115 protein-coding genes, 4 pseudogenes and 2 other annotated features are annotated in these 115,343 nt (G+C 39.7%); of the genes and pseudogenes, 77 read left to right on the top strand and 42 right to left on the bottom strand.

What is annotated here, in order from left to right; translation table 11 throughout:
* Nucleotides 1–53: 53 nt before the first annotated feature.
* Nucleotides 54–926, bottom strand: a complete 873-nt coding sequence (locus tag ABRT01_RS03355; protein ID WP_269411155.1) for a putative RNA methyltransferase — start codon at nt 924–926, stop codon at nt 54–56.
* A gap of 195 nt (nt 927–1,121) precedes the next feature.
* Between ABRT01_RS03355 and ABRT01_RS03350 the strand changes: the two genes are divergently transcribed.
* The 7 genes from ABRT01_RS03350 (at nt 1,122) to rsgA (ending at nt 7,194) form a co-directional block, all read left to right on the top strand.
* The gene (locus tag ABRT01_RS03350; RefSeq protein ID WP_367746317.1) at nt 1,122–1,259 is read left to right on the top strand and encodes an RAxF-45 family protein; all 138 of its coding nucleotides are present in this window, start codon (nt 1,122–1,124) and stop codon (nt 1,257–1,259) included.
* A gap of 106 nt (nt 1,260–1,365) precedes the next feature.
* Entirely contained in the window at nt 1,366–2,991 is a 1,626-nt protein-coding gene (gene abc-f / locus ABRT01_RS03345; RefSeq protein WP_367746315.1) for a ribosomal protection-like ABC-F family protein, read from the top strand.
* A gap of 124 nt (nt 2,992–3,115) precedes the next feature.
* Nucleotides 3,116–3,940 carry an aldo/keto reductase gene (locus tag ABRT01_RS03340; RefSeq protein ID WP_269411157.1) on the top strand — a complete coding sequence of 275 codons (825 nt, stop codon included), beginning with the start codon at nt 3,116–3,118 and terminating at the stop codon, nt 3,938–3,940.
* A 304-nt stretch (nt 3,941–4,244) separates the two neighbouring features.
* On the top strand, nt 4,245–4,511 hold the full coding sequence (locus tag ABRT01_RS03335; RefSeq protein WP_367746314.1) for a hypothetical protein: 267 nt from the start codon (nt 4,245–4,247) through the stop codon (nt 4,509–4,511).
* Nucleotides 4,508–4,783 (top strand): type II toxin-antitoxin system RelE/ParE family toxin, encoded by a 276-nt coding sequence (locus ABRT01_RS03330; RefSeq protein WP_269411159.1) that lies wholly within the window; start codon nt 4,508–4,510, stop codon nt 4,781–4,783. Before ABRT01_RS03335 ends, ABRT01_RS03330 begins: the two co-directional genes overlap by 4 nt.
* Nucleotides 4,784–4,968: 185 nt before the next feature.
* Nucleotides 4,969–5,793, top strand: a complete 825-nt coding sequence (locus ABRT01_RS03325) for an aldo/keto reductase (RefSeq protein WP_269411160.1) — start codon at nt 4,969–4,971, stop codon at nt 5,791–5,793.
* 396 nt (nt 5,794–6,189) lie between these two features.
* The gene (gene rsgA, locus ABRT01_RS03320) at nt 6,190–7,194 is read left to right on the top strand and encodes a ribosome small subunit-dependent GTPase A (RefSeq protein WP_269412439.1); all 1,005 of its coding nucleotides are present in this window, start codon (nt 6,190–6,192) and stop codon (nt 7,192–7,194) included.
* Nucleotides 7,195–7,243: 49 nt separating this feature from the next.
* On the opposite strand, the gene ABRT01_RS03315 is transcribed toward rsgA, so the two are convergent.
* Complete coding sequence (locus ABRT01_RS03315; protein ID WP_269411161.1) at nt 7,244–7,789, bottom strand: HD domain-containing protein; 546 nt, start codon at nt 7,787–7,789, stop codon at nt 7,244–7,246.
* 214 nt (nt 7,790–8,003) lie between these two features.
* On the opposite strand from ABRT01_RS03315, the gene fni reads away from it, so the two are divergent.
* The 9 genes from fni (at nt 8,004) to ABRT01_RS03270 (ending at nt 16,350) form a co-directional block, all read left to right on the top strand.
* Nucleotides 8,004–9,056 (top strand): type 2 isopentenyl-diphosphate Delta-isomerase, encoded by a 1,053-nt coding sequence (gene fni, locus ABRT01_RS03310; protein WP_269411162.1) that lies wholly within the window; start codon nt 8,004–8,006, stop codon nt 9,054–9,056.
* A 337-nt stretch (nt 9,057–9,393) separates the two neighbouring features.
* Nucleotides 9,394–10,236: an MBL fold metallo-hydrolase gene (locus ABRT01_RS03305; RefSeq protein ID WP_269411163.1), complete on the top strand. Its 843-nt coding sequence runs from the start codon at nt 9,394–9,396 to the stop codon at nt 10,234–10,236.
* Nucleotides 10,237–10,342: 106 nt separating this feature from the next.
* Nucleotides 10,343–11,065 carry a DsbA family oxidoreductase gene (locus ABRT01_RS03300; protein ID WP_269411164.1) on the top strand — a complete coding sequence of 241 codons (723 nt, stop codon included), beginning with the start codon at nt 10,343–10,345 and terminating at the stop codon, nt 11,063–11,065.
* Nucleotides 11,066–11,378: 313 nt separating this feature from the next.
* Nucleotides 11,379–12,332, top strand: coding sequence for an ABC transporter permease (locus ABRT01_RS03295; protein WP_269411165.1), 954 nt, complete (start codon nt 11,379–11,381; stop codon nt 12,330–12,332).
* Entirely contained in the window at nt 12,322–13,272 is a 951-nt protein-coding gene (locus ABRT01_RS03290; RefSeq protein WP_269411166.1) for an iron chelate uptake ABC transporter family permease subunit, read from the top strand. The genes ABRT01_RS03295 and ABRT01_RS03290 overlap by 11 nt, the downstream gene beginning before the upstream one ends.
* On the top strand, nt 13,266–14,021 hold the full coding sequence (locus tag ABRT01_RS03285) for an iron ABC transporter ATP-binding protein (protein ID WP_269411167.1): 756 nt from the start codon (nt 13,266–13,268) through the stop codon (nt 14,019–14,021). Before ABRT01_RS03290 ends, ABRT01_RS03285 begins: the two co-directional genes overlap by 7 nt.
* Nucleotides 14,022–14,063: 42 nt before the next feature.
* A complete protein-coding gene (locus ABRT01_RS03280; protein WP_269411168.1) occupies nt 14,064–15,014 on the top strand; it encodes a siderophore ABC transporter substrate-binding protein in 951 nt (316 codons plus the stop codon).
* Nucleotides 15,015–15,236: 222 nt separating this feature from the next.
* The gene (locus ABRT01_RS03275; RefSeq protein WP_269411169.1) at nt 15,237–15,983 is read left to right on the top strand and encodes a SurA N-terminal domain-containing protein; all 747 of its coding nucleotides are present in this window, start codon (nt 15,237–15,239) and stop codon (nt 15,981–15,983) included.
* 199 nt (nt 15,984–16,182) lie between these two features.
* Nucleotides 16,183–16,350, top strand: a complete 168-nt coding sequence (locus tag ABRT01_RS03270) for a hypothetical protein (protein WP_269411171.1) — start codon at nt 16,183–16,185, stop codon at nt 16,348–16,350.
* 128 nt (nt 16,351–16,478) lie between these two features.
* Here ABRT01_RS03270 and hisC read toward each other — a convergent pair whose 3' ends face one another.
* From hisC to ABRT01_RS03215, 11 genes are all read right to left on the bottom strand, one after another.
* On the bottom strand, nt 16,479–17,564 hold the full coding sequence (hisC, locus tag ABRT01_RS03265) for a histidinol-phosphate transaminase (protein ID WP_269411172.1): 1,086 nt from the start codon (nt 17,562–17,564) through the stop codon (nt 16,479–16,481).
* Nucleotides 17,545–18,198 (bottom strand): bifunctional phosphoribosyl-AMP cyclohydrolase/phosphoribosyl-ATP diphosphatase HisIE, encoded by a 654-nt coding sequence (gene hisIE / locus ABRT01_RS03260; RefSeq protein WP_269411173.1) that lies wholly within the window; start codon nt 18,196–18,198, stop codon nt 17,545–17,547. Before hisIE ends, hisC begins: the two co-directional genes overlap by 20 nt.
* Entirely contained in the window at nt 18,195–18,959 is a 765-nt protein-coding gene (hisF, locus tag ABRT01_RS03255) for an imidazole glycerol phosphate synthase subunit HisF (RefSeq protein ID WP_269411174.1), read from the bottom strand. The genes hisIE and hisF overlap by 4 nt, the downstream gene beginning before the upstream one ends.
* 2 nt (nt 18,960–18,961) lie before the next feature.
* A complete protein-coding gene (gene hisA / locus ABRT01_RS03250; protein ID WP_269411175.1) occupies nt 18,962–19,672 on the bottom strand; it encodes a 1-(5-phosphoribosyl)-5-[(5-phosphoribosylamino)methylideneamino]imidazole-4-carboxamide isomerase in 711 nt (236 codons plus the stop codon).
* Complete coding sequence (gene hisH, locus ABRT01_RS03245) at nt 19,669–20,271, bottom strand: imidazole glycerol phosphate synthase subunit HisH (RefSeq protein WP_269411176.1); 603 nt, start codon at nt 20,269–20,271, stop codon at nt 19,669–19,671. Before hisH ends, hisA begins: the two co-directional genes overlap by 4 nt.
* Before the next feature lie 32 nt (nt 20,272–20,303).
* Nucleotides 20,304–20,888 carry an imidazoleglycerol-phosphate dehydratase HisB gene (gene hisB, locus ABRT01_RS03240; RefSeq protein ID WP_269411177.1) on the bottom strand — a complete coding sequence of 195 codons (585 nt, stop codon included), beginning with the start codon at nt 20,886–20,888 and terminating at the stop codon, nt 20,304–20,306.
* Nucleotides 20,878–22,167: a histidinol dehydrogenase gene (gene hisD, locus ABRT01_RS03235; RefSeq protein ID WP_269411178.1), complete on the bottom strand. Its 1,290-nt coding sequence runs from the start codon at nt 22,165–22,167 to the stop codon at nt 20,878–20,880. Before hisD ends, hisB begins: the two co-directional genes overlap by 11 nt.
* Nucleotides 22,168–22,803: an ATP phosphoribosyltransferase gene (gene hisG, locus ABRT01_RS03230; RefSeq protein WP_269411179.1), complete on the bottom strand. Its 636-nt coding sequence runs from the start codon at nt 22,801–22,803 to the stop codon at nt 22,168–22,170. It abuts the gene before it with no gap.
* Entirely contained in the window at nt 22,791–24,035 is a 1,245-nt protein-coding gene (gene hisZ, locus ABRT01_RS03225) for an ATP phosphoribosyltransferase regulatory subunit (RefSeq protein ID WP_269411180.1), read from the bottom strand. Before hisZ ends, hisG begins: the two co-directional genes overlap by 13 nt.
* Before the next feature lie 87 nt (nt 24,036–24,122).
* Nucleotides 24,123–24,515, bottom strand: a complete 393-nt coding sequence (locus ABRT01_RS03220; RefSeq protein WP_269411181.1) for a PH domain-containing protein — start codon at nt 24,513–24,515, stop codon at nt 24,123–24,125.
* A gap of 90 nt (nt 24,516–24,605) precedes the next feature.
* The gene (locus tag ABRT01_RS03215) at nt 24,606–25,574 is read right to left on the bottom strand and encodes a LacI family DNA-binding transcriptional regulator (protein ID WP_269412440.1); all 969 of its coding nucleotides are present in this window, start codon (nt 25,572–25,574) and stop codon (nt 24,606–24,608) included.
* Between the two features lie 441 nt (nt 25,575–26,015).
* Between ABRT01_RS03215 and ABRT01_RS03210 the strand changes: the two genes are divergently transcribed.
* The 12 genes and pseudogenes from ABRT01_RS03210 (at nt 26,016) to ABRT01_RS03155 (ending at nt 36,819) form a co-directional block, all read left to right on the top strand.
* Nucleotides 26,016–26,825, top strand: coding sequence for an alpha/beta fold hydrolase (locus tag ABRT01_RS03210; RefSeq protein ID WP_269411182.1), 810 nt, complete (start codon nt 26,016–26,018; stop codon nt 26,823–26,825).
* 173 nt (nt 26,826–26,998) lie between these two features.
* Nucleotides 26,999–27,862 (top strand): UDP-N-acetylmuramate dehydrogenase, encoded by an 864-nt coding sequence (gene murB / locus ABRT01_RS03205; RefSeq protein WP_439649447.1) that lies wholly within the window; start codon nt 26,999–27,001, stop codon nt 27,860–27,862.
* A gap of 213 nt (nt 27,863–28,075) precedes the next feature.
* Nucleotides 28,076–28,318 (top strand): annotated as a pseudogene (locus ABRT01_RS03200) (type II toxin-antitoxin system RelB/DinJ family antitoxin); the annotation flags it as partial.
* Nucleotides 28,319–28,323: 5 nt separating this feature from the next.
* Nucleotides 28,324–28,497, top strand: coding sequence for a type II toxin-antitoxin system RelE/ParE family toxin (locus ABRT01_RS03195; protein WP_367746311.1), 174 nt, complete (start codon nt 28,324–28,326; stop codon nt 28,495–28,497).
* Nucleotides 28,498–28,539: 42 nt separating this feature from the next.
* Nucleotides 28,540–29,001, top strand: a complete 462-nt coding sequence (locus tag ABRT01_RS03190; RefSeq protein ID WP_269411184.1) for a DinB family protein — start codon at nt 28,540–28,542, stop codon at nt 28,999–29,001.
* A 390-nt stretch (nt 29,002–29,391) separates the two neighbouring features.
* A complete protein-coding gene (locus tag ABRT01_RS03185; protein ID WP_269412441.1) occupies nt 29,392–30,645 on the top strand; it encodes an aminopeptidase in 1,254 nt (417 codons plus the stop codon).
* 873 nt (nt 30,646–31,518) lie between these two features.
* Nucleotides 31,519–31,986 (top strand): GNAT family N-acetyltransferase, encoded by a 468-nt coding sequence (locus tag ABRT01_RS03180; RefSeq protein ID WP_269411185.1) that lies wholly within the window; start codon nt 31,519–31,521, stop codon nt 31,984–31,986.
* Nucleotides 31,987–32,007: 21 nt separating this feature from the next.
* Nucleotides 32,008–32,487: a YrvL family regulatory protein gene (locus ABRT01_RS03175; protein ID WP_367746309.1), complete on the top strand. Its 480-nt coding sequence runs from the start codon at nt 32,008–32,010 to the stop codon at nt 32,485–32,487.
* A 70-nt stretch (nt 32,488–32,557) separates the two neighbouring features.
* Entirely contained in the window at nt 32,558–33,361 is an 804-nt protein-coding gene (locus tag ABRT01_RS03170; RefSeq protein ID WP_367746307.1) for a sulfite exporter TauE/SafE family protein, read from the top strand.
* Between the two features lie 285 nt (nt 33,362–33,646).
* Entirely contained in the window at nt 33,647–34,036 is a 390-nt protein-coding gene (locus ABRT01_RS03165; protein WP_269411188.1) for a hypothetical protein, read from the top strand.
* A 1,049-nt stretch (nt 34,037–35,085) separates the two neighbouring features.
* A complete protein-coding gene (locus ABRT01_RS03160) occupies nt 35,086–36,081 on the top strand; it encodes a DUF418 domain-containing protein (RefSeq protein ID WP_269411189.1) in 996 nt (331 codons plus the stop codon).
* Nucleotides 36,082–36,234: 153 nt separating this feature from the next.
* Complete coding sequence (locus tag ABRT01_RS03155; protein WP_367746305.1) at nt 36,235–36,819, top strand: YjgB family protein; 585 nt, start codon at nt 36,235–36,237, stop codon at nt 36,817–36,819.
* A 97-nt stretch (nt 36,820–36,916) separates the two neighbouring features.
* On the opposite strand, the gene ABRT01_RS03150 is transcribed toward ABRT01_RS03155, so the two are convergent.
* Complete coding sequence (locus tag ABRT01_RS03150; protein ID WP_367746350.1) at nt 36,917–37,819, bottom strand: DMT family transporter; 903 nt, start codon at nt 37,817–37,819, stop codon at nt 36,917–36,919.
* 421 nt (nt 37,820–38,240) lie between these two features.
* On the opposite strand from ABRT01_RS03150, the gene ABRT01_RS03145 reads away from it, so the two are divergent.
* Together ABRT01_RS03145 and ABRT01_RS03140 are read left to right on the top strand one after the other, a co-directional pair.
* The gene (locus ABRT01_RS03145) at nt 38,241–38,588 is read left to right on the top strand and encodes a YxeA family protein (protein WP_367746304.1); all 348 of its coding nucleotides are present in this window, start codon (nt 38,241–38,243) and stop codon (nt 38,586–38,588) included.
* Nucleotides 38,589–38,630: 42 nt separating this feature from the next.
* Nucleotides 38,631–38,933 carry a DUF4870 domain-containing protein gene (locus tag ABRT01_RS03140; RefSeq protein WP_269411192.1) on the top strand — a complete coding sequence of 101 codons (303 nt, stop codon included), beginning with the start codon at nt 38,631–38,633 and terminating at the stop codon, nt 38,931–38,933.
* A gap of 228 nt (nt 38,934–39,161) precedes the next feature.
* Here the strand turns inward: ABRT01_RS03140 and ABRT01_RS03135 are convergent, their stop codons facing one another.
* Together ABRT01_RS03135 and ABRT01_RS03130 are read right to left on the bottom strand one after the other, a co-directional pair.
* The gene (locus tag ABRT01_RS03135) at nt 39,162–40,874 is read right to left on the bottom strand and encodes a sulfate adenylyltransferase (RefSeq protein ID WP_367746302.1); all 1,713 of its coding nucleotides are present in this window, start codon (nt 40,872–40,874) and stop codon (nt 39,162–39,164) included.
* Between the two features lie 461 nt (nt 40,875–41,335).
* Nucleotides 41,336–42,751 carry an amino acid permease gene (locus ABRT01_RS03130; protein WP_367746301.1) on the bottom strand — a complete coding sequence of 472 codons (1,416 nt, stop codon included), beginning with the start codon at nt 42,749–42,751 and terminating at the stop codon, nt 41,336–41,338.
* Between the two features lie 312 nt (nt 42,752–43,063).
* Here ABRT01_RS03130 and ABRT01_RS03125 point away from each other — a divergent pair, with 312 nt between their 5' ends.
* Complete coding sequence (locus tag ABRT01_RS03125) at nt 43,064–43,633, top strand: TetR/AcrR family transcriptional regulator (protein WP_269412443.1); 570 nt, start codon at nt 43,064–43,066, stop codon at nt 43,631–43,633.
* A 56-nt stretch (nt 43,634–43,689) separates the two neighbouring features.
* Nucleotides 43,690–44,040 carry a DUF4260 domain-containing protein gene (locus ABRT01_RS03120; RefSeq protein WP_269411195.1) on the top strand — a complete coding sequence of 117 codons (351 nt, stop codon included), beginning with the start codon at nt 43,690–43,692 and terminating at the stop codon, nt 44,038–44,040.
* Between the two features lie 202 nt (nt 44,041–44,242).
* On the opposite strand, the gene ABRT01_RS03115 is transcribed toward ABRT01_RS03120, so the two are convergent.
* From ABRT01_RS03115 to ehuB, 5 genes are all read right to left on the bottom strand, one after another.
* Nucleotides 44,243–45,199 carry a tRNA dihydrouridine synthase gene (locus tag ABRT01_RS03115; RefSeq protein WP_269412444.1) on the bottom strand — a complete coding sequence of 319 codons (957 nt, stop codon included), beginning with the start codon at nt 45,197–45,199 and terminating at the stop codon, nt 44,243–44,245.
* Nucleotides 45,200–45,400: 201 nt separating this feature from the next.
* On the bottom strand, nt 45,401–46,171 hold the full coding sequence (ehuA, locus tag ABRT01_RS03110) for an ectoine/hydroxyectoine ABC transporter ATP-binding protein EhuA (protein WP_269411196.1): 771 nt from the start codon (nt 46,169–46,171) through the stop codon (nt 45,401–45,403).
* Nucleotide 46,172: 1 nt separating this feature from the next.
* Entirely contained in the window at nt 46,173–46,898 is a 726-nt protein-coding gene (gene ehuD, locus ABRT01_RS03105) for an ectoine/hydroxyectoine ABC transporter permease subunit EhuD (RefSeq protein WP_269411197.1), read from the bottom strand.
* Nucleotides 46,895–47,557 (bottom strand): ectoine/hydroxyectoine ABC transporter permease subunit EhuC, encoded by a 663-nt coding sequence (gene ehuC, locus ABRT01_RS03100; protein WP_269412445.1) that lies wholly within the window; start codon nt 47,555–47,557, stop codon nt 46,895–46,897. Before ehuC ends, ehuD begins: the two co-directional genes overlap by 4 nt.
* 85 nt (nt 47,558–47,642) lie before the next feature.
* The gene (gene ehuB, locus ABRT01_RS03095) at nt 47,643–48,533 is read right to left on the bottom strand and encodes an ectoine/hydroxyectoine ABC transporter substrate-binding protein EhuB (RefSeq protein WP_269411198.1); all 891 of its coding nucleotides are present in this window, start codon (nt 48,531–48,533) and stop codon (nt 47,643–47,645) included.
* A gap of 458 nt (nt 48,534–48,991) precedes the next feature.
* Here ehuB and ABRT01_RS03090 point away from each other — a divergent pair, with 458 nt between their 5' ends.
* The 9 genes from ABRT01_RS03090 (at nt 48,992) to ABRT01_RS03050 (ending at nt 55,150) form a co-directional block, all read left to right on the top strand.
* Nucleotides 48,992–49,906 (top strand): ketopantoate reductase family protein, encoded by a 915-nt coding sequence (locus tag ABRT01_RS03090; RefSeq protein WP_269412446.1) that lies wholly within the window; start codon nt 48,992–48,994, stop codon nt 49,904–49,906.
* Nucleotides 49,907–49,936: 30 nt separating this feature from the next.
* A complete protein-coding gene (gene ytzI / locus ABRT01_RS03085; RefSeq protein ID WP_269411199.1) occupies nt 49,937–50,086 on the top strand; it encodes a YtzI protein in 150 nt (49 codons plus the stop codon).
* A 106-nt stretch (nt 50,087–50,192) separates the two neighbouring features.
* Complete coding sequence (locus tag ABRT01_RS03080; RefSeq protein WP_483308146.1) at nt 50,193–50,678, top strand: DUF456 domain-containing protein; 486 nt, start codon at nt 50,193–50,195, stop codon at nt 50,676–50,678.
* A gap of 33 nt (nt 50,679–50,711) precedes the next feature.
* On the top strand, nt 50,712–51,548 hold the full coding sequence (gene thiD / locus ABRT01_RS03075) for a bifunctional hydroxymethylpyrimidine kinase/phosphomethylpyrimidine kinase (RefSeq protein WP_269411201.1): 837 nt from the start codon (nt 50,712–50,714) through the stop codon (nt 51,546–51,548).
* Nucleotides 51,549–51,551: 3 nt separating this feature from the next.
* Complete coding sequence (locus ABRT01_RS03070) at nt 51,552–52,103, top strand: cysteine hydrolase family protein (RefSeq protein WP_269411202.1); 552 nt, start codon at nt 51,552–51,554, stop codon at nt 52,101–52,103.
* A 462-nt stretch (nt 52,104–52,565) separates the two neighbouring features.
* The gene (locus tag ABRT01_RS03065) at nt 52,566–52,865 is read left to right on the top strand and encodes a TIGR04104 family putative zinc finger protein (protein WP_367746299.1); all 300 of its coding nucleotides are present in this window, start codon (nt 52,566–52,568) and stop codon (nt 52,863–52,865) included.
* A 594-nt stretch (nt 52,866–53,459) separates the two neighbouring features.
* Entirely contained in the window at nt 53,460–53,765 is a 306-nt protein-coding gene (locus ABRT01_RS03060; protein ID WP_269412447.1) for a DUF3995 domain-containing protein, read from the top strand.
* Nucleotides 53,766–54,169: 404 nt separating this feature from the next.
* Nucleotides 54,170–54,379 (top strand): hypothetical protein, encoded by a 210-nt coding sequence (locus ABRT01_RS03055; protein WP_367746298.1) that lies wholly within the window; start codon nt 54,170–54,172, stop codon nt 54,377–54,379.
* Between the two features lie 360 nt (nt 54,380–54,739).
* Nucleotides 54,740–55,150 carry an NUDIX hydrolase gene (locus tag ABRT01_RS03050; RefSeq protein ID WP_269411204.1) on the top strand — a complete coding sequence of 137 codons (411 nt, stop codon included), beginning with the start codon at nt 54,740–54,742 and terminating at the stop codon, nt 55,148–55,150.
* Nucleotides 55,151–55,314: 164 nt separating this feature from the next.
* Here the strand turns inward: ABRT01_RS03050 and ABRT01_RS03045 are convergent, their stop codons facing one another.
* Complete coding sequence (locus tag ABRT01_RS03045; protein WP_269411205.1) at nt 55,315–55,791, bottom strand: small multi-drug export protein; 477 nt, start codon at nt 55,789–55,791, stop codon at nt 55,315–55,317.
* Nucleotides 55,792–55,878: 87 nt separating this feature from the next.
* Here ABRT01_RS03045 and ABRT01_RS03040 point away from each other — a divergent pair, with 87 nt between their 5' ends.
* The 3 genes from ABRT01_RS03040 to serA all read left to right on the top strand — a co-directional run bounded on the left by ABRT01_RS03040 (nt 55,879) and on the right by serA (nt 59,743).
* Nucleotides 55,879–56,475: a TetR/AcrR family transcriptional regulator gene (locus tag ABRT01_RS03040; RefSeq protein ID WP_269411206.1), complete on the top strand. Its 597-nt coding sequence runs from the start codon at nt 55,879–55,881 to the stop codon at nt 56,473–56,475.
* Between the two features lie 222 nt (nt 56,476–56,697).
* Nucleotides 56,698–56,925, top strand: a binding site (T-box leader).
* 72 nt (nt 56,926–56,997) lie between these two features.
* On the top strand, nt 56,998–58,167 hold the full coding sequence (locus ABRT01_RS03035; protein ID WP_269411207.1) for a pyridoxal-phosphate-dependent aminotransferase family protein: 1,170 nt from the start codon (nt 56,998–57,000) through the stop codon (nt 58,165–58,167).
* The gene (serA, locus tag ABRT01_RS03030) at nt 58,157–59,743 is read left to right on the top strand and encodes a phosphoglycerate dehydrogenase (protein ID WP_269411208.1); all 1,587 of its coding nucleotides are present in this window, start codon (nt 58,157–58,159) and stop codon (nt 59,741–59,743) included. The genes ABRT01_RS03035 and serA overlap by 11 nt, the downstream gene beginning before the upstream one ends.
* A 932-nt stretch (nt 59,744–60,675) precedes the next feature.
* Here the strand turns inward: serA and ABRT01_RS03025 are convergent.
* Entirely contained in the window at nt 60,676–61,311 is a 636-nt protein-coding gene (locus ABRT01_RS03025) for an HAD family hydrolase (RefSeq protein WP_269411209.1), read from the bottom strand.
* Nucleotides 61,312–61,661: 350 nt separating this feature from the next.
* Nucleotides 61,662–61,896 (top strand) — a binding site (T-box leader).
* Nucleotides 61,897–62,009: 113 nt separating this feature from the next.
* Here ABRT01_RS03025 and proS point away from each other — a divergent pair.
* Together proS and ABRT01_RS03015 are read left to right on the top strand one after the other, a co-directional pair.
* Nucleotides 62,010–63,407: a proline--tRNA ligase gene (gene proS / locus ABRT01_RS03020; protein ID WP_439649448.1), complete on the top strand. Its 1,398-nt coding sequence runs from the start codon at nt 62,010–62,012 to the stop codon at nt 63,405–63,407.
* Between the two features lie 147 nt (nt 63,408–63,554).
* Nucleotides 63,555–64,169 carry a DedA family protein gene (locus ABRT01_RS03015; protein WP_269411211.1) on the top strand — a complete coding sequence of 205 codons (615 nt, stop codon included), beginning with the start codon at nt 63,555–63,557 and terminating at the stop codon, nt 64,167–64,169.
* 182 nt (nt 64,170–64,351) lie between these two features.
* Here the strand turns inward: ABRT01_RS03015 and ABRT01_RS03010 are convergent, their stop codons facing one another.
* Nucleotides 64,352–65,350, bottom strand: coding sequence for an inorganic phosphate transporter (locus ABRT01_RS03010; RefSeq protein WP_367746297.1), 999 nt, complete (start codon nt 65,348–65,350; stop codon nt 64,352–64,354).
* Between the two features lie 13 nt (nt 65,351–65,363).
* Nucleotides 65,364–65,981, bottom strand: coding sequence for a DUF47 domain-containing protein (locus tag ABRT01_RS03005; RefSeq protein WP_269411213.1), 618 nt, complete (start codon nt 65,979–65,981; stop codon nt 65,364–65,366).
* A 169-nt stretch (nt 65,982–66,150) separates the two neighbouring features.
* Here ABRT01_RS03005 and ABRT01_RS03000 point away from each other — a divergent pair, with 169 nt between their 5' ends.
* Nucleotides 66,151–67,191 carry a YkvI family membrane protein gene (locus tag ABRT01_RS03000; protein WP_269411214.1) on the top strand — a complete coding sequence of 347 codons (1,041 nt, stop codon included), beginning with the start codon at nt 66,151–66,153 and terminating at the stop codon, nt 67,189–67,191.
* Nucleotides 67,192–67,557: 366 nt separating this feature from the next.
* On the opposite strand, the gene ABRT01_RS02990 is transcribed toward ABRT01_RS03000, so the two are convergent.
* The 3 genes from ABRT01_RS02990 to ABRT01_RS02980 all read right to left on the bottom strand — a co-directional run bounded on the left by ABRT01_RS02990 (nt 67,558) and on the right by ABRT01_RS02980 (nt 72,051).
* The gene (locus ABRT01_RS02990) at nt 67,558–69,375 is read right to left on the bottom strand and encodes a carbon starvation CstA family protein (protein ID WP_367746293.1); all 1,818 of its coding nucleotides are present in this window, start codon (nt 69,373–69,375) and stop codon (nt 67,558–67,560) included.
* 205 nt (nt 69,376–69,580) lie between these two features.
* Nucleotides 69,581–70,315, bottom strand: coding sequence for a LytR/AlgR family response regulator transcription factor (locus ABRT01_RS02985; RefSeq protein ID WP_269412448.1), 735 nt, complete (start codon nt 70,313–70,315; stop codon nt 69,581–69,583).
* Nucleotides 70,315–72,051, bottom strand: a complete 1,737-nt coding sequence (locus tag ABRT01_RS02980; protein ID WP_483101437.1) for a LytS/YhcK type 5TM receptor domain-containing protein — start codon at nt 72,049–72,051, stop codon at nt 70,315–70,317. Before ABRT01_RS02980 ends, ABRT01_RS02985 begins: the two co-directional genes overlap by 1 nt.
* 172 nt (nt 72,052–72,223) lie before the next feature.
* Between ABRT01_RS02980 and ABRT01_RS02975 the strand changes: the two genes are divergently transcribed.
* Nucleotides 72,224–72,499: a CC/Se motif family (seleno)protein gene (locus ABRT01_RS02975; RefSeq protein WP_367746290.1), complete on the top strand. Its 276-nt coding sequence runs from the start codon at nt 72,224–72,226 to the stop codon at nt 72,497–72,499.
* Between the two features lie 137 nt (nt 72,500–72,636).
* On the opposite strand, the gene ABRT01_RS02970 is transcribed toward ABRT01_RS02975, so the two are convergent.
* A complete protein-coding gene (locus ABRT01_RS02970) occupies nt 72,637–73,665 on the bottom strand; it encodes an AI-2E family transporter (protein ID WP_367746289.1) in 1,029 nt (342 codons plus the stop codon).
* A gap of 571 nt (nt 73,666–74,236) precedes the next feature.
* Between ABRT01_RS02970 and ABRT01_RS02965 the strand changes: the two genes are divergently transcribed.
* A complete protein-coding gene (locus ABRT01_RS02965) occupies nt 74,237–75,247 on the top strand; it encodes a TAXI family TRAP transporter solute-binding subunit (protein ID WP_367746288.1) in 1,011 nt (336 codons plus the stop codon).
* A gap of 229 nt (nt 75,248–75,476) precedes the next feature.
* A complete protein-coding gene (locus tag ABRT01_RS02960; protein ID WP_367746349.1) occupies nt 75,477–77,387 on the top strand; it encodes a TRAP transporter permease in 1,911 nt (636 codons plus the stop codon).
* A 224-nt stretch (nt 77,388–77,611) separates the two neighbouring features.
* Here the strand turns inward: ABRT01_RS02960 and trhO are convergent, their stop codons facing one another.
* Nucleotides 77,612–78,586 carry an oxygen-dependent tRNA uridine(34) hydroxylase TrhO gene (gene trhO / locus ABRT01_RS02955; RefSeq protein WP_367746286.1) on the bottom strand — a complete coding sequence of 325 codons (975 nt, stop codon included), beginning with the start codon at nt 78,584–78,586 and terminating at the stop codon, nt 77,612–77,614.
* 827 nt (nt 78,587–79,413) lie between these two features.
* Here trhO and ABRT01_RS02950 point away from each other — a divergent pair.
* Complete coding sequence (locus tag ABRT01_RS02950; protein WP_367746285.1) at nt 79,414–79,872, top strand: DUF2188 domain-containing protein; 459 nt, start codon at nt 79,414–79,416, stop codon at nt 79,870–79,872.
* A 137-nt stretch (nt 79,873–80,009) separates the two neighbouring features.
* Here ABRT01_RS02950 and ABRT01_RS02945 read toward each other — a convergent pair whose 3' ends face one another.
* Nucleotides 80,010–81,614, bottom strand: coding sequence for a BCCT family transporter (locus ABRT01_RS02945; protein ID WP_367746283.1), 1,605 nt, complete (start codon nt 81,612–81,614; stop codon nt 80,010–80,012).
* A 233-nt stretch (nt 81,615–81,847) separates the two neighbouring features.
* On the opposite strand from ABRT01_RS02945, the gene ABRT01_RS02940 reads away from it, so the two are divergent.
* Nucleotides 81,848–83,011, top strand: coding sequence for an MFS transporter (locus ABRT01_RS02940; RefSeq protein ID WP_367746281.1), 1,164 nt, complete (start codon nt 81,848–81,850; stop codon nt 83,009–83,011).
* Between the two features lie 47 nt (nt 83,012–83,058).
* On the opposite strand, the gene ABRT01_RS02935 is transcribed toward ABRT01_RS02940, so the two are convergent.
* The gene (locus ABRT01_RS02935) at nt 83,059–84,075 is read right to left on the bottom strand and encodes a DUF3231 family protein (RefSeq protein WP_367746280.1); all 1,017 of its coding nucleotides are present in this window, start codon (nt 84,073–84,075) and stop codon (nt 83,059–83,061) included.
* Between the two features lie 190 nt (nt 84,076–84,265).
* On the opposite strand from ABRT01_RS02935, the gene paiA reads away from it, so the two are divergent.
* From paiA to ABRT01_RS02915, 4 genes are all read left to right on the top strand, one after another.
* On the top strand, nt 84,266–84,784 hold the full coding sequence (gene paiA / locus ABRT01_RS02930; RefSeq protein WP_367746278.1) for a spermidine/spermine N(1)-acetyltransferase: 519 nt from the start codon (nt 84,266–84,268) through the stop codon (nt 84,782–84,784).
* 28 nt (nt 84,785–84,812) lie between these two features.
* On the top strand, nt 84,813–85,427 hold the full coding sequence (locus ABRT01_RS02925; RefSeq protein ID WP_367746277.1) for an FMN-binding negative transcriptional regulator: 615 nt from the start codon (nt 84,813–84,815) through the stop codon (nt 85,425–85,427).
* Between the two features lie 329 nt (nt 85,428–85,756).
* Complete coding sequence (gene cspD / locus ABRT01_RS02920; RefSeq protein WP_269411229.1) at nt 85,757–85,954, top strand: cold-shock protein CspD; 198 nt, start codon at nt 85,757–85,759, stop codon at nt 85,952–85,954.
* A 171-nt stretch (nt 85,955–86,125) separates the two neighbouring features.
* Complete coding sequence (locus tag ABRT01_RS02915; protein WP_269411230.1) at nt 86,126–86,425, top strand: hypothetical protein; 300 nt, start codon at nt 86,126–86,128, stop codon at nt 86,423–86,425.
* Nucleotides 86,426–86,435: 10 nt separating this feature from the next.
* Here ABRT01_RS02915 and ABRT01_RS02910 read toward each other — a convergent pair whose 3' ends face one another.
* Nucleotides 86,436–87,299 (bottom strand): NAD(P)-dependent oxidoreductase, encoded by an 864-nt coding sequence (locus ABRT01_RS02910; RefSeq protein WP_269411231.1) that lies wholly within the window; start codon nt 87,297–87,299, stop codon nt 86,436–86,438.
* 170 nt (nt 87,300–87,469) lie between these two features.
* Between ABRT01_RS02910 and ABRT01_RS02905 the strand changes: the two genes are divergently transcribed.
* The 4 genes from ABRT01_RS02905 (at nt 87,470) to ABRT01_RS02890 (ending at nt 91,021) form a co-directional block, all read left to right on the top strand.
* The gene (locus ABRT01_RS02905) at nt 87,470–87,916 is read left to right on the top strand and encodes a GNAT family N-acetyltransferase (protein WP_269411232.1); all 447 of its coding nucleotides are present in this window, start codon (nt 87,470–87,472) and stop codon (nt 87,914–87,916) included.
* 185 nt (nt 87,917–88,101) lie between these two features.
* A complete protein-coding gene (locus ABRT01_RS02900) occupies nt 88,102–89,115 on the top strand; it encodes a DUF3231 family protein (RefSeq protein WP_269411233.1) in 1,014 nt (337 codons plus the stop codon).
* Between the two features lie 383 nt (nt 89,116–89,498).
* Nucleotides 89,499–89,954 carry an Hsp20/alpha crystallin family protein gene (locus ABRT01_RS02895; RefSeq protein WP_269411234.1) on the top strand — a complete coding sequence of 152 codons (456 nt, stop codon included), beginning with the start codon at nt 89,499–89,501 and terminating at the stop codon, nt 89,952–89,954.
* A 353-nt stretch (nt 89,955–90,307) separates the two neighbouring features.
* Nucleotides 90,308–91,021 (top strand): TraR/DksA C4-type zinc finger protein, encoded by a 714-nt coding sequence (locus ABRT01_RS02890; protein ID WP_367746275.1) that lies wholly within the window; start codon nt 90,308–90,310, stop codon nt 91,019–91,021.
* Nucleotides 91,022–91,081: 60 nt separating this feature from the next.
* Here ABRT01_RS02890 and ABRT01_RS02885 read toward each other — a convergent pair whose 3' ends face one another.
* Nucleotides 91,082–91,888, bottom strand: coding sequence for a hypothetical protein (locus ABRT01_RS02885; protein ID WP_269411236.1), 807 nt, complete (start codon nt 91,886–91,888; stop codon nt 91,082–91,084).
* A 160-nt stretch (nt 91,889–92,048) separates the two neighbouring features.
* Nucleotides 92,049–93,389: a S1C family serine protease gene (locus ABRT01_RS02880; RefSeq protein WP_269411237.1), complete on the bottom strand. Its 1,341-nt coding sequence runs from the start codon at nt 93,387–93,389 to the stop codon at nt 92,049–92,051.
* A 338-nt stretch (nt 93,390–93,727) separates the two neighbouring features.
* Here ABRT01_RS02880 and ABRT01_RS02875 point away from each other — a divergent pair, with 338 nt between their 5' ends.
* The 3 genes from ABRT01_RS02875 to typA all read left to right on the top strand — a co-directional run bounded on the left by ABRT01_RS02875 (nt 93,728) and on the right by typA (nt 97,722).
* Nucleotides 93,728–94,414, top strand: coding sequence for a response regulator transcription factor (locus ABRT01_RS02875; protein ID WP_269411238.1), 687 nt, complete (start codon nt 93,728–93,730; stop codon nt 94,412–94,414).
* Nucleotides 94,415–94,416: 2 nt separating this feature from the next.
* Complete coding sequence (locus ABRT01_RS02870) at nt 94,417–95,757, top strand: sensor histidine kinase (RefSeq protein ID WP_269411239.1); 1,341 nt, start codon at nt 94,417–94,419, stop codon at nt 95,755–95,757.
* Between the two features lie 135 nt (nt 95,758–95,892).
* A complete protein-coding gene (typA, locus tag ABRT01_RS02865) occupies nt 95,893–97,722 on the top strand; it encodes a translational GTPase TypA (protein WP_269411240.1) in 1,830 nt (609 codons plus the stop codon).
* 295 nt (nt 97,723–98,017) lie between these two features.
* Here the strand turns inward: typA and ABRT01_RS02860 are convergent, their stop codons facing one another.
* From ABRT01_RS02860 to ABRT01_RS02850, 3 genes are all read right to left on the bottom strand, one after another.
* Entirely contained in the window at nt 98,018–98,971 is a 954-nt protein-coding gene (locus ABRT01_RS02860; RefSeq protein ID WP_269411242.1) for an ABC transporter permease, read from the bottom strand.
* Nucleotides 98,964–99,884: an ABC transporter ATP-binding protein gene (locus ABRT01_RS02855; RefSeq protein WP_269412450.1), complete on the bottom strand. Its 921-nt coding sequence runs from the start codon at nt 99,882–99,884 to the stop codon at nt 98,964–98,966. Before ABRT01_RS02855 ends, ABRT01_RS02860 begins: the two co-directional genes overlap by 8 nt.
* Nucleotides 99,885–100,041: 157 nt before the next feature.
* Nucleotides 100,042–100,200 carry a YfhE family protein gene (locus tag ABRT01_RS02850; RefSeq protein ID WP_269411243.1) on the bottom strand — a complete coding sequence of 53 codons (159 nt, stop codon included), beginning with the start codon at nt 100,198–100,200 and terminating at the stop codon, nt 100,042–100,044.
* Between the two features lie 184 nt (nt 100,201–100,384).
* Between ABRT01_RS02850 and ABRT01_RS02845 the strand changes: the two genes are divergently transcribed.
* The 7 genes and pseudogenes from ABRT01_RS02845 to ABRT01_RS02815 form a co-directional block, all read left to right on the top strand.
* The gene (locus ABRT01_RS02845; RefSeq protein ID WP_367746270.1) at nt 100,385–100,651 is read left to right on the top strand and encodes a hypothetical protein; all 267 of its coding nucleotides are present in this window, start codon (nt 100,385–100,387) and stop codon (nt 100,649–100,651) included.
* A gap of 27 nt (nt 100,652–100,678) precedes the next feature.
* Entirely contained in the window at nt 100,679–100,834 is a 156-nt protein-coding gene (locus ABRT01_RS02840) for a hypothetical protein (RefSeq protein ID WP_269411244.1), read from the top strand.
* A 229-nt stretch (nt 100,835–101,063) separates the two neighbouring features.
* Nucleotides 101,064–102,242, top strand: coding sequence for an Rpn family recombination-promoting nuclease/putative transposase (locus ABRT01_RS02835; protein ID WP_269411245.1), 1,179 nt, complete (start codon nt 101,064–101,066; stop codon nt 102,240–102,242).
* A 330-nt stretch (nt 102,243–102,572) separates the two neighbouring features.
* Nucleotides 102,573–103,118 carry a GNAT family N-acetyltransferase gene (locus ABRT01_RS02830; RefSeq protein WP_269411246.1) on the top strand — a complete coding sequence of 182 codons (546 nt, stop codon included), beginning with the start codon at nt 102,573–102,575 and terminating at the stop codon, nt 103,116–103,118.
* A 201-nt stretch (nt 103,119–103,319) separates the two neighbouring features.
* Nucleotides 103,320–103,856, top strand: a complete 537-nt coding sequence (locus ABRT01_RS02825; protein WP_269411247.1) for a hypothetical protein — start codon at nt 103,320–103,322, stop codon at nt 103,854–103,856.
* Nucleotides 103,857–103,971: 115 nt separating this feature from the next.
* Nucleotides 103,972–104,490, top strand: coding sequence for a GNAT family N-acetyltransferase (locus tag ABRT01_RS02820; RefSeq protein ID WP_269411248.1), 519 nt, complete (start codon nt 103,972–103,974; stop codon nt 104,488–104,490).
* Nucleotides 104,491–104,741: 251 nt separating this feature from the next.
* Nucleotides 104,742–104,864, top strand: a pseudogene (locus ABRT01_RS02815) (helix-turn-helix transcriptional regulator); the annotation flags it as partial.
* Between the two features lie 327 nt (nt 104,865–105,191).
* On the opposite strand, the gene ABRT01_RS02810 reads toward ABRT01_RS02815, so the two are convergent.
* The 3 genes from ABRT01_RS02810 to ABRT01_RS02800 form a co-directional block, all read right to left on the bottom strand.
* Nucleotides 105,192–106,211, bottom strand: a complete 1,020-nt coding sequence (locus tag ABRT01_RS02810) for a beta-ketoacyl-[acyl-carrier-protein] synthase family protein (protein WP_269411249.1) — start codon at nt 106,209–106,211, stop codon at nt 105,192–105,194.
* Nucleotides 106,202–107,956 carry a class I adenylate-forming enzyme family protein gene (locus ABRT01_RS02805; protein WP_269411250.1) on the bottom strand — a complete coding sequence of 585 codons (1,755 nt, stop codon included), beginning with the start codon at nt 107,954–107,956 and terminating at the stop codon, nt 106,202–106,204. Before ABRT01_RS02805 ends, ABRT01_RS02810 begins: the two co-directional genes overlap by 10 nt.
* Before the next feature lie 174 nt (nt 107,957–108,130).
* Nucleotides 108,131–108,349, bottom strand: coding sequence for a TetR-like C-terminal domain-containing protein (locus ABRT01_RS02800; RefSeq protein WP_269411251.1), 219 nt, complete (start codon nt 108,347–108,349; stop codon nt 108,131–108,133).
* Between the two features lie 665 nt (nt 108,350–109,014).
* On the opposite strand from ABRT01_RS02800, the pseudogene ABRT01_RS02795 reads away from it, so the two are divergent.
* A pseudogene (locus ABRT01_RS02795) lies at nt 109,015–109,689 on the top strand (LysR substrate-binding domain-containing protein).
* A 92-nt stretch (nt 109,690–109,781) separates the two neighbouring features.
* Here ABRT01_RS02795 and ABRT01_RS02790 read toward each other — a convergent pair.
* Nucleotides 109,782–110,353, bottom strand: a pseudogene (locus tag ABRT01_RS02790) (Maf family protein).
* A 227-nt stretch (nt 110,354–110,580) separates the two neighbouring features.
* Here ABRT01_RS02790 and ABRT01_RS02785 point away from each other — a divergent pair.
* From ABRT01_RS02785 to ABRT01_RS02760, 6 genes are all read left to right on the top strand, one after another.
* Nucleotides 110,581–110,667, top strand: coding sequence for a putative holin-like toxin (locus ABRT01_RS02785; RefSeq protein ID WP_367746348.1), 87 nt, complete (start codon nt 110,581–110,583; stop codon nt 110,665–110,667).
* 347 nt (nt 110,668–111,014) lie between these two features.
* A complete protein-coding gene (locus tag ABRT01_RS02780) occupies nt 111,015–112,523 on the top strand; it encodes an LXG domain-containing protein (protein ID WP_269411252.1) in 1,509 nt (502 codons plus the stop codon).
* A gap of 51 nt (nt 112,524–112,574) precedes the next feature.
* Nucleotides 112,575–113,192 (top strand): hypothetical protein, encoded by a 618-nt coding sequence (locus ABRT01_RS02775; RefSeq protein ID WP_269411253.1) that lies wholly within the window; start codon nt 112,575–112,577, stop codon nt 113,190–113,192.
* 354 nt (nt 113,193–113,546) lie between these two features.
* Nucleotides 113,547–113,942 carry a hypothetical protein gene (locus tag ABRT01_RS02770; protein ID WP_269411254.1) on the top strand — a complete coding sequence of 132 codons (396 nt, stop codon included), beginning with the start codon at nt 113,547–113,549 and terminating at the stop codon, nt 113,940–113,942.
* 143 nt (nt 113,943–114,085) lie between these two features.
* Nucleotides 114,086–114,340, top strand: a complete 255-nt coding sequence (locus ABRT01_RS02765) for a hypothetical protein (RefSeq protein ID WP_269411255.1) — start codon at nt 114,086–114,088, stop codon at nt 114,338–114,340.
* A 430-nt stretch (nt 114,341–114,770) separates the two neighbouring features.
* Nucleotides 114,771–115,343: hypothetical protein (locus ABRT01_RS02760; RefSeq protein ID WP_367746265.1), on the top strand; the 573-nt coding region annotated here is incomplete at its 3' end.

The following is a 115,343-nucleotide window of genomic DNA, read 5'->3' as shown; positions in this document are numbered from 1 at the left end:
ACAATTTTCACGTCTCAATACATAGGTTTTCCTTCCCTATCATTTCCTCCTGTTTACTTGTTCATTCCAACCAAAATATCCAAATCAACCGTTATTTCAGAAGAACCTTGATTAAAAAATGTATCAAATTGTTCTTTTTTCGCGTTCCAGGCAAGTGGAGACATTTGAGCTAAATGTATTAATTCCGTTTGATTGAGCACCTTGGTATAGCTTAGTTTAAATTTATTAACCAGATGGAAATGCTTTTTAAAAAGTGACACCGTTTGATCATTTTTATAGAGCATCTTGGCTGTATCATTGAAAAGTGTTTCCCGAAGTTCTATTAGATAATTTGCACGCGGAACAACTTTGACTATAAGGCCATCCGAAGCCAGGATCCTTTTGAAATCTGTATAATTTGCTGGTGAAAGTATGTTAATGATGGCATGGCACGATTGATTCGCTAATGGTGAATTCGCTAAATCCCCGACTAGCCAGATTGATTTTTGGTATTCTCTGGCAGCCATCTTAATGCCTTCCTTTGAAATATCCAAACCAACTCCGATAATCGCTTCATCCTTGCATTCGTCTAAAACCCTTTGTAAATGTGAGCCCTCCCCACATCCTGCATCAAGAATCATGAACGGCTCATTAGATACAGCTACATATTCTATTATTACTTTTGAAATCCTTTCATGCAGCAATGAATATAAGTTGCTATTCATAATGATTTGATGCCTTGCTGCAAATAAATTCTTGTTGTATTGATTGGAGGAGGGATGGTTCAGCATGTTTATATACCCTTGCTTAGCAAAATCAAATGTATGATTGTTCGAGCACATGAGACTTTTTAAATCAACGACCTTCATTGACCCTTTACAAAGTGGACATCTGAATACTTCCACAAACTGACTAACCATTTCCGCATTTTTTTCCTTATTGGTCATGTTTCTCTTCCTTTTCAAAAATTAAAAACCACAAGCGTCTGCCTCTGAGTAAGAGTAAAGGGAAAGCAATTGTTAGTCAAGCAATTCAAAATTGTATGCGTGTATTTGATCTTACGGCATTTCAATTAATTCCCAAGGTTGACTCCCAATCATTTTTCCCATAAACTAAATACAAATGAGCAAAAGGAGGTGGATATGATGAATCATACTGGTAGTGGCATAACCAAGTTTAGGGAGTACCTTTGGACGCGTTATGCAATTTTTTCCGATATTTCTATGCAAGGGACGAGTGTGTACTTTTTTAATAGAAATATATGGAAAAAATACCAGTAAGAGACATCTATCCACGAACGGAATTTTAATGCGGCGGTGGAGTGTTTGCTCTGCCGTCTTTTTTGTTTTTAATGGGGGAAGGTCTCTTCATTACGGAGGAAGAGAAATGATTGTTTCAAGCTTACAAAACGTAACACAAACTTTTGGTGCGAATACGATTTTTAGTGACGTAACATGTGAAATAAATCTTGGGGATCGAATCGGTTTAATTGGAAGAAATGGGGAAGGTAAAACAACATTACTCGATTTACTGGCACGTAAAACAGAACCAGCATCGGGAACGATTACTTGGAAAAAAGGCTTAACAGTTGGGCTTTTAGAACAAACTCCTGACGTAGATCGCGAGCGGAAAGTAGTAGCAATACTGTATGATGTATTTTCGTCCATCAATGAGATGAAAAGAAAAATGACAGATTTGGAACGATCTATGTCACTCGAAACAAATGCAAATCAATTAACACGTATTGTTGAAATATATGGGACTTTGCAAGAGAAATTTCAGGAAGCTGGCGGGTATGAAATTGATTCGCGGGTTAGACGAATAATGAGTGGATTGCAAATAGCGAATTTAGCTGAAAAAAATTGGGAGCAATTGAGCGGCGGAGAGCGTACAAAGGTTGGTCTGGCCAAGTTACTACTAACAGAGCCAAATTTGCTTTTGCTTGATGAACCGACCAATCATTTGGACTTATCCGCAATAGAATGGTTGACTGATTTTATCAAGCAATATGCAGGGACAGTTGTAATTGTGTCACATGATCGCTACTTTTTGGATGAAACCGTCACATCTATTTTTGAAATGGATCAAGGTGAGCTTATTCCTTACGCGACCAATTACACAGATTATGTAAAGGAACGTGAAGCACGATTAATGCGGGAATTTCAGCAATATCAGGATCAACAAAAGAAAATTAAAAAGATGAAAGAAACCATTAAAAAGTTAAAAGAGTGGGCCAATCAGGCAAATCCACCTAATGCTGGCCTGCATCGCCGGGCGAAAAGCATGGAAAAAGCACTTGCCAAGATAGAAGTCATGAAAAGGCCAGTCCTGGAACAGAAAAAGATCGATCTTGATTTTCAGATGAATAAACGTAGCGGTAAAGATGTCTTAGTTATGGAAAACGTCAGCAAAAGATTCCACGAAAAGGAGTTATTTTCTGCAGTAAATATGCACGTGCGTTTTCAAGACCGGGTTGCGATTGTCGGAGAAAACGGAAGCGGAAAGTCGAGTCTATTGAAAATGGTGTTAGGAACCGTGGAGGCTGACGAAGGCGCAGTTAAATTGGGTAGTAATTTGTCAGTTGGATTCCTTTCCCAGCATATGCTTGAACTGAATGGGGAACGGACAATATTGGATGAATTCCGCGATCAAGTTCATGTTACAGAAGGGGCGGCTCGCGGGATGCTAGCAAAATTCCTGTTTTATGGAAAAACTGTTTTTCAAAAAGTAAGCAGTTTAAGCGGTGGTGAACAAATGCGACTAAGGCTTGCACAATTAGTCCATCAAAGTCACAATTTGCTTATCCTTGATGAACCAACCAACCATTTGGATATTGAATCAAAGGAAGTATTGGAGGAAGCATTGGAGCAATTTGACGGAACCGTTATTGCTGTTTCCCACGACCGTTATTTTCTCGATCGATTGTTCCCAATAACCTACTGGCTCTCTGATGAAAAGCTAACTAGATATGAAGGAAACTATACCTTTGCCAGAGAAAAACGTAAAAAATAGGGAGACAAAGGGGAACAGGCACCTTGTCCCACCATTATCTACCAAAGCAGGCACAAGAACCGGACCTCTGTCCCAATATATGTTAAACTAAATTACATCACAGCAGGAAAGGAAGCGACACAACATGCAATATGTAACACTAAACAATGACCTAAAGATGCCGCAGCTGGGCTTTGGTGTGTGGCAAGTACCAGATGAAGAAGCAACCCCTGCAGTAACCAAAGCGCTGGAGGTTGGCTATCGTTCCATTGATACTGCGAAAGTTTATGAAAATGAACATGGAGTAGGGCGAGCGCTGGCAAAAACGGATATAGCCCGTGAAGATCTTTTCATTACAACTAAAGTCTGGAATAGTGATCACGGATACGAGAACACCTTAAAAGCGTTTGATGCCAGCCTGGAAAGATTGGGTCTTGATTATGTTGACCTCTATTTAATCCACTGGCCAACACCAAAATATGGCGAATATGTAGAAACCTATAAGGCGATGGAGAAACTCTACAAGGATGGCCGTGTCAAAGCGATTGGCGTGTGTAATTTCGACATAGAACACTTGCAACGTTTATTAGATGAATGTGAAGTGATACCAGCAGTAAACCAAGTCGAGTGCCATCCATACTTACAGCAAAAGGAATTGAAAAATTTCTGTAAAAAGCATGGCATCTACTTGGAAGCATGGAGCCCATTAATGAGCGGTGGCGATGTGTTGAACAGTGAAGAAGTTAAAGCAATTGCTGATCAATATGGCAAAACACCAGCACAAGTGATTATTCGCTGGCACTTGCAATACAACAACATCGTGATTCCGAAATCGGTCACACCATCACGTATTGAAGAAAACTTCGATGTATTCGATTTTGAATTAAGTGATGTCGATATGCGGAAAATGGCTGAATTGGATCGTAATCAGCGAAAAGGTCCTGAGCCGAGTGAGATGAATGCGCGATAGTAAGTGGTGGAAACGAACGTGGCGAGAATCCACGTTCGTTTTATTTTTTTGGCTTTTATTTTATCTTAGGAAAATTGCTTTTTTATGTGGGTTGTTGGAGGCTTTTTCAAAAATGAAAGCAAATATTTGTAAAATAATAAAAAGACGTGCTGTGGAAAGCTACTGAAACAAGATTTTGCGCCTAATCCATAACTTTGACCAACCGGGTTAACGGTAGTATACTTAGCTTAAATTCTGAATACATTATTAACACTTGAAAGCAAGAAAGGTGGCATTAGTGTATGACGGATAAGGAGTGTTCATGTTGAAGCATATAAACACACCGGAAGAACTGTATGAAGAACTTGATAAACTGAATAAAGAACATACCGTTTCCCAATTCTATGTACCCGGGAAAGGGACGTTCACGCTGGCATGTGAAGAACGGGAAAAGACCATTAAAGAGGAAATGGAAGAAGACGAGGAACTCAGGGAAATGATTAATGAAAGCAGAAGGGAATATAGGGAAGGGAAGTATGTAACAACAGAGGAACTTATCCGATCTATTGATGAAAAGGATTTTTTCAAATGAAGCGAGTAGTGTTATCTAAGCTGGCGAAGAAGAAAATTCAGCATTACAGAAATGAACATTTTACCGAAGAGGAGACGCGGATATTTTTAAAAAAGTTGTCAGCCGAAATTGAAGATCTCCTCTTGAATCCTTTTTTAACTAGACGATATACTGATGAATGGGGAGAGTGTAAGGGGATTTCACGTATGATTCACCGGAAATTTAAATTCTATTATGAAATGCAAGGAGACGATATTATCATTCTAGCTATAAGGTTCCCCGGAGAAAAATAAACACCACCAAGAACAACACCTCGATAACATCCTTTTTTAATTTCTACTGAGGAAAGTACATCAGCCCTGTTTTCCACACTAAAATAGTTTACATTTTATAAATGAAGGGAATGAATACGAATAGCATTTTTGTTCCACTTCTAGAAATGTCTTAAGATATAAACAAAGAAAGGAAGCGATCAGTTATGCAATACATAACACTAAACAATGATCTTCGTATGCCGCAACTTGGATATGGGGTTTGGAAAGTTCCCGAAGATGAAGCAGCAACAGCGGTAGATAATGCGTTAAAAGCTGGTTTTCGCTCGATTGATACTGCAAAAATCTACGGCAATGAACGTGGTGTTGGAAAAGCATTGGCAGATAGCACCATCGATCGTAGCGATTTATTTATCACCACAAAGGTATGGAATAGTGATCAGGGCTATGAAAATACATTGAAAGCAATGGATGAAAGTTTGGAGAAACTTGGTCTTGATTATGTAGATCTTTATTTGATCCACTGGCCAACACCAAAGTATGACCAATATGTTGAAACATACAAGGCATTGGAGCAGTTATACAAAGATGGGCGCACCAAAGCGATTGGCGTTTGTAACTTTGATATCGAGCATTTGCAACGGATTATGGATGAATGTGATATTACACCCGCCATTAATCAGGTTGAATGTCATCCATATTTACAGCAGAAAGAACTGAAAGAATTCTGCAAGCAGCATGGTATCCGTTTGGAAGCATACAGTCCATTAATGAATGGCACCGATGTTTTAAAAGATGAAGTTATTAAAGAAATTGCCGGTAAATATGGCAAAACACCGGCACAAGTAATCCTTCGCTGGCACCTTCAATCCGATGTTGTGGTCATTCCAAAAACAGTAACACCTTCGCGGATGGCTGAGAACTTGGATGTATTTGATTTTGAGCTGAGTGAAGCAGATATGGAGAAAATTGCTGGTTTAGATCGAAATCAGCGTCACAATTCTGTGCCTAGTGAGATGAATAAGCGGTAGGGGGTGCCTATCACTTCCCGAATTTTGTCGTTTATTGTCGAATAAAAAACGCTTGGATTTATGGATAATCCAGGCGTTTTCCTTCCACATTGACTATTTCCTCAATTCTATCCATAACATGAGACATATGCGATAGCGTTTTGTTTAAAAATTCACTTAATGGAATTGGCATTTTGTAATGGCATGGTGTAAACTAACACTAGCTTGTTCATCCATTTTGAAAGGAGTGGTGTTTTATGAGTGCAATTAATACTATCTTTGTAAACCAAAACACACAAAACAAAGTGGAGGAACGGTCGGTGTTGTAACAGACTTTTCCTCCAACAATTAAGGAGGAAAATGTAATTGAACGGTTTGGAAAGTCTTGGATGGTGCAATTCCATAACAGATGTTGAAATGGACAGATTAGCACGGGTTATTGCTGTGCAAAGAGATAGTTATCGAATTTCGGATGGGGAAATAGAATATTTTTCCCATCTAAGTGGAAAGTTTTTAAATCAGGCGGCTGCTTCACTTGATTTTCCCGCTGTTGGGGATTGGGTGGAAGTTCAGAAGTTAAAAGAGGAACAAAAAGCGGTCATTCATCGCGTTTTGCCCCGAGAAAGTCAGTTTGTTCGACAGGCGGCTGGCTTGAAAACGGAAGGCCAAATAGTTGCAGCAAATATGGATCAAGTTTTCATTGTGAATTCCCTTAACCACGATGTAAATGTACGACGCATGGAACGATATATTTTGGCAACATATGAGAGTGGTGCATCTCCAGTTATTGTATTGACAAAATTGGACGAATCCTCACCTGAAGAAGTAGTACGGATTATTGCTTTGGTAGAAGAGGTGGCGATTGGTGTACCAATTGTCGCGATTAGTAGTATGACAGGAGAAGGTATGGACGAATTGACAGATTATTTGCAGCCGCATAAAACGGTTGCGCTGCTCGGGTCATCTGGTGTCGGTAAATCTACTTTGGTGAACAAACTCTATGGTCAAACGGTACAAGAAACCAATGATATCAGGGAAGCTGACAGCAAAGGGCGTCATACAACCACACATCGGGAAATGTTTATCTTGCCAAATGGTTCGTTGTTAATCGACACCCCCGGAATGCGCGAATTGCAGCTGTGGGACGGGGATTCAGCTATTGATACAACCTTCCAGGATGTAGAAGCATTGGCGCTGGATTGCCGATTTACCGATTGTCAGCATGATACGGAGCCCGGATGTCGCGTACAGGAAGCATTAAAATCCGGGGAATTATCAACGGAACGATTTCAATGTTATTTGAAACTGCAACGGGAATTGGCGTTTGAAAAGAGGAAGCAGGATCAAAAAGCCCGGCTGGAGGAAAAAGGTAGATGGAAGAAAGTCTCCAAGGAATTGAAAAGCAGATATAAAAATAGATGATAAGCGATTAGAGCCTTCCCCGATTATTTGGTGCAGGCTCTAATTCCTCTTAATTTGAGCCAAATACACGCTCGACTAGCGCCTCGAATTCATTGAAATAAGCTGGCACCTCATCAGTCGCAAGCCCGATATACATATTTCTGGCAATCGCTTGGTTATACCATTTTTGCTCATCAAACCCGGCATTAAAATGCAGCCATACCTCATTGCCTAAACGTTCAAGGTCCTTTTCCAACTCGAGCAAATTATCTAATTTATCAGCAACAATCAGATATTTGACTTCCTTATCAGCATTCTTAATCGTGTCAATTGTATGCTGTTTTCGTTCCTGCCATGATTTTGATTTGTCCTCTGTATGTGCAGCAACAAGGTTGGCTACCTTTGCGCCAAATGCCTGCTGTATATCTTCTATGTCGTAGGGCGTATCTTCAACGACATCATGTAAATAGCCTGCACAAACCAATGCTTCGGAAAAACCTGCTTGCTCCAACTGTTCGGCAACCCGGATCGGATGTGTGATATATGGTGCGCCAGAGCTTTTCCGTGTTTGTCCCTTATGTGCCATCTCGGCAAACGCTTTTGCTTGTGCCTTCAACAAAGATCCCTCTTTTACCCCGATATCGATGCTAACGTTCTGTGTTTAAAATCTGGTCTGCAAACTCCATTTCCAATCGTTTGAGTCGTTCTTTTTCCAGATAAAAGTAAACGAGATGACAAGGCGTCGTTTTTCTTTTCATCCAATTGGAAAACAAGTAGACTATTAAGAGGATAACATAGTTCGTAAAACAGTGAAATTGGAGGATATCTTCATGGATATAGGAATCAACAAACGTAAAACGGAACACATTCGTCTATGTTTAACGGAGAATGTGGAAGGTGTTAATAAAACAACGGGGTTAGAAGGCATTTCATTTATACACAATGCATTACCGGAAATCGACTTTGCCGACATTCAGCTGGATACAACCTTTTTAAATAAATCAATAAAGGCACCGTTTCTTGTCAGTTCCATGACGGGCGGATCGGAACTTGCGGTACAAATCAACACTAACCTGGCAATGGCTGCGGAAAAGAGAGGCTGGGCAATTGGGCTTGGTTCAACAAGGGCACTGCTTGAAAGTGATGCATATAAAGAATCCTTTTTAATTCGCAAGCATGCGCAAACAGTTCCGTTAATTGCCAATATTGGTGCTGTTCAACTAAATTATGGGTATGGCGTCAAGGAATGTCAGCGGCTTGTTGATTTAACGGAAGCGGATGCACTTTATTTACATTTAAACAGCTTGCAGGAGATCGTTCAAGATGAAGGAGATCTGAACTTCAAAGATCTGTTGCCAAAAATAAAAGAAGTATGCCAATCCTTAAGCGTTCCAGTTGGTGTCAAGGAGGTTGGTTTTGGGATTGATGGTATCGTAGCGGAAAAATTATACGATGCAGGTGTTTCCTTCATTGATGTCGCTGGCGCCGGTGGAACATCATGGAGTCAGGTGGAAAAGCTCCGTTCCAAAGACCCATTACGCAAGTCGGCTGCCGAAGCATTTAACAACTGGGGAAATCCAACGAAAGACTGCATTGTTTCAGTAAAAAGCAAGTTGCCTGATGTACCGATTGTTGCAAGTGGCGGCATGAAAACAGGTGTGGATGCTGCAAAAGCAATGACCATTGGTGCGGATATGATCGGATTTGCCAGACAATTACTGGAATCCGCCACCGAATCAGCTGAAAAAGTCATGCAAACGATGGAACAAATTGAATTTGAAATGAAGATGGTGATGTTCGGTATTGGTGTGAGGTCCATTACTGAGCTGCAAAATACTGATCGTGTAAATATCATGGGACGATCCCTGTTGGGAGAAAGCTAAAGCTGATTGCGGCTTTAGCTTTCTTTTTGTTTTTGCTGTTGAAATGCATTGATTTTAAATATTTTTATCTTTGAGTAGTGAATGATCGACCAAAAGCAATCGCCTATCGACCGGGTAGTGCGAGTTATCGACCGAAAAAGACTGCTAATCGACCGGAAAACGCTGATATCGACCAATGTCAAAGGAGTATCAACCTATAGCCACAAAACATCAACCATATACTATCAAATATCAACCAGCCCACAATATCACGAAATACAACCAAGCTTGGCCGCCCATCAATCAAGTATATTTTTCATTCCCCTCCAAACAATATCAACAAATGGAGGTGGAATGTATGGACAACGACATGCACAAAAGTAAAGATAACAAAATGATTCCAATGACATCGATTGCAAGCGGCACTGGAGAAGAAGTACGGGATGACGTTTATTATTATACAGATCAGATCGTGAATATTTGCTTTATTGGTTCTCCCCATGCAGAGGAATGGTATCTGATTGATGCTGGGCTGCCATTTTCAGCATCGGAAATTCGCTCGGTTGTGAAGGAGCGTTTTGGAAAAGACAGCAAACCGACGGCGATTCTATTGACACATGGACACTTTGACCATGTAGGAGGATTGGTGGATTTGCTTAAAGCGTGGGATGTGCCTGTTTACGCGCATGAAAAGGAGCTGCCATTTCTGACTGGTGAAAAAAGTTACCCGGAACCAGACGGAACAGTGGAAGGTGGGTTCCTGGCAAAAATCTCTCCCATGTATCCAAATGAGCCGATTAATCTGGGCAATCATATCGAAACATTACCAATGGATCAACATATTCCGGGGCTGGCTGATTGGAAGTGGATCCATACCCCAGGCCATAGTCCGGGACATGTATCGTTTTATAGAGAAAAGGACCGTACGTTGATAGCAGGAGATGCTTTTATTACGGTGCGCCAGGATTCGTTTTATAAAGTGTTAGTGCAGAAAGAAGAGGTGAATGGACCGCCAAGATATTTGACCACCGATTGGTATGCTGCCAAGGAATCAGTGAAGAAGCTGGCAGAACTAAATCCGGAATTGGTGATAACCGGTCATGGACATTATATGGAGAAAGACGCATTAACAGAAGGATTACAGCACCTTGTTGAGAATTTTGATGACATTGCTGTTCCAGACCATGGACGTTATATTTAAATGTTGAGGTCTTTCCTTTAATTGGCACCCCACTGTTTTTGAGCACAACATTATTTGAAAAAAGTTCTCTTGTGCTAAAATAATCAGTGGAATGAGGTGTTTACAAATGAAAATTGAAATTTGGTCTGATTTTGTGTGTCCATTTTGTTATATGGGAAAACGCCGATTGGAAAACGCATTGGCTCAATTTCCCCATCAAGACAAAGTCACGCTTGAATATAAAAGTTATGAGCTTAGTCCAAACGCTGAAAGAAATCCTGGAAAAACGATTCATGAACAAATGGCTGAGAAATTTGGTTCGACGATTGATCAAGCGAAAAGTATGAATGATAAGATGGCCGAGCAGGCAGCCGAGCTTGGGTTAACATATAACTTTGACTCCATGAAACCAACCAATACGCTTGATGCCCACCGGGTTGCCAAATATGCAGCAAAACAAGGTAAGGGTAAGGAAATGACCGAGCGCTTGCTAAAGGCCTATTTTACGGATGGTAAGCATATCGGTGACAAGGAAACGTTAAAGGAACTGGCGGAAGAAGTCGGCTTGGAGGCCTCGGCCGTGAATACACTATTACAAACAGATGATTATCTTGCCAAAGTTCAAGCGGATGAAGAAGAGGCAAAAGAGATCGGTGTACAAGGTGTTCCGTTTTTCGTCTTTAATGAAAAATATGCGGTCTCCGGTGCACAGCCGGCGGAAGTTTTTAGCGAAGTACTGGACACAGTCTGGGAAGAAGAAAGTAAACAACCAACATTACAGTCGTTAACCCCGAAAAAATCAAAAACGACCTATTGCACGGATGATGGATGCTGTGAGATAGAAGAATAGAAATATGCGGCTAATGAAAACGAACCCGGATGAAAATGGTCACCATCTTCATCCGGGTTCGTTTTCTTTTTTTGTCACCGTGTACCCGCCTCCGCAAACGATCACAAGAATTGCCACAAAAATGTGATATATATTACATAAATGCCATTGACGTGCACGTTTTTTTTGACTATAATCAAAGATGCAGGCTAATTGATAATGAATATCATTCTTAATTAGATTAATTTGAAGGTGATAATCATTCTAAATAAACATGCTGTAATCGAACGGACACCATAGCAGTACAACGCGTTTTTGAAGTAGAGGTCTTGATATGAAGGTACGGTATTTAGCTATATTGGTAATCATTCTTTCTGTTATTTCTGTGTTTGTCGGGGTTTCTGATGTTTCTCTACTCGACATATTCAGTCTGACAGAAGATCAAAAAGAGGTTTTGGTCATCAGCAGGCTCCCCAGGCTTGTTAGTATTTTAATAGCCGGGATGAGCATGAGTATATGCGGCTTGATTATGCAGCAACTGAGTAAAAATAAGTTTGTCTCCCCGTCAACCGCGGGAACGCTTGACTCAGCGCGACTCGGTATCCTTGTCTCCATGATGATATTTACATCAGCAACTCAACTGGAGAAAATGCTTGTATCGTTTGCCTTTGCATTGCTTGGTACACTTGTATTCATGAAGATTTTGGAGAAAGTGAAATTTAAGGATGCTATATTCATTCCATTGATTGGTTTAATGTTTGGAAATATTATTAGCTCTGTATCCACTTTTTTCGCTTATCAAAACAATCTAATCCAGAATATGTCATCCTGGATGCAAGGCGACTTTTCGATGATTATGAGCGGAAATTATGAGTTGATGTATGTAAGTATTCCAATTTTATTGATTGCTGCGTTTTACGCCAATAAATTTACGATTGCCGGAATGGGGGAGGACTTTTCCAAAAACTTAGGTCTTAATTATCGCCAGGTGGTAAACCTTGGGCTGATCATTGTTGCCCTTGTTACAGCATCGGTCGTATTGTCAGTCGGTATGATTCCTTTTTTGGGATTAATCATTCCGAATATCGTTACCATTTATCAGGGAGATAATCTAAAAAAAAACTTATTACATACTGCATTGCTGGGGGCAATCTTTGTTTTAGTCTGCGATATCATTGGCAGGGTTATTATCTATCCTTATGAAATTCCAATTAGTTTAACGGTTGGAGTGATAGGTAGCGGGGTATTTATCTATCTATTAGTAAGGAGAAAGAAATATGGATTATAAGAAAAAGACAATTATCTTAAGTCTAATCGCAGCATTACTAGCCGCCCTGTTTATCTTATATGACCTAAGTGGAAATATTGGTTACATTTTGCCAAGAAGAATGATTAAGGTTGTCGCGATTATCCTTACTGGCGGGGCGATTGCCTTTTCAACCACGATCTTCATGACCATTACCAATAACCGGATATTAACACCGAGTGTGCTTGGACTGGATTCACTATATTTGTTAATTCAAACGGTTACGATTTTTATATTTGGATCCAAATCACTCATCATGATGAGCAGTAAACTAAATTATCTATTCTCCATTGTCATCATGGTTCTGTTCGCTTTGATCCTTTACCGATGGCTGTTTCGGGGAGAAAAGAATAACATTTACTTCCTGTTATTAATTGGTATGATTTTAGGAACCTTTTTTGGCAGCTTTACTTCATTTATGCAAGTATTGATCGACCCGAATGAATTCATGGTTGCCCAGGATAAAATGTTTGCCAGTATTAATAATGTGAACACAGATCTTGTTTATATGTCAGTTATCATGATTGTATTGATTACGTTGTACTTCATGCATTTTTATAAATACCTCGATGTGCTGGCATTGGGCAAAGACAACGCAATTAATCTGGGTGTCCCATACGATTATGTAGTCAAACGGTTATTAATCATTGTTGCAGTGTTAATCTCAATCTCCACTGCATTAGTTGGGCCGATTACCTTTTTAGGTTTGCTGGTCGTTAACGTGGCGTATGAATTTCTAAAAACGTACCGGCATTTTTATATTATTATTGGATCGGTGTTAATTAGTATTATTGCGCTGCTGGGCGGGCAGTTTATTGTCGAGAAGGTTTTCAGCTTTGAAACAACCGTCAGCGTGATCATCAATTTTATCGGCGGTGTGTATTTCATATATCTTTTGTTAAAGGAGAATAAATCATGGTAGATATTAAACATGTATTAAAAAAATATAACCAAAAAAAGGTTGTTGATGATGTGTCCATTAAAATTGAAAAGGGAAAGATCACATCATTTATTGGCCCTAATGGTGCAGGAAAGAGTACATTAATCTCAATGATTAGCCGACTGATTGCAAAAGATGATGGTGAAATTACAATTGATGGGCAGGACATTTTGCAAACAAAAAATAAAGAACTGGCGAAGAAAATTTCCATACTCAAACAATCCAATGCCATCAATCTGAAGCTGACGGTTAGGGAACTCGTGTCGTTTGGCCGTTTTCCTTATTCACAAGGGAGGCTGAAGCAAGCGGATTGGGATAAGGTTGAGGAAGCGATCGATTACATGGAACTTCGCGATATGCAACATCAATTTTTGGATGAACTTAGTGGCGGTCAACGTCAACGTGCACACATTGCCATGGTTATTGCCCAGGATACCGAATATATTCTGCTTGATGAACCGTTGAATAATTTGGATATGCGTCATTCCGTATCGATTATGAAAACATTGCGCCGTCTTGTTAACGAAATGGGCAAAACCATTGTTATTGTCATTCATGATATCAATTTCGCATCTTGTTACTCTGACAACATTGTCGCTTTAAAAGACGGAAAGATTGTAAAACAAGGTCCAACCTGTGATGTAATTGACCGATGTGTGTTAAAAGATATTTACGATATGGATATTGATATAAAAGAGATTGATAACCAGCGGATTTGTGTTTATTTTTAAAAGCTGAGGAAGTATAACATCATATACAAGGAGTTTAACCATATGAAGAAACTTGCACTTGTTGTAGTAATGGGTTTTCTGGCTGTTATGATAGCAGCTTGTGGTTCCAATGATTCAGCAGAAAAAACAGATGATACAGGGGACAAGGAAGATTCCACCCTTACCATCAAGCATGAACTAGGTGAAACAAAAGTGCCAAAGAACCCGAAGAAAGTAGTTGTGTTTGATTATGGTATATTAGATACATTGGATGAACTTGGCATTAAGGTTGCCGGGGTTCCACAAGGCAATATTCCAACGTATCTGGATAAATATAAAAGCAACGATTATGAAAATGTCGGCAGTTTAAAAGAACCTGATTTTGAAAAGATTGCTGAAGTGGATCCGGATTTAATTATTATCTCCGGTCGTCAATCAGATGTTTATGACCAACTGCAAGAAATAGCACCAACCGTATATCTTGGGATAGATACCGCACGTTACATGGATTCGTTCAAAGAAAATATGGAAACAGTCGGTGAAATATTTGGCAAAGAAGATGAAATTGACCAGGAACTTGCTGATATTGATGATTCCATCGCGAAGTTAGAAGAAAAAGCGGAAGGGATCGATAAGAAAGCACTAATCGTGCTGGCGAATGATGATAAAATCAGCGCATATGGTCCGAAGTCACGTTTTGGGCTGATCCACGACGTATTTGGCATTCCTGCAGTGGACGAAAACATTGAGGCTTCCGTACATGGCCAGAATGTTTCCTTTGAATATGTAAGAAAGCAGGATCCCGATTTGTTATATGTTGTCGATCGAGGAGCCGTTGTAACTGGCGGGGAACCATCCGCTAAGAAAATTGTTGAAAATAAACTCATGAAAGATACGAAGGCATATAAAAATGATGATATTACGTATCTAAATCCAGAATTCTGGTATCTCTCCGGTGGCGGACTTGTGTCTGTACAAGAAATGATTAAAGAAGTTTCAGACAGCCTGGAGTAAATATTTGGGGACAGTCTCCCGCCACGCAAATTCGTTAAAGTGGTGAGGACTGTCCCTGATTTTGTGGCAGAAAATAGGCATGCCTGTCATTGAATTGTTAATAGCCCCTTCTAAGCCCGCCATCATGCGTTTCTTTCGCGATCACCCAAAATTAATGCCTTGCTATATAGCATGAATGTATGTTTGAATGATAAGACAACCAAGGAAATGAGGGAAAATCTAATGAAAAAATTAGTCATGCTCGTTTTGACACTTAGTATAGTAGGTTTGTTAGCCGCATGTGGAAATGATTCCGATGATTCAAGTTCGGAAAAGGCAAAGCAAAATGACGATAAAGCAAAAACGGAACAACAGGAAAAATCACAACAGGCGCAACAAGAGGAAGATGTAACGGTTTCGGATGACGAAAAAGTGGACAAAGATGATGTGGTCGCACAGGTAAATGATACAAAAATAAAAGGTGAGCAATATAATGATGTATACGCACAAACGAAAGTAGCCATGCATCAATATGGTCAGGATGTTAGTGATAAGGATCAACTGAAAGATCAAGCTATGAACGTCCTGATTCAACAGGAATTGGTAAAACAGGATGCGAATGACAAAGGAATTACCGTTTCTGATGATGATGTTGACAAGGAATTCGATAAAATGAAATCGCAAAATGAAGACCAGTTTCAGGCGGTACTCGATCAATACAATCTTAGTGAAAAAGGTTACAAAAACCAGCTGACTTTCGAGATGATTGTAGATAAATATATGGATAAGGAACTACCGAAAGCTGATGTGTCCAATGATGATGTGAAAGAGTATTACGACCAGATGAAAGAACAAAATGAGGATATTCCTAAATTGAAGGATGTCAAAGATCAAATCAAAGATCAATTGGAGCAACAAAAACAAAGTGAAGAATTGCAAAAGAAAATTGACAAACTGCAAAAAAACGCCGATGTTAAAAATATGATCTAAGCCATTAAGTTGTTCGTTTAGCGCTGTCTATGCTGTGACTGTAAAACACAGTTGACTCGGGGTAGATACCGGAACTGCTTAGATAAAGATAGCATCGCAAACAGAGGATCTTTTGGTTTACGCATATCAACCAGTTTAAGCGGGATATCAACCTCTTGTGCGTGCAAATCGACCAGTTTAAAGCGGATATCAACCTCTTGTGCGTGCATATCAACCAGAGAAGGCAGGATATCAACCCGGTGCGCGTGAATATCAACCGAAATGGCTGGAATATCAACCCTCATCGACGGCTTGCGTAATTGATACGGCGATTTCAGCCGATTATACGGCGATTTGTGATCATGATACGGTAATTTTCACACATTAAACCGTGATTCCCAAATTTTGGAACCCATTCATGTTGTTGGAGCTAGCCTCATACTCCTGATTAAGGATCAAAAACATAGGACCCCTGCTATTTCCGGCAGAGGCCCTTTTTTATACAAACTAAAACGATCACGAATGTACTACATCCGCCGCAAGTTCTGTCATTACCTTGTCAATTCGCTCCAAACAGGTTCGCATATCCGCATCTGTTCCAATCGTAATCCGTAAATAATTAGTAATTTTCGGCTTGTCAAAGTAACGGACTAACACGTTGCAGGCTTTTAACCTTTCATAAAGTGCTTTTGCCGGAAATTTGTAGTGACTGACTAAGATGAAGTTTGTCTTGGATGGGAGCACCATAAAACCAAGTTGCTTCATACGGCTGGTTACCCATTCCCGGGTTTCGATGACTTGCTGTACCCGCATATCAAAATATTTCTGATCATCCAATGCTGCTTCTGCCCCGGCGATTGCCAGTCGATCCAATGTGTAGGAGTTAAAAGAATTTTTAATCCGGTTTAGTCCTTTGATTAAGTCCTCACTTCCCAAGGCATAGCCCACCCTTAGCCCGGCGAGTGACCGTGATTTGGACATGGTTTGGACAACGAGCAAATTTTCATAGGTGTTCACCAGTGAAGCGGCTGACTCCCCGGCAAAATCAATGTATGCTTCATCAACAATGACAACTTGATCCGGGTTACTCTCCACGATATCAATCACATGGCCAAGCTCAAGATAGATCCCTGTCGGTGCATTTGGATTTGGAAAAATAACGCCGCCTTCCGATTGAAAATAATCTTCCGGTACAATGGTAAAGTCACGCTTTAGTGAGATGGTTTCATATGGGATGCCAAACAGCTTGGCATATACCGGATAAAAACTATAGGTAATCTCCGGAAAGCGGATTGTCTTATCTTGGTCAAAAAAAGCCATAAAGGCAAATCCCAGCACTTCATCAGAGCCATTGCCGACAAAAACATTTTCCTTTTGTAATTGATATTGCCGGGCGACCTTTTCCTTTATCGTATCAACGGTTGGGCTGGGGTATAATTGCAGTTTGCGTTCTATCTCCTCGGCGATTGCCTTACTGACCCTTGGCGAGGGAGGGTAGGGATTTTCGTTTGTATTAAGTTTGATGATATCCGCTACCTCTGATTGCTCGCCAGGTACATAAGGTTCGGCTCTTGATGCCATCTCACTCCAAAATTGACTCACTGCGTATCCCTTCCTTTTGCATGTGACGTTTCATCAGCTCCTGTTTAATATCGCTAAGGGAAACTTGACGTATGTCCATCAGAATCAGGGTGTGATAAATCAGATCGGAGATTTCCCAAATTAATTCCTCGTTATCCGCATTTTTTGCACCGATAATCACTTCACTTGTTTCCTCGCCAACTTTTTTCAACACCTTGTCAATGCCTTCGCGAAACAAATAGGTGGTGTAGGAACCATCCACGGGGTTTTCCCGACGCTGTTTAATCATGTCAACGAGGTCATTGATCATCGCAAATTGATTGGGAGTGCCTTGATAGACTTGGTTATGAAAACAAGTTTCTTCTCCGGTGTGGCAGGCTGGCCCGAGTGGTTCTACCTGTACTAATATCGCATCACCGTCGCAATCATAAGAAACACTTTTGACCATTTGTCTATTTCCGGAAGTTTCTCCTTTGTTCCATAGCTGTTGGCGGCTGCGGCTATATAGCCATGTTTCCTTTGTTTCCAATGTTTTTCTCAAGGCGTCTAGATTCATATAGGCAAGTGTCAGGACTTTTCCGGTGTCACTGTCCTGAATAATTGCGGGAATAAGTCCTGCTTCATCAAATGCAATCTGCTCGAAATTTATGTTCATGATAGCTCTCTCCTCATTGTAATACCATTTTCGGCAAGGTATTGCTTTAATTCCGGTATCTTTATTTCACCGTAATGAAAAACCGAGGCAGCAAGTGCAGCATCCGCCTTTCCTTCCTGGAGAACAGCTGCGAAGTGTTTTGCTTCACCAGCACCACCACTGGCAACAACCGGAATGTTAACTGTTTCGGCAATTGTTTTGGTCAATGCAATGTTAAAGCCATTTTTAACCCCATCGGTGTCCATGGCATTAACGACGATTTCACCAGCACCAAGTTCTTCGCCGCGTTTTGCCCATTGAATCGCATCCATTCCAGTATCGATTCTGCCTCCGTTTAAAAAAACCATCCAGTTTGATCCTTCGCGTTTTACATCCATGGATAAAACAAAACATTGGCTGCCGAATTTGGCAGCGGCTTGGGTAATCAAAGAAGGGTTGCGAACGGCGGCACTGTTTAAGGATACTTTGTCCGCTCCCGCCCTTAGTACACGATAAATGTCATCAACCGAACCCAGGCCACCGCCGACGGTAAACGGGATGTTAATTTCACTGGCAACCTGTTCAACAATCTCGATAAAAATATCACGTTGTTCATTCGAGGCTGTAATATCATAGAACACAAGCTCATCGGCACCACTCAGACTGTATTGTTTGGCCAGCTCAACTGGATCAGCGACATCACGGATTTCCTGAAACTTCCTTCCTTTGACAACCCTGCCTTTATCAACATCCAAACATGGAATAATTCGTTTAGCAAGCATGGTTAAACCCTCTCTCGTAATGTGGATAAGGACAATGTTCCATCATATAATGCTTTACCGATGATGGCGCCATAAAGCCCAAGTGATTGTAATCGTTGTATATCCTGTTCACTGGATACACCACCAGATGCAATCACATGAATGGATGTTGCCGTATTGATTGTCTCTAATTCTGCAAAATTGGGACCGGAAAGCATGCCATCTTTTTGAATATCGGTATAAATGATTGTTCTTACCCCGATATTCGCTAACTCCTGCACTAAATCAATCGCCTTTACCTCGCTCGTATCAATCCATCCATTTGTTGCTACATAGCCATTTCGCGCATCGATGGAGACGGCTATTTTATCACCGTAGCGAGCTACTGCCTGCTGCAAAAACGCTTGATCCCGAATAGCAGCTGTTCCGATAATCACCCGATTGACACCGAGCGATAAGTAAGTTTCTACGGTTTCCATCGACCGAATACCGCCGCCAATTTGTACAGGTATGGAAGTTTGTTTGATAATCGATTGGATAATAGACGCGTTGACCATTGTTCCTGTTTTAGCTCCGTCAAGATCAACAATATGCAAATATGCCGCTCCTTGTTGTTCCCAATTGGCTGCAACAGTAATTGGTGAATCATGATAAATGTTTTCCTTTTGGTAATCACCCTGGATCAGCCGGACACACTTGCCGTTTCGTATGTCGATGGCTGGAAATAGGATCATGAAATCATCTCCTCAAAGTTTTTTAGTAATTGCAATCCGATTGGTCCGCTTTTCTCCGGATGAAACTGCATGCCAATGATATTTTCCCGATTGACAATGGCGGAAATTTGCCCGCCATATTCTGTGCTGCTTACCGTTTCCTGACGATTGGCGTCGATATAGTAGGAATGGACAAAATATACATACGAACCACTGTCGATCCCTTGTAATATCGGATGGGTGCGGTGATGGGTTAATGTGTTCCATCCCATATGTGGCACCTTTACCGAAGCGTCAATTTTCTCGACGCAACCCTTAAGGAGACCCAATCCCTTCCATTCTCCGTTCTCGTAACTTGTTTCATAGAGTAGTTGCATACCTAAACAGATGCCCAGAAGCGGTTTTCCTTTCGCCACTTCAGCTTGTAAAACCGCTGTTAGCCCAAGCTGGTCAAGTGCTGCCATCGCATCTTTAAAAGCCCCTACACCAGGCAAAATAATCGCCTTGCTTGCCGCGATGGTTTGGTGATTGCTTGTCAAGGCGGAATCGATATCCAGTTTGGTCAATGCTGACTGCAGGCTTTTTATATTGCCCGCCCCATAATCAATAATGGCAATCATTTGCATAATTCCTCTTTTCCAATCAAGAAGTGTTAAAGTGATCCTTTTGTTGAACGTATGCCTTTGATACGTGGATCTTCCAGGGTTGCTTCATCCAATACCCGGCCAAAACCTTTGAAGATAGACTCCACTATGTGATGGCTGTTTTCACCATAGTCAAGGTTAATATGTAAGGTTACCTTGGCATGGTTAACAAAACCCTGGAAAAATTCCTTGACCAGCTCTGTATCAAACGTCCCGATCTTGTCTTTCAATCCTTCCACATGGAATACAAGATGGGGCCGCCCGCTAATATCCAGGGAAAGGGTGGATAAGGCTTCATCCATTGGGGTAGTCATCGTGGCATAGCGCTTAATGCCCGCTTTTTCTCCTAATGCCACATCAACTGCTTGCCCCAATACGATGCCGATATCTTCCACTGTGTGGTGCTGATCAACTGTCAAATCGCCGGCACAGGCAAGATCCATATCAAATAGCCCGTGCCTGGTCATTAGTGTCAGCATATGATCCAAGAAACCAACGCCGGAATCAATGTTTGCTGTTCCGGTTCCATCAACGGAGAATTGTAATTGAATGTCTGTTTCAGTTGTTGTACGCTCAATCGAACTATTTCGCATGATTAGCATCCTTTCTTCTTATCCTGATGGCATTGGCATGTGCTGTTAGCCCTTCTGCCTCGGCAAGTGTAATAATTTGATCAGCCGCATTGAACAGGGACGATTGATTATATTGAATCAAACTCGATTTTTTGACAAAATCATACACACCGAGCGGGGAGGAAAAAATAGCCGTTCCACTTGTTGGCAGGGTATGATTCGGGCCGGCAAAGTAATCACCCAATGGTTCCGGTGAATACGATCCGAGAAAAATTGCACCGGCATGCTTCACGCGGTGGACGTTTTCATTCGGGTTTTGAATCAGCAGTTCCAAATGCTCCGGGGCGATGGTGTTTGCCAAATCCAATGCTTCAGTAACCCCGCTTGTGACAATGATGCTGCCATATTGATTCAGGGATTTTTGAGCAATCTCTTTGCGGTCAAGGAAGTCCAACTGTATTTCCAGCTCTGTCTGGATTTCCTCGGCGAGTGTATCGCTTGTTGTGATACAGATGGCCCGTGCCCGTTCATCATGTTCAGCCTGTGATAATAAATCGGCAGCGACAAATCTTGGATTGGCTGTTTCATCGGCGACAATGCAGATTTCACTCGGACCGGCAATCATGTCTATTGCCACATCCCCGAACACCCATTTTTTAGCGCGGGCGACATAGGCATTTCCCGGACCAACGATTTTGGCAACTTTGTTAATGGTAGATGTACCGTATGCCAGCGCTGCAATTGCCTGGGCACCCCCAACCTTGTAAATTTGGTCAACACCAGCTTCGTCAGCGGCAGCCAGCACAAAAGGATTTACGTTTCCATCTGGTTGTGGTGGTGTAACCATAATGACTGATTTGACGCCAGCTAATTTTGCCGGGATGACATTCATTAGCACCGTTGATGGATAAGCTGCCTTCCCACCCGGAATATAGACGCCAACCCGATCCATTGGGGTGATTTTCTGGCCAAGCATATTCCCCGATTCATCGGTCAGATACCAGGACCGTTCGATTTGTGCTTCATGAAAACGTGTGATGTTTTGTTTTGCTAGTTCCAATGCTTCCGTCAATTCTGTTGGCACCGATTGTTTTGCTGCAGCTATCTCTGCTTCGGTAACTTTGAGGTCTGTCAGCGTTACGCCATCAAATTGCTCCGTATAGTTAAATAATGCTTGATCGCTATTTTTCCTGACTTCGGAAATAATGTCTAAAACGGCTTGATCAAGAGCGGGATCTTCAAGCGAATCCGTTTTTTCTCCGTTCTTTGCTAAATAGTCCGCTTTAGTTTGGATGTTCATCTACTTTTGCACCTCCAAGGCATGATGCAGTTGATCCATAAAGGTATGGATTTGCTCGGATCTAGTGGCTAAACTGGCTTTATTAACGATCAATCGTGTACTGATTGATTCAATTGTATCGATCACGTGCAGACCATTTTCCTTTAAAGTTGTGCCGGTTTCGACAATATCAACAATGACGTCTGCCAATCCGACAAGTGGGGCAAGTTCCACCGAGCCATTTAATTTTATGGTTTCAATGGGAATTTGCCGGCTTTTAAAATAAGCACTTGCAACATTTGTGTATTTGGAAGCGACCGCTAATTTTTGATTTGTTTCGATGGTAGTATCATCTGTGCCAGCAACCACAAAATGACAGTTACCAAAGTCAAGATCCATCATCTCGTAAACATCAGCCCGGGATTCCGCAATATTGTCTTTACCAACAATGCCAAGGTCAGCGGCACCTTTTTCGACATATGTTGGTACATCAACTGCTTTCACATAGACTAACTTCAAGCGCTTCGTTTCATCATAAAAAATCAATTTTCGTGTTTCTTCATGGAAGTCGGGGAAATGAATATTAGCCCCCCTTAACAGTTTCATCGATTGTTCAGCCGTTCGTCCTTTTGCCATGGCAATGGTCAGACATTCCATTTCAATTCCTCCTTCAGCAGCGCTAACAATTCGGATTGTTTGGTGAATACCATGGTTTTGGCTGGGGAACAGATGAAATTCTGTGTTTCTTTATAATAGATGGCTGTAGCATTGGTTTGATGGTGCCCATAGCTTTCCAGTTTTGTTGCCCGTACTTGCAATCCGTTATTGCGTAATCGTTGTGCCGTGGATAATGCTTCTTGCTGTTTTCGCTTGACATAATACATGTAAATATTGAAGGGTGGCTGCAAATCCGGGAATAGGGCTGCCTGATCCATAATGTCGGAAATCGAATCAATATCAAAGGCGAAACCAATTGCCGGCATTGGCTGATTGAATTGTTCTGCCAAGTGATTGTACCGGCCGCCCATTAAAACGGGTTTTCCGAAATTCTCTACAAACCCCTGGAAAATGATATCGGAATAATAGTTCATATGATTGATCAGTCCCAGGTCAAAGGAAATAAACGGTTCCACCTTGTACAACGTTAATACTTCTAAAAGATCCACCATACTTTGCACCGTTTTTCGCATCTGTTGATTGAGTGCAATGGATTCTGCCCTTGCAATTACCTTTTCCGGTGTCCCATACAATAACGGCATCTGTCGCAGTGCATCTTTGCTTTGTGTATCAATTGACAACCTATTCAGAAAGGGCTCGATCTCGGAGAAGTTTTTCGCCTGAATCATGGCCTGCAATTGTTCCGCTTCTTGATCGGTTATAGAAATTTGACTTAATAATTCCTTGAAAAACCCGGCATGACCGATAACCAGTTTAAAACGATCAAAACCAAGGTCCTGTAATGTATGAACAGCTAATGCAATGACTTCTGCATCCAATTCCGCCGATTCTGTTTCAAAATTTTCAATACCTGCTTGCATTTGTTCGTTAGATTTCTGATTTGGACCAGCCGTGCGAAAAACATTGGACATGTAAAAAAGCCGTTTATCCTCTTCAGGCAATTGTTCCATCGCTGCCACCCGTCTGGTAATCGGAATGGTCACATCTGGTCGGAGGACTAATATCTCTCCTGACGGGGCAATCACCTTGATCATTTCCTCTGTACGGATCGTTCCGGTAATGGATTGATACAGATCATAGGCCTCAAATGCTGGTGTTTGAATTTGCCGATAACCGTAAGTGGCAAATCGTTGTTTCATTTTATCCAATACATATTCCTGTTTCCGGTATTCATCCTGGCGCAGTGCATTCCGATTCTGTACCTGCAGCATAAAAAATCTCCTATTCTATAACTTTATCGCTTTAACACTTTATTTAATTAAAGTTAACTAGTATTCTAATAATTAATACGGTAAAAGTCAATAGCAAATAAGGAGGAATTTTTCCCATGTTTGATTATCATGTGCACAGTGTACTTGCTTTTTGCTTTTTGTTTGTGTAACTAAATCGCAAATTTTTTTCAGAAACTGTTCGGCATCTCCATAGTTTACCCATTTTACATTGATTGATATATTATTATTAAATGTAAATGATGCATGCTGTATATTTACATTTTCAATATCATTGTAACTATATATTTCAAAATCCTCCAATCTAAAAGGATAACTGATATACCAAATTAGTCGCTTATCAGTTGCAAAGATTTCTCCAAATTTATATTCAATCCCCATTTTTCCGTGTACTTCGAATGTTCCCATTATCCTTTCCTTAATTTGCTCTCCGGAAATCAATATTGAATTTAATTTTTTCACTTTCTTCAACTCCTTATTATGGAAAATGTTTTTATCTTTCACTCCTATCAAGAGTTTAATTGATGAAAACATTTTCATATCAAGGAGTTTTTATTTCCTAGGAGAGGAGACTGTGTTACGTTTCACAAGATGGAATGGGTTCTTAATTTTCTTATTTGTATCGTCAAAGAAAAGCTGAAATGCTTGTTCTCCAATTCTTTTTATATTTAGATCCAAAGTTGTCAAGCCAAGGGCCTCGGATATAGGGACGTTATCAAATCCTATAATCGATAATTCAGTCGGAATTTTTATATCATAAACCCTAGCCTGAACAATCATACCTGCAGCAACCTCATCTCCGTTTGCTAAGATGGCTGTAGGGAAATCCCCTTCACTGTATAGCCTTTGAATAACTTTTTTACCATCATCCATTGTAAAACAATCTGTGAATATCCAAGAATTTGAGGCTTTTCGCTTAACCTTTCTTAGAGATTCCTTAAATGCTGAAAAGCGCATTGTACTGCTAAGACTGTTTTTTCTGCCTGTACAATATCCAATTTTTCGATGTCCTTTATCTATTAAATAATCTAAAGCAGACATAACGGCCTCATAATGGTCTAAATAAACACAAGGTAATTCCTTTACATATTCACAACTAATAATAGGGCCATAAATAGTATATGGCAGTATAGTTTCCCAATCATTCGCATGGGAACATATAATTAAACCATCCAATTGTTTTCTTTTAAGCATTAACAAGTAATTTAATTCTTCTTCTTTATTATAATTTGTAGCACAGCAAAGCACTGTATAGTTATTCTCAAACGCTTTTTCCATAATCCCTCCCACCATGGATTGAAAGTATGGATGGTCAATATATGGGATGATAACTCCTAAAGTAAGTGTTTTCCCTTTTACAAGATGAACGGCGTTTAAATTTTGATGATAGTTCAATTCCTTAATAATTTTATTTACCTTTGCTCTTTTTTCTTCACTCACATAGGGATGGTTATTCAATACTCTAGATACTGTTGTAATGGATACGCCAGCTCGTTTAGCGATGTCTTTAATATTGCAAATTTTGATTCACCACCAGTCGTCAAAATTGATCATTGATTTATCACGCATTAACGGGCTGTAATACCCCCGCCTCTATAAGTGAGAGTAACCAAAAACTTAAAAGGCGGGGGATAAACAGCCCGTAAATTCCTGATTCCGTTCGAGCCTGCAGGAGACAGGTCACAAAGGCGTTGCAACAGGACGTTGCGAATTCAGCCTTTGTTCCTCTAGATCAGTGGCGGGAAAGGAAACCCCCTACTGAATGAAGTTTCACTTTATTACAATGATAACCTAGTGGACATAACGGTTACCAATATTTCAATTGGAAGCCATTAAACGATTGCTTCCTATTCAAAACGCTATATTTTGTCATGAAAAATTCGATTTATAACGACAAAAATCTGGCTGAAGATGGTACAATAAAAAGATGAAATTGAACTATTGTCAGGAGAGTAGGAGCAATTGAAAAAGAAACACATCATATATATTGTATCGGCTGTTTTGATTGTTTTCATTGCAGCGATTGGTACGTACATTCCGCACCGTGCAAATTCCCAGCATGGACTTCCTCCTGTAACAGTATTTGTTCATGGTTATAAGGGAACGGCGAATTCTTTTGGCGGGATGTTGAACCGGTTTGAGCGAAATGATTGGGGAAATAAAGCACTTATTTGCTATGTGACACGACAAGGACATGTGAAAACATATTCGCTTAATAAGGAGGAGAAACGACCGATTTTAGTGCAGGTTGTTTTCGAAAATAACCGGGCAAGTTTTGAAGATACCACAAGATGGCTTTCAAAGGTAATGAAACAATTAAAACTAAAATATCATATCCATTCGGTAAATCTTGTCGGACATTCGATGGGTGGTATTGTTTCATTGAAATATCTGGAAGAATATCAGGAAACCTCCCGATATCCGGTTACAAATAAACTGATTACAATTGGCAGCCCATTTAATGGGATTTATAATCGCTATTATTTTCAAATTAACCATGATGCGGCGACAACGGATCTAAAACCGAATTCCGCGGCATTACAATTGTTGAGAAAAAATGCTGTGGCTATTCCTGATTATATAAACGTTCTAAGTATTAGTAGTACTGGGGATCCGGTGGCTGTACCGGAAAGTGTTGGGAAACTGAAAACAATGATCCCGCAAAGCCGTCTGACGGAGAAAATAATCGACAACGACTACCTGGGTCACAGTGAGCTGCATGAAAATACTCAAGTTGACCAAATGATTTACTCATTTTTGTGGCAGGATTAGGTACGATCACTTACAATAGTATTAGCAAGTATTAGCAATTCAAATGTCCGCTTTGTAGCTTGTAACAGCGAACATTAACTAATCGTAATTACTTTATAGAAGGAATGGTTTAAGTGGTAAATGATCATCATACGTATGAGGAATTAATTAAGATTACACCAGCGGATAATGTGATGGTTGATGAACACTTAAAAAATCATACGTATACCCGTTTAGGCGGGAAAGCGGATTTTTATGTCACACCGGAAACATATGAACAAGTACAGAAAATCGTTAGGCTGGCAAATAAGCAGAATCTCCCGTTTACCATGCTTGGAAATGGGTCTAATTTAATCGTCAAGGACGGGGGCATCCGCGGCATCGTCCTTAATTTGCAAAAACTGGCATCTATTACTTCTAATGATACTACCATTGTTGCCCAAAGTGGTGCCCGGATTATCGATGTATCCCGATATGCTTTAGGTAAAACACTGACTGGGCTGGAATTTGCCTGTGGGATTCCCGGATCTGTTGGCGGAGCATTATTTATGAATGCCGGAGCATATGGCGGTGAAATCAAGGATGTATTGGAAAGCACCATTGTTGTCAATCGCGATGGAGATCTTCTAACATTATCAGCAGATGAATTGGACTTGGAGTACCGCTCCAGTAATATTCCGGATAATGGTTATATTGTTCTGGAAGCAACCTTCAAGATGCAAGCAGGTAACTATGACGAGATTAAAGCGGTGATGGACGATTTAACGTTTAAACGGGAATCAAAACAGCCACTGGAATATCCATCGTGCGGGAGTGTATTTAAGCGGCCGCCTGGATATTTTGCTGGCAAGCTAATTCAGGATAGTAATCTACAAGGCAAGCAAATTGGCGGAGCTCAGGTATCCTTAAAGCATGCCGGTTTTATTGTTAATAAGGATCATGCATCGGCTCAGCACTATATTGATCTCATCCATTTTGTCCAACGAACCGTCAAAGAGAAATTTGGTGTTCGATTGGAACGTGAGGTTAAAATTATTGGTGAGGATTTGGTTGAATGAAAAAAAAGGCTGTGAACGTGGCTATATGTTCACAGCCTTTTTTCACTGATAAAGGGAATATAAAGTGTACCTAACTGGTGGATTTACCATTAATATCCATTACCTAACATTAGGGATTAGGGCCAAATTTATAATAATTATATACAATGTATTGCTTTTGTGCACACAACACCCTAATATTATTTGTAAGGAGAACCGGGGCTTAAGGAACAGGCGGAGGAAGTTTTGGGACAATTGGGTATTCCAGTATCGAACGCTGTGAATATATTTTTGAAACAGGTTGTTATGCAAAGGGGAATCCCTTTTGATGTTAAACTTCCAGTCTATAAGCCTATGGGAGCCTTTGATTTAACAGAAAAAGACTTAAACGTTGAGTTGGAAAAAGGATATGCGGATTTTACACAGGGTAACATAAAATCAGTTGAGAGTACCTTTTCAGATATCCGTAGAGATTAAAATATATGAATTTTAAAATATTTTTGACGGAACAAGCAGATTCAGATTTAAGAGGGATATATGAGTACATTGCATTTACCTTGCTTGAACCTGATATATCTGCTCGACAATTAGAGAGGATTAAAAATGCTATACGCAGCCTGGATGAAATGCCAAGTAGATCTCGGTTATTTGAATAGAAATATGTAGCTTAAGAAAGTAACCAGGAGGGAAAGATCGTTATGGATATGAAAAATGTTTTTTTGCAACAGTTAACGGCTTGTTATGATCAAAACACTTGGTTCGTGTCACTTAACAATGCAATAAAGGGCCTTACAGCTGAACAAGCATCCTGTAGAGACGGACAAGCAGTGAATTCGATATGGGGAATCGTCAATCATTTAGCTTTTTACAATCAACGATATTTAAATCGCTTTAATAGCATCCCCAATTCTGATGGTCCCGAAAGTAACAGTTCAACGTTTAAAAATATTGATGAACAAACATGGGAGTCCACCGTAAAATTAATCAATGAGATCATGTCTGGATGGAGAACGTCGTTGGAAAAAAGCGACGATCAGAAAATCAATGATTGGGCATTAGAACTGGCTCATCTTACCCTTCACAATACATATCACATTGGGCAAATCGTCCATATACGTAAACAGAAAGGTATATGGGATACAAAGCAAGGGGTAGATTGAACAACGGAACTATTAGAATGCTGACACAGTGGGCGTTTAGCCAATTCCAGATACGGGCGCGATTGTCGCAGATTGTGTTTAGATTGGGCAGAACTTTTTCCGTAGTGAAAGGGTTCTTTTTTCATTTTCGGTAAAGTCCAGGACTACTGTAGAAAATGAAAACCTGGTACGCGTCAAGGTAATCGCAGAGATAGTGATCTGACCCGAACGGGAATTAAGGAGTTGACACATTCGCCGCATCCCGCCCCTCTTGGTTTGTCAAAAGGTACGCATAGTTCTTTTTTAAATTTAATAAATAATTAAAGCCTTGTGCTGTTACTTTGGAATTAGCTTAGTTAATTGAATTTTTTCTATTTATAAAGGAATAAAAAGGTAGGAGCTGAGTGTGTGATGATTAAAGGGATATATGAGCTTGTTAGCGAAGAACAGTTGAAAAAGTATGCAGAGCTTGCTGTACGAGCTGGTGTAAATGTGCAAAAGAATCAATTAGTGATTATTCATAGTGACATAAAAAATGTAACGTTTGCACGTCTAATCCAAACGGCAGCCTATGAGGCAGGGGCTTCAAATGTGGTTATGGATTGGACAGATGAACAGTCTACCAAAGAATTTTATTTAAATGCAGCGGATGATGCCATCGAACATTTTCCTAACTGGCAGGATGCTCGGTTTAAGGAGTGGGATGATGCGGGTGCTGCTTATATCCATATTATTTCTGAAAACTTAGACGTCTTTAAGGATGTTTCCACAAAACGGATGAGCCGCTTCCAAAAGGCCTCTCGCACCAAGTTGAAGGCTCATTACGCAAAGATTAGATCCCACGAGGTACGCTGGTGTCTTCTAGCTGTCCCGTACTTCGCATGGGCAACTAAAGTATTTCCTCACTTAAGTAAAGAAGAAGCTCTGCAATCATTATGGCAATTAATCTTACATGGAGCTCGGGCAGATGGAAAAAATCCTATAAAAGACTGGGAAAATCATGACAGAGCCTTCGAGTCCAGGAAAAAGTTTCTAAACGACAGCCAGTTTAAAGCCTTGCATTTTACAAATAGCCGAGGAACTGATTTATTAGTCGGTATGCCTAAAAATCACTTCTTTATCTGCGGGGGTGTTATAGATAAAAAGGGAATACCGTTCTTTCCGAACATTCCCACAGAGGAAATATTTTCCGCCCCCCATAAAAATGAGGTAAATGGCAAATTAGTAGCCACTAAACCGCTTATCTATGGGGGATGCGTCATCGATGATTTTTACCTAACCTTTAAAGATGGACGGATTACTGACTATTATGCCGCCACTGGACAAGAAGCATTACAAAGTCTTATCGAAACAGATGAAGGTTCATGTTATTTAGGTGAAATTGCCTTGGTCCCTAACAATTCTCCTCTTGCTCAGGCAGATACGCTCTTTTACAACACCTTGTTTGATGAAAATACGGCCTGCCATATTGGAATCGGGAACGCCTCCCCTTCTAACCTTCAAAATGGCAGCAACCTATCTGAGGAAGAGTTGAAGGAAGCAGGCCTTAATACTTCAATCCTGTTAGTCAATGTGACCTTTGGAACCGAAGATATGAAAGTAGTGGGTATTAAAGAAGGTGGTACTGAAGCCCTGCTAATGAAAGATGGTGACTTCCAATTCTAATTTGGCTACTCCTTAAAAATAAAGGGGACTGCTAACGGAGTCGGGGACCGGGGTTGCCGAAATTAAATAGCCTGAACAAAAACGGTAGTCAAATAAGGCATATGTTGTTACCTCGGTAACTGCCAGACCAAAATAATATAAGGGATGAATAAAGGTGTTGATTCCTTCCTTCTTTTTTTTTGATGAGATTTTTAATTTCAAACATAACCCCTAAAAGCTTATTATCAATTCGTTTGAGCTTTATATCCATCTATTAAAATGCCCTCTATGACCCTCATATGGGTTGTGTATTCTCGATAAACCTTTGCTTTCTTAGATTAATATTTTCTAGTACATTAGCTTCGGAAGGCACTTTTCTTAATAATTGCATGTTATGCTAATAAAAAGAATGTTCTTTTCTTGTATACTAAAGACTTGATCGAAAATACACAAACCTAAGAAGACTCAAAGAAACCATTGAAAAAATTTGATCATTAACAACGTGATTAGAATAACAGATGAGCACGAAAATGTGTACAAACATTGATTTCGTGGTCTAATTAACATAGAAAGTTTATAAGTGCATACACTAATAAAGACCGCCCATGCTGATACATGGAGCGACCGAGACCGAACCCTATCAAGAAGGGCAAGGCAGCTTTAGGAAAAATAATCCCTCAGCGCTGGTCAAAACGCATATGAGGGATTATTTTTTATGGTTTTTGTCAGACATAATAAACGCCACTAACATCCCGAAAGATATCATTAGCGTTAGTGCAACGTATGTTAAACTTAATATAGAGGGGTCTCGATGCAAAATACCATGAAACCCCTAATCGGTCGCTTAACTTAGATACGGATACTAGTTTTCTATTTTTGATCGGAGGAGCTATCATGGGTTATACTTTTAACAAAATGTCACAAGAGCAAGCAGAAAACATTGCTTCGAACTGGCACTATGATGGGAAATATTCTTTTTATGATTTTGAGGCTGATGAGGGGGATCTAGCTGAATTGTTGAATCCTCGAGAACGTGGGGATAAATATTACATAGTCGAAAAGGGCAATGAAGAAAGGGGGTTCTTTTGTTTTGAAAATGAAGGCGATTCCGTTGATATTGGGTTGGGAATGAAACCCGAATTGACTGGAAGGGGTATGGGTATAGATTTTCTTAAAGCTGGACTAAATTATGCAATATCCAAATATAACCCCAAAGCAATAACGCTTTCGGTTGCCACTTTTAATGAGAGAGCCATAAAGGTCTACAAAAAAGCAGGCTTTGAATCCGTTATGACTTTCATGCAGGATACAAATGGCAGTCGTTTTGAGTTTTTGAAGATGACGTATGAATTCGGAAAGTAAATAGCTATAGATTGTTGATAAATGGTTAAACATAACGATAATTCATTTAAAAATATGAATGTCACAGAAAAAGCAGCAACCGTTATCGGATTCACATTTTTTATGATATCGGTAATCGGTTTTGTTTTAGGTATTTTCCTTTTTGGTTTTGCAGGAGTTTTTGAATTACTTGGAGTTCGCTATTATTCTATTTGGTCATTGATTATTTTTGTTGTCAGTTTTTTTATTTTAGGGTTTTTGGCTGACCTATTTTTTGATGCTATAGCGAAACTTTCCATCAAAAATACAAGAGGGAATATAAAAGCATTTTTGATACAAGTTCTTTTTGCATTTGTGTCAAACTGGCTCGTCATTGTTACAGTTGATGCATTTATGAAAAGTATTACTCTTTCTTTGGAAACAAAGTTAATAGTCGCACTACTACTGGCTATATTGGAACCAGCATTCGACAACAAAAAAGAGAAGAGTAATGAGGTCCACTTTAAGAGTCGCCCAGATTAACTGTAACTTTTAAAAAGGGGACCTAAGAACAGTCCTTCATTAATATTAATAAAGCGAGAGATGATTTTTAGTGGGTTTTTCATTTTTAATGTATTCATTAATTGGTATTATTATTGGCGTTCTATCAAGCATGTTTGGATTCGGGGGTGGATTTGTTGTAGTTCCTATCTTATTTGCTTTTTTGCCGGATTCTATTCCTGGCGAATACTTAATGCATACTGCTATAGGAACATCATTAGCAGTTATGATTATAAATTCATTTAATTCAACTTATAATCACGCCAAAAAAGGCAATGTAACATGGTCAGTCTTTAAAATATTAGTAGGATATATTGCAATAGGTTCTTTAATAGGCGGAGTACTTGCGGTCTACATTAAAAGTGATTTCCTTAGGTTTGCATTTATTGGTCTATTAGTTTACGTTTTGATTGCGAACATATTCAAGAAATCGTTCACAGTAGAAATGGAAGAACATTCATTTCGTCTGCCTAAACAAAGTTCAGCATCTTTTATTGGGATAGGCATTGGCTTTCTCTCAACTTTGTTAGGTATTGGCGGAAGCACAATGACAATTCCTTACCTTAGAAACAGAGGTATGCGTATGATACACGCTGTGGCTTTAGCTACTCCATTAGGTCTGCCAGTTGCTATTGTGGGAGCTTTTACATATTTAATTACGGGTATGCAGATAGATGTAATGCCTTCGTCAACTGTAGGGTTTATATACTTACCCGCGCTTATTGGGTTTACAATCGGAGGCTTTATTGGTGTACCTATTGGAAGGTCCTGGGCTCAAAAATTATCTGACAAACTCTTTTCAAAAATCTACTTAATTCTTTTGTTTATTGTGATTATCATGATGGTTATCAGCTGATTGCGCATAATGCTTTTAAAAGATGGTCCATTAAAGTGCGTGTTTAAAAAGGGAGGAGAAGTTGAGGTGAGTAAAAGACAAATTGCAGAACTTTAAAAAAGGGTTGATGACTTAGAGAATGATAAAAAATAAATTGGAATAAAGTGTTTACAATCAGAATTTTACCAGAAGAAAAAAGCGCCCTAATTAACATTTTCGGACCATTTTAGAAATGAACTCGGAGCTATTAATGCTCATAACAACGACCTTTGCACTGGAAAGTTTTCTACTGAAAGGATTTTTCAAATGGAAGACAGACGATTAAAGAAATTTATAATAAGTGGTTTTAATGCCCTTGTCGTGGGCTTAGGCATCTTTTTATTGTCATGGAAGTTTTTGCAATCATTAATAGCGTTTATTATTGTATTCTTTATTACTTTTTTAAGCTTTAATAATAACAAGGACAAAAAAACGGATAAGGGATTTGAATTATATTATTGGAGCCTTTCAAACAGAAGGAAATTCATTAGAACATTGTGGCTATGCCCATTTGTCTTGTTGGTTACAGCATCAATTTGGTGTTTTTTATCTATCGAGTCCTGGAGAAAATTACTTACAATGCTTATGTTGTTGGGAATTTATGTGGTTCAATTATTTTACACTTATGCAAAATGGAAAAAGAACATTGTAGATTAGTGACGCAAGGAAGTAAGGTTGTTTGAGTATAGAATCTTCTATCAATGGCGGCGGTTTAGCCGAATAACCCAATTCATTTATATGTAGAATAAAAAGGGGATTCAAGTTTTGAAAAAGAGGCATTTTATTATTTGGATATAAATGCTAATTGCTACTGTGCTGGGAATATATGGGTAATCTTTGGCTTATTTTGTAGATGAGCAAATTTCGGTTAACGGAAATAGTGCGATACTAATATCCAGCTTAACCATTTTTACGGTTATTAGTGTTTTAATATACATAGCCGTTCCATTGTTAGCATACATAATGAGATTTGATAATAGGTATAGTTTTATTTATATTATTGTCTTTGGAATTATAGGTTTTTGCGTATCCTCATGGTTGATATTTGTTTGTTTGATGTGGTGGGGTTAAATTAGTTGTATACAGAGGCAGCGGGATATTAAGTAACGGTACCCCACTCTTGTCCCTTTACCGAAAAAAAGTGTGTCGGCATTGGACTATATTGTTTAGTAAGGGTAAGGGGGGGTTAATGCTCATTATAATGTTTCCAGTGAGTATGCTATGGTTCGACCTAATTAATTTTGAATATAAGTTTTTGGGATCTTTAGCTGCCATTATATTATTAACGGTTACCTTGTTATTTAAATTACCTAAACTCAGAGAAGGCATAAAGAATAGATATCAAGGGTAGAAAATAATCAACCCTTTTGAAAAACCTATACTCGTTCACAATAAAAGAATCCGTTTTTGGTCAACCTTTCCAAAAAACGGATTCTTTTATTTGCCCAAAATGCGGCTTCTACACATCCAAAGGTAAAAGACTTTATTTACAATGACAAAATTGTAAGGTTTTACGACAGAATTGTTAGGAAAATCGATATTTATTTTCCTGTTTTCCTGTCATATTGGAATTATAGTTAGATCAGAAATCAAAACGATGATGAGATACAGTCGCCTTTGGATCTATCAAATCGTACACTTCTAGCTTCTGTTTTGTTTAGACATTTTATAGGTTCACCGATAAGTAAAGAGAGGGGATTTTTAACATGAAACAACGGATTGATACCTTGGATTTCTTGCGTGGATTTGCATTATTGGGGATTATATTCGCGAATGTTGGGCCGATTATACTTCCCTCCTCCATTCATACAAACCTTATCTGGGGTAAAATTTTGGAGTATGTAATATCAGAACGGTTCTTTATGATTTTTTCTTTTTTATTTGGGATTGGTTTTTATATTTTCATTACGCGAGCCGTCAATCGTGGTGATCGAAGTAAGATCCTTTTTATAAGGCGGCTGATCGCACTATTGATTTTCGGGTTGATTCATCAATATTTTCAGCCAGGAGAAGCTTTGTTACCCTATGCGATATTCGGATTCATTCTCATTCCTTTTTATCGATTAAAACCAATCACTAATTTTATAACCGCTGTAATACTCATGGTTCCTGCTGTATTTCTCGGAGGAAGCTATTTTATGATCTTGCCGATGTTCTTGCTTGGCTTATGTATGGGGCAGTGGAAGGTTTTTGAGAGGATTACGGCCTATCAAAAAGGATTTCGTTGGGTACAAATTGCTTCCCTTTGTCTTTTGCCTGTGGTTATTTATATTCAATATATCTTATCTGAACAAACCGGAAAATCGGAGCAAGCTAGTTCCATCTCGGCCCCGTTTGTCAGTGCATTCTTTGTGACGTCGTTAACACTCTTGCTCCGTCACAATATGATTCAAAAGTTATTGGCACCCTTAAAGTATGTGGGAAGAATGGCTTTAACGAACTACCTTGTTCAAACTGCTTTGATTTTATTAGCGAGTCATCTGTTTCATTTAACAGGTGACGTGCATCAAACGACATTAATGAACATTGCCATCGTCATTTTGATTATCCAAATGATATACAGCACCATTTGGTTTCAATATTTTAAGATCGGCCCCATGGAGTTTATATGGAGAATAGCAACATATGGAAAACTGCCCGATCGTTACAAGTCAAATGCTAATTATGTAAAGTCACTTAAAAGCCAAACCGGCAGAACATGACAAAATTGCAAGGAAAATAGATGTAATTATCCGTGTTTTCTTCCTAGTTAGCCTGGGTAAAGGGGTGGGACAATTCTATATTTTCGATGTTTTAAGTAATAAATGGAAGGGAAAATGATTAAATACAAATTGATTTTGGAGGGGAGAGATAATATGAATGCGAAAAAAGGTTTGTTAATAGGTGCGGTTGCTTTGGTCCTTACAATATCTGGAGCAGGGATATCATCTGTTTCTGCTGCTGATTCCAATGCGAATGTTCCTGCGTCTTCAGTTTCAGGTATCCATTCTTCTATTACCAACCAGGAGGCAGCAGGAACTTTAAATAACATTTACGATCATGCTTTTATCGGTGAAATGCCTGGAGAGGATCACGCATTTCGAATCAATGAAAGCACAAAAGAGGACATTCATGAAAAGTTAGGCAATCCTCAGGAGGTTGACGGTCAATTTGATTTGTACCACTGGGAAATGGGGAATCCTGGATATGGATTCGCTTATAACGAAGACAATACCGTATCTGAAATACGATACTTTGGTACAGGTGTTGAAAGACAACAAAACCTGGGAGGCATCACACCTGCCGTATTAAGCGAACAAATCGGCAAGGCTGATACGATTCTTGCTGTTCCCGACACAAATGAAATGGACTATGTTTATAAGACGGGTGATTATGAGCTTCACTTTGTCGTTGGCAGTGATCAAACAGTTGATCATGTGAATCTAAAGGAAGCAGAATAACTGTTGATTTTGTAGGGTTGTCTCCAATGGAGGTTTTTAATAACTAATCGTTTGAGGAAAATAGGGAAGGTCAGCCAGTAGCTTTGGCTGACCTTTTTTAAGAATCTTTATTTAATGCCACTAATAAAGTCATCCCAATAATACAAGCTGTACCAATCCATTGGAAAATTCCAAAAGGCTCGTTTAACCAAATGACTGTTGTTAAAACAGCGGATAGAGGCTCCAGGCTGCCCAAAAGACTTGTTTGTTTAGGTGAAAGGTGCTGTAAACTTTCAATATAGAACCAAAATGCGATCATCGTACCGAAAATGATTACAAAAAAGAGATATAAATAAATTTCCAACGTTAAATTTGTAAAGTCCAGTTGCCAAGGAGGATGGATAAAGCTTAATGCCAAGCCGCCGATAATCATAGCCCAACCTACAATAACAAGCGTATCGTATCGCGCAAGGAGAGGAACAGCGTATAACGTATAAAAGGCTAATGCTAGTCCAGATAAAACACCCCAAATAATGGCAATGACTGGCACTGATAACTGTGATATGTATCCATTTGTTAATAGGAAAAAGCAGCCAATTAAAGCAAGCGTTACCGCCAACAAATCGTTGCGTGTTAAAACAGTCTGTTTGCGTATGACTAAATAAATAATAATCATCACGGGAGCGAGATATTGTAATAACGTTGCAACAGCAGCATTACCGTGATTAATCGATGCCATATATGTGTATTGAGCACCAAGCATACCAATTATTCCATAAATAATTAGTTGTACGGCTGTTTTCCTATTTTTCCAAACAGCAAGTACCTCAGAATAGTCTTTTCTAACCCACTGCACGGCTAAAAGTAAAAAACCGGCGATGAGCAAGCGAATTGTTACGAGCCAATTGACATCGATGGCATACTGCTGAAAGAGTTTTTGTGAAACAGTACCACCGATACCCCAAAAGGTGGCTCCTGTTATAACAAGAAATAATCCTTTCTTTTGATTAGGTCTGATCATTTTTTTCACCTCAAATGATGGCTCTTAATCAAAATCTATGATTGACAGATTAGATGTAATTTTGATATAGGCGATAGCTAGTCTAGCATTACATTTTTATTCATTCATTTCAATCATAGATTTGGTGCTGATTCAAATTTTTAGATGTATAGTTATTTTGAAAGCGGTTTTCATCACGGATGTTTTACATAAACTGCAATTTAAAACATAACAAAATTGTAAGGTTTTCCACGAGCATTGAAAGGAAAATCGATGTTCGCGTGCGTATTTTCCCTTTATAATGGAATTATCGTTGGATCAAGAGATCAGAACTAGGAAAAGAACGATTATGACGCACGCTATCAGTCCTTTGATTAGCTGGCTCACAATTTCTGGTTTACGATCTAGTATTTTTCAACAATCAGGAAAGGATGGGTTCGTAATGAAACAACTCCCTATCGTATGCATGGGCCTCATTTTAGCTTTACTGACCACATGCAGTCCACAACAAATGCAAACAATCGGTTCGGATAAATATTATGTGAAAATCCAAGATGAAGGTGAAAAATATACGGAACAAGGTAATTCCAGGTACAAATATGAATTGGAAGGCTTTAATGAAGATGGTGAAGGCAAAAATCTCGAGTTCACGAGTAATCATCAGTTAAAAGATGATGCCTATTTACGGATTTATTACAAGAAAGGCGAGGTCATTACCTATGAAGAGGTAGAAAGTGATGACATACCAAAAGATCTCCAGCAGTTGTTGGAGGACGATAGCGATTCCTAAGGCATAGTCATTTTAATCTCATCATAAGAAGAGGTGAATCGTATGAAGGCGGATAAGCTTTTGTCATCTTTATGTTATTTTAGTGTCTTTTTTGCACCATTTTTATTCCCGATCATTATATATATTTTGGCATCAGGGAATGTGAGACACCATGCGGGAAAGTCATTATGGACACACTTGGTTCCTTATCTTTCTCTTTTCATTGGTATAGGGGCGTTGGTATTAAATATAAATGTCGGAAACCAAACGACAATGCTTATCATCATTTGTGTTTTTACTGCGATTGGGGTTTACTATTTAATTTTAAATTTTGTAAGAGGCATAAAGGTGTTAATAGAGAATTAAATAGATACAAAACAATAGGATGTAACAAATATAGAAAGTCCAATTTCTCAATTAAAATTAAGAAATTGGACTTTTATCACTACTTCGGGATAGTGCCCTTTTCTCGAATGGAAATGTTCTGCAACCTAAATGGATACCAATCCTTCATTGTTTACCTCTTTTGTTTTCCTGAAATTCAATACTTCAAAGGTTCTTTCTATTTTCATTCTTAATCTATTTAATATCATCTTAACTACGATATCGCTTATAAGGCAGCGGATTCCAGGTGCGAAACTCCAGCTCTTCTTTACGCAACGCAGCAGGAATATCGTCCAAGATTTGTTTAGCAACCTCCAGCTCTTTCTCTGCCTCAGATTTATCCTGATACATAAAATCATCTGAAGCTTTCTCCAATGCCTTATCTACCTTCTCTTCCAGATTTTCCACAACCATCTTTTGCTGGTGGCGGATAGATTCGCGGGCTTCTGCAACCCATTCTGGCTGGACGTGACGTAAATTATCAGTTACATAGCTAAATTCGTCAAAAATATCTTTATACACTCGATCCGCATTATCACGAACATCGGTGATAACAGCTTCCAAATCCTCTATGGTCAACTGCTCCCCCTCCAGTGGCTTTCTACGCTTGGTTCCGCCAAGACGAGTATTTTCAAGGTAATAAGGGAAAATCTTCTTAATGGTATTTCCAACTGGATTGATTGCCAGACCATTCTCATCCACTCCTTTTGGCTGAACACCTTGCATTGCAATGCGTGAAGACTCTGGACGAACGATTTCTTTCGGTGGTAATACACCATAGCGTAATAATTCACGAATTCCAGTTCCGGAAATATTGATACGATAACGCTCATCATGCGGACATGTTTGGTCTGTTGCCGGATTATCACAACGGGTACAATAAAATACCTCATGGAACAGGCGAACATCTATCCCCAATTCATCGGGGGTAAATTCATCAAAGATAGTGTGGCTTGCATATTTGTCATAATAATCGCCAATACCGGCATGGTCACGACCAATTAATGCATGAGTACAGCCATAATTTTTCATAATCAAGGCATGTAGAACTGCTTCACGTGGACCAGCGAAAATATATGTCACTCGCAGTGGTGCAAACATAGTTCTTTCCTTGGGATAATATTCCTCCAACACTGCACGATATGATAACATGCGGAACTCATGTCTTGTATATTCACGCTTTGCCATTTCCACTAGAGCTTGAACAAAAATTCCATCCATTTCTTCCAGTGCATTACGGTGAATGTATTCATGGCCGCGGTGTAGAGGGTTTGCACCCGTGATGAACCCACCAACCGAATTCATTTTTTTGTCTTCATAAAAAAGTTTCCATGTGTCTTTTGGTTCCATTCGTATACTTTCAAATGGCCCCCAGTGAACCCGGCGGACTAAAGTAATCGGTCCAGCTAAAGCCGTGTCCCCCATCCTACGATAAATTGCGTCAACACCGGGGTGGGCGCGATCCTTAGTTCCAAAAACATGCTCTGCACGGAAATCGCGATCATAATGGAAAATATCCTCTAACTTCAAAACAGCAACCGGCTCTTTTGTTTCATCTGCTAATGCAACTTCATCTCCAACAGACAACCCCGCAATTATTTGCTTGTTTCGATCACCAACTGGCGCGAAACTTAAAGGCACGGGCCAAACAACACCATTTGTTAAACGTCCTTCTGTCAGAACGGACTTATAATCCGCCTCATTCATAAATCCTTCATTCGGTGATAGTACACCTGTTGCAATCATCTCAAGCGTAATAACAGCCTCTAAATCCACCATAATCATCGGCAGCTGCTTTGCCCGCTCCAATTCCTCTTTTCGTTCTTTTCCTCTAAGTACCCTGTCAACTAATTTACCACCATGTGGCTTCTGTGGATAGCTTGCTAATTTTTCCTCTGTTAAAAATACATTATCCTGACTCATATTTCTCCTCCTAATTTTTTTAAAAAGGACGAGGAACCCAGTCCCCTTTTCCCGATAGTAAGGCACCACCATAACCAACATTCGCCTTAGCTTTAACCGCTATATAGTGTTTAAAATTATGTGAACATCTGGTAAGCGCTTGCGCAACTACTAATTATTATACTATTCTTTGGATATCCAAAATATTAATAAATCCCAAACGGTAGGATTTCGGTGTTGATTGGTAATGATTGGATGGTGAATAGTGATTCATGTAATTTGGCCCGTTTATTGAATTGCCTTAATCGAGCTAGTAAGGTAATTCCATCGAACTTTATATCAAAGCAACAACAGTAGTTTTTAAACAATTTTATTATAAATGAAACGATTTTATTATCACGAAACAATGGCAACGATTGTAAAGTACGTTAAATTGGGAATTAATGTTTGCCAGCATGTTATGAAATCCTGCCTCCAATTCTTCATGTATAGTAATCTTTTACATCCTCATGAATGGATACCAATCCATCCTTGTTTGCCTCTTTTGTTTTCCTCCTTTGTGTGAAGAAATAGAAAAGCAGAACAATAATGGTAAGCACTAATGTAAATATAATTTGCACCCGCATCGATTCGATGAAGAACATGGCGACTAACAAAGCCGAAATGGCAACGATCGTAAAGTACGTTAAATAAGGAAATAACCACATTTTAATGACAAGTGCTTCCGGATTTTCCTTTTCGACTTTCCTTCTCGTTCTTAAATGCGAAAAGGCAATCGTTAGATATAAAATCAATGTAATCGCGCTACAGGAATTTACTAAAAACATAAATACTTTATCTGGAGAAACATAGTTCATGATGACCGCTATATAAGAAAAAAAGGTACCAGCTAAAATCGCTTGAACAGGTGCACCTTTTTTGTTTACTTTTAAGAAACGTTTTGGTGCTTCCCCTTTTTCTGCAAGGGAATACAACATACGTGATGTGGCATATAATGCAGAATTCAGACAAGATAATACAGCGGTTAAAACGATAAAATTCATAATGACAGCAGCTGCGGGAATTCCAATATAATCAAGTACGGCAACATATGGGCTTTGCAAAATGTCAGACGAGCTCCAAGGTAGAAGTGTCACAACTACTGCAATGGAACCTACATAAAATATGAGAATGCGCCAGGTAACAGAATTGGTCGCCTGTGTAATGGCTTTCTTCGGTTCAGCTGATTCACCAGCTGCAATCGCAACAATTTCCGTACCCATAAAAGAAAAAATAACGATGACAACACCCATTAATACTGCCGCAAATCCGTTTGGCATAAAACCTCCCTGCCCGATTAAATTCGTCAAACCAATCGGATCAAAGGTTGGTGTTATTCCAAAAATAATTGAAATGCCAACCACTAAAAACAAAATAATACTAACCACTTTAATTAAGGAAAACCAATATTCAAATTCACCAAATGACTTAACCGATACAATATTGGTTAATGTTAATAATACGGTTAATATCAAGCTCATTAGCCATAACGGAACGCCACTATACCAATATTGAATAATGGCAGCTCCAGCTGTTGCTTCAAGTGCTATCGCAATTACCCAAAAAAACCAATACAACCATCCAATCAAAAATCCAGCCCAAGGTCCGATTGCTTCATAGGCATAATGTGCAAAAGATCCACTTGTTGGATTTACTGCTGCCATTTCCCCCAACATTCGCATCGTAAAAATAACCAACATTCCTGCAAAAGCATAAGAAAGGATTGCCCCTGGCCCGGCAGTATGTATAACAGCACCACTTCCTACAAACAATCCCGCCCCAATAACTCCCGCAATGGCAATCATGGTCATGTGACGTTTTTTAAGCCCTTTTTGTAATTGAGTATCGGATGTATTCATTAATAATCGGCCCCTCCCGTAGTTGAATCATCATAATCGATATGGACTATTTTTTTAGTTTATCATGTAAGCGTATTCATAAAAACCAACACACTGTAAATCAAATAGAAATAGTATTTTAACAATATGTCAAAATAACGGGAATATTTAACCGGATTTATTCGTAAACCACATTGACGAACGTTTAGATCAATCTTCTTGCAAATGATTTAAACGAAATTTGATACTATTTTTATAGGGTTGACAACCAATGATAACAGGGCTATATTATTAATTAAACAATGGTCAATTAATAAATTGGAGCTGATCTTTTTGGCAGCACGAAAAGCAGTGGATCAAGAGTTAACAAGGGAAGTGATACTGGAGACCGCACGTGATTTGTTTGTGGCACAAGGATATCAACACGTTACGATGAGGCAAATTGCGAAAGCGCTCGGATACAGTCACGGTGCGTTGTATTATCATTTCAAGAATAAGGCGGAATTGTTTTACAAACTAGTGGAAAAGGATTTCGGGTTGCTTAATGAGAAATTGGACGAAATCCTGAAAGAGGATACGGATGCGGGAAGTAAAATGAAAAAGATTTTGCTGGGGTATATTGAATTCGGGGTCAAGCATCCGAACCATTATCGGATCATGTTTCTCATTCAGGATGATGACCGGCAAAGTCACCTTCAACAAGAACCGAATCTGACATATGAAAAGTTTGCGTCTGCACTTCATACGTTATGCGGGAATAAGGTGACACCGACGATCGTCTGGTCATTATTTCTTTCCTTGCACGGATTTGTTGCGCATTATTGCGGGCATCCAGAAGAAACATATGAAGATGTGAAACGGTTGGCAGAGTCACATGTCGAGTTTTTGATAAAGGGGCTGTAATAAATTTTTTTGCCCATTAATTAACCAATGTTCAATTAAAATAAGGAGAATGCAAAATGAAAATAGCAATGGTGTTACGAATAGAAGGGCTGTTGGTTCTGGCATTGAGCATTTATGTTTACTTTTATCTGCAATTTAGTTGGATTATGTTTGTCATTTTATTGCTCTCACCAGATCTATCGGCACTTGGGTATTTGAAAAACAATAAGATTGGCTCGATATTTTATAACCTATTTCACACCTATAGTATTCCGATGACAATAATCATTTATAGTTTGTTGACACATAGCCAAACTTTGTTAATGATTAGCTTAATTTGGGTAGCCCATATCGGGATGGATCGAATGCTTGGTTATGGATTGAAATATCCGACAAAGTTTCAAGATACTCATCTGAATCGTATCTGAGTGGGGGACTGGGATTTCTTTAGCTCGTCCTACTTCGCTTGTACCGTCCCCCGAGATTACTGAAAATGTAAATCGCTGATATAACTTCTGAAACCGATGATATATCATTGGATTCAATTATTAAAAAGCAAAACTTTGTGTTTAGGAGTTACAGATAATCGTTTTCAGCTGCCACCTGCACCCTTGTACCACAAACATGCGTTCACTCAAAGTTATCAAGCATTGCACGCACTTCACCTGTTGACTCTGTTTTCATCAATTGATTTCTTAATTCACTCGCCCCTCGAAACCCGCGGACATATATCTTGAAAAATCGACGAAGAGGTTTGAATGAATGTGGCTCGAATGCTTTGGAATATTTATCATGGAGATCTAGCTGCAGTCTTAGGAGATCAAGCAATTCTTTACTACTATGATCTTTTGGCTGCTTTTCAAAGGCAAATGGATTTTTAAAAACACCACGTCCAATCATAATCCCATCAACACCATATTGCTGAGCAAGCTTCAAACCAGTTTGCCGATCAGGAATATCTCCATTGATTGTCAAAAGTGTATCTGGTGCCACTTGATCACGAAGTTTCTTAATCTCCGGAATCAGTTCCCAATGAGCATCTACCTTACTCATTTCTTTTTTCGTACGCAGATGAATGGAAAGATTAACGATATCCTGCTTCAATACGTGTGTTAACCAGTCGTGCCATTCACCAACTTCCGTGTAACCAAGTCTTGTTTTCACACTAACGGGCAAGCCGCCTGCTTTTGCTGCTTGTATGATATCCGCTGCAACTTCTGGACGACGGATTAGACCGCATCCTTTCCCTTTTGGTGCCACATTCGGTGCAGGGCAGCCCATATTGATGTCGACCCCCTTAAACCCTTGTTTCGCCATTCCAATGCTCATTTGCCGAAAGTATTCTGGCTTGTCCCCCCATATATGCGCCACAATAGGTTGTTCATCTTCTGTAAAAGCCAATCGCCCACGCACACTAAGCTTTCCCTCTGGGTGACAATAACTTTCCGTGTTTGTAAACTCTGTAAAAAACACATCAGGTCTGGCTGCTTCACTCACCACATGGCGAAAAACAACATTGGTCACATCTTCCATCGGTGCCAGTACAAAAAACGGCCTTGGTAAATCGCGCCAAAAATTATCTATCATATCAAATTCATATCCTCTCATTATATACACTAGGGCAAGCGAGACTACTTCTTTTTTTAGTGGTCTCAGATAGGTACTTGTCCCAAAATAAAAAGCAAAGATATCTCTGCTTCCTATACACTTATACCATGGTTTGAAATAAGGTTCAATCACAAAATATCCCCGCCAAACCGTCGTGGCGGAGATACTTTTCCGAGTATATTAGTGCCTAAACCGGTGCAAAAAGCTTTGCAGCCGCTCATTCGTTGTATTTTCCAGTACATCCATGGGCGGTCCTTGTTCGGCAATTACCCCATTATCCAGGAATAAGATACGATCCGCCACATCACGGGCAAATTCCATTTCGTGGGTAACGAGCACCATTGCCATTTCCCCTTCCTTGGCGATATCACGGATCACCTCAAGCACTTCGCCGACAAGTTCCGGGTCAAGTGCTGAGGTCACCTCGTCAAACAGCATGATTTTCGGACGCATCACCAATGCACGGGCCATGGCTACCCGCTGTTTCTGCCCACCGGAAAGCTGGCTTGGATAATTATCCAATTTATCTCCCAATCCGACCTTTTCCAGCATTTCCATCGAGCGCTTTTTGGCTTGTTCCTTATTTTCCTTTTGGACATGAATGGGCGCTGTCATACAATTTTCCAAAATAGACATGTGGGGAAATAAATTAAAATGCTGAAAGACCATGCCAATGTTTCCGCGTATTTCCCGTAAATGTTTTTCGTTGGCGGGGACAAGCTTGTTGCCTTTTTTCATCTGCCATAAATTTTTACCATCGACAATAATATCTCCCGAGGTTGGCTCTTCCAAGGTCATCAACAAGCGGATAATGGTGGTTTTGCCTGATCCGCTCGGGCCAATAACCGCGATTTTTTCACCTGGTTTGATGTCTAAATCAATTCCCCGCAATACCTTTACATCACCAAATGATTTATGCACGTCTTTATACATGACAATTGGTTCCGTCATTTTAAGAAACAGCTCCTTTGTTTTCCTGAACTTTCGTATTTACCGCTTTTTTATCGAAACGCCGGTTCATTTTTTTCTCCAGTTTATTAATCAGTAGTGCGGACGGATAACTTAATACCAGGAATAAAATGGCAACAATTGTGATGGGTTCAAGATACTTCCAATGCTGTGAACCAAATTCATTGGCCATAAACAGGATTCCTGATACACCAACTGTTGAGGCCAGTGGTACCTCTTTGAACATGATAATTAAATAGTTTCCCAGCATTGGAATGGTTGGCGGTATCGCTTGGGGCAGAATGATTTTTGTCCACTTTTGTTTGGTGGAAAAGTTCAATGCCCGAGATGCTTCCCATTGTCCAACGCCAACACTGTCGATTCCGGAGCGATACACTTCACCGATATATGTACTATAGTGTATCCCAAGGCCGAGTACTGCGCTTGTAAATGGATCCAACGTTACACCGATTCCTGGTACCATTGGCCATGCATAATAAAGGAAAAATAGCTGAACCAGTGGTGGGGTTGACCGGATAAACTCCATGATCCATGATAACACCCATCTAATCGCTTTTATCGGAATACGCTTGGCAAATGTCCAGAAGAACCCAAAGATTAAGGCAAATAAATAACAGGCAATGGTTAAACCCAGTGTGATGCCAAGCCCTTGCAATACAATTGGAAATGAATCAAAGAATGTCTCCCAGCTCCAGCCGTTATCAGTCATTGACTAGCCACCCCTTTCTTTGATACCTTTTCCATTTTCTTTGTAAGCCAAATTAATGGAAGGGCTAGAATGAAGTAGAATACCAATACTAATAAATAAATGGTTGGTGCCTGTGACAGGTTTGCACTGCGCAGTATGTCCCCCTGGTACAAAATATCCGTCATACCAATTAATGAAACAAGGGAGGTTGATTTAAGCATGAGGATGAGATAATTGCCAAACTCAGGCAACATCATCCGCACTGCCTGTGGGAAAACAACCAGTCGCATGCGCTGAAAGGAAGACATATTTAATGCGGTGGCAGCTTCGGTTTGTCCCTTAGCAACGGATACAATGGAACCGCGAACGATTTCCGATAGATAAGCACCATAGTTTAAGGAAATGGCTAGCACCCCTGCCCAATAGTTACTGCCAATATCAAAGTTAAACAACATTGGCAAGGCATAGTAAAACCAAAACAGTTGAACAATGAGGGATGTCCCGCGAAATACCTCTACGTAAAAACCGGTAAATTTCCTCAGTATTATATTATTGGAAAGCCGGCAAAATCCGGCAATGAAAGCTACTAAATACCCTATCACAATGGAGGCGAGAAGAACAGTTACAGTAACTTCAACGCCTTTCATCAGAATCGGGAAAACGTGACTTATTGTACTAATCGTAATCACTCCTTTAATGAAATAGGGTCGGACCCCCGGGTGAGGGAGATCAGACCCTATGGAGTTGCTAAAACACTATCAATTTCTAGTAATTTTCACCGCTGCAAACACTTTCTGCGGTAATATCATCGGGAGCACTATTCGTCTCGCCGCTGAACCCGTTTTTCTCCAAAAGTTCAGCGACTTTTCCGCTGTCCTTTAGTTCTGCCAGTTTCTCATTATAGGCTTCGCGTAGTTTGTCGTTGCCTTTTTTGAAGGCTGCGGCACCATAGCTCGGTACCCCTTCTATATCCTCAGGCTGCTCGAAGTCCTCAACGAATTCCAGTTTATTACTGTCAGATGATTCAAAAGCCATTTTGATCGTCATTTCGGTACCGGTTGTTGCATCGGCGCGCCCGGATTCAACTGCAGAAAAAGTTGCAGGAATATCCGGTGCACTTTGAATTTGCTTCTTGTCAACCCCTTCCTTGGTTACAAAGTCATTTTCGGTGGCACCGGACATAATGGATACGGTTGCATCCTTATCAGCCAAATCCTTATAGCTGTGCAGGTCCAGCGGGTTGCCTTTTTGCACGATTAGTCCTTCCCCATACATCATTTCCGGTTCACCAAAGTCGGCGTTTTCGCAACGTTCCGGAGTGATGGCCATCCCAGCTGTAATTACTTCAAATTTTCCAGCGTTTAACCCGGGAATTAATTGACTATAGTCGGCAAGCTGTCCTTCCACATTGTCTACACCCAGTTCTTTGAAAACTGCAGTAGCAATATCCACTGCGGCACCTTTTAATTCGCCGCTATCATCCTGGTAAGCGTACGGCTTTTCATTGGCAAAACCAACTGTTACGGTGCCCTTTTCTTTCAATTTCTCAAGCAGATTGCCATCACCGTCACTTTCCCCACTGGCATTATCTGATCCGCATGCAGCCAGCATAACTAACACAAAACACAAAATGGGCATGAATAACGTCTTCTTCATTTTCTAAAATGACCTCCCCTTTTATTTTAAGCATTAACTATTCACGTGAAGTGTCTAACAATGCTTTCATCAAATCTTTCTTGGATAACTCTAATAATGGCAGGGTAATTCTTCATACTTATGGGCTACCTATGTACTAGGTGAATATACTGTTTTTGATGGGTGAAAAAGGAAAAGATGCTGGGTTTAAGTGGACATAATATAATACTAAAGAGATTTTTCAGATTCCTCAAATGTGATATTTTCGGATAATTTTGATTTAAACGGCATATCCTATCGTGTTACGAATCAAGCTATCTAATACCAAAGTATGCTTGTTTATATGTCAGCATGCTCATATATACTCGAAATTTATGAAGTTTGTTATAATTCATGGAGATCTTAGGTGCTGGATATAGACATTACCAAGAGAACACGGTACGATAGCAGGGAATACTGATTTGGATGGAGGGATCATGATGAATGTTGTTGTCATTGGTGCAGGTGCTTTAGGGGCTTATTTTGGTATACGCCTGTCGGAAGGTGGGGCGAATGTTACATTTCTGGTTCGGGAAAAACGAGCCAGGCAAATTGAAGAAAACAAACTGGCCGTCAAAAGTCCTCAAGGGGATTACACAATCAAAAAACCGCAACTTGCTACAGACGCTGCAGAAATTGACCAAGCGGATCTCGTACTTGTTTGTGTGAAGGGATATCACTTAGAGGGAACATTGGATAATTTGAAGAAATTGGTTGATCAAGGCGCACATGTATTACCGGTGTTAAATGGAATCGAACACATTAGCTATTTGCAGGACAAACTGGGTAAAGATGCGGTGATTGGCGGTCTTTCTTTTATTATTGCAACATTGGACGAACAAGGTCATGTCGTCCATTCAAGTGACTTCCATCAACTTGTCTTTGGTCCGCTTCATTCAACGCAAATGCCTATTTGTAAACGGTTGGATGAGCTTTGTAAAGCAGCAAATATTTCAGGGAAGCTTAGTGGGCATATTTTATATGAACTTTGGAAGAAGTATACATTTATTAATGCGTTTTCCGGAGTCACGACCGCTGCAAATCTACCAATTGGTGCCATTCGCAAGCATAATAGTACATTCTTGATTGTGGAAATGATCTTGCAGGAAATGCGAACACTTGCCAAAGCTTATCATACAGAGATTGCCGCTGATGACGTAGAAGCGGCCAAAACACAGTTGCTGAATTTACCTGATGAAGCTACCTCATCCATGCATCAGGATCGCCGCAAAGGCTTAACATTGGAAGTTGATCACTTACATGGCGGCGCCCTCCGTTTAGCTAAGGCAGTCGGTGTTGATATGCCATACACGGAAGCAGTATATGGATTAATTAAACCGTTTGAGAATGCTTAAAGACAATATTACTTTACAGGGAGTGCAAAAATGCTAGGTTACTTGATTATTGGAATTCTTATTATCTTAATTGTTCTTGTGTTAACATTGGTTTCCATTTCCAAGGGATACGCTTATCAACATACAATTGATCCATTGCCACAGGAAAATAATGAGGGGAATAGCGCCACTGGCGAATAACAAATAATAAAGAAGCAGCATGTGATTTTCGGAACACTGGAAAGCATGCTGTTTTTTATCCTAAGTAACCGTGGGCCTAAACAGGAGCATGCTGGAGGTGAGATGTATATTTAACCTATTGATCTGGCTAATAATTATCGCACTATTTATCTTAAGTTTTGCCGGGATCCTATTTCCCATTATTCCTTCATTGCTCGTTCTTTGGGTGGCGTTTTTACTATATCACTTCGCCATCAATTCTAGTGAGTTAACACTTGTTTTTTGGATAGCAATGGCAGTTTTGACAATATTGCTTATCGGATCTGATATGTTAGCAAACAGTTATTTCGTGAAAAAATTTGGTGGCAGTAAATGGGGAGAACGCGTTGCTGCTATTGCTGTAATTATCGGCTCGTTCGTGATTCCGCCCTTTGGGATTGTGGTTATCCCATTTCTTGCGGTTTTCACAATTGAGCTTATGCAACAGCGAAGTTCCCAAGAAGCGATTCTAGCCGCTGTTGGTTCATTTCTTGGATTTTTTGGTGGAGCACTGGCAAAGGTTATGATTCAACTTCTAATGATCATTTGGTTTATAATAGTAGTTATCATGTAAGGATAATGAACAATAAGAAAGGAGCTAGTAGTTATGAAAAAACCGCCTCGAGTGCTAACGATAGCAGGATCGGCTGCAGGTGGAAGTGCTGGGATTCAGGCAGATTTAAAAACCTTTCAGGAACTTGATGTATATGGAATGAGTGTGGTTACAGCTATTGTTGCCCGCCACCCAACAACAAATAAAAACGTCCATCCGCAAACATTGGAGGCCATTGAAGCGCAGTATGCCACAGCGGTTGATCAGGTTGGACTTGATGCATTGAAAACGGGTATGCTTTTTTCCAAGGAAGTTATTCTAAAGACAAGTGAGATTATCCAAAAAGGCGCAACTGATTATCATGTTATTGACCCAGTAATGGTTGGGAAACTGGATTCGAAACTATTGGAGGACGACGCGATTGAGGCGATGAAATCGGAGCTATTCCCATTGGCAACGATCATTACGCCAAATATGCCAGAAGCATCTTTCTTGCTGGATGAACGTAAACTTGAAAATTTGGATGATTTAAAACAAGCCGCGATCGATTTGCATAAGCTTGGTTCGAGATATGTTTTGGTAAAGGGTGGTCGGTTAACAGGACCGGCAGTCGATGTGTTGTACGATGGGACCCAATTGACAACGTTTACTGCACAGCGCATTGATACGGTAAATACTAGTGGTGCCGGGTGTTCCTATTCAGCTGCCATTACGGCTGAACTGGCTAAGGGACATGATGTCATTGAAGCGGTGAAACTGGCAAAAACCTTTGTGACGGCTGCGATTGCATATGGTTTTACATATACGGAAAAGGTTGGTCCTACGTATCACGCAGCAATGCGGATGAATGGCGAACCGCACCAAATCATCGTTGAAAAGATGGAGGGATGAAAAATGGGGAAACGGGCATTGATTAATATTGACTACACATATGATTTTGTCGCCGAAGATGGGAAATTAACCAGTGGGAAACCCGGGCAAGCGATTGAGAACCAGGTTGTCGAATTGACCAAGGATTTTATCAAAGCAGGAGACTATGTGGTGTTTGCCATTGATGGACACGAGGAAGGCAATACGTATCATCCTGAGGCCGCGTTATTCCCGCCACATAACCTTAATGGCACAAGTGGGCGGGAGCTTTATGGGAAGTTGGCAGCTGTTTACAAGGAAAATAAAGCAGCCGACCATGTTTACTATATGGATAAAACCCGCTATAGCGCATTTGCCGGAACCAATCTGGAAATCAAATTACGTGAACGGGCCATTGATGAAGTACACTTAATTGGCGTATGTACCGACATTTGTATCTTGCATACGGCTGTGGATGCTTATAATAAAGGATTTCGAATCGTTGTCTATAAAGATGCAGTTGCAAGTTTTAATCAAACCGGGCATGAATTTGCTTTGTCCCATTTTGTTCACACATTGGGAGCTAAAGTGGTGTAAATGGGTTGAGAAGGCAAATGTTATATTTTAATAAACTAAAACTTAGATGGATTAAATAATGAATGGTGACGGAGTTTGTTGCTCTTAAATAAAATTTGATCCCCTTAAACCTCATTTTATGGCAATAAAAAAGAATCCGTTTAAAAAAAGATTGATCAAAACGGATTCTTCTTTTGCGAATTAGAATACATTTTTTATAGAGTGCATTTCTAATAATCCCCTTTGTGTTAAAATTAAATTGAATATTCGTATTGGAGGTACTCAATTTGCGTATCAATAATCAATACAATAGCATCGGCCCAGTTTTGTGCAATGAAGCCGCTACACATATTTCGGCAATAATGCTACTTGTTGGCTGATTTACTGCAAGATTAATATTTTCGCGGCTAATTGGAGTGGCTGATTATAGTTATTTGATTTAAACAAACAGGCCGAATTGCAGAATATAAGGAGGTATCTATTTTGCAAAAATGCCAAAACTGCAATATGCCATTTAGCTGGAGTGAAATATATAAATCGTTTTGGAGTTGGAAAGGATATAAACCAATTGAATGCGATAACTGTGGCAAGAAACACAAAATTACTGCTACTGGCAGGTTGATTTTTGTAGCACTTACTGTTTTGCCAATGTTGATTTTCATAAAATTCATTAGTTTCTTTCCGCCTTTTAATAATTTTTTGGTGGCGTTGGGACTGGCACTCGCTATTTTATTTGTCGGCTCTTTGGTTACACCGTATTTTGTTAGATTCAAGGTTGTTTAACTTTAAATACAGTTTAGTTCGGAGATGGATCTTTCCATTAACTGGCGCTAATCTCGAGTAAGAATGAGCACAATTACCATACAAAAGGCCAGATTGTTGAATATCAGATGTACAATTGAGGTGATTTATTTGATACAGGAGTCTGTGGAACAGGGTTTCCTTTTTACTTTTATCATTACGTTTATTATTGTATTGATTTTGAGTTACATAGGACAAAGAATAATTGTAAACAAGAACAAATTTGATAGTAAAACTATTCTAGTATTAATTGTTCAAAGTTTGGTTATAGCCTTATTACTAGCCACTGTCTTCTAAATCAATGTTTGGGTGAGGACGGATTTGATGCGAAGCCCCCGGATTTGCTACTGAAGGATTTATGGTCGAAATGCTTTGCTATTAGGATAGTTGACAGGCTATTCCTCACAACAGACGTATTTCCGGAATAAGGATATGCGTACTATATTGCAGAAACAGTCCATATTGTTGAACAAAAAACAAAATCACAAATATCGTTTGCTTCATTGTAAGAAAGTATTAAGGTAGTTTAATTTGAAACAAAGCTATTCTATTGGTGTTGGATTGCAGTTCTAAACTATTGCCGGGCTCCTTGCCCTTGCTTTTACAAACTCATGGGGCCGCATAATCCCGCGTTGGATTTTGCTTTCTGCCGGGTGGTTCATTGGTATATTTTTATCCTTATACGGTGGCGCGAATCTATTTATACGTGGACTTATGGCAGTCGGAGTGATGGCTACACCCGAATCTATGCATTCTACAGCAGCCCGTTGGCACCTTTTATTTTGGGATCCATGGTGGCTGCTTGGTGGTGTTCTGTTTATTTTGGCAGTTTTGCATTTTATTCGTAATACACATGAAGAAAAGCACAAAAGTCCCCGATAGGATTGATTGAAAAAACATGAGAGCAAACCTGCCTAATGTTAATTAAGGGCTATTTGTTCAATGACCGATACTACAATTACACTTGTTGCTAAGCCATATTTGAATGCATCGCCCCAATAGGAAGCAATGATGTCTTTTTGCATTTAAGAGACTAAACCCCTTCCCTTTTTCTTGGCTTCGTTTATGATCTCGTTGGTGTTGTTTTCTATCGCCTGCATGCGTGTTTTCATTTGTTCGTTGATACTGTTCAACTGGCTGCTGTTGCTTTCCCGCAGTTCCTCCCTTTCGCTGCATCAGTTTCTATACAATAGTTTTCCAATTTATACAACAATTAATTTCCTTTTAATTCATTGAAAAAAGAATTATTATATTACTAATAGACGAGAGATAGCGAGGTTGAAAAAATGAAAAAGAAAAAATGGATTACTATTATAGTGGTTTTAGCTATTTTGATAGCAAGCCCCTTTGCCTATATTTCCTATAAAAAGAAAGACCTCGAAACTGATGTAATTAATTATTTGACGACTGAAAAAAAGTTGCGAAAAGCAATATTGTTTCTAGCGTACCATTTATTGCAAATCTGGAAGGGAATAAAAATTTTATGGTCAGTATAAAATTGAAAAACGATGCCAAGACCTACTTTTACTACAAAAATGATAGCAGTAAAATAATTCTAGAATCCTATACTGAAAATGGAAGGGAACACGTAAAAAACAAGTAACATGTAGCTATTGAGTATATATAAAACCGAAACATAAATCTGATGGATAAAAATCCATTTTGATCAAACTTTTTTCAAAATAGATTCTTTTTATTTCATGTAGAATACAGGTTAACATGATATTTTTAGTCAAACTTTATTGTAAACCGACATTATGTGTTGGAGTTAACTGAACAATCTGATTAGCGGGTATAAAATGGAACATGAATAATCATTCTGGATAAAATTAAAATCCAAGGGGAGATGGTTAAAAATGAAAAGGGTTGATGTAGTATACGCACTTATTTATGACAAAAACGACCAGAAAGTCTTGATGGTGAATAATGAAGGCAGTGGCTGGTCTCTTCCTGGTGGGGCTGTTGAACAAGGTGAAACGTTGGAACAGGCGGTGATTCGTGAGGTAGAGGAAGAAACAAGTTTGAGAATAGGAGTTAAAGATGTTATTGCGGTGAATGAAGCCTGTTTTAAAGGAAAAGGACATCATGCTTTGTTCATAACATTTAAAGCAGAGATTATAAATGGAGAAGTCTCCATACAATGCAAAGGTGAAATTTTAGAAATCAAATGGGTGGATTTACAAACCGCGAATGAATTAATGCCGTATTACCGTGGTGGAGTAGAAAGCCTCCTAAAATCCTCTTCGCCTTATACATATCAGGATTAATCTTTTTCTTACTTAACATTTTAGATTCGTGAGGGATTTTTAACCAAACTTTATTTCAAATCCACAGGTGCTTCTTGATTCTATTAAAGCGCCTTTTTCTGAAGCAAGTAATAATTCGCAATCCATTGTGAGTTGTTTTAACGATAGTTCTTCGTTATAATACCCTATAAATTCACTAATGACGAAACTAATCCTTCTGCCACTACAGATAATGTTGCCATTACTACTGCAAGCGTACTAACTCCCAGATTCGTCCAAATAAACACTCGACTTCTTGAGGCTCCAAGCGTCATCATCGTACCGGCACCTATCTGGCTGCTAAACAAAATAGATGATAAAAAACATACTCCGGTTGCTCCAAAACGATTGAAGGTTCTTTTTATTCGGGGGTTAATTTTCACGGGTGTTCTATTCCTTTTGCAAAATTTATTACATATTATGTTAAAGCGTTTGTTAATTTCTGCTCCGAAAAGTACAAAAAGAAGGACACTAATTGCATTCCCAAGAATGGCCACGATTACTGCTGCAAAAGGTGAAAAGTTGAAAACGATGATTGCCGTTGGAACAGTTACAAATACTTCGAGGAAAGGGATCATACTTACAAAAAAAGTAAAAATACACTGAAGAAAAATATTTTCCATATCAACACACGCCTTTCCTCTTGCTAAGTCAAATGACTTAAAAAGTATTATAATACAATTGACTTAAAAATTCAAGGGAGTTATCATATGCCAAAAAAAATAGATCATGCGGAAAGAAAAGATCAAATTGTAGAAGCAGCGTTTCACATCATTCATTGCTTTGGTTTCGAAAAAACGACATTACGGGAAATCGCCAAAAAAGCGGAATTATCTTTGGGTTCTGTTCAATATTTTTTTCCAAAACAAAAAGACATATATATGTACGCAATGGATGTTATTTATCAAAGATTTGAAGAGAGAATGCAAAAGGTAGTACAAGAGGATCCGGGGGTTTTTGAAAATGCTGTTCGTATGATAAAACAGATTGTTCAAGTGAATACGGAAGAAGAAAGAATTGAGAATGATATATGGGTGAAATTTTCCATCATGGCAACAATGAACCCGGAATATCAGGAGACAAAGAAAGGATTTCGAGAGGTAAACCTTGATTTTGCAAAGGATATATTAAGAATGCTTGATAAGAATGGCTATATTAAAGATCCGATAAATATTAAGGACAGCGCAAACTCATTAACCATATTCATCCACGGTTTAGTTTTTGAATCTGTCATTTACGCACATTTATACAACGATCAAATTGTTGAAAAAGAGATCAGAGAATACTTACGAAAGATCTGTAACTGAGTTTAATGAAGTACAGGCCCTTTCGCACGGCGGTTTTTGAGCATTAAGGCCAAGTCAGCTCGCCCCACGCAAAATTTTTTCATATCATCTACATATGGCGTGTATGTTGACATGAAGCGTTTACAAATCCCGGGTGCTTTTTAAATTGTCAAAAAATACGGTTGACATTATGTGCAAATTTGCTATGATAAGAAAAATTGAATTTCTACCAATAAAAAATTGTTAAATATGGTGAAGAAGACAGGTACATTGGTCAGAATTGCAAAGAGAGCTGGTGGATGGTGTGAACCAGTCAATTCGCTGATGGACAGCACTTCGGAATAGATGGATTGAAATAAAGTAGATCCATTCGGAAATGCCCGTTACCCCTACAAACCAATGAAGGCTGGTGTGTCATTGACCAGCGAATAAGGGTGGTACCGCGTAAAGAGAAAACCTTTCGCCCCTTCGTATTTTACAGGGGGTGGAAGGTTTTTTGCTGTTTTTGTCAATTATTAGGAAACATGAGAGGAGATATTTTTTATGTTGCAAGATACCAGTTTACTTCGGATACCGGGACCAACGCCGATACCTCCGAGTGTTCAGCGGGCGATGGAAAGGCCGATGATCGGACATCGGGGACAGGAAACAAAAGAACTGTTAAAACGGATAAAGCCCAAATTAAAGCCTGTTTTTGGGACCAATGAGGATGTCATGATCATTACCGGCAGTGGTACGTCTGGGTTGGAAACGGCAGTAGTGAATGTTGCAACGGCAGGCGATGAGGTGCTTGTCGTTGTTACTGGAGCATTTGGTGATCGGTTTGCCCAGATTTGTAAGTCTTATCAATTGCATGTACACCTGCTGGAGGTTGCTTGGGGAGAAGCGGTTGATCCTGATCAAATAAGAGACTTCCTGCAACAGCACCCAAAGTTGAAGGCTGTGTTTGTGACATACTGTGAAACGTCTACCGGTGTATTAAACCCGATTCAATCGGTTAGTCGTGTCGTCCATGAAAATTCGGATGCACTCGTTATTGTTGATGGGGTTTCTTGTGTTGGTGGTGTCGAAACAAACATGGATGACTGGGGAGTGGATGTCCTTGTCACCGGATCACAAAAGGCCATGATGCTGCCGGCTGGATTAACATTTGTAGCCGCCAGCAAGCGGGCATGGCAAGTGATTGAGAACAATAAACAGCCAAGATTTTATCTTGATCTTCGCAAATATCGGGATCAGCTGGCCAATAATACGACCCCATTTACGCCTGGATTATCATTGTTATTTGGCCTGGAACAAGCACTGACATTACTGGAAACAGAAGGATTGGAACAAGTTTATCGCCGTCACCAAACGATGATGGAGATGATGCGGGGTGCACTTCAGGCATTAAGTATCTCGCTGCTCACAAATGATGAACATGCTTCACCAACCGTTACCGCCATGAAGCCAGAAGATATAGATCCGGAAGCATTACGAAAAAAAGTCAAACAGGAATTTGAGCTGGAATTAGCTGGAGGACAACAACATCTCAAAGGGAAAATCATTCGTGTTGGTCATATGGGATATTGTGCACCACAGGATGTATTACAGGTTGTTAGTTTGTTAGAAATAGGTCTGAAGCGGCTTGGGAAATCCATTCCTTTGGGGCAAGGCGTAGCGGCGGCACAGGAAATCTACTTACAACAGGAGGAAGCAAACCGTGACATATAATATTTTAATTAGTGATCCGTTAAGTGAAGATGGTATTTTTCCATTAAGAGAAGCGGACGATGTGGAAGTGGTCAAGGAGACTGATTTGTCCAATGAATTGTTGCTGAAGCGAATAGCTGACTTTGATGCATTATTGGTACGGAGTCAAACACAGGTAACAAGAGAATTAATCGAACATGCACCACGTTTGAGAGTGATCGGCCGCGCTGGAGTTGGTGTTGATAACATTGATTTGGAGGCTGCGACAGAAAATGGTGTGATCGTTGTGAATGCCCCGGATGGGAATACCAACTCAGCTGCTGAGCATACTATGGCAATGCTGATGTCATTGGCAAGAAACATTCCGCAAGCCTATTACGCGCTGAAACAAAATCGCTGGGATCGTAAAACGTATGTGGGAGTGGAGCTGAAAGGAAAGACACTGGGAATTATCGGATTGGGCCGAATTGGTGCCGAGGTGGCAACTCGAGCAAAAGGCCAACGCATGAATGTCATTGCCTATGATCCATTTTTAACCGAAGAAAAAGCGGAAAATTTGGGTATTGGTTATGGCACGATTGGCGACGTACTGAAGGTTGCCGATTTTATTACCGTCCACACGCCATTACTCAAAGAAACCAGGCATATTATTAATAAGGAAGCATTTGAGCAGATGAAAGATGGCGTGCGAATCGTCAATTGTGCTCGTGGCGGAATCATTGACGAGGATGCTTTGTATAACGCGATTGTTGCCAAAAAAGTGGCCGGGGCTGGGTTGGATGTATTTGAAAAGGAACCAATCCATCATCATAAATTGCTGGATCTGCCGGAAGTGATCGCAACACCGCATTTAGGCGCAAGTACAATTGAAGCGCAAAAAAATGTTGCCATTGATGTGAGTCATGATGTGGTAACCATTTTACGTGGAGGTTTGGCGCAGAATCCAGTTAATGTGCCATCGGTTCCACAAGAGGTGATGAAAAAAATTGCTCCATACTTTTATTTATCGGAAAAATTGGGGACATTTCTTGCACACCTGGAAGATGAGGCTGTTGAGGAGGTGCGCGTATACTATGCCGGTGAGCTAGCCGATATGGAGGTAGGCCCGCTAACCCGAAATACAGTAAAAGGGCTGCTGAAACGCCGTCTTGGTAATCATGTTAATGATGTAAATGCGGCATATCTGGCAGAAAAAAAAGATATCACCATCCGTGAACAAAAAACATCGACAACGAAAGGTTTTACCAATTTGTTAAAAGTGGAGATTCAAACAAAATCAGGCACCCGCCAAGTAGCCGGAACATTGCTGAATGGGCTTGGCGCACGAATCGTCAAAGTAGACAATTACAGCCTGGATCTTGTCCCAGAAGGGCATATGGTGTTTATTCGGCATAAAGACCAGCCCGGCGCCATCGGACGGGTTGGCAGTCTATTGGCAGAAAATAATGTCAATATCGCGACCATGCAAGTAGGCCGTACGGAAATTGGCGGAGATGCAATTATGATGTTGATTATTGATAAACAATTGCAACAGGAGGGATTGGATCAGCTGAAGGGATTAGCGGATATTTATCATGCGACGGAAGTGGATTTGTAATGGTATTTAAATTGTTAGTCTTTACAGTAGCCTTCATCAATGAGAGTCATTTAAATAAAATAAACAATGACAATAACAAATGTTGTGGTTTTGTTGCGTTGCGTTGCGTATATTGTTGGATAAATGACATGGTTTCTTTACAGTCAACCTTGAAGCTTAACTAAACCAATTACCGTCATTATACTTAGCTAGGTATCGTGTGTAGCATTGGGAGAGTATCATATTTTTTTCTCCTATTTATCTAATTTTAACAAGAAGTATTGAAGTCTCACTGGTCTGTGAGACTTCAATTAGTTACCCTTCGTATTTAAAATTAAATGGTGAGTTATTTAAAATGATGAAAACCCTATGTTTATTGTTTTTAAGGGGATAAGATAGTTACCCTTGTTATTGTTTCATTCTTCATTGGATATGTTTCCTTGTTTGGTCCATTTACGTTAATAGAAATATAATCTCCATTTTGTAGGCCATCCATTTTGCTGGAAGGGATTTCAATTAAATTTAAAGGGCCTATTTTTTCAAAGTAGTCCATGTAATCCTTGGACGATTCTTTTTTCTTCTTTGTTACATTTGATAATATGGGTTACTACCGGAAAAAAGCGAAATTCGTGCACTAAACATGTAGGAATGACAAGCGTACGTCAAGCGTTTTATTCCTTGAACAGTCTAGGAAGTGGGTAGTGAGAAATCCAATTGTTGGTTGGAATAAAGTTTGATCAGAAGTATACTGAAAATTTATATCTTAAGCTAAACGATAAGAATAAGAACCCGTTTTGAAAAATGATTGATCAAAACGGGTTCTTATTCTTTGTGAAATATGTTGCAACTTTTATAACAGGGTTTGATCATTTTCTACTGTTGATCTTAAAAAATCGCACCCATTAACGAGACAAGGTAACCAGTATTTGGTCTATAAATCTAAGATAAGCGAATCATATCTGCATAAAATCAACAAACTGATTAACGCTGTTAAAAAAAGAATCGGGTTCTATTTCAAATTCAACAGTTTGGTAATCTTGCAACCACTTAACCCCTACCGTATGTACATTTGCTTCTTTTCCTGCTTGAATATCTGCATCACTATCTCCAATAAACATAGCCTCATTATTTTCCACACCTAATAATGATAATGCCTTGATTACACCTTCAGGATGAGGTTTTGGGCACATAACATCATCGCCTGTTATGATGACATCAAAGCAATTATCCATTTGAAGAGCCTTTAATGAAATATCTAAACTCCTTCTGGCTTTTCCCGTAACTATCCCTAGTTTAATACCATTATCCCGTAAATGCTTTATCATTTCATCAATTTCCGCATTATATTTGACCAAGTTAGAGTGGTTCTCTAAATACTTTTCATAATACAATTCAATGGCTTTCTCTTTATTGAAGTTTGTAAGGTTTTCTTTAATAATTCCTGTTTCTGAAGGTCCAAACATTGCTTTAATTTCCTCAGGAGAAAGGTCTTTATTGTCAAATTCCTTGAAGACATTCTGAAAGGCATAATAACAAATTGGTAAGGTATTCGCTAAGGTTCCATCAAAGTCAAAAATAACAGCTTTCATAGCAACTCATCCCTTCTTTTCTCCTTCAAATATTACCAATTTAAGAATTTTGAAAGGAGTGATTCATAATTTTTTGTCAAATAACAAATATTTTTTATTAACTAATCTGGATCATTTGTTGAATGGTCATCATCCATCTTGTCAATGAAAAAATATATTAACATTTTAATTTTCTCCTCTATTGTCAAAACTGTCAATACTATTCATACGTCACCACACTAACAGTTATCTATCGGATCCTTGTCTGACCCTATTTTTATCGTTTAGTATTGGTGTATCAGTTAACAAAAGGCTATAAATTAAAAGGCTTGACATTGCCTTTACATCCATATATATTAAGACATACAATAAATGAAACGTTGACAAGGACTAGTACAATGCGAATGTCTTTAGCAGAGAGGAAATGGCTGGTGCGAATTTCCAAAGACATGATTGGAACCTGCCTTTTGAGTTCGCGAAGATACGCGCGGTTCATAACCGTTATCAAGTAAAGTGGCAAGACAGAAGTTAGAGGCCGGATATCAGACGCCGGAAAAGTACTTTTGATTGCAACAAGGGTGGTACCACCAAACCTCGGTCCCTTATTTGGGCTCCGAGGTTTTTTTATGGGACAAGGGAACCGTCCCGTTGTCCCAAATTTTTTAAAGAGGTGAATTGGATTGGGTAAGAATAAACAATTTGTTGAAAGAATAACGGCAATGGAGGATGATTTCGCCCAGTGGTATACGGATGTGGTGAAACAGGCTGAGCTTGTTGATTATGGGGCAGTTAGAGGCACCATGATTATCAAGCCATACGGATTTGCTATTTGGGAAAATATTCGTGATGAACTGGATAGGAAATTTAAAGAGACCGGGCATTCCAATGTTTATTTTCCATTATTTATTCCGGAAAGTATGCTGCAAAAAGAGAAGGATCATATTGAAGGTTTTGCTCCGGAAGTGGCGTGGGTAACGCATGGTGGTGAAGAAGAACTGCAAGAACGGATTTGTGTTCGTCCGACTTCAGAAGTGTTGTTCGGTGATTATTATGCAAAAAATATTCATTCCTACCGTGATCTGCCAATGCTGTATAACCAATGGAGCAATGTCGTTCGCTGGGAAAAAACAACCCGCCCATTCTTGCGCACATCGGAATTTTTATGGCAAGAAGGACATACATGCCATGCAACCACAGAAGACGCACAAGAAGAAACAGCCAGAATGCTCGATATTTATCGGGATGTCTGCGAACACTATTTGGCAATTCCGGTAATCAGTGGGCGGAAAACGGAAATGGAAAAGTTTGCCGGAGCTGAATATACATTAACAATCGAGAGTCTGATGCATGATGGAAAGGCCTTGCAATCGGGAACATCACACTATTTAGGAACTGGTTTTGCCGAAGCATTCGATATTCGTTATTTGGATAAAGAGGGAACCCAGCAGCCTGTCCATCAAACATCATGGGGCATGTCCACCCGTATTATGGGCGCATTGATCATGGTTCATGGCGATAACCGTGGGCTAGTGATTCCACCAAGAATTGCACCAACGCAGGCAATCATCGTGCCAATCGCCCAGCATAAAGAAGGTGTGTTGGATAAAGCATATGATTTGCGCGACCAGTTGAAAAATCTCGTACGTGTTGGTATCGATGCCAGTGATAAGACGCCAGGCTGGAAATTTAATGAATCCGAGATGAAAGGGATCCCGGTAAGAATTGAGGTGGGTCCAAAAGATATCGAAAAAGACCAAGTCGTTCTTGTTCGCCGCGATACGGGTGAAAAGGAATTCGTTGCGCTAAATGAACTGGAGAACCGACTGCCGGCATTATTGGAAGAAATTCAGCAAGGGTTATACGATAAGGCATTAACCCATCGTAATGAAGAAACATCGGTAGCAACGAACATGGAAGAATTTGCACAAACGCTTGAAAAGAAACCAGGATTTATTAAAGCGATGTGGTGTGGCGATACCGCATGTGAGGAAAAAATTAAAGAAGAAACATCAGCAACCTCCCGCTGTATTCCATTTGAACAGGAAAAAGTTGCCGATACTTGCGTCTGCTGCGGAAAAGAAGCGAAAGAACTTGTTTATTGGGCAAAGGCATATTAATCAGATGAAAAAACCGAGCGCTGCCAAGTCGCTCGGTTTTTTCACCCGCCAGTCGGGAGAGCGTTACCTCTATAAAAAGACAAACATATCCACTATACTATTAGAGTATTATTAATAATGGACAATCCATCATTATGGAGGTTTATCATGCAAACATGGGTAATAGATATAATGGAGCAATTCGGCTATGTGGGGATTTTGTTCATGATGGCTTTGGAAAATCTATTTCCTCCGATACCATCAGAGGTGATTCTCCCGTTTGCCGGGTTTATGACGACAACAACTTCATTGACCATTATGGGGGTTGTTATAACCTCGACAACCGGATCGGTACTCGGTGCGATCATTCTTTATGGAATTGGTAAACTTATTGATGTAGAACGAATGGAGAAAATAGTTGGTAGATGGGGGCATATCATTCGGGTTAAAAAAGAAGACATTCGTAAAGCGGACGAGTGGTTTGACAGGTATGGCTATTGGACTGTACTATTTTGCAGGATGATTCCGCTGGTACGAAGTCTGATTTCGATTCCGGCGGGTATGTCTCATATGGAATTTTGGTTATTCTTGCTGTTTACGATGATTGGTACCGTAGTATGGAATGTTATACTTATTCTAATAGGTGCTGTATTGGGTGAATCATGGACAGACATTCTTCAGTTTATGGATGCATATTCAACCATAACGTACATCTTTATTGGGGTCGGAGTGGTTTGTTTGATCGGTTTATTGATTTGGAAGAAAATAAATAATAAACGGTAGCCTGCTAATTGCAATGTGTCACACACCCTTGATGCATTATCATTCTTCGTCGTAGGTCTTATGAATTGAAGCGGATTGAACGAATATAGACGCCTTTTTAGTTAAAGTTGTTTAGTTTATAGCATTAATAATATGTGATCAAAAAAGCTTGGTTACCAGAGTTGGAAACCAAGCGATTTTTTTTATAAAAACAAGTTCAAAATGAAATAAAATATTCCTGCAAGGGTAGCAGTAACCGGTAGCGTGATAACCCAGGTGATGACCATTCGTTTACCGACGCCCCAATTAACGCCTTTTATACGATGGGAGGCACCAACACCTAATATTCCAGAAGAAATAACGTGTGTCGTACTAATGGGCAAATGAATAACCGTTGCCCCGAATATGACGGCTGCACCTGTTAAATCTGCAGCTACACCATTGACAGGACGAATCTTCATAATCTTGCCGCCAACTGTTTTAATAATCCGCCAGCCGCCGACAGATGTACCAAGCCCCATCGTGATGGCACAGGAAAGCTGCACCCAAAACGGGATTGCAATAGAGTCATGCATACCTCCAACAATCAGTGCCATCGTAATAATACCCATCGATTTTTGTGCATCATTGGTACCATGGGAAAACGACTGCAGGGCAGCTGTGAAAATTTGTACAATGCGAAAGCGTTTATTTGTTTTCGCCAAATTACTATTCTTAAATATCGCTTTAATAATCTTGTAGACAATGAACCCAACAACAAAAGCAAGAAGCGGCGAAACTATTAAGGCTGTTATAATCTCTGTAAGCCCCATAAAGTTGATAGCAGCAAATCCTGTCGATGCAATAACCGCCCCGACAACTGATCCGATAATCGCATGAGACGAGCTACTTGGAATCCCAAAATACCAGGTAAGCAAGTTCCAGACGATTGCGGCGATTAATGCTGCCAAAATTACAACCATTCCATTTTCCAGTTCAAACGGGTTCGTAATACCACTAGTGATTGTCTTGGCAACTCCAGTGAATGTTAATGCCCCGATTAAATTCATTACTGCTGCCAACATAACTGCTTTTCTAGGTGATAAAGCCTTTGTTGAAACAGAAGTAGCAATGGCATTTGCCGTATCATGAAATCCGTTGATAAAGTCAAACACAAGAGCAAAAACTACGATTAACATGATGGTTATCAATAGAATGTCCATATTCATCCCTCAATTACGCGTTTTTCATGATTATACTTTGGAGTATATTAGCTACATCTTGACAATAGTCAGCAATTTCTTCCAGTGTTTCATATAATTCTTTGTATTGAATCACTTTGATTGGATCTTTCTCTGATTGGAAAAGATTCCTTAAAGACGCGCGGTATAAATCATCACAATTACTTTCATATTCCTTAATTTTAATTGCATGCGGTTCAACATCTTTTAATCTGTTGTCAGCAATTAATTGCATGGCAGCTAAAATTTCTTTCGTGCATTTTGATACGTCGGCTGTGAATTGATCTATATAATGATCAGAGGACAAGATTTGATAGATATCCATCATTGCTGCAAATTCTTCCATACCATCGATGATATCGTCCAAATTCATGGTTAGCTGCATGATATCTTCTCGCTCAATCGGCGTAATGAAGGCTTGGCTCAAATCCTTGATCACCTCATGCACCTTGTCGTCTGCCTCTGACTCATACTGTTTGATCGTGTCAGCGAATTCCTTTAAAGTCAGGGGGTCTTTCACCTTGTAATTCACTAAAAAATCCGCTGACTTGTCCAAATGATGTGCAAAATCTACCAGGTAGAGCGAAAATTTGTCTGCCTTTTTTTTGAACATTTCATAACCTCCAGTTGAAATTTCACGGAAAAAATCCTAGCATATCATATCAAATATTGTCGGCTAAAACAATATTGTTACCGAAAAATACAAACTTTTGTCAGATTAATAAAAGCTTGTCCTTTTATTCCCTTCATTATCATAAAAATAATGATGAGGTGAATGGATAATGAATCAACGGGTTTCTATATTCATTTTAGCTGCAACATATGTTGGATCAGTTGTCGGTGCAGGTTTTTCATCGGGGAAAGAAATCGTTACATTTTTTAGTTTAAATGGGGTTTTGGGAACGTTGGGTATTGCCGTGAGCGGATTTTTGTTTATGGTGGCTGGTATGAAGATTATGGTCATTTCAGCCAGGATTCAAGCTTATTCATTTCGGGAATTTAATGCATATTTATTTGGTGCCAGGATTGGTAAAGTTGTTAATCTACTCATTTTTATAATTACTGTTTGCGTTACCTCCGTCTTGTTATCAGGTGCTGGGGCTGTTTTTCATGAACAGCTTGGAATTCCTTTTCAAGTTGGGATTATTGTTACGCTCTTACTCTGTTATATCGTAATATTGAAAGGTTTGAAAGGAATTTTTGCAATCAACGCATACACCGTTCCGATCATGATTATCTTCAGTCTGTTTGTGGCGTTGGCTATTTTTGATCAACATCCGCATGAGCTTTTGGAGCTGGTCATTCCGGAGCAAACATTGGCAGGTTCATCGTGGGCGGTTTCTCCTTTTACATATTCTGCATTTAATATCATGACCGCACAAGTCGTGCTTGTACCACTTGGAAATGAAATTCGTGATGAGCGTATTCTTAAATGGGGAGGGTTTTTAGGTGGGCTGGTTCTATTCTTCTTATTATTAATGAATCATTTTTCATTATCTGCCTTTCCAGAAACATTTTTATACGAGATTCCGATGGCTGAGATTGTCATACGCTTCGGAACCGTTATTCATATCTTGTTTTTATTTGTCATTTATGGAGAGATCTTCAATTCTGTTATCGGAAACGTTTTTGGGATAAGTCGGCAATTGGAGGCAACATTTGGTCTCCGTTATCATCACACTGTTTTGATGATCCTATTTGTGATATTTCTGGTAAGTCAGGCGGGGTATGGAAAGTTAGTTACTGTATTGTACCCACTTTTGGGATACATGAGTTTGTTTGCTCTTCTATTTTTGTTATTTAAAAAAATGCCCGCGAAATAATGGGGAAATCAGTTGGTAAAGCATTAAATGAATTTAAAAGTGCTACAAGAAATATCATGAATGATGATGATAAGATTCTAAATAAAGTCATATTGTTTTAAAACCAATATTTCGTGCCAATTGGGTATAGGTACAAGTACAGGCGGCAGAAGCATAAAGTTTCTGCCACCTGATTTGTCTTTATGAATCTTCTTCGTTAATTTCTGGTTCTGAAAGTGGCGTTACAATTGCCCAATAGTCGGCCTTCATTTGAAGAACTTGTTGGCTTGTTTTTCCGCTCCTCATGTACCTTTTATGTACACTCCGGTGCCAAAAGCTACGCCGCCTAACTTCTCGGTCCTTTTTATCCTCCTTTTTGAACACGCACTATGAAGCAATTTCTGAATCAGATTGCTTTACTAATTCAGCTTGTGGAATTTTCCATAACTGCGACCATTTCTTAATCGCTGCAATAATGATAACCAGACCCAATATAAGCATAATAATGGATAGGACACCGTTTACTACGTTATATCCCGGATCGTCAGGATTTAAGTAAACATTTTTGGTCATCCAGTACCCCGCTACATTTACTGTTACATATAAGTAAGCGAGCGGAATGAGACATGTCAGCATATACCACCGCTTATCCGCAATTTTAAGAACAACTGTCGCTCCAATAATCAGTCCAATCGATGCCATTAATTGGTTCGACACACCGAACAGTGCCCATACAGAACTGATGTCACCAGAATATAACAAATAGCCCCAAACCAAACAAGCAAGTGCACTAGCAACAACATTGGCCGGAATAGAGTCCATCCTTTTCAATGGCTTGATAAAGTTGCCCAAAAAATCTTGAATAAGATAACGTGCTGTTCGTGTCCCCGCGTCAATAGCGGTCAAAATAAATATAGCTTCAAATAAAATGACAAATTGGTAGAAGTATGCCGCTATATTTGCAAAAAATGGTATTGCTTTAAAAATATATGTCATACCTACAGCAAGCGTAACTGCTCCGCCGGTTCTACCTTCCAAATCCATGTTTACTTCATCTTCCAGCTCTGACAAGTGAACATGTTGCATTCCGAGTTCAGCATATTGATCAGGAGTGGAATTGATGGCGAAATAATCTCCCGGCTCTAGCGAAACTGCTGCAATTAAAGCCATTAATGCTACTGCACATTCAACCAGCATAGCCCCAAATGCAACTGGTTTCGCATCTTTCCAGCGATTGAGCATTTTTGGTGTTGTTCCTGATCCAACGAACACGTGAAATCCTGATATTGCACCACAGGCGATTGTGATTGAAACAAACGGCCAGACCGGACCGGCAACGACTGGACCGCCGCCTAAAAACTCGGTAAAAGCAGGGAATTTAATGGAAGGATTGATAGCAATAACCCCAATAATAAGTGCTGCAAATACCCCTACTTTCATAAAAGTACTCAAATAATCACGTGGTTGTAACAACAGCCAAACTGGCAAAGCTGCAGCAAAGAAAGCATAGATTGGCAGAATGATTGCTAGCGTTTGACTGTCGAAAGTTAACAAATCCCCCAGCCAGGTGCCATTTAAATAGTGTCCAAATATGACCGCCAGCATAATCAAGGCAAAACCAACTATTGTGGCAAGTTTTAAATTTCCAGTTTTCTTATGATATAATCCAACACCCATTGCAATAGGGATGGTAATGCCTACTGCAAAAGTTCCCCACGGATTTCTTTCCAGTGCATTTAACACAACTAATGAAAGACCAGCCATTGTAATCGTTATGATAAATAACATGGCCATGCCCGTACAAAAGCCTGCAACAGGACCAAGTTCATCCTTGGCGACTTCCGAAAACGATTTACCGTCCCTTCTCATCGAACAGAATAAGACAACAAGGTCATGAACTGCTCCACCAATGACTGCACCAATCAGAAGCCATAACAAGGATGGTAAATAACCAAACTGTGCTGCCAAAACTGGCCCAACCAGCGGACCAGCCGCAGCTATTGCCGCAAAGTGATGTCCAAAGGTAACCCATTTATTTGTTGGCACATAATCTCTGCCATCGTCTAATTTATGGGATGGTGTCGGAACATTTTTCTTCTCATATGCATCTATTTTTAACACCCTGGATGCCATAAAAGTCCCGTATAATCGATACGCAATCAATAGTATACAAATAGATCCAATCACGATTGAAACCGAATTCATTTTGTTATCTCTCCCTTCTTTTCCCCAATGTAGGAAAGTCCTTGTGTTTGTATGCGTATACACATTATACAAGATTCTGATAGATTGAGCTCAACTTTTTCATAACATGTTAAAAACGCTGGCCAACATGCAAACAAATGGATACAACATGCATCTGAAGATCTGACAATTTTGTGTACTATTTTGGGATGATCTTTTCATCAAGCTATAGGGCCAGCCGATTTTTAAGTGCCTTCACATAGTTTCGGCTGACGGGCAATTTTTCCTTTCTGTTTTCCATTTCCAATTGGTAGGCACCATTGAACCAGGGGGACAGCTTATGAACATAGTCAAGATTGACCAAATAGCTCTTGTGAATGCGAAAAAAGGCATAGTTCTTCAGCTTTTCTTCCAAATCTTTTAATGGTACCCGCAAATCGAGTTCACCTGTTTTGGCAATCATTTTTGTTGTTTTTTCGTCACGGAAAATATAATATATCTCGTCTATTGGCATATAAATTATCTCGCCATCGACTTCTATGGCAAGTTTTTTCAGACTGTTTGAACGGGATGATTCTGCTGTTTCGGGTTGCAGGCGGTTTTGAATCCTGGTCACAGTTTCTGCGAGTTCGGATTCATCATAGGGCTTGAGCAGGTAATCTACTGCAGGAAGTCGAAAAGCCTTTGCTGCAAATTGTGGGTAGGCTGTCGCGAACACGATCAAAGGGACTTTCTTCATATCCTGTAGTGATTTTGCAACTTCCAGCCCCGGGATCTTCGGCATTTCCATATCCAAAAAGACGACATCCGGCTGCAACTGCAACGCTTTAACAACAGCATCTTCGCCATTGGAAGCTTCCCCTATGACATCAATGAATTCATATGCTTCCAGTAAAAAAGCAAGTTCCTGTCTGGCATATCGTTCATCGTCAATGATCAGTACTTTGATTGGTTCGTTCATCATGTTACCTTCTCTCTTGGAATGTTGCAATAAACGGTGGTTCCTTTATGTGGCCTGCTCGTAAAATGCAGACGAACATCGTTACCAAATGTCATCGTTAAACGACGATTGACATTGTATAGTCCCATACCTGTAGAGGTGCTGGAAGTTAGGTATTGCTTGCTGACTTTTTCCAACATTTCCTTTGACATCCCGGCTCCGTTGTCCATCACCTTTATTAAGATATCTTCGCCGTTGTCTTTGATGGATATAGTCACCAGACAATCTTTATCCATATTTTTAATCCCATGCCTGATAGCATTTTCAACAAGCGGTTGTAATGTGAGTGGTGGAATTTTTGCTTTCATTGTTGTCTCATCAATATCATAAATAATTTGCAGCTTATCTACAAACCGTGCTTTTTCAATTTCCAAAAATGCTTTGACATGAAGCAATTCTTGTTGCAATGATACGAAAGCAACTGTAGTCCCTTCCAAGTTTTGCCGAATGAATGTCGAAAGCGATGTTAACAACTTTCTTGCCTGGTCAGGATTGATGCGAACAAGAGAAATAATGACATTCAACGCGTTAAATAGAAAATGCGGGCTGATCTGTGCCTGCAATGCCTTGATTTCTGCTTCCTTTGCCAGTTTTAGCTTATAATCCGTTTCCGCTAACTCCAGTTGATTGCTCAGTAGCGAACTCAAGCCTTGGAGCAGCTGTTTTTCCACGTCCGTTATTTCTTTTTTCGATTGATAGTACAATTTCAATGTGCCGACCGTTTCCCCCCGTTGCTTCAATGGCGCTACAATCGCTGCTTCAAGCGGGCAATCATCTTGTTTGCAATCGATGGCTTGTTTACCTGCCACCATAAGCCTGCCATGCTCAATCACCTGCTTTGTTAAATGGGTTTGCAAAAGATTGCCTGCTCTGTGATGGTCATTGGCAACTCCGACATGTGCCAAAATATGGGTGTGATCGGTAATTGCAACCGCTGCTGGGTGGATTTCTCGGAATAAAATTTGACAGACAGCCTTTGCGGATTCCCTGGTCATGCCTTGTTGTAAATAACGTAACGTCTGCTCAGCGATACTCAGTGTTTTTTGTGCTTGTAATGCTGATGCTTTTTCCTCTTCGCTAATGACGCTGCGGATGATCAGCATGAATATGGCAGTACCAATCCCATTTGCCACAATCATTGGTAAGCCAATCACTTCGACAAGTGCAAGTGCCTTTTCAAACGGTTTGGAGATAAGTATGATCATTATCATTTGCATCGTTTCAGCTAAAGCACCGATAACAAAAGCCATTGGCAGTGTGAGATCTTTTTCACGACGGTAAAAGATACCTGCCAGTAAGCCCGATGCAACAGTCGCTGTGCTACAAGAGAGTGCAGTGAACCCGCCGAGTGTCATTCTGTGTATGCCTGCTATCAGTCCCGCACCAAGTCCAACCCGCCAGCCACCAAGCAAACCTGCAATTACGATACCGATAACCCGTGAATTGGCAATTGCCTCATCGGTTGCCAGGGACCAATTGACACTGGCGAATTTCAAATTACCGATGTCGAAAGCAACACCAAAATACGTGCCGATGATACCAAAAAATCCGAAAAACAGCATGGCAAAGCCTTTTTGCTTCCATGTTAACCGGTCATGATGGAGCATGGCACGGAAAAAATTCAGCCGCGTCAAAATGAACGCTACCGCAATAATAACCCCGACTCGCTCCAACATTGTCACTAATAGATCCAGCAAACGCACCCCCCCTTGTCCTATTTCTTTATGATAGCACATCATTTTTCCATGAGAATAGTCTCTGCAGTGATAAAGTGCATGTTCAAAAAGGAGAATACAATATTATTTGACTTTAGTAATAATTGAAACTCTTTGAATCCTCATGTATGATGATAACAGGGGGTGAATAGAGATGGAGGTAAAATTAAATGATGCATCCAGGCAGTGGATTGCATCAAAAGGCGGTCACCTAACAATTAAAACATTGGAAGTAAAAACTTGCTGTGCCCCAAATGTTCAAGAGGTTCTCGCCGTACCAGGAAAACCGAAGAACACTGGATATTTTCATAAGGTAAGGATGGATAACATAAACATCTATATTCACAAAAGTATCAAGCCGGAAAAAACCCTTACACTATCCTTATCAGGCTTTGGCTTCTTAAAATCGATCGCTACCAGGCTACAATGATAGTCGGGGAGGCATAGCTATCATTACTTACTTACCATTGCCTCGCACCAAACTATCAGGCTAAAAGGGATGTGCGCATGGTCGAAATCAAACAAAAGATATAGAGCGATTCTGAGAGTTTTTTGCCAAAGTTAAGCTTATTGTTCTTTTATTTGGTTTTTCTTCCCAATGGTTACGACATCCAATACATCCAATAAGAAAACAAATAATGGGATACCGAGTATGAGCCCCCACACACCAAAGAAGTGCTCTGAGAAGATTAATACAATAAATGTATAAAAGACGGGCAGGTTTGTTTTCGATGACATCAATTTCGGATTTAGAACATAGGCCTCAAATGCATGTACAACAGCCACGATAATGAGAATATATACGACTTGAATGATCCCACCGATACTGTATGCAATAAAGCAGAGCGGAATAAGCGAAATGATGACCCCGGCTACGGGTATTAATCCCAGGAAAAAAATCATGATGGCCAACCCAAACAACTGCGGAAAACCCATTAATGATAAGGCAATTGTTGTGATGACGGTGTTGACAATCGCAATAATAAATTGTACTTCAATCACTTTTCCAAAGGTAGCTGCGAATTTTTTGCTAAAGTATTCAATTTCTTCATGAAAAGGAGCTATTTTGCTGTCCTTGAATTTTTTTGTGAAATCAATTAATCGATCCTTTTCCAATAAATAGAACAAACTTAAAAGAAGGGCCAGCAACAACTGCAAACCAAATTTGCTGATATTGGAAAAGTACTCTAATAAAAATGTTACACCTTGATGAAAGTAGTCGGCAATTTGCTTTTCCTTAATATAAGTCACAATATAATCAATCACCACATTATCCTGTGGCTGCGTATAGAAGTCTGTTAACTGCTTAATTAACTGTGAAATTTCAGAGATGATGATTGGTAAATATTTCACGATTCCAAAAGACAATAATCCGACAATCAGAACATATTGTACGATAATAATAATTCTCCGATTCATCGGGATCTTTTTTAAAATGATACTGGATAATCGATCCATTAAGAAGGTAAAGATAAACGTTAGCAGTATTAAATTCATCATTCCTCGAAGTAAATATAAAATGAAGACAATCAGAGCAAAAATAACTACTCTTTTTATCCCTTTGTTTTGAAAAAGTTTGCCTGTTAAGTCACCCATCGACTATTATTCCTCCCATATAAAAAAGCACAAGCATTTTGATCAACCTCGACAGGTAAATGGCAACCACAATAGGGGGTTCGCCTGAGGCACCATTTAACCTTGTGAAGACAGTTGCTGGAACTAGACGTTTTTGAATTACTTTTATCTTTTAAAACCCACGAGACTTGTCAAATACTCCTGTCACCATCTTACTTTATTTTTGCATATATTCCTACTAGTGCGTGTTCAAAAGGATAAAAAGTTCCAGATTTTTTGAACATACTCTAATGGATGAATTAATATTTGTAATCTTTTTCACCCCATTATATGCTTTATGGAATTACATGTTTCCCGTAACAGTTTTGGGGTCAACGATTTTGTGGAAAAAGAAGCCACTACATGTAGTAGTTTACTAGTGTAGGGCTAATTTTTTTCTTGGGTTGGAATTTTCCTAATACTTGATTATAATCCAAAAAGAAGGTAAAATGTACTAAAGCGTTTTCAAATTAGAAAACTATTTTTATCATAAAGCGCATTACATAAGAGTATAAGATAATGAGCTTTAAATAAAAAATAAGGGGGAATTCACGTGAGAAAGAAGGTATTGTTACTAGCTGTTCTTATTTTTGCTGCTGGTATGATCTTAACCGCCTGCGGTGAGAGTGGAAAAGGTTCCAGCTCCAGCTCCGACGGTGGTGGAAAAAAAGAAGAAAAAACCAGCCTGACACTGGGAACCGGGAGCGTTGGTGGTGTTTATTATCCACTTGGCGGTGAAATGGCAACACTTTGGAAGAAAAATATTGATGTAGATGGGTTAGATATAAGTTCGGTTGAATCAGGGGCGTCTGTGGAGAATGTTGCCAAAATTCAATCTGGCGACTTCCAACTAGGTATCGCTCAGAATACGACCATGTTTGATGTAATCAATAAAACTGGTGAATTTGAAGGAAAGGATATGGATGATGTTGTTGTACTTGGCGCTCTTTATCCGGAAGCCATCCAGGTTGCGACAATGGAATCTGCTGGAGTTGACTCGATTGCTGATCTGAAAGGCAAAAAGATTGCAGTTGGCCCTCCAGGTGGCGCGACACGTGCGGCTGCCGAGCTGGTTTTAAAGGCCTATGGTATTGAAGATGGCGACTATGAGGCGTTTGAAGAAGGCTTTGGTGATGCAAAGGATAAATTGCAAAATGGCACAATTGATGCTTCCATTGAAGTGGTCGGTATTCCTTCTTCTTCCACCGATGAATTGCAAGCGTCGACAAAAGAAGTAAAATTACTTGATATTGATGGAGATGCGTTAAAGGAAGTCACGGATAATAGTGATTACGAGGAATATACAGTAGAAGCCGACACATATGATTGGCTAGATGAGCCTGTACAAACTGCTACAGCTATGGCAATATTAATTGGATCAAAAAGTGAAATCAGTGATGACCTTGCTTATCAACTGACTAAAACACTTGTTGAAAATGCCGGTGACATGTCTATTCAACAAGCAGAACTCATTACTAAGGATGATATTATGACAGGGATTCAAGATTTGCCAATTCATCCAGGATCACAAAAATATTTTGATGAGGAAGGTATTGGAGAATAATTACGACTAGCAGCATGTAGATAATTGACACGGATCTGTTCAGGTTATCATGTTAAAATTAATTAATTACCTAATCATAAAGAACCGGACAGCGCTTGTCCGGTTCTTTAACCTCAAAAAGCAGAGACGGCCGCTAGGCGCTGGAGTTAGACTAAAATGAAATGTTAAGAACGGAGGGATAACATTGTCTGACACATCTAACACACAAGAAATCGATCAGCATGAATTAATGGCCAAGTATGATAAGGAGAGTGCCTTTCGAACCAATCTGGGTCCCTGGGGCTGGATTACCTTAATCATCGGTGGAGCACTGACCATATTTCAACTTTATACAGCATTTTACGGTTCAAAGGTATCCCTAATTCAAGGAGCTATCCATCTTGGTGCAGGGTTAAGCTTGGTATATCTGCTTTATCCTTTCAAAAAGTCAATGACCAAGCGACAGGGCGTGCCTTGGTATGATGCGTTATTAGCACTAGCTTCACTTTTTGCGAATTTTTATATTTTATTTAATTACGAGCGGTTAATTAACGAAGCAATTATTTTTGGATTTACAGCATTTGATCAAATTGTAGCAACTGCCGGTGTATTGTTATTACTGGAGGCAACAAGGCGAGTAGTTGGGCTGCCGATCGTCATTATTGCGATTGTAGCTTTGCTTTATGGGCTCCTTGGTGCGTATATTCCGGTTATTGGCCATTCAGGCAAGGATTGGCCAACGCTAGCAACGGAAATGTTTTATAGTTCAAGCTCCATCTTCGGCACTCCAATACAAATTTCATCTACCTACATATATTTGTTTTTATTTTTCGGTGTAATCCTGGTAAAAACAAATATTGGTCAATTTTTCAATGATATTGCCTTAAAGCTGACTGGTAGATACACCGGTGGTACGGCAAAGGCTGCAGTGGCGGCTAGTGCACTCCAGGGAATGGTTAGCGGTAGCTCCGTTGCTAATACGGTTGGTTCTGGATCTTTCACCATTCCCATGATGAAAAATGCTGGATTTAAACCGCATTTTGCGGCTGCCACTGAGGCATCCGCTTCAACCGGGGGACAAATTATGCCACCAATTATGGGTGCTGCTGCATTTATTATGGCAGCTTACACGGGTGTTCCGTACAATGAGATCATTGTGATTGCGATCATCCCGGCTATCCTGTATTTTTCAGGTGTATTTATGGGCACGCATTTTGAGGCGCGGAAGCAGGGCATAATGGGTTTGCCCAAGGAAAAACTGCCTAAACTAAAAAACCTTGCAAAACGATTGGATTTATTCATTCCTCTGATTGCGATTGTCGGTTTCTTATTAATTGGGAAAACCCCAACATATGCGGCATTGTTTGCAATTGTGGCAGCCTTTATTATTAGCTTCTTTAGGAAAAGTACAAGAATGCCTTTTAAGGAAATTATTAAAATGCTGGAAGAAGGCGCTAGGTCAGCGCTTCCAGTTATTGCTGCCTGTGCAACCGCAGGAATTATTGCCGGTACAGTGACAACTACCGGATTAGGGCCGAAAATTGCTAGTGGACTTATTGAACTTGCCCATAATCAGTTTTTCCTTGTCATGTTCTTTACGATGATTGCCTGTCTGATTCTGGGAATGGGGTTGCCTACAACAGCTAACTATGTTGTTACGGCAACAATGGCTGCACCGGCATTATTGGCTTTTGATGTGCCAGTAATTGCAGTGCATATGTTTGTTTTTTACTTTGGAATTGTAGCGGATATTACTCCGCCAGTATGTTTAGCGGCTTACGCTGGTGCCGGAATAGCTGGTGCCAATCCAATGAAAGCGGGGGTAACCGCCGTCAAGCTGGCGATCGCTGCGTTTATTATTCCATATATGTTTGTTACGCAACCGATTCTGTTATTACAGGGGGATGCCAATGTATGGAATGTATCAATCGCAATTATTACAGCTATGCTTGGGATGGCAAGTATAAGTGCTGCCATGATTGGTTATTACGTCAAGTCGGTCAATTGGATCGAACGAATTATCATGTTTATTGCAGGTCTATTACTTGTCTATCCGGACATTACATTATCGGCGCTAGGATTAGTGATCTTTGCGGCAATTACAGCGTTTCAATTTATTAGAGGAAAAGCAGAAGAGAAAAACAAGCGTGAGACTGCATAATAAAAAGGCAGGTAAGGGAAATCTTACCTGCCAACCAATACACCAAGTCAGAAGTTTTTCTTTTAGATCATTCGAACTCCTGTACTTATAATTTTCTTAACGATTGGATTATCTTCGTGGAGTTCCTTTACTTTAAATGGATGCGTTTCAATCCGATTACCTACCTGACGTCTGATCTTCATTAAATTGAATGTTCTTCAACCATGCCCCAGGCTGCTTCTTTGTTATGCTTCTTGTTTCATATTTTCGCGCTCAATGATATCCAATCTCCGCTGAATTTCTTCCTGTGATAAATTGTGTTCTTTCACATATAGATTGTTTGGCGTTACCCGGCATTCATGGGTGCATCCGCGCATATATTTGTGCTCGTTTTCCTCGGAGCAAAGGATTTGTTTATTGCAATCCGGGTTGGCACAGTTGACATAGCGTTCACATGGTGTGCCATCGAAGTAATCTGTACCGACAACAACATGTTCTTTATGATTGATCGGAACGGAAATTCGCTCATCAAACACATAGCATTGTCCGTCCCAAAGTTCTCCTTGGACTTCGGGGTCTTTGCCATAGGTTACGATGCCGCCATGAAGTTGATTCACATCTTCAATCCCTTCATCCATAAGCCACCCGGTAACCTTTTCACAGCGAATACCGCCAGTACAATAGGTTAAAACTTTTTTTCCTTTTAACTGCTCTTTATGGTTTTGAACCCATTCAGGGAAATCTCGGAAATTCTCGATATCGGGATTAACAGCTCCGCGAAAATGTCCTAAATCATATTCGTAATCGTTTCGCGTATCTAATATCACTGTATCCTCAGATTGCATGGCGTCGTAGAATTCTTTTGGCGAAAGAAATTTACCTGTTTTTTCTAACGGGCTAACGGCATCATCCTGACGTAGTGTTACAAGTTCCGCCCGGTGTCTGACGTGCATTTTCTTGAATGCATGTCCGTCATGTTTATCGATTTTGAACGTCATGTCATGAAAACGTGGATCACGGTGCATGACGTTCATGTATTTTTCCGTTTGTTCAACAGGGCCGGATACAGTACCGTTAATTCCTTCTTTTGCTACTAAAATCCGGCCTTTTAAACCAAGATCTTTACAAAACTGCAGATGTTCGGCTGCAAACGTTTCGGGATCCTCCATTGGAACAAATTTGTAATACAATAAAACCTGATAATCTTGATTGTCTTCCATTTCGTTACCACCTTCATTTATATTTGCAAGATACAAATGGTTGGCAGTGTTTATTTATTTTTATCTTGCATAAAGGGTATTATATCAGTGTTTACAGATCGGTTCAACGTTGAAATATTTCCTCTGATTTTTGTTGTGACTAATTTTTACCGGAAATAGTGCATCTACACACTTTGTTTCCTATCTACCGAGAAAGCTTATCAACCTTTTCCCGTACTTTATCTTTTGCTTTGCTATAGGCTACTTGTACTTTCCCGGCCGCTTTATCCTTTTTCCCGGATGTCTTTGTTTCTTCATCTCCGGTTAATTCCCCCCCATTCTTGCTTCAAATCACCTTTTACCTGTTTACCCTTTCCTTTTGCTTTGTCCTTAGACATTCTCATCCACCTTTCTCCATTTTTTAAAATTGATCTTATTCGTTTGTTTCACTTATGCATCAAGCACGGCAGCTAATATTTTGTCTGCATCCCAGTTCAATATATTGCTTGGTGGCATCGGCCAAATCCTTGAGGGCATTTTTAAGATGAATTTTCCGCTCACCCTTTTGCTACTCAGGAATGCTGCGATCCATGTTCAGATACATAGTAAACACTTTCTTTGCATCGTTGTAGTCGATATTTTCTAGTTCTTTGAGTTGATCTTTAAGAAGCATGTGATTGTTCTCTCCTCCTTTGTCTATTTTTTTCTATCCTCTATAATTTTCTTTCCCCTCAAAAAAAACATTTTAAACTGCTGCAGCAAATGAATGAATGATGTTTACTCCGTTGCCTAATCGGGGAATAACCTGTCGTAAAAGGCAAGCCATTCTTTTTAGGAGGTGAACCGCAATGCCTTGGGATATGGATGATTATCCTAGTTCTATGAAAAACTTAGATGAGGTTGTTCGTAAAAAAGCAATTGATATCGCCAATGCTATGGTGGATGAAGGATATAAAGCGTCTCGCGCCATTCCTATTGCCACCAAGCAAGCCAAAACGTGGTATGAGGATGCCAGCCAAGATGAAATTCAAGCATTCAAAAACCAGGCAGATCCGACAGCAAGAGGCAACAGGGACGATCGGTATGCAAGCCGTCCGGAAATGTTGGAGAAAAATGAACGGATTATCCCCCATGAAAAAGGATGGGCTGTCCAGGCTGACGATGCCAAGCAGCCAAGCGATGTATTCGATACGAAAGCCGATGCCATTGACCGTGGTAAAGAGATTGCCAAAAACAAAGGGACAGGTCTTACCATTCACCGAAAAGACGGAACCATTGAGGATCATATATCTTATAACAAAACATAAAAGTGAGTGTTCAAAAAGAGAGGCTTGGACAAAACCCGGTCAATTAAGTTTAAAAAATGGTACCTATTATTCCATTGATGAAGGTACCATTTTTTAAATTTCCTATGGGTTTATGTAAGCAAAAAAGGACACTTTAATTAAACATTTTTTCTCTGTCTCGTCTTGCTAGTGCTGCTTTTGTGTCCTATATCCCTTACATTATTGATCCACGCTTGATCTTCATCCATCATCTTCTTACCAGCGTATATAGTCAGGCATTGTACGAAAATAATTGGTATTCCCATTAGCCCTGAAACTACTTCCAATGGTTCCAGTCCGCCGATCCTCAATAATAATAGGGCAAACACAGTGATAATGGCGGCAACAATCAGACGCAAATTTTTCGATGGTTCTGATCTGCTACTGTTTCTCATTCCAGCATAAGTGGCGATGGTATAGGTGGTTGAATCCAATGTTGTAATCATAAAAATCATTGCGATGATGATAAACGCAACAACTGCTACAGTAGGTAAAGGCAGGGAATTCAATATTAACGGAATGGCTGCCTCTACCTCGTTGTTTTGCACAATGTCCGGCACAGGAACATCCCCGGTAAGATAACTGTGAACACCAAGACCTCCAAGTACGGCGGTTGTCCCCCAGGATATAAGCATTGGCGCTAATAAATAGGTCAAGATCATTTCTCTTATTGTTCTGCCTCGAGATACTGTTGCAGCGAAAACACTGTGCAGCATTGCCCATGTTGCATTATAGGCGAAATAAAATACGGTATTGCTTTGGATATGTGTGCTTTCTCCCATATGAACGGCATTTGTATTAAGGGAGAAGTCAATATAATGTGTGAACAGAAACCCGATAGAGTCCGTGAAATAATTAAGAATAAATGCGCCCGGTCCTGCTATCATAATGAATACAGCAAATGCACCGGCGAGATACATGTTTAATGTGCTTAACTTTTTAATACCCCTATCTATCCCCAAGTATGCACTAATAGAGAAAAAGAGTACCCACACAATGGTTATAATCAAGGTTAAACCAAATGTGATTTTGATATTAAATATTTCGGCAAGACTATAGGTGACAATCGGAGTACCAAGACCTAATGTAACAGCGGCACCTGATAGTATACTAACCAGAAAGATTATATCCAGTACCTTACCACCAATTCCGTCAGTGAATTTATCGCCAAAAATACTGCGGCATGCTTCGGAAATCCGCATCATCGGTTTCTTCCGGACATGCACCAGGTAACCCATTGCAGGGGCTGCCATAACGAAAATAGCAAACGTCTGGAAACTCCAGAGGAACATACTATAGGAATTCCCCCACATTAACGCTTCCGCAGATTTTGCCTCTACACCAAAAGGCGGGTCGATTGCAACATTGGCCCATTCCGTCATTCCCGTACGCATGATGGTAGATCCGAGGCCCATGGCAACTAGAATCGAAGAATATTCAAATAGGGTGAACCTGGGTTTTTCCATCGGATCACCTAAGACGACATTCCCATACTTAGAAAAAGATAGATAGAGACCTACTCCAACCATGAGAATGGCATACCATAAATATCCCCAGTTGAACGTTGCAATAACCTGGTTGAAAATGTTGTTTAAAAGTTCTAGAGATTCTTTTGAATACATCGCAAAAGGGATACAGGTGGCAATCATAATAATTAATGATGGTGCAAAAATGCGTTGATCAATTATTTTTTTCTTTGTTTTGGATTGATTTCTCTTTTCCATAAAAGTTACCTCCTAGCGATTAAATCGTGAATTTCTTTGATGCCATGCCTTTTTCCATTTACCACCTGATTTTCTGCGTAAAACTGCATTTTGTGTTTCTAACTAGATCACTTTGCACAACGGTGTGACCATTTAAGGCTGTTTTTGTTTAAGGATGTTGGATGGCGGGAACGAAAAAATGACAATAAAAGCTAAATGTTTATTCTAAAAATAACTTAAAAGGGGGGGTTTAAATGCGTGAAATAACGGTAGGACTAATTCCTGCTCCCGAATTACCGGAAGAGTTGGCTTATGATATAGTTGAAGAATTACCCGCTATTTTTTCTGAAAAAATTAATCATAAAGCGTGTTGGAAGATTGAAATTGCGGTAGATCCGCTTACAGGGGCTGTGGAAAATGCCAAGGAAGTTATTGATGAAGCTGGACAAATCAAACAAAGGAAAAACTGGGATTATGCGTTATGTTTAACAGACCTCCCTATGTATTCGGATAAAGATTTGATGCTGGCTGAGGTTAATTTTGAACAAGGTGTCGCTCAGCTTTCTCTTCCTGCATTTGGTTCTATGCCCTTACGTAGTCGTGTGCGAAAATCGATTGTTCAATTAGTAGGGGAATTATATGAACGAAGGATGGAAAGCAGCAACGCAACCACATCTGCAAATAAGGAGATGGTCTCAGCGAATGAAAACGTCCATCAAAGTGGTAAGAAAAAGGGTTTAATAAAGAGGCAATTTCATTTTTCTCCCATTCGTAGGGTTGAATCTGCCGAAAAAGAGGAGGCACCGGATCTACGTTTCATTATTACACCCCGAATCCACGGGAAATTAAGGGTTCTGTTTGGAATGACTTACGCGAATCGTCCTTGGAAGATTATTCCGTCTTTTAAACCAATTGTTGCGGTTGCGTTTGCTACAGGAGCATATGGTTTAATATTCCCCACCCTTTGGGAAATAAGCCATTCCTTTGATATTCTGCGTTTGATTGGCTTGATGGGAGCAGCTATATTAAGTATAGTAGTCTGGATCATCACAGCGCATAATCTATGGGAAAAGCCCACATCAAAAAACAATCAAAGTGTAAGAAAACTATATAACAGGGTTACCGTTCTCACCCTTATAATAGCGGTAATATTCTATTATGTCGTCCTGTTTATACTTTTTTTATTCACGGTACTTTTATTCGTGCCGCCGGATTTGTTCATCTCTCTGGGAGGAGTAAAAGGATCGGTTAGTTTTGGTAACTATGTTGATCTTGCATGGCTTGCGACCTCAATCGCTACTTTAGCAGGGTCAATTGGTGCTAGTCTGGAAAACGATGAACTCGTTCGAAACATCACATATGGATATCGACAAAATCGACGTTATAATGAAATGAACCAGGAGGAAGCGCACACTTAGCAGGACTTGTATAGATTAAAAACCAGGGGGCATTACACTGAACCCCCTTAACCGCCATCCCCTTTTGCTAATTTTTTCCGATTTGTAGCCATGGGAGGCTGTTCTAACCATTTATTTTTAATCATGATATTGGCCCCATCCTCGGAAAGTTTCTGTACTTCAATGAATAATCGGTTATACATTGCACCCAAATCCATTCTGGGGCTTTGCGCAACACTTGTACCATAAAAGCCAGTACTCAAAGCAATCAAAGCAGTTGTATAATATATCATTAATTTATCGGAAAATGTAGATGTTGTACTAGTTGTTACATCTGCATCCCATACCATAGGGACAGGTAAATTACTTTCTTTTAATTTTTCGCTAAATAAGTTAATATGCTTTTTGGCAACTTCAATACATCTGAGCATGAATGCAGTGGCATCCTTTGATTGGGCAACTTGGCTAAATCCAGTTAAAACAGCTGCTCCAAAAGCATTTCTTTGGATATTAGCATAAAGGTTAGTCACTTCTGATCCTGTTAACGGTCTTTTTTCACCAAAAATGTCCCATAAAAAACCTTGCTTTTGTACAAAGTTAACTTCATCAAGATTGGGCAGGTATGGTGCTCTGACATACAACCCCTTTGATAACAACAAATCTTTTGACATCTCGTATAATTCCATTGTCTCTGATAGACATTCTTTATAGTAGGCGGTAATATCTGACCTTACAGCAAAGGACAAACTAGCTGCATATCTTGTAAGACCTATTGCAGCCATCTGATGTAAAAACGTTAATGCAAAACTGTCAGCGTATAACCTTGGAGCGGTTACATCAACATCTTCCTCCACTTTAAAACCATGCGGGACTTGATGCTTTTCCTCAGTGAGTATCGTATTGATTTTTTGCAAATGTCCCTGAGACAACTTCAAAGCATGTTCAATTACAGGCTTTATTTCTGTATCCTCGGCCTTTTCCAGTAAATAGCTTAACGTACATTCACTTGCACTATCTTCCATGTATTGGGAAACAAGCTGTGTTATTTCTCCTGAGGTCAGTCTTATTTGTTTTTCCTGTTCCACATTACCCCTCCATTTTTGAACAACCTTCTTGCTGGGTATTCTTTGTAATTAAAAGTGAATTATGCGGGATTAGTGTTCTTACTGTGTTTTGTTTGCCAATGAAGATGATTTGGATTTTTTATTGCAAATACAACAAAAATAATGTAAAAAGGGAAACAAACGCGACTATTGAGGGAAAGGGAAGATTCAGATGTCTGTGGTTATCAATGAATGTACAGTTGAGGATGTAAAAACACTTCAAGAAATCAGTTATAACACGTTTCATGAGACTTTTTCCAATATGAATTCAGAGGAGAACATGAAAGCTTATTTGGAAAATGCTTTTAACACAAAGAAGTTGGAAGAAGAAATATCAAACCCCGCTTCAACATTTTATTTTCTATATTGTAATGGGGAACTTGCAGGTTATTTAAAAATAAATGTTGATGAGGCCCAAACAGAAGATATGGGGGAGGAAGCACTGGAAATTGAAAGGATTTATATTAGTGAGGAATTTCAAAAAAACGGGCTTGGAAAGTGCCTATTAAAGAAGGGGCTGGAAGTTGCAAAGGACCAAAACAAAAGGAAAATTTGGTTAGGTGTCTGGGAATATAATACAGGTGCGATCCGTTTTTATCAAAGGATGGGGTTTGTTAAAACGGGCTCACATTCTTTCTACATGGGAGACGAACAACAAACGGATTTTATTATGGTCAAAACAATGGCATGAACAACTTAATTGATGGGAGCGTGAGTATATGTTTATTCCACGGCATTTTTCAATCAAGGATGATGAAAAACTTTATGAAATCATAGATGAATATGGGTTTGCTACTTTGTTTTCGCAGCATGAGGGAGAACCTGCAGCCACACAAATACCTTTAATGATGGATAAAGACCGGAAACATCTTTATGGTCATTTTGCACGATCGAATCCGCAATGGAAGGATATAGACAAACAGCGGGTTCTGGCTACTTTTCATGGTCCGCACTGTTATATTTCATCGTCTTGGTATGAGACAAATAGAGCAGTCCCTACATGGAATTATATTACTGTACATGTTTACGGGCATGTTGAACTTATCGATGGCAAAGAATTAAAGGAATCATTGAGTGAACTTGTACTAAAATATGAAGGCCCCGACAGCTCATACAAATTAGATGAGGTCGATCCCAAATATATGGAAGCCCAGACGAAAGGAATTGTGGGTTTTAAGATAAAGGTCGATAAAATGGAAGGTAAAGCGAAATTAAGTCAAAACCATCCAAGGGAACGGCAAAAGATGGTGATTCATGAACTTGAAAAATCTGAACATGAAGACGAACAAAGGATTGCTTCATACATGAAAAAGAACCTGAGGGCCGATAATTAGAGTGATTCTCTGATGCTTCCTGACGAAGAGGGACAAAGCTGTCTCCCAAGTTGAGGTGTTCTCTCCCGTCCAGAACAAGTTGCTCGTATAGCTAGTGCTAGAATATCGCATGTTGGTGGAGAAGAAGCAGACATACAACAATACAAGAAAACTTCCGGAAATTTACTAAATAATGGCTTGCATTTTTTCTCATAAAAGAGTAAAGTTAAAAGTAGCAAAAGGAAATTGAAGTTTGAAATAATACTTTACGATCTCTTTATCAAAGTGAGTGTAAACGTATTTATGATTCAATTACTTTGCACGATATTTGGATAAGGAGGTCATCCTCAATGACTGGTAAAGTAAAATGGTTTAATGCAGAAAAAGGCTTCGGTTTCATCGAACGTGAAGACGGGGACGATGTATTCGTACATTTCTCAGCAATCCAGGCTGAAGGCTTCAAAACACTTGAAGAAGGCCAAGATGTTGAATTTGAAATTGTCGAAGGTAACCGCGGACCACAAGCGGCTAACGTCGTTGTTCAATAATAAAACAACAAAGGGCTTATCTCCTCGGGGATAGGCTCTTTTTTTGCAAGTTAAGAAAGTATAAAAATAAATTTTTGTTTCATTTTGTTTTTAAAAATGACAGAAACCCCTACTGAATGGAGTTTTTACTTTTTATTGGATATTCAAATTGAAAAAGGCTGGTGATCATTGATGGAAAATCGTGATGTGGATCAAAAGGTCATTGAAAACTATGAAAACGCCGAAAACATGATGATACTCGTATTTGCTCAGTGGTGCATCAATCATGATTTGCACCCAATGAAATTATACCAAAGGGCTTATCCGACCCAAAGTGCCAATCAGGCATTAGCCGCGGCACTGGAGCACACTGTACCGAAAGCCGAATCAGAAGAGATTTCCGATCAGACGGTATTACAGGTGCTCCAGCTCTTTGGCAATAATGATTTAGCATATGTTGTTCAGTCAGAAATCGAGCAACGGAAAGAATAAGTCAAGAATGTTATTTTTCCAGTAACTTGATAAGGGCTTGTGTCCCGCTGTCTGCATCTCCGTTTTCTGCCAGTTGTTTGTACAGTTTTAGTGACAGGGCTAATCCCGGGGTTTCTATACCCATTTCTTTGGCAGTTTCCAAGGCGATTGTCATGTCCTTGATAATATGTTTGACATAAAAGCCTGGGGCAAAGTCTCTTTTAATCATACGGGGTGCCAGGTTGGACAATGACCAGCTGCCAGCAGCCCCTGTTGTAATGCTGTCCAGGACTCTGCTGGGATCAAGTCCGGCTTTTTGTGCATAAACAATCGCTTCACATACACCAATCATATTAGAAGCAATTGTGATTTGGTTACACATTTTCGTATGCTGCCCGGCACCTGCCTCTCCTTGTAAAATGATTTCACTGCCTATCACATCCAAAATGGGACTTATTTCATCAAAAACATTCGGGTCGCCGCCAACCATAATGGCAAGCGTTCCATTCCTTGCTCCGATATCTCCACCAGATACAGGGGCATCCAGTGCTTTGATTCCTCTTTCCGCAGCTTTCTGATAAATATCAACAGCAAGTGCCGGTTTTGATGTCGTCATATCGATCACAACGGTACCTTGCTTGGCATTGGCCAAAATACCGTCATCACCAAAGTAAATCTCCTCAACATCTTGCGGGTATCCTACCATAGTAATAATTACATCGGCTGAAGCTGCTACATCTGCAACCGTATCTTTCCAGGCAGCACCTTTATCAAGCAGATCCTGAGCCTTTTCTTTCGTACGCGTATAGAGGGTCAATTCATATCCAGCATTCAGTAAATTTTCCGCCATACTTCTACCCATGACACCTGTTCCAATAAATCCAATCGTTGTCATATATCGATACTCCCTTATTTAATAGTATACATACCATTTCGACACCCATACGCCAAAATCCTTTCTTGTGTGGTATACTGGAAAAACAAAGGCGTCGTAGCTGTACAAGCTTTTGTTAAATGACTGCACAACTATAAATTTCATACACGCTTAGCTAGGAGTTGTTTTAGGTGCAATGGTTTAAAAAATCATTTCATGAAATACCGGTAGATGAATTATATCAGATTATCAAAGCGCGAGTTGATGTATTCATTGTTGAACAATCCTGTCCATATGAGGAGTTGGATAATTGTGATCAGGAAGCGATTCATTTATTCTTGAAAGTAAATAATGAAATTGCAGCTTATGTTCGTATCTTACCAAAAGGTAGGACATTTCCGGAAGTATCCATTGGCAGGGTGCTGGTGGTGGAAAAATATCGTGGCCATGGTTATGCCAAAATGATCATGCAACGGGCGATTAACTTTATTGTTGAAGAATGGCAGGAAACTACCATCAAAATTCAAGCTCAAACCTATTTGCAATCCTTTTACGAATCGTTTGGGTTTCAGCAGATTTCACCGGCTTATTTGGAAGATGGCATTCCCCATATTGATATGATCTACTGTAGTAATTAATTTGTATGTAATGACAACTGAACTTTGCTAATCAACAACAGAGGACAGGAAATCCTGCCCTCTGTTTCTTTATGGAAACGCAACAGAATAATACAGCAATAGCAAATGATTCGTTCCACCCAATTGCATAATTTCCCTGGTGAGGTGAAAGATACTTCTAATAAAACACCTTTGGAGGGACTCTTATGAATACACAGCCTAATCCAGATTTGACCTCTTCAGAAATCGCAAGTCTTTGGAGTGGCTATCTGAGTGATTCGATGGCAATACAAACCATTAGCTATGCATTAACTCATATTCAAGATCAAGATATACGTGCTGTATTTGAATTTGCTTTGAGCTTATCGCAACAACACGTGCAATTTGTGGAAAACATGTTTACGACAGAAGAAATCGCTATTCCTTTTGGGTTTTCCGAACAAGATGTAGATCTAAGTGCACCACGCTTGTTTACGGACGACTTTTATCTCGTCTACATACAAAACCTTGGGAAAATGGGGGTGACAGTCTATACAATGGCTTTGGCTAATGCGGCACGTTCGGATGTTGTTCAGTTTTATAAGCAATGTCTTCATACATCAGCGGATTTATTGGACCAAGCCATAAAAGTGAAATTGGAAAGAGGAGTTTTTACAAGAGCCCCCTATATTCCTAAACCGAAAATTGCAGAATATGTCAATGACCAGAATTATACGAGCGGAGGATGGTTTAATGAAAAACGTCCGTTAAATGGAATTGAAATTACGAACCTATACTACAACAGTGAAAGGAATACGGTGGGAGCCGCTCTGATTACCGGGTTCAGCCAGGTGGCTCAATCAAGTGAGGTTAGGAAGTACATGGCCAGGGGACGGGATATCTCAGAAAAACACGTCAACACATTCAATAAAATTATGAGAAATGACCATTTGCCTACTGCTCAAACGTGGAACGCATTACCCACGGATTCTACACAACCTCCATTTTCAGACAAACTGATGATGTTCCATATTGCAGCGATGAATGAAGCCGGGATTGGTCAATACGGCGCAGCAATTGGCGCTAGTCAAAGATCGGATTTAATCACAACGTATACGGCGCTTACAGCTCAAATTGCAAAATATGCCGCAGATGGTGCAGATATCATGATTAAAAATGGGTGGATGGAAAAGCCCCCGCAAGCTCCAAATCGGGAATCAATTGCAAAAGGGAAACATTAGGTGTTCATGAATGTATTATTTATGGTAATCATTATTCGAGTAAAAGGTATTTTTTCTAGAAAGTTAAGAAAGTATAAAAATCAGCTTGCGTTCAGCTTATGCCAGAATAGGCCCCGTCCGGCTCCAGCGCCCAGCGGCTAGCAAACTTCAGGCTTCTTCCTACGATAAGTCAACATCGGTTCGCTTCCAGCTTACCGTGTTTCCTTTATCTCGTCAGAACCCTTCCAGTTTGTACGCCGCTAACCGGGCGCTTCCGCCTTTGAGTTCAATTTTTTGGGACTATATTGTTTGAAATTCTGCACACGTGGTAAACATTAAATAGATTAGCACTCGACCCGGAAGAGTGCTAAAAACCAAAATCTGTTCAAAAGGAGTGGTTAACAATGGCATTAGTTCCTTTTAACAACAGGAAAAATCGGAGTGTAGTCAATGCGAGTCCTTGGAATCCGATCAACATGATTGATGACTTCTTTAACGATTCATGGTTTCAGAACAGAAATCTCGTAACGGATCCGTTTAAAGTGGATGTAAAAGAAACGGATAACGAGTATTTGGTTGAAGCAGAAGTTCCGGGAGTGAAAAAAGAGGATATTGATCTTCGTTTAAACGACGGCAGGCTTTCGATTGTTGTCAACAGAAAAGAAAACGTCGAAGAAAAAGGCAAAGATGACTCGTATATTCACAGAGAGAGACGGTATGACACAATGCAGCGTTCCTTATATCTGGGCAATGTTAAACCCGATGAGGTAAGTGCAAAACTGGAGGATGGATTGCTGCAAATTACAGTGCCTAAAGACGAACAACAATCCGATAATGCCCGTAAAATTGACATTACGTGAGCTGCTGTTAACCGTCACCCTTCAAACATTAAAAGAAGCAGGGATGGGTCACAGGTACCCGATTATATTCCCTTTTCTGAATAAAAAAACGGCCTGAATATGGCCGTTTTTTTATACCAGAATTTTTGGGCTAAACGCTATTTTAAAGCCCGATTAAGGCGATGACTAATTTTGTACTGAATGATATCAGCCTAGCTCGAATGATCCAAAATTAATCCAGGTAATTGATAGGACATATTGACATGATTTGGGAACGTAAATAAAGAATCAACTTTGCGCTTTAACACATAGTATAATTAGCTATCCTTTTTTGAACATCCTCTGAAATGATTTTTTAAATGGAGGCTAACCCTATGCTAACTAAAAAGCAATTAAATACATGTAAAAACGCCCTTACCGAACGGCAAAATGAACTGATTAAGCAGGTGCAGGATCATTTCGGTCTGCAGTTTGAGTTTGCCCAGGAATCGATTGGGGAACTATCCAATTATGATAATCACCCGGCAGATCATGGGACCGGTTTGTTTGAACGTGGAAAAGACCTTGCATTAAATGAGCATGCGGAAAGGGAATTGGAAGAGATTAATGAAGCATTACATGCAATTGAACAGGGAACCTATGGCATTTGTAGTAAATGTGGCAGGGACATCCCTTTTGAACGGTTGGAGGCGGTACCAACGACTGATGTTTGTATGAAGCATGCGTCGGACCATACATTTAACCGTGAACGGCCAATTGAAGAAGAAGTATTCAGTTCGCATATCAACCCGAACAAACGTGGGGATGAAGTGGAAACAGAATATGACGCGGAAGACGCCTGGCAAGATGTGAACCGCTATGGAACATCTGATACTCCTTCTGACATTTATGACGATCCGGAGAATTACGATCAGGTTTATCCAAATAGTGACGAAAACCGGGGAAGTGCAGAGGACATTGAAAGCTTCCTATCCGCCGATATTAATGGTAAATACGATGGCGTTACCCCGAACCATAACCGGTATGAAAAGCGCTATGATGAAGCGGAAAACGATTACCAGGACGATGGTTACAACGAGAATGAATAAGAAAAACGCACAAGTTGATTGCTTGTGCGTTTTTCTTATAGGGGCCTGGGTGGGATTTCTTTAATAACTGCCAAACCCATCCAGCATACTGCTAAGCACAGAGTCAATGAGTGTTTCGGCAAAGGATTGTAAAAAGAAGCTGCAAACAAGTAAGGAAATAAAGTAAATGGCCATTAAAATATAAATCCGGTCAAATCCGTTTGCAGGCTGCTCCAATAAAATAAGTGTCGGGATAATCATTAATGCACCAATCATGCTTAGCAAAATGAATGCTCCGGATAAGGAAGACAGGCCGATGAAAGCAATAATAAATCCTGCCACATATAATAACAAATACGGGATTAGGTAGGCACCATATTTAGCCAGTGCATCGGCATAGGTAATCTGCTGTGCAACAATCTTACCACCTGCCAAAGTTAACGCAGCAACAACGAGGAATAATAAGATAAATTCAACAAATGGTAACACAAAGGTTGTAAAAAATGTAAAGTCAGGCTCACCAAAATAGCCGCTGGAGAAGGCATGGAATGTGAGGTGAACACCTAAGGCAAGGAGGAGAGCAAATATAACGATCGTCACAATACTGGAAACCAGATCATTGCTATTCGCATGTTTTGCTTCGCTCGGTTTTTTGAGTAAGGTAACAAAAAAATGCCCAAAATCGGCGCCTGCTGTTTTTAGCTTCTCAATTGTTTCGTTTTGTCTGACTTGTTCCGGTTGTTCATTATTTGCGGTCGATTGTTGCTGTTCGGTCGTATACATGGTTGGATCCTGTGTCGGGATTGATTCAGTGTCTGACAGTTGAGCCCCACAGTTTGTGCAAAATTTTCCCTGCTCTATTTCTTGTCCGCAATTTGGACAATGCATGTTATCACTTCCTTTGACATATTTACGAAAATTATCCGCATGATCTTTTTTTAAAAGCTGGGGTGCGCGTATATTATTAATTATATCGGTCTGCCACCCAAAAAAGAAGGGAAACCTCCTTTTTAAAATGGATAGGTTTCCCTTAATGGATGGAGATAGATTATTGTTCCTGTTCCAGGCGTTTGGACAATGTCAGTTCTACTGTGTTTGGTTTGCCATTTTGATATACTTCCAATTTAATGGTATCTCCAACGTTTGTCTCTGAGTACATATATTTTCGTAAATCCAAAATAGATTTAACTTCTTTATCGTTTATTTTGGTAATAACATCAAACTGATTTAAGCCGGCTTTATCAGCAGGTGATCCAGGTTCAATATTTGCAACAACCATCCCGTGGTCGACGTCTTTAGGAAGTTTGATATTTTGTTGATATTGCGGCGGAACCTCATCAAGTGCAGCAGTGCTAACCCCAATGAATGGACGTTCGATTTTGCCTTTTTTCTCCAGATCCTTCATAATTGGCATGGCGGAATCAATTGGAATCGCAAATCCTATCCCCTCGACCGATTGCTGGGCAATTTTCATCGAATTAATGCCGATCACTTCACCGTCACTGTTGACAAGTGCGCCACCACTGTTCCCCGGATTAATTGCCGCGTCAGTTTGGATAACCTCTGTTGACCAGTCAGGCTGGTTATCTCCGTTGGTATCAATTTTTATATTTCGTTCCAGTCCACTAATAATGCCTTTGGTCACGGAACCAGAGAATTCCATGCCTAACGGGTTACCAATCGCGATGACAGTGTCTCCCACTTCTAAATCACCGGACTTGCCGATTTTTGCGACCGTATCAATCTTGCTGCCATCAACCTGTAAAACTGCCAGATCGGTGAGCGTATCGGTTCCTAATACTTTTGCTTTTAGTTTATGATCGTCATCCAGTGAAACATCGACTTCAGACGCACCATTTACCACATGGTTGTTTGTAACAATGTAGGCTTTGCCGTTTTCTTTCTTGTAAATAATGCCAGATCCTGAACCAGCTTCCTGACTTGGCTCCCAATCACTTATTTGCTTCTTGTTAATCACACCAACAACTGTCTTGGAAGCCTCACTAATATCGGAGGCAACATCCGCATCATCAGAAGCAACGGTATTGGAAATGGCTGGTGTTGTTTCTTGATCTTCCGCTTGACTGGATCCGCTGTTGCTGTTGGCCTCTTGGTTTGTACCAGTAGGAATGACGTTTGTCAGAAATAAAGCTGCGACAATCACCGCCGAAATGATTCCGCCGACAAGCCCGCTTAATAGTGGGTGGGATGATTTGGGTTTCGGCTCTTTTGGCGGTGTTTGTTTTGGTCTTCTCGTAATTCCCGGGCCTTTTTCTGATTGGTTATCATAAAATTGATCATGACTTTGCTTTGACTGGCTGTCAGTATTTTGATTATCCGTTGGTTGTTGCTGATTTTGCTGTTCATTGTGCTCATCACGATAATCCATATTTATCACCCTCTAATATCTAAGTAATAATTTCTATATTATCATTATAATTGCCTGCCTTGGAAGAAATTAAGTATAAATGTAGAAAAAGTGTGTAATAGTGCTCCACATTGTCCAGGCCCGAAGCAATCAGGAACTTACGAACTGCTTATCCCGCATTCATGTATCATTTGCACATACATGGGGAAGGAAAAATACAGCCTGTTAATAAGTGATCTGCTTTTTGCTTTTCATTGTTCATATTCCCCATTTTGTGTAAAAATAAAAGTGTAAATGTAGAAAGTGGGTAAAGCGGGACGCGGTGCCTGTCCCCCCGTCCCACAAAGGAGGTATATGAATTGGGTTATCATATTGGTGTGGTGGAGGATGATTCGAATATTCAAAATATCGTTTCTGCCTATTTGAAAAAGGAAGGGTTTATGGTGACGATTCATGATACGGCGGAGAAGGCATTGGAATTATGGGAAACACAACCACCGGATATGTGGATTTTAGATATTATGCTCCCGGGAATGGACGGGTATGATTTTTGCAAACGAATTCGGCAAGAGAGTGAGGTGCCAATTATTATTATTTCGGCTAAAGATGAAGAAGTGGATAAAATATTGGGGCTTGAACTTGGCAGTGATGATTATTTAACGAAGCCATTTAGCCCCCGGGAATTAGTGGCTCGTGTGAAGCGGCTGTTGAAACGCTCCAACTTGGTTATGGACGCAAATGACCCTGTTCAGGACAAGGTAACAGTGGATAATCTGGTTATTTATAAAGGGGATCGTCTGGTGTTCTGGAATGGGCTCGAGCAGGAAGTAACAACCAAGGAGTTCGATATGCTGTTACTATTTGCAGAAAATGTGAACCGGGCCTTTTCCCGGGAGGAATTATTGATTCAAGTCTGGGGCAGCGATTATTTTGGCAGTGATCGTGCGGTAGATGACCTGGTGAAACGAATTCGCAAAAAATTGAAGGATATCCAATTGGAAACCGTTTGGGGCTACGGATATCGCCTTCGTTCTGAAGAGGAATAGCAATGAAACTGCAAAATCAATTAAACGTTGCGTTTACGACATTACTACTGGTCATTTTGGCTGTTACGGGATTTGTTATTTATTCCTTGATCCTCGATTTGCTTGTACAAGATGAACAGCGGCAATTGAAACAAAAAGGGGAGATTCTTGTCAGTATTTTAAATGATGAGGACAGTTCCCAGCAAAACATTGAACAGTTCAGTGATTTTTTGGAGGATAAGGATTTACAATTATTTTTGTATGATCGTGCACATAATCAGGTGCTGGACTCGACCATGTCACAACAGGTTGCCGCCGGATTTTTCCGGAACAATAATTTTGCCGACGAATCGAAGCAATTATGGGAATATAGCAATGATAAATACGTTACCTCAAGAATTCTGTTTTATCCAAAAAGCACCGGTCTGGAACTGATCCTGTTAACCCCGCTCAAGGATTTGCAGGCTGTCCAGCATAATTATATTCAACGGCTGCTGGTCGTGTTCCTGATTGGGGCGGTGGCTGCGATTATATTGAGTTATTTTTTGACCAACAAACTGGTTACCCCATTAACGAAATTAAAATGGCAGTTAAAGAAAATTGAAAAGCGGCAATTTGACCAGATTGAACGCATTCAGGCGACGGGGGAAATTAAGGAGGTTGAACAAAGTGTGTACGAAATGGCTGGTGAATTGCAGCGCTATATGAAAACACAGCAAGCCTTCTTCCAAAATGCCAGTCACGAGTTGAAAACGCCATTAATGACCATTCAAGGCTATGCAGAGGGAATCCACGATCGTATATTTAATGAGCAAGATGAAAAAAAAGGCCTGGAAATCATGGTCAAAGAGGTCAAACGACTAAAAAAGATTATTAATGAGATGATATTACTAGCCAAGTTGGACAGTGAACAAACAAGCTACCAGCCGGAAAAGATAGCTGTTCGCGAATTGATCGATCAGGTTCTGGAACGGGCATTGCCATTGGTGAATGAACAGGGAGTTACGATTGAAGATCATGTAGAACCGGAGACGATGATTGTTGCCGATCAGGAGATGTTACTTCGGGCGTTGTTAAATATCACCTTTAATGGAATCCGTCATGCCAACTCCAGGGTAGAGATTCATGTTACCAAACAGGCAAACAATACCTTCATAACCGTTGAGGATGACGGGGAAGGGATAGCGGAGGAATTAATTCCGCATATTTTTCACCGGTTTGTGAAAGGGAAAAATGGCGAAACCGGACTGGGACTCGCAATTGCCAGGGCGATTGTCGAACAATCCAATGGCAAAATTACGGTTGGTACATCCAGTTTGGGCGGGGCAAAATTTACGTTACAATTTGTCGTTGCAAAAAAGTAGTTTTTTTCGACAGCATTTTGTGCTATAATAGTATGGTTTGAGTCAACCTTATTACAGATGGACGTTAGGGAACGAAACCATTTATTTGGCACTCATTCCGCTAACATAATCGTAATAAAAGAGGAGCGTACTTTTATGCAATTAAGAGAAGATATACGAAATATCGCGATAATTGCCCACGTTGACCACGGCAAAACAACACTTGTTGATCAACTGTTGAAATACTCGGGTACTTTTCGTGAAAATGAACATGTAGATGAACGTGCAATGGATTCAAATGACCTCGAACGTGAACGCGGGATTACGATTCTGGCAAAGAATACCGCGATTAATTATAAAGATACAGTCATTAATATTTTAGATACACCAGGTCACGCAGACTTTGGCGGAGAAGTAGAACGAATTATGAAAATGGTCGATGGAGTTCTGTTAGTGGTTGATGCGTATGAAGGTTGCATGCCGCAGACCCGGTTTGTTTTGAAAAAGGCATTGGAACAAAAATTGACCCCTGTCGTTATTTTAAATAAAATTGACCGTCCAAACGCTCGCCCAAATGAAGTAATCGATGAAGTATTAGACTTGTTCATCGAACTTGGTGCCGATGAAGATCAGTTGGAATTTCCGGTTGTTTATGCCTCCGCGTTAAATGGAACGTCTGGTGAGGAACCGGATGATCAGCAGGAAACCATGGATCCGGTTTTCAAAACGATTTTGGAACAGATTCCGGCTCCGGTTGATAACGTTGATGAACCATTACAATTCCAGGTAACGTTGCTGGATTACAATGATTATGTAGGAAGAATTGGGATCGGCCGGGTATTCCGTGGAAAAATTAAAGTCGGCCAGCATGTGGTTGTCTTGAAAAAAGATGGAACCCAAAAATCATTCCGCGTGAGCAAACTGTTTGGTTTTATCGGACTAAAGCGGATCGAAATCCAGGAAGCAAAAGCTGGTGATATTGTGGCCATTGCAGGTATGGAAGATCTGAATATCGGCGAAACGATTTGCCCTGAGGATCATCCGGAAGCCTTGCCGATGCTCAGAATTGATGAACCAACATTGCAAATGACTTTTCTGGTAAACAATAGCCCATTTGCCGGTAAGGAAGGAAAATATATAACTTCCAGACGAATTGAAGAACGGTTAATGAAACAGTTGGAAACCGATGTAAGTTTACGTGTCGAACCAACCGAATCACCGGATGCATGGATCGTATCTGGCCGTGGTGAATTGCACTTATCGATTTTAATTGAAAACATGCGGCGTGAAGGATTTGAACTGCAACTTTCCAAGCCTAAAGTTATTATTAAGGAAATCGATGGTGTATCATGTGAGCCGGTCGAACGGGTGCAAGTCGACATCCCTGAAGAATATACAGGTGGGGTGATGGAATCCCTCGGCGCACGTAAAGGCGAAATGCTGGATATGGTCAACCATGGAAATGGCCAGGTTCGGATTGATTTTAAAGTTCCATCACGTGGCTTACTTGGCTATACGACCGAATTTATGAGTCAGACCCACGGATATGGTATTTTAAACCATACCTTTGATTCGTATGAGCCGGTTTACAAAGGCTATGTCGGCGGCCGTCGTGAAGGGGTGCTTGTCGCATTGGAAAATGGCAAAGCAACCACTTATGGTATTATGCAGTTGGAAGACCGCGGTGTCATTTTCGTTGAGCCAGGAACAGATATTTATGCCGGGATGATCGTTGGCGAACATAATCGCGAAAATGATCTGACAGTTAATATCACGAAAGAAAAGCATCTGACCAACGTCCGCTCTGCAACAAAAGACCAGACGGCAACCATCCGCAAAACAAGAAGCATGTCATTGGAAGAAGCAATCGAGTACTTGAATGATGATGAATATTGTGAAGTAACCCCTGAGTACGTTCGCCTGCGCAAGAAAATCCTGAACAAAAACGAACGGGAAAAAGCAGCAAGACGAGCTAAATTAGGATAATTCTCGAACTGGAAGAATGTTTTAAATGGCATTCTTCCGGTTTTTTATATGTATGGCATAAATCAATTTGATCCCGGTTGATACACAAGCCCGTGTGGTCGATATCTTCTTGAATCCGGTTGATATCCGCGTCTGGTTGGTCGATATATGCCCGAATCCGGTTGATACCCGCGCCCAACCGGTTGATGTAATCTCAAACCTGGTTGATATTCATACGCCACGCCCAATGTCGCCGAACTATAAATAAAAATAAAAGCTGTTTGCCAGCGAAGCAAACAGCTTTTTCAATTTTAATTTATTGTCCAGCTACGTCCCGTTTCGTAAAGAACAGCCAAGAGACAATAAGAAAGATAACATAATACACAATCAATACGATAATCGAAAATTCCAATGTCATTCCATTAATGAGGGGTTCCCGCCCATGTGCGTATTGGCTAAGGTCGGTATTGGCAAACAAAATATATTTAGCAAAGGCTTTGTCCTGAAAAAACGCAACGATTGACGTACCGGTAAACATGAGAAAGATCGCTAATCCAATCGCCAATGAACTTTGCCGGAAGATGGCAGAGATCATAAATGCGAATGTAGCCATCATCACAAGGTTTACCAGTTGATAGCCATACCCCGAAATAATTGCTTTGAGCACAGAAACTTCGGTGATACCACCCATGCCAAATTCAACAATATGTGTATGGATTCCGTTTACACCAAAGAAAATCGCTCCAACAATCCAGGAAAAGATCAACACAGCTAACAGTGTAAAGAGTGCAAATAACAAGGTGGAGACGTATTTGGAAACCAAAATTTTTGTCCGGGATATCGGACGAATCAGCAGCAACTTGATTGTTCCCCATTTAAATTCGTTCGCAATGATTCCGGCAGCAATGATGATGGTAAATAAGGTAACCAACGATAAGAAATCTTTATTTTCAAGGACAAACTGCCATGCATCATATTTGGCCGGCTTGAGATCGTGTTCCAGATAGTAATTGTTTTTAGCAATATCCTCATTGTAAAGTCCCTGCAAATCTTTATCTTCCTGCATTTCCTTGGTCATTTCATCATTACTTTGTTGTAATTCTTCCCGCCAGTCATTTCCCTGATATTCCTCGTTCAGGTCACCAAATGAATGGTTGATAAAAGCCAGACCAATAATTATTGCGGCCAGTAAAATGTACATCACCCAAGTTGACTTGCGAATATATATTTTAATCTGCTCATTATAGAGTAATTTGATAAAGTTACCCAATCGTATTCTCCCCAATCAAATCGAAAAATTTATCTTCTAGCGATGTTTTGGCTGCACTAACTTGATAAATAGCAATATCCTGTTTCGCCAGTGTTTGAATGATTTTTGGTATATCTTCTTTTTCACTTTGAAATTGCAGGATACCGTCCTTGATAATTGCTTCTATCTGGTGTTCCGCTTGTAATATTTTTTTGGCCTGTTCCTGTGGCGTTACTTCCATTTGCACTTGAATTGCTGTTTGTGTGTCAGCTGTTTCGTTCACTTGTTGGGTGGCAATTAATTCGCCATTTTTAATAATTCCAATCCGGTCACACATGAGTTCAATCTCTGACAATAAGTGACTGGAAATGATCACAGCCACATGATCTTTTTCAGCCAAACTTCTGATGTATGTACGAATTTCCCGAATACCAGCAGGATCCAGCCCGTTCGTTGGCTCATCCAGTATTAAGACAGACGGTTTATGTAACAAGGCTTGGGCAATTCCTAGGCGCTGGCGCATTCCAAGTGAATATTTGCCAACTTTATGTTTGATCACTTTTTCCAACCCAACAAGAGAAATCACTTCCTGGATACGTTCTTTGGTCACGCTAGGAGTCATTCGTGCAAAGTGATTCAGGTTTTGGAGCCCGGTCATAAACGGGTACATTTCCGGATTTTCTACAATCGCACCAATTTCTCGGGCTGCTTGTTTATAGTCGGTTTTAATGCTTTTGCCAAGGATGCGAATATCGCCACTTGTCATATGCATTAAGCCAACCATCATTCGGATCGTGGTTGTTTTTCCGGCACCATTTGGCCCAATAAATCCAAACACTTCCCCGGGATTAATTGTAAAGGATAACCCTTTGATAATATTTTTGTTGCCGATGTTTTTATTCACATCGATGAGCTGCATTGCCGGTTCTACCATAACTGCTACCTCCATTTTCTTTGCTTTGTATTACGATGATATTTGGCAAAAGGTTTCAATCATTTAATAGTAGCTTAAATAAAGAAAAAACACATGGCCATTCATGTGTTTCCATAATTGATATGCATTTGAAAGTGAATAGGGGTGAATCATATGTTTATTGTTTTAAATGTGGGTTTTCGTGTTTTGCCACATTGACTCGGGGTCTCCGAAAGCCGCCAGCAATATCTGCCTGTTTAAATTCCTTGGAATAATGAACTTCCTGTGCATCAGAAAGCTGTTTGTTTTTGGTTGGCTGATATTGTATATTTTTCATAAATAACTACCCTTTCTATGAAATGTTCTTTCTATCATGTGTCTTCCCGGTTTGGATGAATTAAAACATCTAAGTTAAGTAAGCAATGTTGGTTGTTGTTGTGCATAAGGCAGTAAACAGTAGTAGTATAGAGTTAAGTAAATGAAGTAATGGCTGCGGAATTTTATCTGGAAGGGGGCAAATGATGATGTGGGCAGATATCTTGTCCGTGATAACCGTTATAGTGCTAATTGTTTCCCTGTTTTTTGCTGTGCGTAAACGTAATAGGGCTGGAATTACTGGAGTAAAAAGTGCTTTATCGGCAATTTTCCTTTACCTTTTGGCGGTAACCAATCTGCTGGCTTATTGGTTTAACTTTGTCGGGATTGTGAGCTGGGGGATATCAATTGTTTTGTTAATATTGGCTGCTTACTTTACCAAGTATATTCCAAAGTCAAAGGTAAACGGTTAAATACAAATACAGCGGGGAGGTGATTCAATGAATGAATTCGTTGTTGGCTGGGGAACGTTGTCATTAATCAATGCGGGATTGGCTCAAGGAAAGAATAGAAGTGGATTGAATTGGTTTCTCTTGTCCCTATTTCTTGGGCCAATTGCGACACTTATATTGGTAATAGTTGAAAAGCGGGCATGATTTTGGTGCGGATAAAAGCAAGGAAGTAATGCGTGAATAAGGATAGAGCGGTTTAATTTGGTTTGGATATCATATATATTATTTGCGTGAATTGTGGTTGCAAAATGGTAAACGATGCAAAAAAGCTTAAAAACCTTTTGGGAACACTTGTTTTGCAACGGGTTTCTGATATACTATTAATAGACAATACACCTTGGCTCAGACCTCAAAAAGTGAAAGGTGTGATGATATGCCACAAACAAACTATTTTCACGTGAAAACAATTGATTCAACTGCATTTATCAACGTTCAGGAAAACCCCATTGATTACAACAAACCAACGAGAGATAATAAGCAAACAAAGCTGCTCAAGCGAATTCCTTTAGAGCGGTTGATGGATTTAAAAATTGATTTTGCTTTCAAACAACTATTCGGGAATGAAAAAAATAAACAAATTACAATTGTGTTTCTCAATGCTATCTTGCAAAAAACTGGCAGAGGCATAATCAAGGATGTCGTCTTCGCCAATGTAGAGCAAAACAGGGAATATGATGAGGATAAAGAATCGAGATTGGATTTGCTCGTTGTTACAGATGCCGGTGAAACAATTAATGTGGAAGTTCAGTTTTCAGACAAACATGATATGGCTAAACGGTCTATATTTTACTGGTCAAGATTGTATAAAAATCTTTTGGGAAAAAGCATGGACTATAAACAACTGCGACCGGTAATTTCCATCAATATCTTGAACTACGATTATTTCAGCCAAACAGAACGCTTCCATACAAGCTATCACTTATCAGAAGATGTGGATCGATATTGGCTTTCGGATGTGGTGGAATTTCATTTCATCGAGATGACCAAACTAATAAAATATTGGAAACAAGGAAAACTGAATCCATGGGAAGATGTACTTGCCAGATGGCTACTGATGCTGGGAATGGTGGATCACAGACATGGGGAAGTATATGACGATATTTATAAAGAATTGGAGGAAATAGCCATGAACGATGAGTCATTACGTGATGCTTTTGAAAATTGGGAAGAACTGAGCATGACAAGAGAACAAGTTTTACAGTATGAATCGCGATTGAAAGTTCTTCTAGATAAAGAAGCTGAACGCCGTCAAGAGGAAGAGCGGAAACAAGAGATAAAGCGGATGGAAAAAGACCTTTACGAAAAGGAAAAACACGTGGGTGAAAAAGAAAAACACGTGGATGAAAAGGAAAAATACGTGGACGAAAAAGAAAAATATTTGGAAGAAAAAGAAAAACATTTGGCGCAAACAATTGATGAAGCGGAATATAATGCTAAAAAAGCTGTTGCCATAAGACTTTTAAAACAGAATATCGCAATAGATGTGGTTGTTAAATCCACAGGTTTGGATGAAGAGGCAGTTGCTCAAATCCTTCAGGAAATGGATACCTAAAATACCTCTAAAGGTTATGTTCCAGCAAAGTGCATGTGTCTGTGTATCATTATACTGATACAAAAGGGAGGTCGTTGTATGCCTATCTGTCAAAACTGTAGTAAGGAATGGACTTGGAAGCAAACAATTAAAACATTGTTTAAATTGAAATGCCTGCATTGTGGTGAAAAGCAATATGAATCTGCCGCAAGAAATTCGGTAGGAAGAGCAACAAAGATTAATTGTAAATGAGTTCCTTGGGGAATATGAGAACCTGTCAGAGTAGAGAAGGACTTTTATATAACTAATCTTGATTAAAATGAAACATTGCCGCAAACGGGTGAGTTAAAGATGAATCATTATGTTCAGAAAATATTTAAAGGAGTGAAAACTGATAATTTACTACTTAGAATGCCAAAGCAAGAGGATCTATCTTACATACTGTCGATAGAAGGAGATCCAGCTACAAATCAATATCGTCCAGCAGGGCCAATGAAGGATCTTGATGAGGCCCAAGAATCATTGAATCGTTGGAGAAATAATTGGTTGAATTATGGATATGGCTATTGGGTAGTTGTTCTCCCGACTACGTCAGATGTAATTGGAGGGATCGGTAAAGATCGCTGGAAAGGGATGGACGTGTTGAACCTTTATTATAGGTTTTCACCAAAGGCATGGGGACACGGCTATGCGACGGAATTAGCCAGGGTTGCTGTTAAAATGGCTAAAGATTATATACCTAATTTGTCTGTTATAGCCCGAATTCGTCCTTCTAATAAACCATCAATACGAGTGGCAGAAAGAATCGGCCTTCAACACTATCATAAACTTGATTCTAATGAACATATGGCTTTTATTTCTGACAAAAGCAAGGTAAGTGCGAAGACGTCAATTTAACGATGCTAATATGGAATAGGCATAAGCGCCAATGCTGAACAAAAGGGCCGGATAGTAGAACAAAAGAATTGTAAACATTTGGTGGTTATATTTTATATATCTAATACGCAAAGGTAGAATAAATATAATGAATGGAAGCCATTAGTAATCTCAATAGCAGCTGTTTCTGGTGAAGGAAAAACTAATGGGAGAGGGTTGACTATGGAGCCAGAATATATAAGGGATTATGCGATGTATTCGGCGATTTTCGGTATGTTTAGTTTTGTTTGGTTCGGGTGGGCTCAGGAGAATCCTAGAAAAAGGTGGCACAAGTATATTGGGATTGCGTCCGGGTTTGCGTTGTTAGTATGCTTGATTGGCGTGTACTTAAGCGTGACGCACGGGGATTCGGCAACTACTTTGTCAGAAAAGGACACGTTTACTAACTACTTAATTGTTTTCTACACTGAATTTTTTTTAGCGGGACTCGGAGCTTTCTTGTTGATCCGAAGTAAAAAAAAGGATTATGTTGCTCCGTGGATTGCTTTTATCGTAGGTGTTCATTTTTTCTGGCTAGTAAACATCTTTAAAGACCTTAGTTTGTATATGTTAGCGGTTCTTATGATAGCAATTGCTGTAATATCACCATGGCTATCCAAAAAATTGGGAGTTGCCAACAGTGCAATCACCGGCATAGGTTCTGGCACAGCTTTATTTTGTTTTGCCATATTGGGATTGATCCGCTACCTATTGGCTTAAAAAATTATTGCTAAAAAAACATCAATTAATCGCTCGGCAAACAGATGTCGTTTTCATGGGTTTGTAGATCTTCAAACATTGAGCGCGATTGCAGGGAAATGAGGTGACTGATTCAATGAAGATAAGAAAGGCTGTTTTGGCTGATGCAAAAGGAATAGCAAAAGTACACGTTGACAGTTGGAAAACGACATATGCAAATATTATCCCAGAGAGGTATTTGAATAATGTGACCTATGAGAAGAGAGAACAGTTATGGATAAACAACATTCCAAACGGTGGCGTTTACGTGGCAGAAACCAAAGAGAAAGATATTGTAGGGTTTTCATCTGGTGGTGAGAAGAGGACAGATAAATATCCGGGTTACACAGGTGAATTATATGCCATATATATTTTGAAAGAGCATCAAAGAGACGGAGTGGGGAAATTACTTGTAAGACCAATAATTGAGGAACTAAAACAAAAAAACATGTCTACGATGATAGTAAAAGTGCTTGAAGATAACAGTTCCCTTCTTTTTTATGAAGCACTTGGAGGTAAAAAAATAGATACCGTTGAAGAACAGTTTTCCGGAAAAACGCTTAATAAACGTGTATACGGATGGGACGATATAGCCATTCTTGAAGGGCTTGTATAGATGCTTTGAAATTAACGGATTTTTTAATACTATCCTGAATTTAAGTCTTCCTGAAATGGGCGCAGTAATTAACGACTGGCTGCCATAATTGGACCGTATTGTTAAACAACACTTAAATATCTAAAGTTTAGAAGAGATTATGAAATTTTGTACTTAAAGTAACTGGCAGATTAATTTAACAAGGATTAATGTCTAGAAAGTCTAGAAAAACTAGTGGCGGGGCTTTCAAACCTACTTTTCTCCGTTTAAATATGATTGGAGTATCCCGACAAACTATAAGTTTCATTGCAACAGGACATTTTAATCCTTCAGCAAAATTGGCGTTAATATTATGTATTGCCCTAGATAAAAAATTTGAGACCTGTTTTATTTTTAATTGGGGTTACCGCAATCGGGAGCTTATCAACAACAAAGGTATTCCCTATTTTGCAGAAAGAACCGATTTAATGGAATCGTTCTGTTACCTATCAACTTGCTTTTTTCCAGCATAGAGAACAGAAACGGAATAAGAAATACGACACGGGAGCTGTCTGAAACCACTGAAAAGGTGCGACTATTTAACTGTTAATTTTGCTTAACTCAAGGTTGGCCTTGTGCATGTGAGTATTGATCACGCTGGGTCTGAAACTGGTTGAGTGAGCTTGAAAGTTTATTATCTTGTGCACAAATTTGATCATGTGACCGATAATTCCATCACTTTTTTAGAGGCAGAGAACCTTTTCATTAAAGACGTTTTCCAAGGCGATGGTCTCCGCCTTGTCGCCAACAGGTGTCGCGGTGGCATGGGCGTTGATATAATCGATATCGCCTGGCTTTAGTCCAGAGGTTTCCAATGCCCGTTTGATTGCAATCGCTGCCCCTTCTCCATAAGGATGTGGTGCAGTTTCATGGTAGGCGTCATTGGAGGCGCCATAACCGGCAAGCTCGGCATAGATTTTTGCCCCACGTTTGGCTGCGTGTTCTTCAGTTTCTAAAATAAGAAAAGCTGCTCCTTCACCTACAACCATTCCTTTTCGGTTGGCATCAAATGGTCGGCTCCATTCCCGCATATCATCTGGTCCATCGGTTGCGATTGCGCCCGCTGAACGCAAACCGGCAAGGACAACCGGAGAAAATAGATATTCCGCTCCACCAGCTAAAACCAGATCCACTTCACCGCGTTTGAGCCAATACATCGATTCACCGATCGCATTGGCCGATGCCGCACAAGCAGTTGTGTAGGTCATGACCGGTCCGCGAATATGATATTCCATGGCAAGTGCTGCCGCTGCTGCGTTTGGAATGGATTTCGACAACAGCCTGGGCCCCATCCGCTTGTCAGGGTACATAGCCAGTGAACTCGCACTCTCGGTAAGTGACTCCACACCACCATATGCGGTTCCCACCGATATTCCCATTCGCTGTTGCGGAAGATCCACTGACCAAGATGCTTCTGTTTCTGATGATAATCCGGCATCTTTAACCGCCTCAGCTGCTGCAATAAGGCCAAGCTGGGTAAACCTGTCCGTATTTTTGATTTGTTTTTTGGAAAGGTAGTCGTGCATATTGATTTCCGGTAGTTGTGCAGATACTGGAATCCATTTCTGCCAGTCGGCTTGTTTCGTTTCCTTAACGGCAGATTTCCCTTTCATTATTGAATCCCAAAAAAAGGGAACGCCAACACCAAACGGGGTGATGGCGCCGATTCCAGTAACAACAACTTTTGGTGTCGTTACTGCCATTCATTTGCCTCCTTTGTTTCAGTTGCATTTTTTCCTAAATACTTTTTAGCGGCTTCAACAAGGCGAAACTTCTGTATTTTTCCGTTTCCGGTATATGGCCAATCCGCTTCTTCAATAAACCAGACGTAGCGGGGGACTTTAAATTTAGCTAGTTGCTCACGGCATAGGTTTACAATATCACGTCTTTTTAGCTTTTTGCCAGCCTTTAACTCTACGAAAGCGGCACCAATTTCACCGGTGATGGCATCGGGTACCCCAACAACATACACTTGTTTGACGGCATCATGGTTAGAGATAACTTCTTCCACTTCTTTTGGCGCAACATTTTCACCGGAAACTTTATATAAATCCTTACTCTTTCCAAGGAATTCAATATAACCATGTTCATCAATCCGTCCCAAATCGCCAGTATAAAACCATCCGTCCTTATCAATAGCAGCGGCCGTTTCTTCTGGTTTATTGTAATAGCCGTTGGTTACAATGTTTCCACGGACGACAAGTTCACCAGGAGTGTTTGGATCAATATCCTCTTTTGTGAATGGATCGACTACTTTATATTGCGTGTTTGCTCCGCCAAATTCAGCCAAACCACTGCTTCCACCCGGCTTCATCCGTCCTACCCTGGTGGAAACAATCGCAACTGAATCGCCCACTTCCGTATGAACAGTTGCTGCAGTTGCTTCTGTTCCACCATAAGCCGTACAGATCTCAGTCAGACCAAGTTCCTGTATTGCCTGCTTCCAGACCGGAATTGGTGCCGGGGCAGCTGCACAAAGTAAGCTGAATAATGATGTCAGGTCATATTTCTTTAAATCCGGGTAATGCAGAATAGAAAGTAACATGGAAGGGACACCAAGGAAATCAGTTGCCCGTGTTTTTTCCATTAGTGTCAACATGGATTTTGGTGTCGATTCCGTTGTTAATACAAGTGCACCACCTACATATGTAGCAGAAAGAATTCCTTCAATATAGGCAAATACATGATACATTGGCAGGGTCGTAAAGATACGTCGTCCATCTTCAAACGCCCGGCTGAGTGCGGAACTGAATCCGCAACGTAAAACCATATCATGGGTAAGCATCACACCTTTAGGCAGCCCAGTTGTTCCAGAGGTATAAATGATATCGACAATTTCATCCGGATATTCACTATGATCGATTCGTTCCTGTAAAACATCCATTGCAACCGATGATGATTTGGCAAGAAAATCATCCCATACGATAAATCTTTCACTACCACCTGATGACGGTTGATTAGGAATGCAAATTGCCTGTTGCATGACATGTTTGCCGTGAATATCCTGAAGCTTGTTCTGATCGATTAAGCGATCAATAATTTCCGCGTAATTTGTCTTTTTAATGGTTTGATGAAAGAATAACCAATTAGTGTCGGATTGCCTAAGTGTGTATTCCAATTCATCTTCACGCAGCATCGTGTTGATTGGTACACATACTGCACCAACCAAGGATACAGCAATTTTTAAGGATATAAATTCGGGTCTGTTTTCCATTAATAGGGCAACATGATCGCGTCGTTTAACACCAAGTGCCATTAATGCTCTGGCAACTTGTATACTTTCATTCCACACGTCCATGTATGTATATTCCCTATCAGCGGTTAATAGTAATGGGCGATCAGGATATTTTTGTGCCCGCTCAGCAAAATGGGCTCCCAATGTTTTTCGCTTCCAGACCGGGAATTGACTTTCAATGTCATGCCGACGTTCGGTTACACTTTTTACCATAGAGCACACTCCATTCCAGTTAAGTTGTCCGACTTTAATAATTAGTTGTATATCATATTCAATTAATTCAAACCTGTCAATTTATTTGTTTTTAATTGGAACACATTGGCACGCTGTTTTTAGTATATTCATGTTGCTGGTTTTTAATATTTTTTTGGGAGAAATAACGACCGCTTATGCATTTGTTCCCCAAGATAATAAGGTTGATTTAAAAAAAGGATTGTCAATGTAAGGTCCATTAACATCTAACTGCCTCAGTAATTCAGCCATGTATCTTGGTGTGTAAGGCATATCCTTTTGCAACCACCACAATGTTAACATTAATGATTTTCCCTTAAACGTCAATTCCATATCCGTAAGCAAGATCCCTTTATCAATGAATAACTTTTTCACTAACGTCTTACACCTACCCACTTTTTCTCAATAATATTAGGTTTTTTTCGACTCGTATGGAGAACATACAATTCTCTAGTAGGATTTTCACGATGAAGTTCTTGATACACTTTCATTGCATCAGGTGAATTTGAATACTTTTACAATGAGGTAATTTATTCCAAAATACGTTGGTTTTCATCATTTGTGTATGCTTTTGCGGCCTCAATCAACACCCATTGGTCCGGGAATGCTTGGCGTACATCTTTCCATTTCATTTATGACACCTCCAAGTTCTTTACATATATTCTATCATGCCACGATAGGTTTTATAAACATTACCAATTTTGAATTCTCAAAACCTAGAAAATGTATTAGCTAATGCAATATTTAACCATGTTCTTTCAATCAAATGAACAGAATAACGCATAAATAAGTTGAAATAAAAAACAAAAAGTGTATAGACTATCAGCAGAAGGTTCTGACTCATTTTGTTGGACTGGGTAATATTCTTGAAGTAAAAGAGTACTGAGGAAAGTATACAATTGTACGAACTAACCAGCTTAGGACCACGTGCTTTCCAAATTTTGTGTAAAACGCAGTATAACACGCTATTGTTTGATCGGCATGATGGGAAACTTATCCCGACAAAAGCAGGAAACACGTTATATCCGTTTGCTAAAAATATGGTAGAAATGCTAGAACAATCGCACGAGGCAGTCAAGGAGGCAACAGGTGAACACGAAACTGTATTGCATGTAGGGGCCAGTTTTACAATTGGCGATTATTTGCTGCCTCATGTGATGGGAAAATTTAAGAAAAAGTTTCCTGATTACCGATTTAGTTTAACGATTGGAAACACGCCACAGATCGTGGAAAAACTGGGGGATCAGGATATCGATATTGCTCTGGTGGAGAGCCAGGTTGATGATCGTTCCTTTATGATAGAAACGTTCGCACAGGATGAATTGGTCCTGGTTTTACCGGCCGATCATCGCTGGAAAGACAGGGAAATGATCATGCTGCATGAACTGCCAGAAGAAAAGATGATCTGACGGGAAGCGGAATCAGGGACGCGAATTATTTTGGAAAATTCATTACAAGAAGCTGGCGTACTGAAAAAGATTCAGAGTTCATTGGAGCTTGGCAGTGTCCAATCGATTAAAAGTGCGATGGAAGCGGGTCTTGGTGTCAGTATTTTACCGAAGCTAACGGTGGAGAAGGAATTGGCGTATGGTATGATGAAGGTGGTAACAGTTAACGACCTCAAACGCACACGTGATTTGCTGATGGTTCGAGAGCCGCAACGTTTCAGAAAACAGGTGGTGCGTGATTTTGTGGCGTTTGTTCGGGGGAGTTAGCAAAATATTGGCAGATGTAAATGATAGTTTTTCAAAAGTGGCCAGTCCCCCATTACGCAAAATGCCGGAATACGTGGGACTGGCACTAATTTTTAACCTTTTTCCTCCGCATACACAGAAAACCGTCTCAGTTCCCTAATCACACGCGAAATGGGCAATCCCATAACGGTGTAGTAATCGCCGATAATTTGCTTAACAAACATTGCCCCAAGACTTTGAATGCCGTATGCACCTGCTTTATCGTACGGTTCACATACCAATCTATTTCCTCTTTTGATAATGGCCAAAATTCAACCTTTGTTCGTTCAACAAAAACAATCTCATCATCATGGGAGCGAATCATGACACCAGTAAATACCTCGTGTACGTTTCCGCTAAAAGCAGTAATCATTTGCGCAGCCTCTTGGCTATCTTTCGGTTTTCCAAAGATCGTTTGATGGAAGGAAACAACAGTGTCAGCCGATAAAATCACTTCATCTTCGCAGTGAAGCGGGACATTTTTCCCTTTTAATAACGCCAATTGTTTTACTTTTTCTACCGGATCGCTTGATTTGATTTGTGATTCATCCACGTCCGGTTTTCGGATCGTAAAAGGAATCTTAACCTGGTTTAACAGCTCTTGTCTTCTTGGTGATGAGGATACCAGGATGAGTTTGTTAGTCATATTTTTCCTCCTGCTCGGATTAATTGGTTGTCTTCATTTTACCAGTAAGCGGGCAGGGTATGAAGATTTAACTTTCGTCTGATTATGTATTAATAGAAATTTAAAATACTTCTTTAAACTTTTTAGGCAGATGGTATAATAGAAACATGCAATAATCGTGTTTTCCTCAAGGGAGGTCGGCGCATCTCGTCGTTGTAGTGTCACGCGATACGCTATAACGGAAGGGGGTGTTGCCCTTGTCTGTTTTTGAGACATTGGTTCTAATGATCGCCTTTGCAACACTAGTTGTAACGATTATAGACCGTAAAAAATAGACCTCCCTTAGTTTCGCAGCCTAGTGAGGTCTATTCCTTACCTGTGCTGACCCCTCTTGAAGGGGAGCGATTCATTGCTGACCGGAGATATTGGCGTATCTTCGGTCTTTATTAGTTTATGCCTGTTTTCTTATCTCTATGTTTATTATAACACGAAAAGTCAATTTGAAAACAAAAAATAATATGATTTGTTGTTTTTCCTGCTTTCCTAAACCTCTACGATTGGGACATCATTTCTGATCTGTAAAAAATGTCGCATTACTAACCCAATCCAAATATTTTAAAATTAATTTTCCCATCTAATGCCCCTTAAACCGGAGTTGGATCGATTGTAATGGTAAAGAGGGGTGCTTTCCAATTTCCTCTCCATCCGTGATGCCATGAATAAATTGATCGATCTTGATGATGCACTCAAAGGTGAAGGTGGAAATGCAATTAGAGAACATTTTATGACACTTCATTTCCCGGCAGTCATTCTATTTAACTTGTTTTTGGAAGAATATATTAATATTTTAAAAGAAATAAAGGGATCGGTCGAATCGTTTGAAAATAATAATGGCCTTATCCGTGAAGAATTCATCGAAGGCGATGTGAAAAGTGCTCTCAATAAACTCGATGACTTAACACATGAAATTGTGGATGATATTAATAATCATTATAATGAGGTAAGTGACCTGGTGCCTTATGATTCCGTGAAAACGACAAACTTTGACTTTCACCTGTCCGGAGCACGGTTTATCGTTCAAGATACACGTACAAACCTTTCCAAGCTTGATGAAGACAGCACTTCTAAACTAGAAGATTCGGCTGATTCAGCAGATCAAATTGCTCAATTTGTCACCAAGATTCAAGGTTGGACGAAAAATGGGGTCTTTTTGACAGAATCCCAAATTGGTGAAGTTGAAAATTATTTCATGGAATCGGATGTCATCGAGGACATGATCGACCGTGCCACGGAATTGTCTGTTAAACAAGGTGATTCGACCATTCAGGGAGATATTGCCGGGTGGCTTTCGGATTTAGGAAAAACAAACGGGGCATATAACGTTGCAAAAGGGGCACTTGCATTTAAAATCATGAACAGCGGCATGCTTGATTTGGTGAAAGACGGTAAAGGAAACTTTATTGTTAAAGCTTCTGCTAAGTGGAAAAAAGGTTCGAATGGAAAATATGAATCGAAGTTGGCCGGTAATATTTATAAACTATTGAAAAACGGCGATAGAAACGCAGCGAATCCCCTTAAGCGGTATATTGCCAAATCAGGAAAAGCGCCTAGTGGGGTTCTTCGACAAATAATCGGGCTTAAAGGCAAAACAAATAGAATTAGTTTCGGGAAAGTAGCTAACAGTTATTCTAGTGTTCTTGTATTTGATAAAGCGAAATTAAAAGATTATAAAATGAACGTGGATGTAAAGGGTACGGCGAAGCAATTTTCCAGTACGAAGGGTGTAATGAAACTTGCGAAAAGGATACCGTATGCTGGAATCCTATTTTCAGTTGGAACAAATTCCGGCGAATATTTTAGTGATGAAAATAAATACAAATCATTTTACGAAAAGTCAGGTAGGTTTGCTGGAGGTATTGGACTAGATCTTGGGGTTGCCGGACTCACAACTGGCGGAGCTGTTATCGGGTCAATGATCTGCCCGGGGGTTGGTACTGTTATAGGTGGGGCAGTTGGCGCAGGTGTTGGGATTGTAGGATCCTGGTTTGTTGAAGGAACTGTTAAAGAATGGGGAGAAAATGCTGGTCGCTGGGTTGAGGATACTGTTAAAGATGCAGGGGATTGGATAGGTGATAAAGTTGGTGATATAACCTCAAATGTAGGAGGTTTTATTTCAGGGATTTTTAACTAACCTAGTGAATAATTATTATGCTAGTCTTGAGTAAAAGGAATGGAGTAGTACATGGATAAACAAAAAAGATTTTCATTAAAGAGTGGCTTTTTGGCTTTTATTAAATCAAATATTATTTTAATGTTTTTTTTCCTGATTTTTATGCTTAACAGTAATGAGTGGCGCTATGACGGAATAAATTTTGTTATCCTTTTTCTGTTCGGTGCTGAATCTTTTATAGTCCTATTATCTTCACTAGCGTGTTTTAATACACAAATTGAGAAGGATTTAAAAAAAGGTAAACAAAAGAAAAATAACAAAGAGTGGTTAGGATTTGGAATTAATTTTATAGTGATTTCCATATTTTCACTACTATTCTTAGGGGCAAACATTCCCTACCCAAGCACATTAATATTTTTAATATTAATAACAAATGCTATGGCATCAGTTTATTCCGTGGTTTTTCATCCAATTGCTTTAGGTATTTATGAAGCGAACGTTTTGCAAGAAAAAACAACCATGATGGATTACATTTTTAAGTATGTTGCCATTTTTTTATCAGGGATAAATTATTATGTGCAGATGATATTGTTAAGGTTCCCGTTGTTGTTAAACAAAGTCATTGCTATTGTTTTTGCTTTGTTTCTACTGTGGCAATGGTTTGTGGTAGGTACGATTTTTGACAAGTGATTTGAGAGCATATGGCAGTATATTCAAACTAAGGGATATAGTAAAATAGAAACGCTTTTCCTTTAAAGAAAGCCTTCACTTCAATATTTCTTAATTGGAAACTGCAATTGTATTTGCGTTGACCTTATTATGGGGTGTTGCTTTGACACTAGGCATTTTTAATTAAAATAGGATATTTTTATTGGAGAAAAAACCATGAGTAGGCAGGGAAATCATTGGATAAATCATCAACACACATAAAGGCTAATGGTACAAAAACGAAAATATGGAAATTTTCTTTGGTAAAGGGACTTCAGTCATTCATAACGTCCAATTTGCTACTTGTTTTTGCTGCAGTTATTTTTATGGTTAATCATGGATCAAAAACGCCTATTTTGGTATTTATATTCTTTTGCAGAGGCCTTTATAATTTTGCTGTCATTTATAGCTTGTTTTAACCGTCAAGTTAATCATGTGATTTCAGGACACAAAAGCCGTTTTTCTGAAAAAGAATGGATAGGATTGCTATTAACCATTACTATAACATCTCTGTTATCGCTTGGCTTTGCAGGTATTGGCGTTCCGTTCCCAAGTACAATCGTTATGTTAGTTTTGGTGATAAATTTCATGTTCGCTTTATATTCTATTCTTTTTCATCCTGTTGCTCTGAAATTATATAAAGCTAATGTTTATGATGAAAAAAGCAGCGTTTTGGACTTTACATTTAAATATATATACTGTTTTCGGGAATTAATTTTCATGTTCAAATGAAGTTATTACATCTTCCTTTAGTGGTTAATAAAATTTTGGCTATTGTCTTTGTATTATTTTTACTTTTGCAAGGATTTTTGGTTATTAGTTTTTGAATAATTTATCCGTGACCTAGTCAACAGGAAAAAGGAATGGAATGTTGCATGAACAAACAGAAATACTTTTCATTTAAACACGGATTTTTAGCTTTTGTTAAATCAAATATTCTATTAATACTTATTCTTCTTGTTTTGGTGATTAACAAGAGTGAGTGGCGTTATGACGATGGCTTTGGTTACGTTATGATGTATCTTGTATTTGCGGAAATTTTTATTGTGGTTTTGTCATTTCTGGCATGTATTAAACCTTATGTTGGGAAGGATTTAGAAAAGGATCAAAAGAAGCATAACAAAGAGTAGTTAGGGTTTGGAATTAACTTTATAGCACTTTCTATATTTTCACTATTATTCTTAGGGGCAAACATTCCCTACCCAAGTACACTAATTTTTTTAATATTAATGACCAATTTTATAGTGTCATTGTACTCCGTTATTTTTCATCCGGTTGCTTTAGGAATTTATCAAGCGAACGTTTTCCAAGAAAAAACAACCTTGATGGATTACATTTTTAAATATGTTGCCATTTTTTTATCAGGGATAAATTATTACGAACAGATGATTTTGTTAAGGCTACCGTTGCTAGTTAATAAAGTAATTGCTATTGTCTTTGTCCTATTTTTATTGTGGGAAGGGTTTGGGGTAATTGCCATCTTTGACAAGTTCTAAAAAACAATTATGCTAGTTATGAAGCGGGTTGTGTAATCAATTCTTTCGTAAGGGAAAGGTTAAGTTGTTTGATAAAACATTGGGAAATCGTATTTCTATAAAAAACGGTTTATGGTTTCTTTTAAAGGCTAACATCATGCTAGCAATTTTGATCGCATTGTTTACATTAAATAGGACTGAATGGAGATCAGACGGAGCGGGAAAGGTAAGCACATTTATTTTCATGTTTGAATGTCTTTTTATTTTACTATCCATATTTGCCTGTTTAAAACCTGAGAAGGGTATTGTGAAACAGCGGACAAATAAGAAAATTTCCCAAAAAGAATGGATTGGTATGGTTATTGCAATTATATCAACATCATTATTATCTCTTTTTATGCTGCCCGCGGGTATTCCATTTCCGAGTACGATTATCCTTGTTGTGTTAGCAATTAATTTTTTTGCTGCTATCTACTCGGTTGTTTTTCATAAAGTAGCTATCGGGATATATGAACTGAACGTATTTAAAGAAAAAGATGGTATTACAGATTATACATTCAAATATATAGCAATAATTTTTTCAGGCTTAAATTATGGCTCTTCACCAAAATCAATGGTTGACACACTAGGTGCAACTATGCTAATTCACGGTTGCACT

It is taken from the genome of Lentibacillus sp. L22, from assembly GCF_040812445.1.
Classification (GTDB): domain Bacteria; phylum Bacillota; class Bacilli; order Bacillales; family Amphibacillaceae; genus Lentibacillus_C; species Lentibacillus_C daqui.
This window is presented reverse-complemented; position numbering and strand designations above follow the sequence as displayed.

Bases quoted from the DNA above. Each gene is read 5' to 3' on its own strand.
- ABRT01_RS03130 (WP_367746301.1), bottom strand. From the start codon at position 42,751: ATGAATACATCCGATACTCAATTACAAAAAGGGCTTAAAAAACGTCAC.
- ABRT01_RS03190 (WP_269411184.1), top strand. From the start codon at position 28,540: ATGGATATGAAAAATGTTTTTTTGCAACAGTTAACGGCTTGTTATGAT.
- ABRT01_RS03155 (WP_367746305.1), top strand. From the start codon at position 36,235: ATGAATGCGAAAAAAGGTTTGTTAATAGGTGCGGTTGCTTTGGTCCTT.
- hisB (WP_269411177.1), bottom strand. From the start codon at position 20,888: ATGCGAAATAGTTCGATTGAGCGTACAACAACTGAAACAGACATTCAA.
- ABRT01_RS03135 (WP_367746302.1), bottom strand. From the start codon at position 40,874: ATGAGTCAGGATAATGTATTTTTAACAGAGGAAAAATTAGCAAGCTAT.
- cspD (WP_269411229.1), top strand. From the start codon at position 85,757: ATGACTGGTAAAGTAAAATGGTTTAATGCAGAAAAAGGCTTCGGTTTC.
- ABRT01_RS02915 (WP_269411230.1), top strand. From the start codon at position 86,126: ATGGAAAATCGTGATGTGGATCAAAAGGTCATTGAAAACTATGAAAAC.
- ABRT01_RS02890 (WP_367746275.1), top strand. From the start codon at position 90,308: ATGCTAACTAAAAAGCAATTAAATACATGTAAAAACGCCCTTACCGAA.
- ehuB (WP_269411198.1), bottom strand. From the start codon at position 48,533: ATGAAGAAGACGTTATTCATGCCCATTTTGTGTTTTGTGTTAGTTATG.
- murB (WP_439649447.1), top strand. From the start codon at position 26,999: ATGGTTGATGAACACTTAAAAAATCATACGTATACCCGTTTAGGCGGG.
- ABRT01_RS02825 (WP_269411247.1), top strand. From the start codon at position 103,320: ATGGAGCCAGAATATATAAGGGATTATGCGATGTATTCGGCGATTTTC.
- ABRT01_RS03055 (WP_367746298.1), top strand. From the start codon at position 54,170: ATGAAAAAGAAAAAATGGATTACTATTATAGTGGTTTTAGCTATTTTG.
- ABRT01_RS03330 (WP_269411159.1), top strand. From the start codon at position 4,508: ATGAAGCGAGTAGTGTTATCTAAGCTGGCGAAGAAGAAAATTCAGCAT.
- ABRT01_RS03275 (WP_269411169.1), top strand. From the start codon at position 15,237: ATGAAAAAATTAGTCATGCTCGTTTTGACACTTAGTATAGTAGGTTTG.
- ABRT01_RS02820 (WP_269411248.1), top strand. From the start codon at position 103,972: ATGAAGATAAGAAAGGCTGTTTTGGCTGATGCAAAAGGAATAGCAAAA.
- ABRT01_RS03115 (WP_269412444.1), bottom strand. From the start codon at position 45,199: ATGATAGATAATTTTTGGCGCGATTTACCAAGGCCGTTTTTTGTACTG.
- ABRT01_RS02765 (WP_269411255.1), top strand. From the start codon at position 114,086: ATGAACAAACAGAAATACTTTTCATTTAAACACGGATTTTTAGCTTTT.
- ABRT01_RS03070 (WP_269411202.1), top strand. From the start codon at position 51,552: ATGGGGAAACGGGCATTGATTAATATTGACTACACATATGATTTTGTC.
- ABRT01_RS03285 (WP_269411167.1), top strand. From the start codon at position 13,266: ATGGTAGATATTAAACATGTATTAAAAAAATATAACCAAAAAAAGGTT.
- ABRT01_RS03290 (WP_269411166.1), top strand. From the start codon at position 12,322: ATGGATTATAAGAAAAAGACAATTATCTTAAGTCTAATCGCAGCATTA.
- typA (WP_269411240.1), top strand. From the start codon at position 95,893: ATGCAATTAAGAGAAGATATACGAAATATCGCGATAATTGCCCACGTT.
- ABRT01_RS02775 (WP_269411253.1), top strand. From the start codon at position 112,575: ATGGATAAACAAAAAAGATTTTCATTAAAGAGTGGCTTTTTGGCTTTT.
- ehuA (WP_269411196.1), bottom strand. From the start codon at position 46,171: ATGACGGAACCAATTGTCATGTATAAAGACGTGCATAAATCATTTGGT.
- hisA (WP_269411175.1), bottom strand. From the start codon at position 19,672: ATGATCCTATTTCCAGCCATCGACATACGAAACGGCAAGTGTGTCCGG.
- ABRT01_RS03195 (WP_367746311.1), top strand. From the start codon at position 28,324: ATGAATTTTAAAATATTTTTGACGGAACAAGCAGATTCAGATTTAAGA.
- proS (WP_439649448.1), top strand. From the start codon at position 62,010: ATGGAGGATGATTTCGCCCAGTGGTATACGGATGTGGTGAAACAGGCT.
- ABRT01_RS03180 (WP_269411185.1), top strand. From the start codon at position 31,519: ATGGGTTATACTTTTAACAAAATGTCACAAGAGCAAGCAGAAAACATT.
- ABRT01_RS03040 (WP_269411206.1), top strand. From the start codon at position 55,879: ATGCCAAAAAAAATAGATCATGCGGAAAGAAAAGATCAAATTGTAGAA.
- ehuD (WP_269411197.1), bottom strand. From the start codon at position 46,898: ATGACTGATAACGGCTGGAGCTGGGAGACATTCTTTGATTCATTTCCA.
- ABRT01_RS02810 (WP_269411249.1), bottom strand. From the start codon at position 106,211: ATGGCAGTAACGACACCAAAAGTTGTTGTTACTGGAATCGGCGCCATC.
- ABRT01_RS03295 (WP_269411165.1), top strand. From the start codon at position 11,379: ATGAAGGTACGGTATTTAGCTATATTGGTAATCATTCTTTCTGTTATT.
- abc-f (WP_367746315.1), top strand. From the start codon at position 1,366: ATGATTGTTTCAAGCTTACAAAACGTAACACAAACTTTTGGTGCGAAT.
- ABRT01_RS02840 (WP_269411244.1), top strand. From the start codon at position 100,679: ATGAATGAATTCGTTGTTGGCTGGGGAACGTTGTCATTAATCAATGCG.
- ABRT01_RS03160 (WP_269411189.1), top strand. From the start codon at position 35,086: ATGAAACAACGGATTGATACCTTGGATTTCTTGCGTGGATTTGCATTA.
- ABRT01_RS03015 (WP_269411211.1), top strand. From the start codon at position 63,555: ATGCAAACATGGGTAATAGATATAATGGAGCAATTCGGCTATGTGGGG.
- ABRT01_RS03005 (WP_269411213.1), bottom strand. From the start codon at position 65,981: ATGTTCAAAAAAAAGGCAGACAAATTTTCGCTCTACCTGGTAGATTTT.
- hisZ (WP_269411180.1), bottom strand. From the start codon at position 24,035: ATGCTGCAGGTACAGAATCGGAATGCACTGCGCCAGGATGAATACCGG.
- ABRT01_RS02845 (WP_367746270.1), top strand. From the start codon at position 100,385: ATGATGTGGGCAGATATCTTGTCCGTGATAACCGTTATAGTGCTAATT.
- ABRT01_RS03090 (WP_269412446.1), top strand. From the start codon at position 48,992: ATGAATGTTGTTGTCATTGGTGCAGGTGCTTTAGGGGCTTATTTTGGT.
- ABRT01_RS02990 (WP_367746293.1), bottom strand. From the start codon at position 69,375: ATGAATTCGGTTTCAATCGTGATTGGATCTATTTGTATACTATTGATT.
- thiD (WP_269411201.1), top strand. From the start codon at position 50,712: ATGAAAAAACCGCCTCGAGTGCTAACGATAGCAGGATCGGCTGCAGGT.
- ABRT01_RS02870 (WP_269411239.1), top strand. From the start codon at position 94,417: ATGAAACTGCAAAATCAATTAAACGTTGCGTTTACGACATTACTACTG.
- ABRT01_RS02855 (WP_269412450.1), bottom strand. From the start codon at position 99,884: ATGGTAGAACCGGCAATGCAGCTCATCGATGTGAATAAAAACATCGGC.
- ABRT01_RS02835 (WP_269411245.1), top strand. From the start codon at position 101,064: ATGCCACAAACAAACTATTTTCACGTGAAAACAATTGATTCAACTGCA.
- ABRT01_RS03325 (WP_269411160.1), top strand. From the start codon at position 4,969: ATGCAATACATAACACTAAACAATGATCTTCGTATGCCGCAACTTGGA.
- ABRT01_RS03035 (WP_269411207.1), top strand. From the start codon at position 56,998: ATGTTGCAAGATACCAGTTTACTTCGGATACCGGGACCAACGCCGATA.
- ABRT01_RS03300 (WP_269411164.1), top strand. From the start codon at position 10,343: ATGAAAATTGAAATTTGGTCTGATTTTGTGTGTCCATTTTGTTATATG.
- ABRT01_RS02900 (WP_269411233.1), top strand. From the start codon at position 88,102: ATGAATACACAGCCTAATCCAGATTTGACCTCTTCAGAAATCGCAAGT.
- hisIE (WP_269411173.1), bottom strand. From the start codon at position 18,198: ATGAACATAAATTTCGAGCAGATTGCATTTGATGAAGCAGGACTTATT.
- ABRT01_RS03025 (WP_269411209.1), bottom strand. From the start codon at position 61,311: ATGAAAGCTGTTATTTTTGACTTTGATGGAACCTTAGCGAATACCTTA.
- hisH (WP_269411176.1), bottom strand. From the start codon at position 20,271: ATGATTGCCATTATTGATTATGGGGCGGGCAATATAAAAAGCCTGCAG.
- ABRT01_RS03050 (WP_269411204.1), top strand. From the start codon at position 54,740: ATGAAAAGGGTTGATGTAGTATACGCACTTATTTATGACAAAAACGAC.
- hisD (WP_269411178.1), bottom strand. From the start codon at position 22,167: ATGAACATCCAAACTAAAGCGGACTATTTAGCAAAGAACGGAGAAAAA.
- ytzI (WP_269411199.1), top strand. From the start codon at position 49,937: ATGCTAGGTTACTTGATTATTGGAATTCTTATTATCTTAATTGTTCTT.
- ABRT01_RS03140 (WP_269411192.1), top strand. From the start codon at position 38,631: ATGAAGGCGGATAAGCTTTTGTCATCTTTATGTTATTTTAGTGTCTTT.
- ABRT01_RS02945 (WP_367746283.1), bottom strand. From the start codon at position 81,614: ATGGAAAAGAGAAATCAATCCAAAACAAAGAAAAAAATAATTGATCAA.
- ABRT01_RS02970 (WP_367746289.1), bottom strand. From the start codon at position 73,665: ATGGGTGACTTAACAGGCAAACTTTTTCAAAACAAAGGGATAAAAAGA.
- ABRT01_RS03350 (WP_367746317.1), top strand. From the start codon at position 1,122: ATGATGAATCATACTGGTAGTGGCATAACCAAGTTTAGGGAGTACCTT.
- ABRT01_RS03340 (WP_269411157.1), top strand. From the start codon at position 3,116: ATGCAATATGTAACACTAAACAATGACCTAAAGATGCCGCAGCTGGGC.
- ABRT01_RS03280 (WP_269411168.1), top strand. From the start codon at position 14,064: ATGAAGAAACTTGCACTTGTTGTAGTAATGGGTTTTCTGGCTGTTATG.
- ABRT01_RS03165 (WP_269411188.1), top strand. From the start codon at position 33,647: ATGGAAGACAGACGATTAAAGAAATTTATAATAAGTGGTTTTAATGCC.
- ABRT01_RS02910 (WP_269411231.1), bottom strand. From the start codon at position 87,299: ATGACAACGATTGGATTTATTGGAACAGGTGTCATGGGTAGAAGTATG.
- ABRT01_RS02975 (WP_367746290.1), top strand. From the start codon at position 72,224: ATGGAGGTAAAATTAAATGATGCATCCAGGCAGTGGATTGCATCAAAA.
- ABRT01_RS02830 (WP_269411246.1), top strand. From the start codon at position 102,573: ATGAATCATTATGTTCAGAAAATATTTAAAGGAGTGAAAACTGATAAT.
- ABRT01_RS02985 (WP_269412448.1), bottom strand. From the start codon at position 70,315: ATGAACGAACCAATCAAAGTACTGATCATTGACGATGAACGATATGCC.
- ABRT01_RS02880 (WP_269411237.1), bottom strand. From the start codon at position 93,389: ATGGATTATCGTGATGAGCACAATGAACAGCAAAATCAGCAACAACCA.
- paiA (WP_367746278.1), top strand. From the start codon at position 84,266: ATGTCTGTGGTTATCAATGAATGTACAGTTGAGGATGTAAAAACACTT.
- ABRT01_RS02805 (WP_269411250.1), bottom strand. From the start codon at position 107,956: ATGGTAAAAAGTGTAACCGAACGTCGGCATGACATTGAAAGTCAATTC.
- ABRT01_RS02940 (WP_367746281.1), top strand. From the start codon at position 81,848: ATGCGTGAAATAACGGTAGGACTAATTCCTGCTCCCGAATTACCGGAA.
- hisG (WP_269411179.1), bottom strand. From the start codon at position 22,803: ATGGAATGTCTGACCATTGCCATGGCAAAAGGACGAACGGCTGAACAA.
- ABRT01_RS03355 (WP_269411155.1), bottom strand. From the start codon at position 926: ATGACCAATAAGGAAAAAAATGCGGAAATGGTTAGTCAGTTTGTGGAA.
- ABRT01_RS03120 (WP_269411195.1), top strand. From the start codon at position 43,690: ATGAAAATAGCAATGGTGTTACGAATAGAAGGGCTGTTGGTTCTGGCA.
- hisF (WP_269411174.1), bottom strand. From the start codon at position 18,959: ATGCTTGCTAAACGAATTATTCCATGTTTGGATGTTGATAAAGGCAGG.
- ABRT01_RS03175 (WP_367746309.1), top strand. From the start codon at position 32,008: ATGGTTAAACATAACGATAATTCATTTAAAAATATGAATGTCACAGAA.
- ABRT01_RS03185 (WP_269412441.1), top strand. From the start codon at position 29,392: ATGATTAAAGGGATATATGAGCTTGTTAGCGAAGAACAGTTGAAAAAG.
- ABRT01_RS03000 (WP_269411214.1), top strand. From the start codon at position 66,151: ATGAATCAACGGGTTTCTATATTCATTTTAGCTGCAACATATGTTGGA.
- ABRT01_RS02850 (WP_269411243.1), bottom strand. From the start codon at position 100,200: ATGAAAAATATACAATATCAGCCAACCAAAAACAAACAGCTTTCTGAT.
- ABRT01_RS02925 (WP_367746277.1), top strand. From the start codon at position 84,813: ATGTTTATTCCACGGCATTTTTCAATCAAGGATGATGAAAAACTTTAT.
- fni (WP_269411162.1), top strand. From the start codon at position 8,004: ATGGATATAGGAATCAACAAACGTAAAACGGAACACATTCGTCTATGT.
- trhO (WP_367746286.1), bottom strand. From the start codon at position 78,586: ATGGAAGACAATCAAGATTATCAGGTTTTATTGTATTACAAATTTGTT.
- ABRT01_RS03010 (WP_367746297.1), bottom strand. From the start codon at position 65,350: ATGGACATTCTATTGATAACCATCATGTTAATCGTAGTTTTTGCTCTT.
- ABRT01_RS03150 (WP_367746350.1), bottom strand. From the start codon at position 37,819: ATGATCAGACCTAATCAAAAGAAAGGATTATTTCTTGTTATAACAGGA.
- ABRT01_RS02885 (WP_269411236.1), bottom strand. From the start codon at position 91,888: ATGCATTGTCCAAATTGCGGACAAGAAATAGAGCAGGGAAAATTTTGC.
- rsgA (WP_269412439.1), top strand. From the start codon at position 6,190: ATGGACAGATTAGCACGGGTTATTGCTGTGCAAAGAGATAGTTATCGA.
- ABRT01_RS03305 (WP_269411163.1), top strand. From the start codon at position 9,394: ATGGACAACGACATGCACAAAAGTAAAGATAACAAAATGATTCCAATG.
- ABRT01_RS02950 (WP_367746285.1), top strand. From the start codon at position 79,414: ATGCCTTGGGATATGGATGATTATCCTAGTTCTATGAAAAACTTAGAT.
- ABRT01_RS03045 (WP_269411205.1), bottom strand. From the start codon at position 55,791: ATGGAAAATATTTTTCTTCAGTGTATTTTTACTTTTTTTGTAAGTATG.
- ABRT01_RS02960 (WP_367746349.1), top strand. From the start codon at position 75,477: ATGGCCAAGTATGATAAGGAGAGTGCCTTTCGAACCAATCTGGGTCCC.
- ABRT01_RS02770 (WP_269411254.1), top strand. From the start codon at position 113,547: ATGGATCAAAAACGCCTATTTTGGTATTTATATTCTTTTGCAGAGGCC.
- ABRT01_RS03145 (WP_367746304.1), top strand. From the start codon at position 38,241: ATGAAACAACTCCCTATCGTATGCATGGGCCTCATTTTAGCTTTACTG.
- ABRT01_RS02895 (WP_269411234.1), top strand. From the start codon at position 89,499: ATGGCATTAGTTCCTTTTAACAACAGGAAAAATCGGAGTGTAGTCAAT.